Below are 107,127 nucleotides of genomic sequence, written 5' to 3'. Positions count from 1 at the left end.
GCGGGCATGAAGGACAGCAAGGTGATCGTCGCGATCAACAAGGACGCGGAAGCGCCGATCTTCAGCGTGGCCGATTACGGTCTCGTCGGCGATCTGTTCGCGGTCGTGCCGGAGCTGGTGAAAGAGCTGGGCTGAAGCCGCGCCGGGTGAATCGCATTCGCCATGACACGAACGAGGGCGCGACGGATGTTGCGCCCTTTTTTTCGGCTATCCAGGTAAGGGAGGAGACAGGACGATGAGCTACCACGCCCCGCTCAAGGACATGTTGTTCGTGATGAAGGAGCTGGCCGATATCGACGGCATCGCCGCGCTGCCCGGTCACGAGGACGCAGGCTTCGAGACCGCGCAGGCGGTCGTCGAGGAAGCGGCGCGCTTCTGCGGCGAAGTGATTGCACCGCTGAACGTCGCGGGCGACCGGGAACCCAGCGCGTGGGCCAACGGCGAAGTCACCACGACGCCCGGTTTCAAGCAGGCCTTCCGGCAGTTCGCGGAGGGCGGCTGGCAGGGCGTCGTGCATCCGGCGGATTTCGGCGGACAGGGCTTGCCGAAGCTGATCGCGACGCCGTGCATCGAGATGCTCAACTCGGCGAATCTCTCCTTCGCGCTGTGTCCGCTCCTGACCGATGGCGCCATCGAAGCATTGCTCACGGCCGGCAGCGACGCACAGAAGGCGCGCTATCTGCCGAAGTTCATCTCGGGCGAATGGACCGGCACGATGAACCTGACCGAGCCGCAGGCCGGTTCCGATCTCGCGCTGGTGCGCACGCGTGCCGAACCGCAGGGCGACGGCACCTACAAGCTGTCCGGCACGAAGATCTTCATCACGTACGGCGAGCACGACATGGCGGAAAACATCGTGCATCTGGTGCTCGCGCGCACGCCTGACGCGCCCGAAGGTGTGAAGGGCATCTCGCTGTTCCTCGTGCCGAAGTTCCTCGTCAACGACGACGGCTCGCTGGGCGCGCGCAACGACGTGCACTGTGTGTCGATCGAACACAAGCTGGGCATCAAGGCGAGCCCGACCGCCGTGCTGCAATACGGCGATCACGGCGGGGCGGTGGGCTATCTGATCGGCGAGGAGAATCGTGGCCTTGAGTACATGTTCATCATGATGAACGCGGCGCGTTTTGCCGTGGGCATGCAGGGCATCGCGGTGGCGGAACGCGCCTACCAGCAGGCCGTGGCCTATGCGAAGGAACGCGTGCAGAGCCGTCCGGTCGACGGCAGCGCGAAGGACCCCGTGACCATCATTCATCATCCGGACGTGCGCCGCATGCTCTCGACGATGCGCGCCTATACCGAAGGCGCCCGCGCGCTCGCGTACGTGGCGGCGTCGCACAGCGACCTGGCCCACGCTCACGCCGACGACGACGCGCGCCAGAGCCATCAGGCCATCTACGAGTATCTCGTGCCGATCGTGAAGGGGTTCAGCACGGAGATGTCCGTCGATGTCGCGAGCCTCGGTGTGCAGGTACATGGCGGCATGGGCTTCATCGAGGAGACGGGCGCGGCGCAGCATTATCGCGATGCCCGCATCCTGCCGATCTACGAAGGCACGACCGCGATCCAGGCGAACGATCTGGTTGGCCGCAAGACCGTGCGCGACGGCGGCCGCACCGCGCAGGCGCTGCTCGCACAGATCGACCAGACCATCGCGGCGCTCGCCGAGATCGAAGGCCAGCCGTTCAAGTCGATGCATCGGCATCTGAGCGCGGGATCGCTGTCGCTGGCGCGCGCGATCGAGTTCGTCATCGCGAAGTTCAAGAGCGATCCGAACGCGGTGTTCGCGGGCAGCGTGCCGTATCTGCGGCTGGCGGGCGTCGTGCTGTGCGGATGGCAGATGGCGCGCGCGATGCTCGTCTCCCACGCGAAGCGCCCGGAGGACGAACGCTTTCATACGGCGAAGATTGCGACGGCGGAATTTTTCGCGGAGCATATCCTGTCGCTGGCGCCGGGCATCGAGGCGTCAATCGTCAGCGCGAATGGCCGCGAAGGCGTGCTGGCCTTGAGCGAAGACCAGTTCTAGCAAGACAAACGGCGCAGTGAAAGGCGCCGTTTGTGTCTGGTGCCTGGAAAGCTCAGGCGTTCGCGTAGCCCGGGCGGCCGTTCACGCCGACGTTGCCTTCATAGCGATGCACCGAAAGATCGTCGGCACGGATGGCAGGCTGCTTGCCCGACATCAGGTCCGCCAGCAACTGGCCCGAACCGCACGACATCGTCCAGCCAAGCGTGCCGTGCCCCGTGTTGAGGAACAGGTTCGGCATGCGCGTGCGGCCGACGATCGGCGTGCCGTCCGGCGTCATCGGGCGCAGGCCGGTCCAGAAGCTGGCCTTCGCGGTATCGCCGCCGCCGGGGAACAGGTCGTTCACGCACATTTCCAGCGTTTCGCGGCGCGCCTGCTTCAGTTCCTTGCTGAACCCGACAATCTCCGCCATGCCGCCTACGCGGATACGGTCGTCGAAACGCGTGATGGCGATCTTGTAGGTTTCGTCGAGCACCGTGGAAACCGGCGCACGCCCGGCATCGACGATCGGCGCCGTGAGCGAATAGCCCTTCAGCGGATAGACCGGAATCTTCACGATATCGCGCAGCAGCTTCGGCGAATAGGAGCCCAGCGCGACGACGTACGAATCCGCCGTCACCCGTTCCTGACCGCACTGCACGCCCGCGATTCGGCCGTTGGCGACGAGCAGCGCATCGATGGACGTGTTGTAGCGGAACTTGACGCCGAGCGCCTCGGCCATCGCGGCGAGACGCGTCGTGAACATCTGGCAGTCGCCGGTTTCATCGTTCGGCAGGCGCAGCCCGCCCGTCAGCTTGTGCGACACGGCGGCGAGCGCCGGCTCGGCCTGCTTCAGTTCGTTCGCGGTCAGCAATTCGAACGGCACGTTGGCTTCCTTCAGCACGTCGATGTCCTTGCCGGCACCATCGAACTGTTGCTGCGAGCGGAACAGCTGCAGCGTGCCGCCGGTGCGGCCTTCGTACTGGATGCCGGTGTCGGCGCGCAGCGCCTGCAGGCAGTCACGGCTGTACTCGGCGAGGCGCACCATGCGGCCCTTGTTGACCGTATAGCGATCCTGCGTGCAGTTGCGCAGCATCTGCCACATCCATTGCAGCTGGTTCATCGTGCCGTCGAGCCGGATGGCGAGCGGCGCGTGCTTCTCGAACATCCATTTCACCGCCTTGAGCGGCACGCCCGGCGCGGCCCACGGCGAGGCATAACCCGGCGAGATCTGTCCGGCGTTCGCGAAACTCGTCTCGAGCGCGGGGCCTGCTTCGCGGTCGATGACCGTGACGTCGTGGCCCGCGCGTGCGAGGTAATAGGCGCTCGTCACACCAACGACGCCGCTTCCGAGAATAACGATTCGCATGAAAACTCCGACCCGATTCGGTGACGCTTCCGAATGCGCGTGCTTTAAGTGGATCGACGCGGCAATCTGAAGCTCGTATAGTGTTATCGACTATGGTATGGACATCGAGGCAGTTTTAGTTATTGTATTTGGACGGTTTTCAGGAAAAAGACATGAGAACGCAGCGAAATCCCGTCCGCGCCCTCGACAAGCTCGACCGCAAGATCCTGAACATTCTTCAGGAGGACGGCCGTATCGCGATGAAGGACCTGGCGGAGCGTGTGGGACTCTCGGTGACGCCGTGCATCGAGCGCGTCAAGCGCATGGAGCGCGACGGCGTCATCACGGGCTATTACGCACGCGTGAATCCCACCGAACTGGGCGCGGCGCTGCTGGTGTTCGTGGAAATCACGCTCGATCACAAGAGCGGCAACATGTTCGAGCAGTTTCGCCGCGAAGTGCAGAAGATTCCCGAGGTGCTCGAGTGCCATCTCGTTTCCGGCGACTTCGACTATCTGATCAAGGCGCGCATCGGCGAAATGGCCGACTACCGCAAGCTGCTCGGCGACATCCTGCTGCAACTGCCGGGCGCGGTGCAGTCGAAAAGCTACGTGGTGATGGAGGAGATCAAGGAGACGCTGAAGATTCTCGTCGAGGTGTGATTCTTAGCTTGCGTTGCCGTCCGACTACTGTATATTTGTACAGTATTGTTTGATGGGTTTGCTGCAATGGCTTCGCCTGACCGTGAATATCCTGTCGCGCCGCCCGCGCCGCTGAAAGGGCGCGGCGCGGTCACGAACCTTCAGGGGCGCTACGAGAAGGACGAGCGCGAGAGCGTCGACGACGGCTGGCTGCATACGGCCGAAGGCGAGGAAGAGGGCGCGCGGCCGCTGCGCACGCAAATCTTCGAAGAGCGCGCGAAAAGCATCCTCACGCGCAACAGCTCGCCGGACATCCCGTTTTCAGTCTCGCTCAACCCGTATCGGGGCTGCGAGCACGGCTGCATCTACTGTTTTGCGCGGCCGACGCACAGCTATCTCGGGCTGTCGCCAGGACTCGATTTCGAGAGCCGCATCTACGCCAAGGTCAACGCGCCCGAACTGCTCAAGCGCGAACTCGCGAAGTCGAACTACGAGCCCGAGCCCATTGCGCTCGGCGTGAACACGGACGCGTATCAGCCCGTCGAGCGCGACCTGCGGCTGACGCGCCGCGTGATCGAGGTGCTGCACGACTGCGGCCATCCGTTCGCTGCCATCACGAAGAATTCGCTGATCGAGCGTGACATCGACCTGCTTGCGTCCATGGCGCAGCGCGGGCAATTCATGGCCGCCGTTACCATCACGACACTGGACGCGGATATCGCGCGCACGCTGGAGCCGCGTGCATCGACGCCTTCACGGCGTCTGCGCACGGTGCGCGCGCTCGCGGATGCGGGCATTCCGGTGGGCGTCAGCATCGCGCCGGTGATTCCGTTCGTCACGGAGCCGGATCTGGAGCGGGTGCTGGAAGCTTGTGCGGAGGCGGGTGCGACGAGCGCGAGCTACATCGTGCTGCGCTTGCCGTGGGAAGTCGCGCCGCTGTTCAAGGACTGGCTGGCCGCGCACTTTCCGGATCGCGCGGACCGCGTGATGAGCCGCGTGCGCGACATGCGCGGCGGCAAGGACTACGACGCGAATTTTTCGACGCGCATGAAAGGCGAGGGTCTGTGGGCCGACATGCTGCGGCAACGCTTTCGCCAGGCAACCCGGCGGCTTGGACTGAACGCACGGCAGCGCGGCATTCTGGATATGTCCGAGTTCCAGCGCCCGGAGAAACCGGCTGCCGCAAAGGCGGCAGCGCCGCCGCCGAATCCGCAGCTCGACCTGTTCTAGCGTTTATTGCGACAGCGTCTTGGCAGCCTGGACCTGCCCTTCGAAATACGTCTGGAAGGTCAGCGCGAGACCGGTCATCAGCAGGAAGGCGCCGATCAGCAGCGAAAAGATCACAATGAAGATGACGGTCCAGCCGGAACGGCTGTTGCGTCCGGTGTGGGCGTTGAACTGCGCGTCCCATTTGGCGTCGGGGCGCAGGCCATAGACGATGGCCGACAGAAACGCCGCCAGCAGCGAAACGGCGCCGGGAAAGGCGAGCGCCCAGCCGAGCAGCGAGGCGCGCTCGGTTTCCTTCAGCAGCAGATAGCCGAACGCCCCCAGCACGATGCCGACGATATTCGCCCAGCCATACTTGTCGCGCAGTCCATACAGATAGAAGCGATGCAGGCCGATCGAGCCGAACAGGAACGCGAGCGCCGCGGTGAGCGTCTTCGAACGGAAATAGGGCGGGACCTGCTTGCCGGCAGGCTTCGAGCCGGAGGGCGTGGCGACGGACGAGGAAGTCATCAGCGAAGGCGGTGGTAAAGAAGAGTGCGGGAGAGTGCAGCGGGAGTGCGGGCGTCATTTTACGCCCGCGCACGCCCCGAACACCGATGCCACGATGCCGCACGGGACTGATTTCCGGTATCCGACAAGCTTGCGAAACGATCCTCCGCACGACCCCGCATCCAAAAAATGCTTCAAGTGTTTGTTAGCGCTGCGGAATCCGGCTATAATCGCCTGTTCTCGTTGTTCCGAACCCCGGTTTTCAAGGATTTCAGCATGGTCATCATCCGCTTGGCTCGTGGCGGCTCGAAGAAGCGCCCGTTCTACAACATCGTCGCAACTGATTCGCGTAGCCGTCGTGACGGCCGCTTCATCGAGCGCGTGGGTTTCTACAACCCGGTCGCCACGAAGGGCGAATCGCTCCGTATCGCTCAGGACCGCCTGACGTACTGGAAGGAAGTCGGCGCACAACTGTCGCCGACGGTCGAGCGCCTGGTCAAGCAGGCTCAGCAAGCTCAGCCGGCTGCCTAAGTCGCTGCGCATGCTGGCTTAGACCACGCAACACAACGCTCGAAACCTGCCCAAAGGCTCGCCGATGTCCACGCGCGATTCAGAATCCGGACGCGCTGCCGGAAGCATCGGCCAGCCGAAGCCGGGGCAAGATGAAGGTTCCGCCACGTTTGGCGCATTCGTCCGCAAGCCGGGCGGGCGCCACGTGGCGACCGACGTTTCGAGTGGCAAGGTTTCGAGCAGCAACGCGAGCGGTACTCAGCCGGACGGCGCCATCGAGCCGGTCGAGGCTTTGCCTGAAGACGCCGTCGAAGTCGGTTTCATTGCCGATGCCTACGGTCTCAAGGGCTGGGTCAAGGTTGTGCCGCACGCCAGCGGCAAGCAGGGCGGCGACGCCTTGCTAAGCGCGAAGCGCTGGTGGCTCGTAAAGGGTCGCGAACGCAAGTCCGCGCGCTGCATGCAGTCCAAGGTGCACGCCGACACCATCGTCGCGCGCCTCGGCGGCTGCGATGACCGCGATCTGGCCATGTCGCTGAAAGGGCATACGGTGCATATCGCGCGCAGCGATTTCCCGAAGCTCGCCACCGAAGACGAATTCTACTGGGTCGACCTGCTCGGCCTGGATGTCGAAAACGAAGCCGGCGTGGCCCTGGGCCGCGTCGCGGATCTGATCGACAACGGCGCACATTCCATCCTGCGGATCGAATATCCGGATACCAGCAAGGATGGCGCGCCCGTCACCGGCGAGCGGCTGATTCCGTTCGTCGGCGTGTATGTGAAGACGGTGGACCGCGCGGCGAAGCGTATCGTCGTGGACTGGGACGCCGACTATTGAACCTCGGCACGTTACGGAGAGAGCGATGCAGTTCGATGTCGTGACGCTCTTTCCCGAGATGTTTCGCGCGCTGACCGACTGGGGCATCACCAGCCGGGCGGTCAAGCAGGAGCGGTTCGGTCTGCGCACGTGGAATCCGCGTGATTTCACGACCGACAACTACCGCACCGTCGACGACCGCCCCTATGGCGGCGGTCCCGGCATGGTCATGCTGGCGCGTCCGCTGGAAGCCGCGCTGCAGGCGGCGAAAGCTGCGCAGCGCGAGCAGGGCATCGCAGCTACACGCGTCGTGATGTTGTCGCCGCAAGGCGCCACCCTGAATCACGAACGCGTGATGCAGTTCGCTCAACAGCCAGGTCTGGTGCTGCTGTGCGGCCGTTACGAAGCCATCGACCAGCGTCTGATCGATCGTGAAGTGGACGAAGAAGTGAGCCTCGGCGACTTCGTGCTGTCCGGCGGAGAGCTTCCCGCCATGGCGCTGATGGACGCAGTGGTCCGGCATTTGCCCGGCGTGCTGAATGACGCGCAATCGGCGGTGCAGGACAGTTTCGTGGACACCCTGCTGGATTGTCCGCACTACACGCGGCCGGAAGAGTACGAAGGCGTGCGTGTCCCGGCTGTGCTGCTCGGCGGCCATCACAAGGAAATCGAGGCGTGGCGCAGGCGCGAAGCATTGCGCAATACGCTCGCCAAGCGGCCCGATCTGATCGCGCGGGCGCGCAAGAGCAAGATGTTGAGCCGTGCCGACGAGGCATGGCTCGCAGAACTCGCAAAGGAAGCGTCGAAGCCTGCCTAGGTTTCGGGCCGACGAGCGGGACACAGGGGGCGTCGAGTCGCATCGGCGCCTGAAGCAAATCCATCCTCTACCGGGGCCTGCTTTTTCAGGCACACAACTCCGGCAAGATGGCACAAGGAGTCAGTAATGAATCTGATTGAACAACTCGAGAAGGAAGAGATCGCACGCGTTCTGGGCGAGAAGAGCATCCCCGACTTCGCGCCGGGCGATACCGTCGTCGTCAACGTGAACGTGGTCGAAGGCACGCGCAAGCGCGTCCAGGCTTACGAAGGCGTCGTCATCGCGAAGCGCAACCGTGGCCTGAACTCGAACTTCATCGTCCGCAAGATCTCGTCGGGCGAAGGCGTCGAGCGTACGTTCCAGACCTACTCGCCGCTGCTCGCGAGCATCGTCGTGAAGCGTCGTGGTGATGTTCGCCGCGCAAAGCTCTACTACCTCCGCGAGCGTTCGGGCAAGTCGGCTCGAATCAAGGAAAAGCTGGTCTTCAAGGACAAGTCGGCTGCTGCTGCCGAGTAAGTCGTCGCAGCAAGACCGCGCACGAGTCCTCCGAAAAAAGCACCCTCGCGGGTGCTTTTTTCTTTGGTGTGTTCAAATCAGGACTTCGGCAGTCCCGTTTCCTTATCGTCTCTTACCCGTAATCCACCCGTGTCCACCGGCAAGACTTCGACTCCGCGCATCCTCGAACCCGAAAAAATGCCTGTCGCGACGACGGGCGAAGCGCTCCCGCCCATCGCACCCGAGCGCCTCACGCCGGAAGGCCTGCGCGCGCGTTTCGCCGTGCATCTGGACTGGCAACAGGAGGAACGCGAACAGCGCATCAAGGCGATCGGCGGCGACCCGCGCGTGGCGTCGGTGCTGGTGGCGCTGGTCAAGCGCGAGGGCGGCCTGACCGTGCTGCTGACACAACGCGCCGATCACCTGTCGGACCACGCCGGCCAGATCAGTTTTCCGGGCGGCCGCCGCGAGCCGGAAGACGTCGATGCCGCCGCCACCGCGTTGCGCGAGGCGAAGGAAGAGGTCGGGCTGGACGCCGAACATTGCGAGGTCATCGGCGCGATGCCCGAGTACCTGACGGGCACGGGCTTCAGGGTGACGCCGGTCGTCGCGCTGGTCTCGCCGCCGTTCACGCTGCAAGCCGACACATGCGAAGTGGCCGACATCTTCGAAGTCCCGCTCGCCTGGCTGATGAATCCCGCGAATCACGAAGTGCGTGTCTTCCGCTGGGAAGGCGGCGAGCGTCGTTTTTTTGCCATGCCCTACGTGCCGGGCGAAGGAAAGGCGCCCTATTTCATCTGGGGCGCAACGGCCGGCATGTTGCGCAATTTCTACCGCTTCCTCGCGGCCTGAACGTCAACGCGCTCAGCCGGCAGGCGCAGCGCGGGCGCGTGCGATGACGTCGTGCGTGGAAGGCCGCAAACGCTGTGCTATCGTTACGCGAAACTCGAACTAACCGACTGTTTCGGCGCTTGGCATGACTTTTTTCTCTGTATTGCTGGCTCTCATCCTCGAGCAGGTACGCGCGCTCAAGCCGCACAATCCGGTCGCGGCGTTGCTCCAATACCATGCGGAATCCACCGCGCATGGTTTCGATGCCGGCAAGCAGAAGCACGGCATCGTCGCGTGGCTGGTGGTCGTGCTGCCCTGGACGCTCGTCGTCGGACTGATCTACTACGTCCTGTACCGCATCAACTTCGTGCTCGCGTTCCTGTGGAACGTGGTCATCGTCTACTTCACGCTGGGCTTTCGCCAGTTCAGCCACTATTTCACCGACATCCATCTCGCGCTCAACAACGACGACGTGCCGCGCGCGCGCGAAGTGCTGACCGAGTGGACCGGCATCGATACGGTCGACATGCCCGTCAGCGAAATCGTGCGTCATACGCTGGTGCATGCGGTGGTGGCGTCGCATCGGCACGTGTTCGGCGTGTTCTTCTGGTTCCTGATTCCGATCGGTCCAGCAGGCGCCGTGTTGTATCGCATTGCCGAATATCTGGCGCGCGCGTGGTCGAAGCCGGATCCCGAGCGCACCGTCGAGTTCTCCTCGTTCGCGCAGCGCGCGTTCTTCGTGATCGACTGGGTGCCGGCGCGGCTGACGTCGCTCGGTTTCGCGATCGTCGGCAACTTCGAGGACGCCATCTACGCATGGCGCAATCACGCCCGCCAATGGCCGGATGCGAACGAAGGCGTCCTGCTCGCGGCCGGCAGCGGCGCGCTCGGTGCGCGGCTCGCGGGCCCGCTCGCCGAACCGCTGTCGGTCGAGGCGCTGGCTGTGGGCGAGGCCGGTCCGCTGCCCGTCGGCGACGACTGCACGCCGCGCACGCTGCAATCGGCGGTCGGACTCGTATGGCGCGCCGTGATCCTGTGGATGCTGTTGCTGCTCATGCTGACCATCGCCGTTTGGCTGGCGTAATCAGTCTTCAATCGTCGAGCGGATCGCGCGGCGTCTGGCACTGCCAGCACACCGTAAATTGCGGCTCCAGCCATTCGCCGCATTGCTTGCATCTCCAGGGCCGGGCGTTCGCGTCCGGCCCTTTTCGTGCGCGCTCCAGCAGGCGCAACGCCAGGGCTTCGTCGCGGTCGTCGGTTATCCAGATTTCCGGCGCGCACTGATCCGCCGGAATCTCGCCCATCGCGCCATTCAGATAGCGGTTGTGCAATTCGCACGGCACGCCCGCGGTCGCCAGCACGTTCACCCAGTGCTGCGCCGTGATGAGGTTCGGGGCGCGCGTGAGACGCTTCATCGAACGATCTGACTCGCTTCGTGCACCAGTTGCGCGTAGAGCGCGTGTCGCTCGGGCCGGATCTTGCCGGCTTCCACTGCCTCGAGCACCGCACAGCCCGGCTCATGCAGATGATGGCAGTTGTAGAAGCGGCACTCGCCGAGATACGGCCGGAAGTCCGCGAAGGCGCGTTCGAGCTGGCCTTCGCTCAGATGATGCAGGCCGAACTCCTGGAAGCCGGGCGAGTCGATCAGCGCGCCGCCGCCGGGCAGGCCATAGAGCCGCGTGAAGGTGGTCGTGTGGCGGCCGCTGTTGAGCGCGGAGGAGATTTCGCGCGTGGCGGCGTCGGCATCGGGCACCAGCAGGTTGACCAGCGTGGATTTGCCCATGCCGGACTGGCCGAGCAGGATGGTCGCGCGGTCCTTGAGGCGCTCGTCGAGCAGCGGATGCACGTTGCCGGGGGTGTGCTTCGCGGACAATTCGACCACCGCGTAACCGAGTTCGCGATACGGCGCGAGCCGTTCGCGCGCGAGCGGCAGCGCGGCTTCCACGTCAATCTTGTTGAGCACGATCAGCGCGTCCAGACCGTGCGCCTCCGCCGCGATCAGCGCGCGGCCGAGCAGGTCTTCGCTGAAGTGCGGTTCGGTGGCGAGCACGATCATGAGCTGATCGAGATTCGCCGCGAAGAGCTTCGACTTGAACTGATCCGAGCGATACAGCAGATTGCGCCGCTCGCCAATCTCGACGATCACGCCCTGATCCGCCGACGACTGCTCGCAGATCACATGATCGCCGACGGCCACTTCGCTTTTCTTGCCGCGCGGGAAGCATTGCAGCAGGGGACCGCCGTGATCGGGCGTCACCAGATAGTGACGGCCGTGCGCCGCGATCACCGTGCCTTCGAAGCGCGCGCCCGCGTCCGGGCGCCCGGAGCCGCGCGTCATGCGGCGTGCTGCATCAGACGGTCGATGCGTTGCGATGCGGGCGGATGGGAGTAGTAGAACGCGGTGTAGAGCGGATCGGGCGTGAGCGTCGACGCGTTGTCCTCGTAGAGCTTGACGAGCGCATTCACGAGGTCTTTCGGATCGGTCTGGCTGGCGGCGAAGGCATCGGCTTCGAACTCGTTCTTGCGCGAGGTCAGGCTGCCGAGCGGCGTGATGAAGAACATGAACACCGGCAGCACGAGCATGAACAGCACGAGCGCGAGGCCGTTGTTGCTGCCGACGAGCGACGGCCGCACGCCGAGCCCTTCATAGAACCAGACGGTCTGCACGAGCCAGCCGAGCAGCGCGAGCATGGCGAGGCTGATGCCGAACATCACGATCATCAGCTTCAGCACGTGACGGCGCTTGAAGTGGCCGAGTTCGTGCGCGAGCACGGCCTCGATCTCACTGCCGGACAGGCGCGCGAGCAGGGTATCGAAGAAGACGATGCGCTTGGCCGCGCCGAAGCCCGTGAAATACGCGTTGCCGTGCGCCGAACGGCGGCTGCCGTCCATCACGAACAGGCCCTTGGCGGCGAAGCCGGTGCGCGACATCAGGTTCGTGATGCGTGCGACGAGCGCTTCGTCCTTCAGCGGTTCGAACTTGTTGAAGAGCGGGGCGATGAAGCTCGGATAGATGATCATCGCGAGCAGCTGGAAGGCGACCCAGACCATCCAGGTCCAGAGCCACCAGTAGGCGCCGGCGCGGTCCATCAGCCAGAGCGTGAGCAGCAGCAGCGGCGCGCCGATCACGACGGCGAGCACCGTGCCCTTCACGAGATCGATGAAGAACAGCTTCTTCGACATGCGGTTGAAGCCGAACTTCTCTTCGACCACGAAGTGACGGATGTAGTCAAAGGGCAGGTCGATGAGACTCGTGATCGCGATCACGGACGCCACCAGCGCGATCTGCCCGAGATAGCCGCGGCCGAGCCAGCCGGAGATGGCGAGATCGAGCGCCTGCACGCCGCCGAGCAAGGTCAGCGCGACCAGCACGACCGCGCTCGTGACGACCTCGATCATCGTGAGGCGGGTGCGCTCGACCGTGTAATCCGCCGCGCGCTGGTGCGCCGCGAGCGGTATGGTTCCCGAGAATTGCGCCGGCACGCTCTCGCGATGCCCGGCGACGTAGCGGATCTGGCGCGACGCCAGCCAGAGCTTGGTCGCGACCATGCCGACCAGGGCGACGACGAAGAGCGTCGAGAAAGCGAGAGTGAGGTTGGCCATCCGGGAATTCCGATTGAACTATGCGAGAATTATAGGTTCTTGGCTGCGCCGGCGTTGTCACATCCTGCAAGGATTCCGATGCCGTTCCGGCGCGGCTTTCTCTCCTTCAGGCCGCTTTCATGACCGAACTTTCCGCCGCTCCAGACTCCGCGCAGCCCGCCGATGACAACACGCTCGTGCGCAGCGACATGAATCTCGTGTGGCTGGACATGGAGATGACCGGCCTCGATCCCGACAACGACAAGATTATCGAGATCGCGGTGGTCGTGACGAATTCGACGCTCGACAAGCTCGTGGAAGGGCCGGTGCTGGCCATCCATCAGTCCGACGAAACGCTCGGCCGCATGGACGAGTGGAACCGCAACACGCACGGCCGCTCGGGGCTGATCGAGCGCGTCAAGGCGTCGACCGTCGATGAAGCCGAAGCCACGCGGCAGATTCGTGAGTTCCTCGGCCAGTACGTGCCGCCGGGCAAGTCGCCGATGTGCGGCAACTCCATCTGCCAGGACCGCCGCTTCATGGCGCGCTGGATGCCCGAGCTGGAAACGTTCTTCCATTACCGCAATCTCGACGTCAGCACGCTCAAGGAACTGTGCCGCCGCTGGCAGCCGGCCATCTACAAGGGCTTCCAGAAGCGCGCGATGCACACGGCGCTCGCCGACATCCACGAGTCCATCGACGAACTCAAGTACTACCGCCAGCACTTCCTGATTCCGGCGGCGTCGGCATCCGCGTCCGCGGCCGGCACGCCGTAATCACGCCTGCGGCGCGCGCCGCGCGCTTTTCGGACGGAACGCGGTCACCACGTCGGGCCGCGTCTCGATGTACGGGCCGCCAATCAGATCGATGCAATACGGCACCGCCGCGAAAATGCCCGGCACCTTCTGCGTGCCGTCAGCGTCCTTCAAGCCTTCAAGCGTTTCGCGGATCGACTTCGGCTGGCCCGGCAGGTTGATGATCAGCGCGGCATGATCCGCCGTCTCGCGGATCACCGCGACCTGGCGCGACAGTATCGCCGTGGGCACGAAATTCAGACTGATCTGACGCATCTGTTCGCCGAAGCCGGGCATCGGCTTCGTGGCGACGGCGAGCGTGGCTTCCGGCGTGACGTCGCGCCGCGACGGGCCGGTGCCGCCCGTGGTCAGGACGAGATCGCAGCCGAGCGTATCGACGAGTTCGACGAGCGTCGCCGAGATGGTCGCTTCGTCGTCGTGGATCAGGCGGGTTTCGGCGCGAAAGAGCGTGGCAAGCGCTTCGCCGAGCCATGCTTCCAGCGACGGCAGGCCCTTGTCCTCATAGACGCCCTGCGACGCGCGGTCGCTGATCGACACCAGGCCGACGATCAGCTCGTCCGGGTGATTACGCTTCGGTGTCGTCATCACGGCCGTCCTCGTCACCTTCGCTGTCGTCTTCATCGTCGTCCACGCCCGCCGCGGTCTTGATCCACTGGAACAGCTCGCGGTAATAGCGCGGCGGTTTCTGCTGCTCGCGCTCCTTGCGTGCATTGCGGATCAGCGTGCGGCCTTCCTGCGGATCGACGCCCGGATGATTGCGGATGAATTCGGTCAAGGCGGCATCGTCGGCGAGCAGTTGCTCGCGCGTGCGCTCGATCCAGTGCAGACGCGCCGTTTCGCTCTTGTTCACGCCGCGGAAGGTGTCCAGCGCCGTGCGCAGCGCGGCGGTTTCGTCGTCGTGCAGCGAGCGCATCAGCTTGCCGACATACTGCAACTGACGGCGCTTGCCTTCGTGATCGGTGATACGGCGCGCCTCGCGCACGGCGTCGCCGAGCGCCTCGGGCATCGGCATGCGTTTCAGCGCGTCTTTCGGCAATGCAATGAGCGCCGCGCCCAGCTCCTGCAGCGCGTGCATGTCGCGCTTCAGCTGGGATTTGCTCGGACGGTCGTAGCCGTTTTCGTCGGCGTCGGGCGCGTCGTCGCGGCCGGCATCGATCGGTTGAATGCGGGTTTTACGGTTCATCCCGACATTGTAGCTTGCAGCCGTGCGGCGCCCGGCGCTCCCGCACCCTACAGCCGCGATACCTGCGGGTGAATGCGCGCGCTCCTTGCTATGATCGCGGGATACGCCAGTCCCGCTGTCCGACGTCCGCTTCAACGCGCGTCAGTCCGGGAAATCCGAAGCAACCACGACATGCGCGGGCGCGCGGCGCCCGACTTCCAAAGGCAACCAACATGGCAGCAGACATGGACGTCAAGCAACGCTATTTCCCGCATACGCAGGACGAGCTGAAGGAGATCGCCTCCGACATCCTGCGCTACGCGAAAGAGCTCGGCGCAAGCGATGCCGCCACTGAAATCTCCGAAGGCGACGGCCTGTCGGTGAGCGTGCGGCGCGGCGAAGTCGAAACCATCGAACACAACCGCGACAAGATGGTCGGCGTGACGGTGTTCATCGGCAAGAAGCGCGGCAACGCGAGCACCGCCGACTTCACCCGCGACGCGCTGCGCGACACGGTCGCCGCCGCGTACAACATCGCGCGCTTCACGGCCGAGGACAGCGCGGCGGGTCTTGCCGAAGAGGAACTGCTCGAGCAGTCGCCGCAGGATCTCGATCTCTATCATCCGTGGGACGTCGACGCCGAAGAAGCCGCCGACATCGCCCGCCGCGCCGAGGCCGCGGCCTTCGCTGTCGACAAGCGCGTCACCAATTCGGAAGGCGCGAGCGTCTCCGCGCAGCACTCGCAGTTCGTGCTCGCCACCTCGCGCGGCTTCATGGCGGGCTATCCGTACTCGCGGCACTACATCGCGTGCGCGCCCATTGCCGCAGCGGGCCGCGACATGCAGCGCGACGACTGGTACACGTCGAAGCGCGACGCCGCCAGCCTCGCCGCGCCGGAAGCGGTGGGACGCTACGCGGCGGAACGCGCGCTCGCGCGTCTCGGCGCGAAGAGCCTCGACACGCGCAAATGCCGCGTGCTGTTCGAGGCGCCGCTCGCGGCCGGCATTCTCGGCGCGTTCGTGCAGGCGGTGAGCGGCGGCGCGCTGTATCGCAAGACCACGTTCCTGGTCGACAGTCTCGGCAAGCCGGTGTTCGCGCCGCATATCCAGATCGTCGAGGATCCGCACGTGAAGGGCGGCATGGGCAGCGCGCCGTTCGACGAGGAAGGCGTGCGCACGCAGCGCCGCAACGTCGTGGACGACGGCGTCGTGCAGGGCTATTTCCTGTCGACGTACTCGGCCCGCAAGCTCGGCATGCGGACCACCGGCAACGCCGGCGGCTCGCACAACCTGAGCATGCGCAGCTCGCACACGAAGCCGGAAGACGATTTCGAGGCGATGCTCAAGAAACTCGACACGGGCCTGCTGCTGACCGAACTGATGGGGCAGGGCGTGAACTACGTGACCGGCGATTATTCGCGCGGCGCGTCGGGCTTCTGGGTGGAGAACGGCAAGATCGTGCATGCCGTCGAGGAAATCACCGTGGCGAGCACGCTGCAGGAGATGTTCCGCCACATCGAGGCGATCGGCGCGGACACCGTGGTGCGCGGCACGAAGGAGATCGGTTCGGTGCTGATCGAGCGGATGACGGTGGCCGGTCAGTAAGCTGTCCGGCTTCGACGCTGCAAAGACAAAGCCCCGGTCATGCCGGGGCTTTGTCATTTCGTCATCTTGTCATTCCGACGGCGCGATGCGCTCGTAGGTCACGAACGCAAACGCGAAGTCGTTCGGCGCCGCCGCGCGATGCGGCTCACGCGACACTTCGCGCCACAACTCGGGATCGGGCGCGGGAAAGCGGGTGTCGCCGTCGAAATCGGCGTCGATCTCAGTGACGATCAGCTTGTCCGCCCGTGCGAAGCCGTCCTGATATAACTGCGCGCCGCCGATCAGAAAGGCTTCCTGCGCCGGTTCGAGCGCGAGCGCGGCTTCCAGGTTCGTCACGACGTCGCAGCCTTCGTAACGCCGCGTGGCATCGCGCGACACCACGATGTTGCGCCGCCCGGGCAACGGCCGGCCGATCGATTCATGCGTCTTGCGGCCCATGATGATGGGCGCGCCCATCGTCGTGCGCTTGAAGAAGGCGAGGTCTTCGGGCAGGCGCCAGGGCAATTGGTTGTCGCGGCCGATCACGCCGTTGCGTGCGCGGGCGACGATCAGGGTCAGCGTCGTCATGGGAAGGTCGGAGTCGAGGCAAGCGGCGCGCGCGGTCCGCGCTGCCGGGCCTTCGATTCTAACCGACCGATCCCGTGCGGGCGTTGGACGTCAGGACGGCGGCGGTTCGTCGTCGAACGCCATGGGCGCGAGCGGCGCCGAAGGCGCGTCCGACGCCGGAGGGGCTTCGTCCCACAGCCTCACGCTGATGCCGCCGCCGCCCGGGCGGACGGCGGCGTGCAACGATTGCGGATCGTCGTCTTCCAATGGATCGCTTGAATGCGTATCGCGGGAATCGGCGCGCTGGAATGAACTATCGAGTGCCATCTTGACGACATAACCCAAGGTAACTATTCCCGGACTCGGAAGACATCTGGAAATAAAGTAATCATCGCGTCGGTAAAGGCGATTATGCGAACGATGATAGTCGTATGAGTTTTGTACGCACGTTCGGCAAATATGATGTTTTTACGCTCCGACAACTGCGCAACTTATGCGAGATGCGTGCCATCCGGGCGGATCCGTTGAGGGGTAAAGCGGGTCGGAAATATTGCGGGAAATGCCACCTGAATAACACGCGAAAACGTTTCAATGGTGAAACGTCACGTCAGAAAAACCTGAAGTCCGCGCGATTCCGGTATAAGATTTTGTCGTATCAAATTGTGCGCAAAGCTTTTAATAAATATGTGAGAAATTCTTGCCAAGCCCGTCCTGTCAGGGTTTTGTGGCGCTTTCGTTCGCCTCGGGCGATATTTGTTTTCGGGGTTTCTGGGTTATAGTAGTCTCTCAAAAACGGCACAGAATCAGACATAAAGGGTTTCGTGGAAGGGTGCAAGGGGTTCCGCGCCAAGTCCCGGGGGCGACGTATCGAACTGCAAGTCCTGCTGTAAATGCACTGGCAAACATGCGAGGACAACGAAGTCTGCGATGTAGCGCGAGCCTTGACTACGCGACCTTTTCAACGAACGTTGAACTAAGGATCTGAATAATGGACGTCGCTCGGCGGCAACTCATATACGTGACTCGCGATCCAAGCGAGACGCTGTGCGCGCGTTTCGAGGAGCGTGGCTGGCACATCGAAATCGTCGCGAGCGCGCGCGACACGCGCAAGGCGTTGCGCAATGACGTGGCAACAGGCGGTCTGCTCGATCTGTCGAGCCATTTCGAATCGCATGAACTGGCAGCGTTCGAATCGTCGCTGACCATGACCAACGTGGGCTGGGTGGCGGCGACCGTCGCGGGCCAGCTGGAAGACTCCGCCGTACGGCGCCTGATTCGCGATTATTGTTTCGATTACGTCACGCTGCCGACGTCGAACGACCGTGTCGTCGATTCCGTCGGGCATGCGTACGGCATGGTGGCGCTGCACGATGCGGCGTCCAACGACGCGCGCAGCGAAGGCCGCGCGGAAGGCGAGATGGTCGGCTCGTGCGACGCGATGCTGGCGCTGTTCCGCTCCATCCGCAAGGTCGCGATGACCGACGCGCCCGTCTTCATCTCCGGCGAATCGGGCACCGGCAAGGAACTCACTGCCGTTGCCATCCACGAACGTTCCGCGCGCCGCGACCAGCCGTTCGTCGCGATCAACTGCGGCGCGATTCCCGCGCATCTGCTGCAATCTGAGCTGTTCGGCTATGAACGCGGCGCCTTTACCGGCGCCAATCAGCGCAAGATCGGCCGGGTGGAAGCAGCCAACGGCGGCACGCTGTTCCTCGACGAAATCGGCGACCTGCCGCTCGAAAGCCAGGCGAGCCTGTTGCGCTTCCTGCAGGAACGCAAGGTCGAACGCCTGGGCGGCCACGGCTCGACGCCGGTGGACGTGCGCATCATCTCGGCGACGCACGTCGACATGCAGACGGCGATGATCGAAGGACGTTTCCGCGCCGACCTGTATCACCGGCTGTGCGTGCTGCAGATCGACGAGCCGCCGCTCAGGGCGCGCGGCAAGGACATCGAACTGCTGGCGAAGCACATGCTCGACCGCTTCAAGAAGGACGCGAGCCGTCGTCTGCGCGGCTTCTCGCCGGACGCCATCGCGGCGATCCACAACTACGGCTGGCCGGGCAACGTGCGCGAGCTGATCAATCGCGTGCGGCGGGCCATCGTGATGTCGGAAGGGCGCCAGATCACCGCGCGCGATCTCGAACTCGGCGAATACGTGGAAGTCGCGCCGGTGTCGCTGGCGCAGGCGCGCGAGGCGGCCGAGCGCCAGGCGATCGAACTCGCGCTGCTGCGGCATCGCGGGCGTCTCGGCGATGCGGCGCATGAACTGGGCATTTCGCGCGTGACGCTGTATCGCTTGTTGAGCGCGCACGGCATGCGTCATATCGAAGTCGACGTGCCTCCGGAGCACGCGACACGCGGCTGAATGCCGCCGCCGAATCCCTCGAACGGGCGCCACGGCGCCCGTTTTGCATTGCCGCGTCGGCGGCATGGCATCGCGAGCGTGGTGTCTGCGCGCTTGGTAGAATCGCTCTTTCCGCCTTCCGTTCGCGAGGGCGCGCGGCATTCCCAAGGAACATCGAATGAAACAGTATCTCGAGCTCGTCCAGACGATCCTCGATACCGGCACGTGGCAGGAAAACCGCACGGGCATTCGCACGATCAGCATCCCCGGCGCCATGCTGCGCTACGACCTGCAACAAGGCTTTCCCGCCGTCACCACCAAGAAGCTCGCGTTCAAGTCGGCGATCGGCGAGCTGGTCGGTTTCCTGCGCGCGTCGAAGAGCGCGGCGGATTTCCGCGCGCTCGGCTGCAAGGTGTGGGACGCCAACGCCAACGACAATCCGCAGTGGCTCGAGAATCCCTATCGTCAGGGCCCGGACGATCTCGGCGATGTCTACGGCGTGCAGTGGCGCAAGTGGCCCGCCTACAAGCTGGTCGATGCGCGTTCCGGCGACCAGATTGCCGATGCCACCAACCGCGGCTATCAGCTCGTCACGAGCTTCAGCGAGAACGGGCGCGAACAGGTGCTGCTGTACAAGGCAATCGATCAGCTGCGCCAGTGTCTCGACACGATCATCGAGCGTCCGACCGACCGGCGCATCCTGTTTCACGCATGGAACCCCGCCAAGCTCGACGAAATCGCGCTGCCCGCGTGCCACCTGCTGTACCAGTTCATTCCCAACGCGACCACGCGCGAGATTTCGCTGTGCCTGTATATCCGCAGCAATGATGTCGGCCTCGGCACACCGTTCAATCTGACCGAGGGCGCGGCGCTGCTGCATCTGGTCGGCCGGCTGACGGGATACACGCCGCGCTGGTTCAGCTATTTCATCGGCGATGCGCACATCTATGAAAACCAGCTCGACATGCTGCAGGAGCAATTGAAGCGCGAGCCGTATCCGTCGCCGCAGCTGATCATTTCGGACCGTGTGCCGGACTACGCGGTCACGAAGCGCTACGAGCCCGAATGGCTGGAGAAGATCGAGCCGACGGACTTCGCGCTCGAAGGCTATCGGCACCACGAGCCGCTCACCGCGCCGATGGCGGTGTAAGCGGCTGTTTCAAGCGGTCCGAGGTTCGGAAAACGCGCGGCTTCGGCCGCGCGTTTTTCATTTCAGATGACGCTCAGCTTCGATGATGATCGTTGCCGCCGCCGTGTTGAGGCTGCTGGGCTTGCTGCGGTTGTGGCTGCGATTGCGGATGGGGCTGCTGTTGCGCTTGCGGCGGTTCGCGATGCGGTTGCTGCATCTGTGGCGGTGCCTGGCGCACCTCCTGATGCATCGGTTGACGCTGGGGCGCGGGATGGAACTCCGGCGGCCGTTGGACTTGCTGCTGCGGCATCGGCGTCGGCGTCGGCGCGTGCGGCTGCTCGACGTGAGTCGGGTGATAAGGCTGTGGTTGCGGCTGTGGCTGTGGCGCGTGCTGAGCAATGGGTGCTTGCGGCTGCGTCGGCGCGTGCTGGGCGAACCCCGCTTGCGGCGCCTGCGGCTGCGCCTGAGTCGGCGGGTGTTGAGCAAAGCTCGCTTGCGGTTGCATCGGCGTTTGAGGTGCGCCGCGATAGACCTGCGGCGCATGCGGCGCAGGCGCTTGTGCTTGTGCCTGCTGTGGCGCCGGCGCATGAGGCGCGTTGATGAACGGATGTCCTGATGCGGCATCGCCGTGTGATCCGTGCGATGGGCCGCCGAATTGTGCCTGTTGCGGCGGATGCGGCACGCCATTGCCGTGCTGCTGAACCGGCTGTCCGACGCCCGGTGCAGCAGCGAATCCTGGCCGCTGCGGCGCGCCGGGCGGCGGCGACTTCGGTGCATTCGGCCCATGCGCTGCGTTCGACCCATTCGGTGCATGCGCCGCATTGAATGCAGCCCCATCGGCGATCACTTGTCGAGCCGGACCATGTGTCGCGACGAGATGTACCGGTTCATTACGCGGCACGACGGCCCGCGCATCGCCATGCTGCGGAAAACGGCCCTGAAACGCGGGCGGCGCAACCGGCGCGCGTGTCGCCACGACGGGACGCGTGTAACCGCCCTGCGGCGGCCGATAGTCCGCACGCCGCGCGCCCGGCGCGAAGCTGTCGCGGGTCGGCGCGATGCCCGGCGTGCCCGCGAAGAAATGCGGATTGCGCAGACGCGACGGATCGATAGCATACGGCTGGCGTCCGACCGGCTGGCCACGCACGAACAGGTTCGCCGGCGCGGCGGTGAGTCCGCGTCGCTCGCGATAATTGATGTACGTGTTGTTGATGTGAACCGAGCGATCGACATACACATGCCGGTTCACCCGCTCGTAGTAGCGCGGGCTCCACCCGTCGCGATGCGGATGCCACGGCTCGCCCGGCCCGAGCGGGAACCACGCGAGCCCCGCGGCCGCGACGCCGCCCACGGCAAGCGCGACGTTCCAGTCGACGCCGCCGTCGCCATCGCCGACGAAGCCGACCAGCGCCGGCGCATAGGCCGGCGGCGCGGCGACGGCATCCGGACCCGGCACCCACGCCCACTGCGACCCGACAAATGCCCAGCGGCCATAGTGATAGGGCGCGAAGCCCCACGGTGCATCGTCGATCCAGGTCCAGCCCCACGGGTCCTGCCATGCCCAGTGTCCCTGCCGATACGGCGCCCAGTCGGCGGACACGGCATTCGGCACCCACACCGGCCCATACGACGGATCGGTGCGCCAGGTGCCGTTGGCATCGAGATCCTGATAGCCGGGCATGTCGCGCGACACGTAGCGCGCCGAGACCGAGCGATCCTCGGCGGCATCGCGGCTCGCGGCCCATTGATCGAAAGCATCGGGCGCGGGCGCCGCGTTCGCCGCCGTCTGCGTGAGATTCGTCCCTTCGAACGTGATCTGCTGGCCGCCGCCGAGCTGCACCGCACCGCCGTCGCCGTACACGGTCACGCCGCCGCTGCGCACCGTGACGGTGGTGGCGCGGCCATCGGGCGCGACGTCCACGCGCAGGTCGCCGGGCGTCGTCACGGTCAGCGCGATGTTGGGCGTGTCGATCTCATAGTTCGAGCCGGGCGGCACTTCGCGCACGCGCGTCGACAGCGTGCCCTGCGCGATCTTGAGCTGTGCGGTGTTGTCGTCGAGCGCGAGCACCGTCAACGCGGTGGACGATCCCAGCCGTACCGCCGTCGAGCCGACATGCAGCTCCGAGCGTGCGTTTTCGTCGTTCCAGAGCTGATCGCCGGTCGTGAGCGGGCGGTTGATCTGCGCGTAGGACCAGTCGGAGGCGCCGGCGGGTTCGGTCGTCACGGTGCCGGCCATGTAGTTGAGCCGCGCGATGCGTCCGGGCGGATCGCCGGAGTCGTTCTGCGGCGCGGCGGCCATCGAGGGCGTCTGTGCGAACGCGCCCGTCCCCGCCTGCGACAACAGCGCGCACACGGCAAGTGTCGCGGCCGCCATGGTCCTGGTCTTCATTGTTTTCTCCGCCAGCCGCGCCGTGCGCCATGCGGGCGCCTTCCGTGCGCGCGGCCTGTCGGATCAATGTATCGCCCGGCCGTGTATCCGTACGATGCGGTTTGTAACGGCGCACAGGCGCGCGTAACAAAGCTTATCGGCGGGAGAGGAAGTCTTCGAAGTGACGTTGGCCGGACGGCGTCACGCGCAGCACGCGACGCTTCGCCGTCGGTTCGATCCAGCCGCGCGTCTCGCAGGCGGTCAGGAACGCCGCGCCGAGCGCGCCGCCGAGATGCGGCCGCCGCTCGCTCCAGTCGATGCAGGTACACGCAAAGCGTCTCCTGCGCGCCCGCTGCGCCGTCAGGTCGATGCCGAGCGCCGCGAACGCCTCGGCTCCGTCAGGCGTCGCCTCGAGGGCGGTGGGGCCCGGAGCCTCGGTCGGGCCGGCCACAGCGGCAAGCCAGTGGCGCGCGAGCATGCCGTCGAACAACTGCACGGCCAGTTCTCCCGCCAGATGGTCGTAGCAGGTGCGCGCGTAGCGCATCTCGAGCGGCACGGCGGAGGGAGGCCGTTCGGGCGTGCGCTGCGGCGCGCTGGCCCGCGCCAGATTGGCGAGCGCCTCGATGGCCGCGGCGATGTCGGGCGTCGCGATCCGGTAGTAGCGATGCCGCCCGCTCACTTCGAGCGCCAGCAGCCCGCCTTCGGTAAGGCGCGCGAGATGCCCGCTGGCCGCCGAGGGCGACAGGCCCGCGATCATCGTCAGTTCGCCCGCGGGACGCGCGGTGCCGTCCATCAGCGACCAGAGCATCGCGGCGCGGCCCGGATCGGCGAGCAGCGCGCCGATGCGCGACAGCCCCGGAAAATGGCGTGTGCGCGCGTCGGTGACATCGAGTGCGGTATTCATGGCGTGGATTCGAAACCGTTGACCGGACCGGTTCACTCTAGCGCGACTTCGCAACCGATGTTTCACTGCATCCCGAAATGTCGTTGCATGCGTGCGGCGCTAGAATGACCGCTGGCATTTCAAAGCAGGAGATTTCCCATGACCAGACTGATTCTCGCGAGCCTCCTCGGCTTCGCGATATTGTGCGCGGGCTGTGCGGGCGGCCCGTCGTCATCGGCGGGCGGAGGCGGCAGCATCACGATGTACGGCACCGTCGACCAGGGCATCACCGTCCACGACTAGCCGCATTTTCGCTTCGTATAATCGGCGTCACACGCTTCCAACGATGACGCCCATGAACACGCCCGCCGTAACGCCCATCCCCGCTGCCCCGAAAAGCCGCGCCGAAACCACTTTCCGCTTTCTTGCCGAGCCGACTTCCGTGAATTTCGGCGGCAAGGTGCACGGCGGCGCGCTGATGAAATGGATCGACGAAACCGCCTATGCCTGCGCGGCCATGTGGTCGGGACGTTACGCGGTGACGGTGAGCGTCGGCAATATCCGCTTCCGGCGGCCCATCCTGGTCGGCAATCTGGTGGAACTGCGGGCGCGCGTGGTCGCGACGGGGCGCACCAGCATGCACATCCATATCTCCGTGCACGCGGGCGATCCGAAAGTCGGCGAGTTGCAGCAGACCACCGATTGCCTGATGGTGTTCGTCGCCGTCGACGAAAAAGGCAGCCCGACGCCCGTGCCTCCATTCGTGCCGGAAACCGACGAGGAACAGCGCCTCGCCCGCTATGCGATGGACGTGAAGGACGCGCTCGATGCGATCGTCGAGCTGAAGCCGGAGGAAGTCGCGGCGGGCAAGGTCTGAACCCGCCGCATGGCCGGAACGACGCGCGTTATGGCTCGCCGACCATGTCGCCCGGCTTGACCCATTCGTCGAACTGCTGCTCGGTCACAAAGCCGAGCGCGAGCGCGGACGCTTTCAGCGTCGTGCCTTCCTTGTGCGCCTTCTTCGCAATCTTCGCGGCCTTGTCGTAGCCGATATGCGGATTCAGCGCCGTCACCAGCATCAGCGATTCGTTGAGCAGGCTGTCGATGCGCTTCTCATTCGGCTCGATGCCCACTGCGCAGTTGTCGTTGAAGCTGTGCGCGCCGTCGGCAAGCAGGCGGATGGACTGCAGCACGTTGTGCGCGATCATCGGCCGGAACACGTTCAGTTCGAAGTTGCCGCTCGCGCCGCCGAAATTCACTGCGACGTCATTGCCGAAGACCTGACAGCACAGCATGGTCACGGCTTCGGACTGGGTCGGGTTGACCTTGCCCGGCATGATCGAACTGCCCGGCTCGTTCTCGGGAATCGACAGTTCGCCCAGCCCGCAGCGCGGGCCGCTCGCGAGCCAGCGCACGTCGTTGGCGATCTTCATCAGGCTCGCCGCGACGGTCTTCAGCGCGCCATGGGCGGCGACGAGCGCATCGGCGGCGGCCATGACCTCGAACTTGTTCGGCGCGGTCTCGAAGGGCAGGCCGGTGAGCTTGCCGATCGCCGCCGCCACCTTGCCCGCGAACTGCGGATGCGCGTTCAGCCCCGTGCCGACCGCCGTGCCGCCCTGCGCCAGCTGGTACAGGTGCGGCAAAGTCGCCTCGACGTGGCGGATGCCCTGGTCGAGCTGCGCGACATAGCCTGAGAACTCCTGGCCGAGCGTGAGCGGCGTCGCGTCCTGCAAGTGCGTGCGGCCGATCTTCACGATCTTCGCGAACGCCTTCGATTTCTCGTCGAGCGTGTTGCGCAGCGTCTTGAGCGCCGGCACCAGATGCTTGACGATGCCGTAAGCGGCGGCGACATGCATCGCGGTCGGGAAGACGTCGTTGGACGACTGGCCGCGGTTGACATCGTCGTTCGGATGCACGAGACGCTCTTCACCGCGCGCACCGCCGAGAATCTCGCTCGCGCGGTTCGCGATGACCTCGTTGAGGTTCATGTTGGTCTGCGTGCCCGAGCCGGTCTGCCACACGGCGAGCGGAAATTCGTCGGGATGCCTGCCGTCGATGATTTCCTGCGCAGCCTGCATGATCGCCTTCGCCTTTTTCGAGTCGAGCTGCTTCAGCTCGTCGTTCACCTCGGCGGCGGCGTGCTTGATGACGGCGAGCGCCGTGATCAGCTCGGGCGACTGCTTTTCCGTCGAAATCTTGAAGTTCTGCAACGAGCGCTGCGTCTGCGCGCCCCAGAGTTTGGCGTTCGGCACGGCGATCTCGCCGAACGTGTCCTTCTCCATCCGTACGTCGCCTTGCGCGTTCTGTGTCATGGCTCGAAAGTCCTTACGAAGTTGGATCAAAGCTGCTTGTCGACGGGCAACAGCATAAACAGGCCTGTCATCGCATTGCGATATAACCCTGCTTCGGGATCGAAATTCCAGGTGACGAGGCTGCCGTCCTGCTCGGCGGTCCACATGAGCCCTGATTGCGGGGCTCCCGTGCGCCGCAGCTCCTCGGTGACGGCCGCGCTGGCGAGCTGGACCCGCCAGCTGACTTTCGGATCGGTGCCGTGGTCGAACAGCTGGGCGGCCTGGCTGGCGATGGACGCGTCGTGGATCACGAGCGCGAGTTCGGTGTTCAGTTTCGCCGAGCGCGGATCGAGATTCATGGAGCCGATCACGAGGATACTCCGATCGATCACATAGGCCTTGGCATGCAGGCTGGCGCGCGACTGCGAGCCGAACAGACCCGCGCGCGGACTGCCTTCGCCCGCCACCTGCAGCGGCTTGAATTCGTACAGTTCCACGCCGTGCTGCAACAGCGGAATCCGATACGGCGCGTAGCCTGCCTGCACCGCGACGGCATCGGTTGCGGCAAGCGAATTGGTCAGCACCGCGACGCGCACGCGGCGCTTCGTCACCTCGGAGAGGATGTTCACGCCGGCGTCGTGCGGCACGAAGTAGGGCGAAATGATCAGGAACTCGCGCTGCGCTTCTTTGAGCAGTTCCGCGAGGCGGTTCATCGGCGGACTCTGGTAGTCGTCGCTCGGATGCTCGATCTTCGACGGCGAATCCACCCAGAATTCCGTCGGCGCCCACACCAGGCCCATTTCCCCGCGCGCGATCTGCCGGGCCAGCGGCGTCGCGTTGAGGGGCTTGGCGTTCAGCGGGTCCGCCTGGGCGCGCCAGTGCGCGCGCAGGTCGTCGCGGGTCTTGTCGAGCTCGGCGGGGTCGAACTTCTGCTTGTTCAGCGCGCGCAGCGGGTAGGAGAGCGGGCTGTTCCAGTAGTCGTCGAAGCTCGCGGAGATCTTCTGCGTGACCGGACCGGCGGCGAACACGTCCAGGTCGCGGAATTGCAGCGTCGGGCTCGCGCTGAAGTATTCGTCGCCGAGATTGCGGCCGCCGACGATCGCGATCTGGTTGTCCGCGATCATCGCCTTGTTGTGCATCCGGCGCGTGAAGTGATTCAGGTTCGTGAAGAAATTCTGTGTGCGCTCGGCAAAGCTGCGCTGCGCGCTGCCGTACGGGTTGAAGACACGGATCTCGATCTTGTCGTGCGAATTGAGCGCCGCCATGATCCGGTCGATGTCCTTGAAATTCAGGTCGTCGACCAGCATGCGCACGCGCACGCCGCGATCCGCCGCATACAGCGCCGCGCCCAGCAGCAGCTTGCCGGTGTTGTCTTCCTCGGCAATGTAGTACTGCATGTCCAGCGTCTTCGTCGCCGCGCGGGCGAGCGCGATGCGGGCCTGGAGCGCGTCGGTGCCGGTCGGCAGCAGGCGCACCGCGGATTGCTCCGGATGCTGTCGTTCGAGCGGCGTCAGCGCGGTTTCGAGCGGCGTCGCGGTGTCGGGCGGGAGCGCCTGGCTTGCCGGACGGTCGAACGCCGTCGCGGGCGGGCGCGTGGCGCAGGCGGCGAGCAGCGTCGCGGCCAGCAGCGCCGTGGCCAGTCCGCGCACGCCTGACATGATTCCTCGCGGCGCAACGCGCCGATCCTTTCGCACGCCCGGCGCGCCACGCCGTGCTGCTCGCTGCATTCCCCGGCTTTCCGACACTTCGATTCCTCGTTCTCGTTGTTTCGACTGGTCCGTCGCTTGCGTTCTGGTGTACGTGGCGGACGAAGCGTCATAGCAAGAAGCGTTCTCCCGCCACGTCATCGAAACAATTCTAAGGGGAATCGTGAGGCAGCCCTGTCGACGTCGGTGGCATGGCGAACGAGGAGGGCGGCAAAGGCGCCGGACAAAAAAAAGCCCGCCTGGTCGAAGGCGGGCTGACAACCCCTGTCACAGATGTCTCAAGGAGGAGACGGATTCATCCTAACCATGGACGGGCCGCGCACCAACCAAGCATTCGTGCCATGCATTTCGTCACGTGGCTCATTTGCTTATCAGGCATCACGCGTGGCCATGCGGGGCGGCGCTGGCATCGGCGGCGTCCGGGTTCGGGGCCGTGCCGGTTTCGATGAAGCGCCGGCTGATGCGGTGAAACCGCAGCGTCATCAGCGCGGCGACACTTGCGAGCCCGGCGGCGAGTCCCCACCACAGGCCCTTCGCGCCCAGTTCGAAATGGAACGCGAGGACATAGCCCGTCGGAAAGCCGACGCCCCAGTAGCCGAACGCGGCGGCGAGCATCGGCACGCGGGTGTCGCGCAGGCCGCGCAGGCAGCCCGAGCCGACGGTCTGCATGCCGTCGACGATCTGGAACACCGCCGCCACGCCGAGCAGCGACGCGGCGAGCGTGACGGTGCGGGCGTTGGCGGGATCGTCGAGTTTCAGATACAGGCCGACGATCGCGTGCGGCACCGTGATCAGCACGAGGCCGGAGCACATCATGAAGCCGACGCCCAGCGCCAGCGCGACGAAGCCCGCATGGCGCGCGGCGACCGGCACGCCCGCGCCGACCCAGTAGCCGACCCGCACGTTCGCCGCCTGACCGATCGCGAGCGGCACCATGAACGCCACCGACGCCACGTTGAGCGCGATCTGGTGCGCGGCCAGCGGCGCTTCGCCGAGCAGGCCGACCATCATGCCGGTGGCGAGGAAGAGCGTGGATTCGACGCCGTAGGTGATCGCAACCGGCCAGCCGATGCTGAACAGTTCGCTCATCAGCGGCAGGCGCGGCCGCGTGCGCGTGACGAAATGGCGATAGCGCGGCCGCAGATGCAGGAACGCGACGAGTGCGAGCGCGATCAGCCAGACGGTGATGGTGGTCGCCGCCGCGGAGCCAAGAAAGCCTTCGCGCGGCAGGCCATAGGCGCCGTGAATCAGGCCGTAGTTGAGGAAGCCGTTGACGAACACGCCGCCGATCGACACCCACAGCAGCCTGCGCGCCGCACCGATGGCCGGCAGGAACGCGCGCATCATGCCGACGCCGATCAAACTGCCGGGCGTGCCCCAGCGCAACACCGCGCAGTATTCGCCGACGTTCTTCGCCAGCAGCGCCGGTTCGTGGAACGCGAGCAGGATGGCTTCGGCATAGGACAGCAGCACGAAGGCGGGCACCGCGAGCAGCAGCGAGAGCACGAAGCCGGTCCAGTAGATGCTCGGCACGCGCTCGTCGGCGTTGGCGCCGCGTGCGTGCGCGACCGATACCGACACCGACGTCAGCACGCCTTGCAGCAGCGTCACGACGACGAAGAAGAGATTCGCGCCGAGGCCGCCGGCGGCGAGCGCATCGGGACCGAGCGAGCCGAGCAGGATGGTGTCGGTGACGCCCATTGCCATCTGCGAGAGCTGCGCGATGGCGAGCGGCGCCGCGAGGCGCGCGGTGTCGGCGGCGTGACGGGTGAGGCTCGGCGGTCCTTGATGCGCGCGCTGCGCGCGCGTGGTCTGGGCTTGCATGGTTGAGAGCGAATCAAACGGAGAGGACACGGCGGCGTGGCGGCGTGGCGGCGCGGCGTGGGGACGCAAGCTTCCTGACCGTGCCGACGTCAGGATTATTCCGCGCCTTTCCCGGGGCCAGGCCGCGAAACGAAAGATGACAAGCTTATTGCGTCGCGTGCGGCCTGTCGATGACGCGCCGGCTTATGCCGGGCTTTTGGCAAGCGCGTGACGCGTGCGCTCAAGCTTCGCGATGCGTCACGCGGGGGCGCGCACGCGGATGGTCCGGCCGTCGAGTTTCACGACCTGGCCCGCGCGGATCTTGCAGGTCTTACGCAGTTCCACGTGGCCGTCGACGGTGACTTCGCCCATGGCGACGCGCGCTTTCGCGGAGCCGCCGCTGTCCGCGAGACCCATCAGCTTGAGCAGGTTGTGAAGTTCGACGAAGTCGCCCGTGAGGGTGAATTGGAGTGACGGCATGGACGGGCGAAGCAGGATTGCAGGAAGTAGGCGTCCATCATAAACCACCGGCCCCGCGCGCCGGGCATGCGCCGTGCTCTTTGCAAACGGGACCCCGGTAAACGGTTCGAAAGCAGTTTGGTTGGCAAATGTAGCCAGATGAAACCGTCGGTAACAATGACAGCTTTTGGAGAACTCGCCCGCACACCGTCGGGTCCGACGGTTTGACTGAAACAGCTTCGGTCATCTTTCCGAATCGACAAACGCCGCGCGGACCGCATTCCGGCGGCACACAAACCAGAGAGAGGACACGCTCATGACTCAAGCTCGCAATCTGTTGATCGGTACCGCCATTGCCACGCTCGCTGCTTCGAGCGCCTTCGCGCAAAGCACGCAGCCGGCCCCCATGACGCCCCCGCCCGCGCAGGCGCAGACCATGCAGCCGGCGCCGGGCCAGATGTCGAATCAGATGCCGGGCAACGCGATGCCCGCGCAGGCCCAGCAACCGGCAACGCCGGCGCCGCAGAACCTCGTCGCACCCGCCCCGACGGACCCGCTCGTGCAGCGCCGCAACGCCAACGCACAGGCCAACGCGGAATACCGCGCGTCGAAGAAGGCGTCGAAGGCCGAACTGAAGGCGCAGCGCCAGCAGGCCAAGGCCGACTACAAGGAAGAGGTCAAGAACGCGAAGATCAATCGCAAGGCCGACAAGGACGCCGCCAAGGCCGAACTGAACGCCACTGAGCCGAGCACGCCGAAGGACACGGGACTGCAGCACTAAGCGGATCACTAAGCGGGTCGCTGTCCAGGCGGAAACGTTCAAGGGAGGACTTATGAAGCAAGGATCGAAGGCATTCATGGCCGCGCTTGTCGCGGCGACGCTGGCCAGCGCGAGCGCAGCTTCGTTCGCGCAGACCACCAGCGACGCGCCGATGACGAAGGCCGATCAGAAGGCGGAGAAGAAGCAGGCGTCGGCCGACAAGGACGCCGCTGTCGCGCAGGCCAAGGCCGACAAGAAGAAGACCGAAGCCCAGTCCGAAGCCAACGAAGCCGCTGCGGACGCCAAGCTGAAGAACGCGAAGAAGGCTGACTGATCGTCTGAACGCGTTGATCGGCGTGATGAGCCCGGTTCCTGTTGGACCGGGCTCGTTTGTCTTTTGGGGGCCAAAAGCTGAGCCGTGGCAAAGACTTGCGCGCGAAGGTTGTATGGATATACAGTGTGCGTCACTCTTTTCCCGCCAGTCCCATCTCCCGTGCTCACGCTCCCCGATACCGCCGACACCGCTGCCGATGCCACCGCCAGACAAGTCGCGGACTATCTCGCGAAGCTCAACGAGGCACAACGCCAGGCCGTCGAATTCGGTGTCGATGAACCCGATCGCCGTGGCGGGCCGCTGCTGGTCATCGCGGGCGCGGGATCCGGCAAGACCAATACGCTCGCGCATCGCGTCGCGCACCTGCTCGTGAAAGGCGCCGATCCGCATCGCATCCTGCTCCTTACTTTCTCGCGCCGCGCCGCCCTCGAAATGACCCGGCGCGTGACGCGCATCGCCACCCAGGCGCTCGGCACGCGCAGCGCCATCGCGCAGGGACTGACCTGGTCGGGCACCTTCCACAGCGTCGGCGCGCGGCTGCTGCGCGATTACGCCGATCTCGTCGGCCTCGCGCCGTCGTTCACCATCAACGACCGCGAAGACTCCGCCGACCTGATGAATCTCGTGCGCCACGAGCTCGGCCTGTCATCGAAGGAGAAGCGCTTTCCGGCCAAGTCCACCTGCTTTTCGATCTACTCGCGCGTCGTGAACACCGGCGCGTCGCTGGCCACGGTGCTCGACCAGTCGTTCCCCTGGTGCCGCGAGTGGGAAGCCGACCTGAAGCGCCTGTTCGCCGCGTATGTCAACGCCAAGCAGTCGCAAAGCGTGCTCGACTACGACGACCTCTTGCTCTACTGGTCGCATCTCGCGGCGGAGCCGTCGGTTGCGGCGGACTTGTCGAGCCGTTTCGATCACGTGCTCGTCGACGAATACCAGGACACCAACCGCCTGCAGGCGTCCATCCTGCTCGCGATGAAACCGGACGGACGCGGCCTGACCGTCGTCGGCGACGATGCGCAGTCCATCTATTCGTTTCGCGGCGCGACGGTGCGCAACATCCTCGACTTCCCCGGCCACTTCAACCCGCCCGCCGCCAGCGTCACGCTGGATCGCAACTACCGCTCGACACAGCCGATCCTCGAGGCGTCGAACGCAGTGATCGGGCTTGCGTCCGAGCGCTACACGAAGAACCTGTGGACCGACAAGGCGTCGGCGCAGAAGCCGCGCGTCGTCAGCGTCGCCGATGAAGCCGATCAGGCGCGCTATGTCGTCGAGAAAGTGCTGGAGGCGCGCGAAGGCGGCATGAAGCTCAAGTCGCAGGCGGTGCTGTTTCGCGCGGCGCATCACAGCGCCACGCTCGAAATCGAGCTCACGCGGCGCAACATTCCGTTCGTGAAGTTCGGCGGCCTCAAGTTCCTCGATTCGATCCACGTCAAGGACGTGCTCGCCGTGCTGCGCTGGGCCGAGAATCCGCGTGACCGCGTCGCGGGCTTTCGCGTTGCGCAGTTGCTGCCGGGCATCGGGCCGGCGCTGGCCGGGCGGCTGCTCGACAGTGTGAGCGCGCCGCAGGCGGTGGCGTCGCAGGCCATTGCCGGTTTTCAGGCGCCGGCGCGCGCCAGCGAGGACTGGCCGCGGTTCGTCGGGCTGATGGCGAAGCTGTGCGGCCGCGAATCGGGCTGGCCGGCCGAGTTCGAAATGATCCGCCGCTGGTATGAGCCGCATCTCGAACGCAATCACGAGGACGCGGCGATCCGTATCGGCGACGTGCTGCAGATGGAGAGCATTGCGTCGACGTATCCGACGCGCGAACGTTTCCTCACCGAACTCACGCTCGATCCGCCCGACGCGACCAGCGACGAATCCGGCGTGCCGCTGCTGGACGAGGACTATCTGATCCTCTCGACCATCCATTCGGCCAAGGGCCAGGAATGGCGCAACGTGTTCGTGCTCAATGGCGTGGACGGCTGCATTCCGTCCGACCTGGGCACTGGCAGCGACGAGGAAATCGATGAAGAGCGGCGCCTGTTGTATGTCGCGATGACGCGGGCGAAGGAAGACCTGCATGTCATCACGCCGCAGCGCTTCTACGTGCACAACCAGACGCATCTCGGCGACCGCCACGTGTGGGCGCAGCGTACGCGCTTCATTCCGCCGCATCTGCTGCCGCATTTCGAGGCGGCGGCCTGGCCGCCGGTCATCGCGCCCGCGGCGCCGACCGCTGCGGGGCTGGCGGCAGCCGCGAAGGCCAAGCTGGATATCGCGGCGCGCCTGAAGGGAATGTGGGAGTAAGAAGGGCGCGCGATCAGCGCTGCGCGCGCGAGGCGCGCGGCGTGCGCGGCGGCGAGAAGATGCTGCGCAGCCAGGCGGCGAAGCGCGTGTAGCCGTCGTAAGGCTCTTCGACAAACAATTCCGGGCGCAGCGAGCGCAGCATTTCGAGCACTTGCTGCGCTTCCTGTTTCTGGATCGAGCCATACACGATGCCGAGCCGCAGCAGGCAGCGCAGTTCACCGAGCTTCTCGCGCGCCGTCGAGCCGATGCTCGTTTCCACCGAAATCTTCATTTCGTAGACGCGCTGGCGCAGCGAATCGGCGAGGCGCCATGCGGGCGTCTGCATCTTCTCTTCCACTTCGCGAATGTCCGCCGCCGCGGACTTGATCTGCGAGGCCAGCATGTCCACTTGCGACACGTCGCCCTTGGCTTCGGTGACGATGGCCGCCGCCCATTCGCGCGACGCCTTGACGAGATCTTCCGCGGTCCAGTCGGCGCGAATCGCGAACGCGAAGCCATGTTCGGCCGCTTGGCGGATCAGGATCTCGACGACATCCGGAAACTCCTTGTCGAGCGCGCGCTTGGCCCACGCGTACTGGCCGTGCGAGAGCATGCGCTGCACGGCCTGCTCGGTGAGCGGCGTGTGGTTGTCGAGCAGGATCGCCCGCAGGAAGTCTTCGAACGACGGTGTGACGAACTGCGGATCCAGCTTCAGCGACAGACGCAGGAAGGCGTCGAAGTCGCGCTGCAAGGAAGCGATCGTCTCTTCGCGGAGCGAAAGGGTGATTTGACGCATGTTGGTTCCCGGTTCCGCTTCCGGATGCGCCGGAAGCGGGTGATGCTGGTGGCCCCGCTTCTGTGGGCGGAGGCCATTCGCTTCTGATATCGGCGCGGGTTCCGGGAACTTGAGGCTTTTTTCACGCTTTTTGAAAGCGATTTGCCGGCCGATGGAGGGAAAATGTTAGCGCAACACCAGCAGTTGCCAGACGAAGAACACGATCAGAGACACCGCAATCGTCAACAGCGGCCGTTTGCTCAGCACGCATACGATGACCGCCACGAGCGCCGCCACCAGCTGCGGATTGCGCCAGGTGATCTCGGCGCCGGCGCCGTGCGGCGAAACCGTCATTGGCACGATGATGGCGGTCAGCACCGTCACGGGCACGAACGAAAGCGCGGTGCGCACAATGGGCGGGAAGGGCAGGCGCTCGCCGAGCACGAACACCGCGGCGCGGATCGTGAAGGTGACCACGGCCATGCCGAGAATGAGCAGCACGTAGTTCGAGGCCGCATTCATTGCGCGTGCTCCCTCGAAGCTTGCTTGCGTTGCACGCGCTGGTCCCGCAGCGTGAGCATCATGCCGACCGCCACGCCCACGAGCACCGCCGCGAGCAGGCCCAGCTTGTACGGCCAGTCCTGCCACGCGAACGACAGCACGCCCGAGGCCAGCGCCGCCGCGACGAAACGCACCGCGACGAGCTGCGGCACGATGATCGCGATAAAGGTGGCGACCATCGCGAAGTCGAGTCCGAGCGACTTGAGGCCGGGAAACGCCGCGCCGAACAGCAGGCCGATGAGCGTCCACGCCTGCCAGTTCAGATACATCGCGACGCCGGAGCCGAAGAAATAGTGCGGTCCGATCTCACCGGGATTGCGCTTCTGATAGTGCGCGTAGGCGACGGCGAAGACTTCGTCGGTGAGCACGGCGGCGAGCGCCCAGCGCCAGCGTTGCGGCAGATGCGCGACATACGGCGCAAGCGTCGCGGAATAGAGCACATGACGGAGATTGACGACGAGCGTCGTCGCCCAGATGACGGCGAAGCTCGCATGCGACGCGATCAACCCGACCGCGATGAATTGCGCCGATCCGGCGAACACGGCGAGCGACATCAGCTGCCCGTGCCACAGGGAGAGCGGGCTGGCCGTGACGAGCGTGCCGAAGATCACGCCGAAGGGCGCGGCGCCGATCATCATTGGAAGGGTGTCGCGGGCGCCGGCGGCGAATTCGCGCAGTGCCTGGCCGGATGGCGGCGTGGATGGTCGAGTAGAGTGCCGTGCGGACTGCATGGCGGACGATTGTGCGGATGTTGCCTTCAAGATTTCCTCCTGTGGCAGCGAGGATACGCAACGCGGTGTCCGGATGGCTTGTACGTTCTTGCGCTTGCCGGCGCTTCCGCTGTGGCTGATTGCCGGACGCTCAGCGCCAGCGGCCCGGCGGCACGCCGAACGCGCGCTTGAAGTGGCGCGTGAAGTGACTCTGGTCGGTGAAGCCGCTGGCGGCTGCGACGTCGGTGACCGACGCGCCCGACCGCAGCGCGGGCAGCGCCCGCACGATACGCATCTGGTTGCGCCAGGCGTGCGGCGCGAGACCGGTCGTGCGCGCGAACAGACGGGCGGCGTGAAAGGTCGACAGGCCCACCGTGCGCGCCAGTTCGGCGAGCGTGACGGGTTCGAGCAGGTCGTCGGCGAGACGCGACTTCATGGTTTCGACGCGCTGCGCGTCGGCGGCGAGCGACGGCGCCTCCGCATGTTCCAGCGCGTGCCGGCCGACCAGCGTGGTGACGGCATCGACGAGAGCCAGTTCGGCCTCGAGCGGATCCGCGCCGCGCTCCAGCAGGCGATGCGCATGCACGAGGCGGCGCGCGAGATCGGCGTCGCGGATGATGTGATCCGGAAACCGGGGCGCGACGGCGCGCTGTCCGCACAGATCGTGCGCCAGGTCCTCGACGAACGGCACCGGCAAATAGAACACGCGATAACGCCAGCCGACATCGACTGCCCGCGCGCCCGTATGCACTTCGCCCGGATTGATCACAGGCACCGAACCGGTTTCCGCCACGTGGTGCGCGCCGCGATAGTCGAAGCATTCCGCGCCGGCCTCGATCACCGGCACCGTGTAGGCGTCGTGCCAGTGCGGCGTGAATTCGTGGTCGTAGTATTCCGCGGTCACCATGTCCGCGTCCGGCACGAGCGGCGAGCGCCAGTAGCGTGCGGCATCGCGGAAATGGGCGGCGTTCATGGCGTAAGGGCGGGTAAAGAAGGGAAACCGTCAGTCTATAACGTTGTCACTTCACCGGTATGGTCGTGCCTTCCGGCACCGGCACGGCGGTTACGCTGTTCTTCGGACTGCCGGTCGCGATGCGGTCGCTGTAAGTGAGATAGACGAGCGTGTTGCGCTTCGTATCGACCACGCGCACCACGTGCAGGGTTTTGAAGATGAACGACATGCCCGCCGAGAAGACGTCGGTCTTCTGCTTGAGCGGCTGGGAGAATCTGATCGGGCCGACTTGGCGACAAGCGATCGACGCTTCGGTCGGATCTTCCGCGATGCCCAGCGTGCCCTTCACGCCTCCCGTGCGCGCCCGCGAAACGTAGCAGGTCACGCCTTGCACGAGCGGGTCGTCGTAGGCATCGACGGTGACGCGGTCAGAGCCTGTGAAACGGAAGTTGGTATTGACGCTGGCGATTTCCTCGGCATGCGCGAGTCCCGCGCCGTAGAAGGAGGCCAGCAGTGCGAAAGCGAGGACGGGACGCTTCATCGACATCATCCGGAAAAGAAGAGGGGCGTCGTATTGTATCGACGCCCCTGGGTTCTTTCGATGTGTCGCACATCGGGTCCGTTCAATGGAAGATCAGGTAGAGAATCACCAGAACCACCACCGGCACGCCGAGCAGCCATCCGAGCAAGTAAGGCATGTTGTCCTCCTTCGCGTGTTTGTTTTTGACGGTTCCAGTATCGCGAAGGCGGCGCATGAACGTTAGCCGTGCAAGTCCGAAAGCTTTGTAGGTCATGTCCTATCTCGAGCTTACGTAATCATTACGCTTAAACCCGCTTGCGCGCCGGACGATCGCGATAAAGCGTCCGCACATAGTCCAGATGCTCGCCTGCGCATTCCCGCGCCCGTGAAGGGTTGCGCGAGACGATCGCATCGAACATCGCGCGATGCTGCGCCATCAGGTTGGCCTCGACTTCGTCGTCGTAGTCGACCAGCCGATGCGACGTCAGCATCGATTCGCGCACCAGCTCGTTCAACCCATGCATGACGTGCGTCAGCGCGACGTTGTGCGTGGCATCGGCGATGGCCAGATGGAAGGCCGCGTCCTTCTCCGCGATGCGCGTGCTCTTGCTGGCCACCGCGGCCTCGAGCGCACCGAACGCGGCGGCGATACGCGCCAGATCGGCCTCGGTGGCGCGCTCGGCGGCGTAGGCCGTGGACAGGGTCTCCAGCCCGTGACGCAGTTCCAGCACGTCGGCGCTCGCGTCCGGCTGCTGATCGAGCAACACGGCAAGCGGGCGCGACACCAGCGGCGCCGTCACATCCGATACGACGAAACCTCCGCGCCCCGCCGCGCGGATGAAGCCATCGGATTCCAGCCGGATCAGCGCCTCACGCAGCGACGGACGCGACACGTTCAACTGTTCGGCGAGGTCGCGTTCGGCGGGCAGGCGCTGGCCGGGCAGCAACGTGCCGTTCGAGATCAACTCGCGAATCTGTCCGGACACGACGTCCGAGATGCGCACGCGGGCGTAGGAATGCGATTGGACGGGCTGGAAGGTCATCGATTGATGCAGACGGGACGTGGAAAACTCGGAGGTGCCCGAGTTTGACACGAAACACGCATCTCTTTAAAGTCGTGGTCAGACCAAGCTTACCAAAAAGACTCGCCCCCGTTCCCGCAATCGATATCCGCCATCGGTCCTCATGAAAGTCGCCCTCTTCGTGCCTTGTTTCATCGACGCCTTCTATCCGCAAGTCGGTATCGCCACGCTGGAACTGCTCGAACGGCTCGGGCTCGATGTCGACTATCCGCAGGACCAGACCTGTTGCGGCCAGCCGATGGCCAACAGCGGCGCACACAAGGACGCCGCCGGCGCGGAACGCGTGTTCGCGCGCAATTTCGCCGACTATGACTACGTGGTGGGGCCGTCGGCGAGCTGCACGCATCACGTGCGCGAGCACTTCACCGCGATCCAGCAGACCAGCGCGGTGCAGAAGGTGCGGCGCAGCACGTTCGAACTGGTCGAGTTCCTTCACGACGTGCTCGGCGTGCGCGAGTTTCCGTGGGCCGAGTTTCCGCACCGCGTCGGGCTGCACAACAGTTGCAGCGCGGTGCGGCATCTGCGCGAGACGTCGAATTCCGAAGTCGCGGGCACGCCGTACTCGAAGCCGCGCGCGTTGCTGGAAGGCGTGAAGGGCATCGAGTTCGTCACGCCCGCGCGTCCCGACGAATGCTGCGGCTTCGGCGGCACCTTCTCCGTGACCGAGGCGGCCGTCTCCGTGCGCATGGGGCAGGACAAGGTGAGCGATCACGTCGGCGCGGGCGCGGAGTACATCGTGTCGGGCGACATGTCGTGCCTGATGCACCAGCAGGGCTGCGCGGAACGCATGAAAGTAGAGGCGAAGTTCATCCATATCGCGCAGGTGCTGAACGGAGCGCGCGCATGAGCAAGACCATCCGTATCGATCACGCGAAGGCAGCCAGCGCGTTCCTGCAGAAACCGGATCACGTCGCGTTCCATGACAAGCGCCTGTGGGACTTGCGCACCAAGCGCGATGCACAGGCGCACGGCATCGCCGAATGGGAAACGATGCGCGATCTGGCGTCGGGCATCAAGGAACACACGCTGTCGCATCTCGCGGACTACCTCGCGCAGTTCGCCGATCAGGCCGAGAAGAACGGCGTGACCGTGCATTTCGCGGCGAACGCGCAGGAACACAACGAGCTCGTCTACCAGCTGATGAGCGAGCGCGGCATGACCGCCCTCGTGAAGAGCAAGTCGATGCTCACCGACGAATGCTACATGCGCGACTATCTCGAGCCGCGCGGCATCACGGTGATGGAGACGGACCTCGGCGAGCGCATCCAGCAGCTCGATCACCAGGATCCGAGCCACATGGTGGTGCCGGCCGTCCACAAGTTGCGCGCGGACGTGGCGGAACTGTTCGGGCGCACCATCGGCACCGATCCCGCGAACAGCGACATCCACTATCTCGCGGAAAGCCAGCGCATGAACACGCGGCCGTACTTCGTGCGCGAGAAGACCGCCGGCATGACCGGCTGCAACTTCGCGGTCGCGGAGACGGGCACGGTCGTCGTGTGTACGAACGAGGGCAACGCGGACCTGTCGGCGAACGTGCCGCCGCTGCATATCGCATCGATCGGCATCGAGAAGATCATTCCGACCATCGCGGATCTCGGCGTGTTCGTGCGCATGTTGTCGCGCAGCGCGCTCGGCTCGCCGATCACGCAATACACCTCGCATTTCCGCCAGCCGCGGCCGGGCACGGAGATGCACTTCATCCTCGTCGACAACGGCCGCTCCGAGCGCCTGGCGATGGACGACTTCTGGTTTTCGCTCAAGTGCATCCGCTGCGGCGCGTGCATGAACACGTGCCCGGTGTATCGAAGGAGCGGCGGGCTGTCGTACGGCGGCACGTATTCCGGACCGATCGGCGCGATCATCAATCCGACCCACGACCTGAAGCGCTACAGCGCGCTGCCGTTCGCCTCGACGATGAACGGCAGCTGCACCAACGTGTGTCCGGTGAAGGTGAACATCCACGAGCAGATCTACAAGTGGCGCGAGGTGATCGCTGAAAAGCACGAGGTGCCCTTCGTCAAGCAGGAAGTGCTCAAGATGGCGGGGCGGCTGCTGGCGAGTCCGACGCTGTATCGCGCGAGCGTGGCATCGCTGGGCGGCGCGCTCAAGCGTCTGCCCAACTTCGTGCTCTACAACCCGCTCAACATCTGGGGACGCCAGCGCGAACTGCCCGAGGCGCCCGCCGAGACCTTTCACGAGTGGTACAGGAAAAACCGGAAGCCGGCCAAATGACGAGTCGTGAAGCCTTTCTCTCGAAGATCCGCGCGGCGCAGCCCGCCGCGCGTCCGCGGCCGGAGGTGCCGCTGTTTGCGGCGCCGCCGGGCGACCTGAAGGAGCGCTTCAGCACGGCGCTTGCCGCGATGGGCGGCACGTGTGCCGAGGCATCGAGTGTGCAGGACGTGAATGCGCTGATCGCCGCGCGCTTTGCGGAAGCGAAGGTGATCGCCTCGGCCGTGCCGGGTGTCGCGGGCAACCGGCCGCTCGCAGCGGACACGGTGCCGGCGTCGCTCCAGGACGTCGATGTCGCGGTCGTCAGGGGGCGCTTCGGTGTCGCGGAAACCGGCTCGGTGTGGTTCAGCGAGCAGGAGTATGTCGTGAACTCGATCGGCTATCTGGCCCAGCATCTCGTCGTGCTGCTCGATCCGGCGCAGCTCGTCGAAGGCTTGCAGCAGGTCTACCGGCGCGATGACTTCAGGACGGCGCGCTATGCGGTGCTGGTGACCGGGCCGTCGGCGACGGCGGATATCGAGGGCGTGCTGATTCGCGGCGCGCAGGGCGTGCGCTCGCTCACGCTGGTGTGGCTCGCGTGAAGCGGCTTGTGTGGAGCGTCAGTAACGCCAGAAGATCGCCACTGCGATGCCGCCGAACAGCAGCCACTTGACGATGTAGTACACGGTCCGGTTCCAAGCCTTCAGGCGCTTGCCGACGAGCCGGATCGAATAGAGATACTTGAACGCGTGATTCAAGCCGCCGGTGCGGTCGCCGACTTCGTTCGGCGACGCCGCCGCGCGCATCAGGAAGCCGCCGACCACGTGATTGACCGCCTGCGCCCAGCGGTATTTCATCGGCCGTTCGATGTCGCAGAACAGGATGATGCGCTCCACGTCGGTCTTGTTCTCCGCCCAGTGCAGAAAGGTTTCGTCGAACACGACTTCCTCGCCGTCACGCCACGCATAGCGCTCGCCATCGACGACGATCGCGCAGCCGTCGCTGTTCGGCGTGACGAGGCCCAGGTGATAGCGCAGCGAACCCGCGTAGGGATCGCGATGCAGCGTCAGCGTGCCGCCGGGCGGCAGCATCGCGAACATCGCCGCCTTGACGGTGGGAATGCCTTGCAGGATCGCGAGCGTCTGCGGGCACGGCACCACGGCCGACGGATGCGGGCGGTCATACCATTTGAGATAGAAGCGCCGCCAGCCGCGTCGGAAGAATGAATTGAAACCGATGTCGTTGTAATGGGCCGCCGCCTGAATCTTGCTGGCTTCGTGCAGAGCCATGGCTTCGGCGCGGATGGTTTGCCAGTGCGTCTTGAGCGGCGCGAGTTCGGGAAAGAGGGAAGTGTGGAGATACGGCGTGGACGGTACGCGCGAGAACAGATAGACGAAGCCGTTCACCGGCGACATGAAGGTCGAATGATCGGAGAGCTGCCGGAAGAAACCGTGGCGAACCTTGCCGCGCCAGTGCGTGTAGGCCGCGCAGACGATGAAGATCAACAAGATGACCCAGCGCATCGCTTCTCTCCTTGTCGACTATCGAATTCAACGATCGACCCGGTAGATTATACAAACGGTTAAACGAACTCCGCTTGGACGGTGACGACGCGTAGCGGGGAGAGAACCGGCGCGCAAAAACAAAAAGCCCGGTCGAAAGACTGGGCTTTTGCTGGATCCTGCGATGAAGCCTTTTTGGCTCCCCGACCTGGGCTCGAACCAGGGACCTACGGATTAACAGTCCGGCGCTCTACCGACTGAGCTATCGGGGAACAACTGACAACATCTGAAGCTGAGATGAAAAACCCAGCCAAGAGACTGGGTTTTGAACAACGCTTGCTGGCGCTTTTGAAGAAACTTCGTGTTGAAGCTCTTGGCTCCCCGACCTGGGCTCGAACCAGGGACCTACGGATTAACAGTCCGGCGCTCTACCGACTGAGCTATCGGGGAACATCTACAGCAGAGAAGCGAAATTATAGGGGGGTGGTGCTTTGCTGTCAACGCCCAATCTTCATTCGATTACCTGAAGAAGGGGCGCGCATCTCACACGAAACGACGGGCGATGCCGGACGTCGCTGAACGTATCAGCGCTCGAGCAGATTCAGCTTGTCCTTGACGTCCTTGAACTCGTCCGACTCCGGCAGCGGCGCCTTGGTCTTGGTGATGCTCGGCCAGTTGCGGGCGAGATCGGCGTTCAGTTCAGTGAAGTGCTGCTGATCCCCGGGTACATCTTCTTCGGCGTAGATCGCGTTGACCGGGCATTCGGCGACGCACACGGCGCAGTCGATGCACTCGTCCGGATCGATCGCGAGAAAGTTGGGACCTTCGCGGAAGCAATCCACCGGGCACACGTCCACGCAATCGGTGAACTTGCACTTGATGCAGCTTTCGGTCACAACGTGAGTCATTCAGGCTCCTGCATGCGGAATTCGTGGGGGCTGCGCCCTGGGCGGCTGCATGGGCCGGGAGGTGCGCTTGCGGAAACGCGTATTGTAGCGTAATAGGAAAAACGGACGCGAGCGCCCGCAACGCCTGCCTTATATCGATTCGTGATGTGGGTATATGCGGTACGGGAAGCCTTTGCAGCGGGCTTGAAAGGGCGTCATGCCCCATGCCGGCGCGCACATTCGGGTAACATGACCTGCGGGGCGTAATCGGGTCAGAGTCTGTTTGACGCAAGCCCGGCCGCCATCAATGCACATCGAGACAGCATCGGGCCAGCGGGGCAGGCGGCTCGAACCGGTGCGTCGTCTTTTCGCGTGGATGTTTCAGCCAGAACCATGATCATCACTTCGCTGCTCGACACCGACCTCTATAAATTCACGATGATGCAGGTCGTGCTGCATCATTTTCCGGCCGCGCACGCCGAGTATCGCTTTCGCTGCCGCACGCCGAATGTCGATCTCACGCCGTACATCGACGAAATTCGCGACGAAGTCCGTCAGCTCTGCAATCTGCGCTTCAAGGAAGAAGAACTCGACTATCTGCGGCGCATGCGCTTCATCAAGAGCGACTTCATCGACTTCCTCGCGCTGTTCCATCTGAACGAGAAGTCCATTCGCATCGCGCCCTCGGCGAAGAATAACGGCGAGATCGATATCGACATCGAAGGACCCTGGCTGCATACCATCCTCTTCGAGATTCCGGTGCTCGCGATCGTCAACGAGGTCTACTTCCGCAACACCCAGCGCAAGCCCGAATACGAAACCGGCCGCGAACGCCTGCGCGAGAAGATCAAGCTGCTCGCCACGCCGCCCGAATATTCCGACTGCAAGATCGCCGACTACGGCACGCGCCGCCGCTTTTCCAAGCAGTGGCACGAGGAAGTCGTGCTGACGCTCAAGGAACGCCTGGGCGCGCAGTTCGCCGGCACGAGCAACGTCTACTACGCGATGAAGCACGGCCAGCGCCCGCTCGGCACCATGGCGCATGAGTACTTGCAGGCGTGCCAGGCGCTGGGTCCGCGCCTGCGCGATTCGCAGATCTACGGCTTCGAGATGTGGGCCAAGGAATATCGCGGCGACCTGGGCATCGCGCTGTCGGACGTGTACGGCATGAAGGCGTTCCTGAACGACTTCGACATGTACTTCTGCAAGCTCTTCGACGGCGCGCGGCACGACTCGGGCGATCCGTTCGACTGGGGCGAGCGCCTGCTGCGCCATTACGAAGAGAACCGCTGCGACCCGCGCACCAAGATCCTCGTGTTCTCGGACGCGCTCGATATCCCCAAGGTGCTGCAGCTTTACGAACGTTTCCGTGGCCGCTGCCAGCTCGCGTTCGGCGTCGGCACGAATCTCACCAACGATCTCGGCTATCAGCCGCTGCAGATCGTCATCAAGATGGTTCGCTGCAACGGGCAGCCGGTGGCGAAGCTCTCGGACTCGCCGGGCAAGAACATGTGCGACGACCGCGCCTATCTTGCCTACCTGCGCCAGGTGTTCGGCATCGAGCAGCCGGTGGGCGAACTCTGACGCGTACCTTGTTGAGTGCCTTGTTCGCGCCGCCGGCCCAGGCCGTCCGGCCGAGGTTCGCGCGCAAACCCCGCTCGCTATAATCCGACGCGTCGCTGATCGATTCGGCTCACACATCTACGCATTCACGCATTCACCCAGCATCGCAGAGGAAAGAGGACGGCACCATGGATACATCGGCCGCGCGCCGCACCATTCTCGCGCGCATCCGCAGTGCGCAGGGTCGTCACGGCGAGCCGACGGACGCCGAGCGCGCGGCGGCGCAGGAGTATGTCGAGCGGCATCCGGCAGGCCCGCGTCCGCCTTTGCCGCAGACGCGCGAAGAACTCGTCGCGCGGTTCAGGCTGGAGGCCGAGCGTCTTGCCACCACCGTCGCCGAAGTCGAGTCGCTGGCCGAAACCCCTGCCGATGCCGCGCGCTATCTTCATGCGCTGAATCTCCCGACCGAGGTCGTCGCGTGGCCCGCGCTCGCTGACCTGCCGTTTGCCGAAGCCGGCCTGCACGTGTCATTGCGCAAGCCTGCCGATGCCGATCTCGTCGGCATCACCGGCTGTTTCTGCGCCACCGCCGAAACCGGCTCGCTCGTGCTGCTGTCCAGCGCCGAAACGCCCGCATCCGGCGCGCTGCTGCCTGCCACCCACATTGCCATCGTGCCGGCGTCGCGCATCGTCGCGGCGCACGAAGACGCCTTCGCGCTCATCCGCGCCGAGCGGGGCGAACTGCCGCGCGCGGTCAATTTCGTCTCGGGACCGTCGCGCACCGGCGATATCGAACAGACCATCGTGCTCGGCGCGCACGGGCCGTATCGCGTGCATGTCATCGTCGTGCGCGGAGCCTGAGTCTTATGCGGCTTCTCGCTGGCGGTATCCTGCTCGCTGTATTGGCATCGGTCACGAATCCCGCGGCGGCGGCCACGCTCGACGGCGCAACGCTCTCCGCCGCGTGGGGACTGCCGTTCATCGGCGTCTTGCTGTCCATCGCGGTCTTTCCGCTCGTGGCCGCGAAGGTTTGGCATCACCACTATGGCAAGATCGCGGCCGCGTGGACGCTCGCATTTCTCGTGCCGTTCGCCGTCGCGTTCGGGGCCGGCACTGCCGGCGGCGTGCTGCTGCACGCACTGCTCGAAGAATATATTCCCTTCATCATCCTGCTGGCCGCGCTCTATACGGTGGCGGGCGGCATCTGCGTGCGCGGCAACCTGCATGGTTCGGCGCGGCTCAACACCGGATTGCTCGCGCTCGGCACCGTGCTCGCGAGCCTCATGGGCACGACCGGCGCGGCCATGCTCCTGATCCGGCCGTTGTTGCGCGCCAACGACAACCGCAAGCACGTCGTGCATGTGGTCGTGTTCTTCATCTTTCTGGTCGCCAATGCGGGCGGCTCGCTCACGCCGCTGGGCGATCCGCCGCTGTTCCTGGGCTTCCTGAACGGCGTCGGATTTTTCTGGACCACGCTGCATCTCGCGCTGCCCATGCTGGTGCTTTGCGTCGCGTTGCTCGCGCTGTTTTATCTGCTCGACAGCCACTACTGGCGCAAGCACGATGCTCGCCGGCCGGCACTCGACCCGACGCCCGATACGCCGTCGCTCGGCGTCGACGGCAAGATCAACTTCGCGTTGCTCGCCGCCATCGTCGCGCTGGTGCTGATGAGCGGCGTGTGGAAGCCCGGCATCGCGTTCAATGTGTTCGGCACGCAGGTGCAGTTGCAGAATCTCGTGCGCGATGTGCTGCTTGCCGGCGTGCTGCTGGCATCGCTCGCATGGACGCCGAACAGTGCGCGCGAGGGCAATGCGTTCGACTGGGCGCCCATCGCGGAAGTGGCCAGGCTGTTCGCCGCGATCTTCGTCACCATCGCGCCGGTCATCACCATCCTGCGCGCGGGCGCGGACGGCGCGTTCGCGGGCATCGTGCACGCGGTGTCGGACGCGAACGGCAAGCCGGTGGACCTGGCGTACTTCTGGGCCACGGGCCTGTTGTCGTCATTCCTCGACAACGCGCCCACCTATCTCGTGTTCTTCAATCTCGCGGGTGGCGACGCCCGCACGCTCATGACCACCGACGCCACCACGCTCGCCGCCATTTCCGCGGGCGCGGTCTTCATGGGCGCGAACACGTATATCGGCAATGCGCCGAATTTCATGGTCAAGGCGATCGCCGAGTCGCGCGGCGTGCGCATGCCGAGTTTCTTCGGCTATATCGCGTGGTCGGGCGTCGTCTTGCTGCCGCTTTTCGCCATGCTGGGCTGGCTATTTTTCCGGGAGTAGGCAATGAAGAAGAAAGTGCTTGTCGCACGATCCACGTTCCCTGATGTGATCGAGCGGCTGAAACAATACTTCGATGTGGACGCCAACCTGGGCGATGTCCTTCCGCAGGATGAATTCGTCCGGCGTCTCGCCAATTGCGACGGCGCGTTCACGGCCGGAGAGCGCGTCGGCGACGCCGAACTCGCGGCCGCGCCGAAGCTGAAAGTGGTTGCGAACATGGCAGTCGGCTACAACAACTTCGACATGCAGGCCTTCGACGCACACGGCGTGCTCGGCACCAACACGCCGGACGTGCTCAACGAAAGCACCGCCGACTTCGGCTGGGCGCTGATGATGGCGGCCGCGCGCCGCGTGACCGAGTCGGAGCATTTCCTGCGCGCGGGCCAGTGGCAGAAATGGTCCTTCGATTCCTTCCTCGGCGCGGACGTCTACGGCTCGACGCTCGGCGTGATCGGCATGGGGCGCATCGGGCAGGCGCTCGCGCGGCGGGCCAGCGGCTTCAACATGCGCGTGCTGTATCACAACCGTTCGCGCGTCGCGCCCGAGATCGAGGCCGCGCTGAATGCGGAGTACGCGTCGAAGGAAGATCTGCTGAAGCGCGCGGATCACGTGGTGCTCGTCGTGCCGTATTCGAAGGAGAGCCATCACACCATCGGCGCGGCCGAGCTCGCGCTGATGAAGCCGACCGCGACGCTCACGAACATCGCGCGCGGCGGCATCGTCGACGATGCCGCGCTGATCGCCGCTTTGCGTGACAAGCGCATCGCCGCGGCGGGCCTCGATGTCTTCGAAGGCGAGCCGAACTTCAATCCTGACTTCCTGGTGCTCGACAACGTCGTGCTGACGCCGCACATCGCCAGCGCAACCGAGGCCACGCGCCGCGCCATGGCCAATCTCGCCGCCGACAACCTGATCGCCGCGCTCGGCGAAGGCCCGCGCGCGGGCAATCCGCCGAACCCGATCAACCCGGGCGTACTGAAGAAATGATGGAACTGCTGGTGGGCGCGGTCGCCGTGCTGGCGCTCGCGCTGGTGATTGCGCTCATTGCGCTGGTCGTGACGCTGCGGCGTCCGTCGCACGGCGGCATGCATGACGAGTTCGAGGCGCTCACCGATCGCGTCAACGACATGGGCGAGGCGCATGCGCGCGCGCAGGAACGGCTCGAACGCGGCCTGCGCGGCGATATCGCCGAAAGCGGGCGGGTGTCGCGCATGGAAGCTCAGAGCGGCTTCGCGCAGTTCCATCAGACGCTGTCGACGCAACTGGCGAGTACAGCGAACGTGCAGAACGCCCAGTTCGACGCGCTTGCGCAACAACTGGCGCAACAGAGCCAGCAGGCGCGCGAGGATCAGGGCAACGCGTTGAAGCGCTTCGCCGATTCGATCTCGCTGCATCTCGCGCAGCTGTCGGAGGCGAACGAACGGCGGCTCGGCGAGGTGCGCGCGACGCTCGAGGCGCGTCTCAAGGACATCGAGGCGAACAACGCGACGAAGCTCGACGAAATGCGCCGCACCGTCGATGAAAAGCTGCACGCCACGCTGGAGCAACGGCTGGGCGAGTCGTTCAAGCTGGTGTCGGACAGGCTGGAGCAGGTGCATCGCGGACTGGGCGAAATGCAGACACTCGCGGCGGGCGTCGGCGACCTGAAGAAGGTGCTGACCAACGTCAAGACGCGCGGCACCTGGGGCGAAGTGCAGCTCGAAGCACTGCTGGAGCAGCTGCTCACGCCGGAGCAGTACGCCAAGAACGTCGCTACGGTGCCGAAGAGCAACGAACGCGTGGAATTCGCGATCAAGCTCCCAGGCCGTCATGACGCGCCGGGAGCGTCCTCGACATCCGATGAAGCCGCCACGCCTGTGTGGCTGCCCATCGACGCGAAGTTTCCGCGCGAGGACTACGAGCGTCTGATCGACGCGCAGGAACGTGCCGATCCGGCCGCGGTCGAGGACGCCGCACGCGCGCTCGAAGGCCGGTTGCGCGCGGAGGCAAAGGCGATCGCGCAGAAATACGTCGCGCCGCCGCATACCACCGACTTCGCGCTGCTGTTCCTGCCGACCGAAGGTCTGTATGCCGAAGCGCTGCGTCGCCCTGGTCTGAGCGATGCGTTGCAGCGCGACTATCGCGTGAGCATTGCCGGGCCGACGACGCTGACCGCGCTGCTCAACAGCTTGCAGATGGGCTTCCGCACGCTGGCCATCGAGAAGCGTTCCAGCGAGGTCTGGCAGGTGCTGGGCGCGGTGAAGACCGAGTTCGGCAAGTTCGGCGACGTGCTGGCGCGGACCAAGTCGCAGCTGGAAACGGTCACGCGCTCGATCGAGGCGGCGCAGACGCGCACGCGGCAGATGAACAAGCGGCTTCGCGACGTGGAAGCGTTGCCGGGAGAGCGGGCGGCGGGGCTGCTGGGCGAGGCGTCGGGTGACGCACCCCCGCCCGAAGGTGAAGAAGACGAGTGACCTACGAAGACACAGCCAGCCGTTCGAGCGGCTCGCCCGTGACGCGCACGATGCGCCAGTCGGGCAGCACGGTCGCGCCCATCTTTTCGTAGAAGTCGATGGCGTTCTGGTTCCAGTCGAGCACCGACCATTCGAAGCGGCCGCATTGACGCTCCACTGCGAGCGCGGCCAGCTTCTTCAACATCTGCGTGCCGAGGCCACTGCCGCGCATCGAGGGACGTACGTAGAGGTCTTCGAGGTACAGCCCGCGCTTGCCCAGGAAGGTCGAGAAATTCTGGAAGAACAACGCATACGAGACGATCTCGCCGTTCTGTTCGGCAACCAGCGCTTCGGCGGCCGGGCGCGCGCCGAACAACGCATCGTGCACGTCCTGCTCGGTGGCGATAAACAGATGCGTCAGCTTCTCGAACTCGGCCAGTTCGAGCATCAGCGCGAACACGGCGCCGACATCGGCGGGCGTCGCCGCGCGGATCAGGGCGGCGCTCATGCTTCCTCCGGCGCGTCGGACAGCGTGATCTCAATGCCGCCGAAACGCGACGCCACCCAGTTGTACGCGTGACAGGCAATCCACAGCAGGATGAAGCCGAGTATCGCGTTGAGCAGCAGCGCGCTCGTGACCGTGCTGACTTCCACCGAGCCATAGCGCACGAACGCGACCACGACGCCCAGCAGCACGATCGGCACGCTGAAGGTCAGATAAACGAGGATCAGCGCCTTGGCGGTCTGTCCCGGTGCGATGAACGAAATCTGTTTTTTCATGGAAGGGTGCCCCGTCTGTCGATATAGGAATGAGGGTTACGGCGATACGCGCGCGTGGCGCAGCTATCAGATCAGGCCGTCGAACGGCACGATCTCGACATCGTCGCCGGCGTCTATGTCACCGCGAGCATGCTCGAGCACGATGAAGCAGTTCGCTTCGCTCATCGAGCTGAGCACGCCCGAGCCTTGCGGACCGGTCGTGACGACGCGCCAGCCGCCGTCGGCCTCGCGTGTCGCGATGCCGCGCTGGAATTCGGTGCGGCCCGCGCGTTTTTTCATCGGTTCCGCGGCGCGGGCGCGCAGGGCCGTGAGCGCCTGCCGCTGCGCACCCGACATGGCCAGCAAGGCCTCGCGCACGATGAAGTAGAAGGTCGCCATCACGGCGACCGGATTGCCCGGCAAGCCGAAGAACAGCGCCGAGCTGCCCGCGCCCGCGCGCTCGCCCGACCACAGGCGGCCAAACGCCAGCGGCCGGCCGGGGCGCATTGCGATCTTCCAGAAGGCGACTTCGCCGAGCGAATTCAGCAGGTCGCGCGTGAAGTCCGCATCGCCCACTGAGACGCCGCCTGAACTGATGACGACATCCGCACTGTGGGTGGCGTGACGCAGCGCGGTTTCGAGCGAGGCGCGGTCGTCGCGCACGATGCCGAGATCGAGGGTGTCGACGCCCAGGCGCCGGAGCATCGCGAAAAGCGTGTAGCGATTGCTGTCGTAGACGCTGCCCGCGCTCAGTGTTTCGCCGATGGAGCGCAATTCGTCGCCGGTCGAGAAGAAGGCCACGACGAGCCGCTTGCGCACCGCGACTTCGCCGATCCCGAGCGACGCGAGCAACCCGAGGTCCGACGCCCGCACGATGCGTCCGGCGGTCAGCGCGGGCTTGCCCTTGGCGAGATCCTCGCCCGCCAGCCGGCGATTCTGTCCCGCGCGGATGCCCGTCACGGCGAAGCGAATGGTGTCGCCTTCGCGGGTGACCTGCTCTTGCGGCACCACCGTGTCGTAGCCCGGCGGCATGAGCGCGCCGGTCATGATGCGCACGCATTCGCGCCCGCCGGACGTGGCCACGAAGGGACGGCCGGCGAACGCCGTGCCCGCGACCGGAAGTTCGACCGTTGCGCCGCCGCCCGTCACCGCCGTTACTGCCGTAGCCGCGAACGCGTAGCCGTCCATCGCGGAATTGTCGAAGGCGGGGACGTCGATGGGAGAAATCACGTCCTCCGCCAGCACGCGGCCAAGCGCGTCGTGCAGGCTCACGCGTTCGGATGGCGTGTTTGCTCCGCGCGGCATCGCCCATTGACGCACGATGTCCTGCGCGGCCTCGACGGGCAGCGCATTCGGATCGTACTGAGCAACGGAGGCGAAGAGTTCCTTGGGCGTGGTCATGAATCGGAGTGGATCGCGGCCTGCGTCGGGCGGTGAGACCATGCCACGGCAGCGGAGAGAACAAGCAGCCCGGAAGGATCAGGCCGCATGGGCGGACGCGAGCGAACAGCGGGTTGAGCGGTCAGTCGCGCTCCAGCTCGGCCAGCTGCTGCAAATCGTTGACATTGTAAAACGCACGTACATCGTGAAATTGGACTTCGGCCGCCGTGTGGCGCGCGTACCACGCGCGCACCTTGCGCTCGCCGGCGTCCAGCCAGGCGTGGAGATCGTCGGCAAGCGAGGTGCGCAGCAGCGCGAACACCGGATGCGCCTGCACGTCGCCGGAGGCCTCGACCGTCGCCGCATACGCAATGTCGACACCCTTTGTTTCGAGCGCCTGCAGCAGCGCGGCGCCCAGATGTTCGTCGACGAACGGCGCGTCGCAGGGCGCGGTCAGCACGAAGCCGGTGCGCGCCTCGCGCAGCGCGGCCGCGATGCCGGCAAGCGGTCCGGGATATTCGCCGCGGGTATCGGCGATGACGCGCGCGTTGAACGGCGCGCCGAGACGCGCGTAGTCATCGAGCGAGCGGTTGGCGCTGACCAGCATCGCGCCGGCCTGCGGTGCGAGACGCCGCATCACGTGCAGCGCGAGCGCTTCGCCGCGAAACGGCTGCATGCCCTTGTCGATGCCGCCCATGCGCGAGCCGCGTCCGCCCGCCAGCACGAGCGCCGTGATGTCGTCGGAGAAAGCATGAGGATGGGGCGTGGCCTGCACGGTCGGTTGGCCTGCGTCAGCCGCCGATGTACGACATTTCGACGCGCGGTCCGTCGCTTCGCGACTCAGCCGCCGCGCTGCCGCGCAATTGCGAATAGCGGTCGCCGCGCGCTTCCCAGATGCGCGCGATGGACGTGGCGACTTCCTCGTCGCTGGCGCCGCCGCGGATCAGCCCGCGCAAATCGTGCCCGGCGACGGCGAAAAGACAGAGGTACAGCTTGCCTTCTGTCGAGAGCCGCGCGCGCGTGCAGGTGCCGCAGAACGCGCGCGTGACGCTGGAGATCACGCCGATTTCGCCGCTGCCGTCGCGATAGCCCCAGCGTTGCGCGGTTTCGGCGTCGGTATGGGCTTCGAGCGGTGCGAGCGGGAAATGCGCGTCGATGCGCTCCACCACCTGCGCCGACGGCAGCACTTCGCTCATGTTCCAGCCATTCGAGGCGCCGACGTCCATGTATTCGATGAACCGCAGGATCGCGCCGCTGCCTTTGAAATGACGCGCCATCGGCACGATTTCCTGGTCGTTGGTGCCGCGCTTGACGACCATGTTCACCTTGAGCGGCGCGAGCCCGACCGCCTGCGCCGTGGCGATGCCTTCGAGCACGTCGCCGACCGCGAAGTCGGCGTCGTTCATGCGGCGGAACAGCGCGTCGTCGAGGGCGTCGAGGCTGACCGTGACGCGCGACAGCCCCGCGTCTTTCAGCGAGCGGGCCTTGCGCGCGAGCAGCGAACCGTTGGTGGTCAGGGTGAGGTCGAGCGGGCGGCCTTCGGGCGTGCGCAGCAGCGCCAGCCGCTCGATCAGAAATTCGATGTTCTTGCGCAAAAGCGGTTCGCCGCCCGTCAGGCGAATTTTTTCGACGCCGTGCGCGACGAACACGCGCGCCAGCCGCTCGATTTCCTCGAAGGAGAGCAGGGCGGCGTGCGGCAGAAACGAGTAGTGCTTGTCGAACACCTCGCGCGGCATGCAGTACACGCAGCGGAAGTTGCAGCGGTCGGTCACCGAGATGCGCAGGTCGCGCAAAGGACGCGCGAGCGTGTCCGTGAGCAGCCCCGATGGCGCAGCAGCGACGCCGGCGAAGGCCGGAATCGCGCTGATGTCGGTCACGGGGATGATGCGTCGGGACATGGTGATTGGGTTTCGGCTCGACCGTTGCGGTCTTGTTCGAGGGTTGCGAATCGTTCTATGACGCTGCCATTTTAACGGAAGCTTCTCATTGGAGTCGCAAGGGGGATACCCGCGCGGGGTCTGGTTTTCCCGCTTTTCTTGCAGCGCTGCGCGGCGGGTGCACGAAAAAAAACGCCATCGATGTGGATCGATGGCGTTTTGTCAGCGTCCGCCCGGCAAACAGCGCGAAGCCGTGCCGGGCGGCAGAGCGCTCAATGATCGCTCAATGGGTGCCCTTGCCGGTTTCCACCTGCTGCATCGGCGTGGTGTCGGCCGGCGGGAGCGCCTTGCGTTCGCGCGGCACGCGCACCGGCGCGGGCAGGCGGGCGGCGGCGGCATCGGCTTCACGCAGCTTGGTCGCGTCCGTGTTGACCCACACGAGGCCGGCACGTTCGAGCATCGGCTGGAGCGCTTCCGCGGCGATCGGCGTGGCCGTCGCGGGTGCGGCGGGTGCTGTCGGGGCGGCGGGTGTGGCTGCCTGCACCGGTTCCGCTGCGACCGGCGCCTGCGCCTCGGCGGGTTCGAGCGGCGGCACGGGTTCGACGGCCGTTGCTTCGGGCGTCGGCGCAACGGCGGCGACCTTCACCGGTTCGGCCACTTCGGCTTCCACGGAGGCAGGCGCCGGAACTGCTTCAGGCACGGCTTCGGCAGCGGCCGGAGCCGGCGTTTCCGCGTGAGCCGGCGTTTCCACCGGAGCGGGCGCGGCCTCGACCGGCCTGGCTTCGTCGGCGACGGGCGCGAACGGATCGACAGGCTTCGTTTCGGCAACCTTCGGCGACGGACCGAACGGGTTGTCGACCGACGGCGCCGGCTTGGCGAACATGTCAAAGCCGGCTGCTTCGGGCGTCGACGCCTTCGCTTCGACCGGTTCAGCCTTGTGAGCCTCGGCCACCGGCGCTTCTTCAGCGACGACAGGCGCGGGCGCTTGGGGCTTCGCTTCGACCGGCGCTTCAACCGGCGCTTCAACCGGCGCTTCAACCGGTTGCGCGGCAACGGTTTCGACCGGTGCCGGTGCCACTGCCGCTGCTTCGGCCGATTCCACAGCCGGACGCGCTTCGCGACGCGCCGACACTTCCTGCGCGGCTTCGGCGTCGAACACGCCGGCCTGTGCGGAGGAGCTGTCCGCTGCGCCTTCGGCTTCCGCGACGTCAGCCGCGTGATTCACGGTGATGCCGTCTTCCTCGCGTTCGCGACGGCCGCCACGACGGCCACGACGACGGCGGCGACGCTCTTCGCCGTCACGCGCGCCCTGATCGGCGGATCCTGCGTCGAAGCCTGCGGCGTCCACATCGACCTGCGCCGACTCGACGATTTCCGATACCACCGTTTCGCCTTGCGTCAGTGCTTCGACGGCGGCTTCCGGCTGCGGCTTGCGGCGTTCGCCACGATCCGGCCGTTCCCCGCGCTCTGCACGTTCGGGACGATCGGCGCGTTCAGAACGATCGGCGCGCTCGGCACCGCGTTCACCACGATCCGGACGTTCGCGACGTTCCTGGCGTTCGCCTGCTTCCGGACGCGGGGCGCGTTCGGCGTTGCGCTCACGGCCTTCACGCGGCTCACGGCCTTCACGCGGCTCACGGCCTTCACGCGGCTCGCGGCCTTCACGCGGCTCGCGGCCCTCGCGCGGCTCGCGCACTTCACGCAGTTCGCGACCTTCGCGTCCCTCACGACCGCCACGCGCTTCGCGATCTTCACGGCGCGCGCCTTGCCGGCCTGCGCCGTTGCCGCCCGTGCTGCCATTGCCGCTGCTCGCGCTGCCTGCCTGCGCGCCATCACGGCCGGCGCCGCCGCTGCGGCGGTTGCGATTGCGATCGCCGCTGCCCGCGCGTTCGCTGCGCTCACGTTGCGGACGCGCGGCGGGTTGCGCCTCGACCGGAGCCGGGGCGGGCTTGACTTCCGGCGGGATGCCGAACAGGTTCTTGATCCACGCGATGAACCCGCCGCTCGCCGGCACCGGCGCCGCAACGGGCGCGGCCTCGACCGGAGCGGCCTTGACCGGCGCGCTCGGCGCGGGCTTCTCGGGCGTGATGCCCTTGACCGCGGCTTCCTGCTTCGGCTTCACCTCTTCCGCGCGCTTGCTGTAGCCGGTTTCGGATTCGAGTTCCGTCGCGGCTTCCACGGCCATCTTCCACGATGCACGCGGCTCGTCGAGGCGTGCGTCGTCGTGACGCAGGCGCTCCAGCTTGTAATGCGGCGTTTCCAGATGCTTGTTCGGAATCAGGACGACATTGACCTTGAAGCGCGATTCGATCTTGTTGATTTCCGAGCGCTTTTCGTTCAACAGGAAGGCGGTCACCTCGACCGGCACCTGGCAATGAATCGCCGCGGTGTGTTCCTTCATCGCTTCTTCCTGAATGATCCGCAGCACCTGCAGCGCGGACGATTCGGTGTCGCGGATATGGCCCGTGCCGTTGCAGCGCGGGCAGGTCACGTGGCTGCCTTCCGACAGCGCCGGACGCAGCCGCTGACGCGACAGTTCCATCAGGCCGAAGCGCGAAATCTTGCCCATTTGTACGCGGGCACGGTCGTGCTTGAGCGCGTCCTTCAGACGCTGCTCGACTTCGCGCTGGCTCTTGGCCGATTCCATGTCGATGAAATCGATCACGATCAGGCCGCCCAGATCGCGCAGACGAAGCTGGCGCGCGACTTCGTCGGCGGCTTCGAGATTGGTGCGCGTCGCGGTTTCCTCGATGTCGGCGCCCTTGGTCGCGCGCGCCGAGTTCACGTCGATGGCGACGAGCGCCTCGGTGTGATCGATCACGATCGCGCCGCCCGAGGGCAGCGGCACCGTGCGCGAATACGCGGTTTCGATCTGGTGCTCGATCTGGAAGCGCGAGAACAGCGGCACGTCGTCGTGATAGCGCTTCACCTTCGAGAGGTTGTCGGGCATCACGATGTCCATGAAGGCGCGCGCCTGGTCATGGATTTCGGTCGTGTCGATGAGGATTTCGCCGATGTCCGGCTGGAAATAATCGCGGATCGCGCGAATGACGAGGCTGGATTCGAGATAGATCAGCATCGGCTGGCCGGCGACGCCGCTTTGCGAAGCGGCTTCGATCGCGCGCCACAGCTGCATCAGGTAGTTCAGGTCCCACTGCAGCTCTTCCGCCGAACGGCCGATGCCCGCCGTGCGCGCGATGATGCTCATGCCTTCCGGCAGTTCGAGCTGCGCCATGGTTTCGCGCAGTTCCTGACGCTCGTCGCCCTCGATGCGGCGCGACACGCCGCCGCCGCGCGGGTTGTTCGGCATCAGGACCAGATAGCGGCCGGCCAGCGAAATGAACGTGGTCAGCGCCGCGCCCTTGTTGCCGCGCTCTTCCTTCTCGACCTGGACGATGAGTTCCTGGCCTTCGCGCAGCGCGTCCTGGATGCGCGCGGAGCGCATGTCGACGCCGTCGCGGAAATACTGGCGGGCGACTTCCTTGAACGGCAGGAAGCCATGGCGGTCCTCGCCGTAGTTGACGAAGCAGGCTTCGAGCGACGGCTCGATGCGGGTGACGACTCCCTTGTAGATGTTGCCTTTGCGCTGTTCGCGCCCGGCGGTTTCGATGTCGATGTCGATGAGTTTCTGCCCATCGACGATGGCGACGCGCAATTCTTCTTGCTGCGTCGCGTTAAACAGCATGCGTTTCATGGAACGGCTCCAGAGCGGCTTTCGTCCTCCCTCGTCAGGCGAATCGGCGTCAGTGACGGATGAAGGTCACGCGCGCGAGGCGGGAAGGCGGGCGAGCCGCGCTTTTTTGTGTGTTGTCACAAAGCACGCTGGAGCGGGATTTCTGGCGGGAGAATTGCCGAAAGCAGGCGACAGCCGCCAGCGCGGCGGCCGTGCCATGGGGCACCTGCGAAACAACGGCGAGGCGAAGTCGAGCCGCGCGGCGCGTGGCGAGGATGGACGGCGGCGTGGCGGACGGACGTCCGGGAAGTCCGAAACGACCCGACGCACTGCCCGCCCGACGCGCTTTGCAGCGCCTGAATCCTCCCAACGGTGGCCGCGGAAGAGCGGTCTCGCGCACACCGGCGCGATGCTGCATAACCGGTTCTTCCTGCGGCCAGGCCGCGCCGGCGCCGCCGCGGGCCTTGTATCGCGCCCGTCAGCCGGCTGCCGTGTGTCTCGCCTCATGGCGGCGTGATCGCGCTTCGCAGATTACAGCGCAGCAGCGATTCCGCCGGCAATTGTTCGCAAAACCGGCGAGCGTAGATTGCCTGTTTCTCCTGCTCATGCGCAATTTCGCGCAGGACCGATTCAGGCGGCGACCGGTTGTTGCACCGGGCGCCTTCGCTTCTCGCCGATAAAATTCTTTTTGACCAGAAATCCGTTACCGACCGGCGATCGACTCGACCGAACGCGCCTGTGGGCTTCGTCCCTGCCGGTGATATCGCCGTGCGTGCAACTCGCTGCTCTCTGTATTCAGGGTGAGCAACCGACCTTGGGCGCAAGTAAAATGATGGTTTATCGCTTGCACCTGTACAGTCTGATCAATCGCGGCCAGTGCTTGATCTAAAGCACCAACCTTTTCAGACTGCTCGCAAATTATATTCAGAATGAATGAGTTAGGCAAAACTTCCCAGAAACAGGTCGCGAGCGAACAGGTGTCGATGATCGAAGTCGACGAGACTGCCGCCGGTCAGCGGATCGACAACTTCCTGCTGCGCGTCTGTAAAGGCGTGCCAAAGAGCCATATTTACCGGATTCTCCGCAGCGGCGAAGTACGCGTGAACAAGGGCCGCATCGACGCCGCGTACCGTCTCGAAATGGGCGATCTGGTGCGCGTGCCGCCCATTCGCACGGCCCAGGCGGACGAAACGCCGGTGTCGTCGAACGCGCCGGCCGCCGAATTTCCCATCCTGTTCGAAGACGAGCATCTGATCGTCATCGACAAACCCTCGGGCGTCGCGGTGCACGGCGGCAGCGGCGTGGCGTTCGGCGTGATCGAGCAGCTGCGCAACGCCCGGCCGCACGCAAAGTTCCTCGAACTGGTGCATCGGCTGGACCGCGAAACCTCCGGCGTGCTGATGCTCGCGAAGAAACGCGCCGCGCTGGTCAATCTGCATGAGCAGATTCGGGAAAATCGCGTCGACAAGCGCTATTACGCGGTCGGTCATGGCGACTGGCCCGCCGATTGGGGCCGCCGGCGCATCGTGAAGGCGCCGCTGCACAAATACGTCGCCGCCGACGGCGAGCGCCGCGTGCGCATCCAGGAAAGCGGCCTGCCGTCGCACACGGTGTTCAATCTGATCGAACGCTGGGACGAATACGCGTGGGTCGAGGCGGAACTGAAGACCGGGCGCACGCATCAGATCCGCGTGCACATGGCGAGCATCGGCCTGCCGATTGCGGGCGACGCCAAGTACGGCGACTTCGCGCTGAACAAGGATCTGGCGCGTCCGAGCGCGAAAGCGTCGCTGAAACGCATGTTTCTGCACGCTTACCGGCTGAAGATCACCCATCCGGCGAGCGGCGAACCGATCCAGTTCGAAGCGCCGCTGCCCGCCGAGTGCCGGCGCTTCATCGAACAACTCAAAAATCGTGAGACACCGTAAATGCCGCGGAAGCAATTCGATCTGATCGTTTTCGACTGGGACGGCACGCTGATGGATTCGACCGTCCACATCACGCGCAGCATCCAGGCCGCCTGCCGCGACCTGGGCCTGCTGGTTCCCGCCGATGAATCCGCCAGCTATGTGATCGGCCTCGGGCTCAAGGATGCGCTGCAAATTTGCGCGCCGACCCTCGATCCCGCCGACTACCCGCGCTTGGCCGAGCGTTATCGCTTCCACTTCCTGACGAAAGGGCAGGAAACCGAGCTGTTTTCCGGCGTGCGCGAAATGCTGCAGGACCTGCGCGACGAGGGCTATTTCCTCGCGGTCGCGACGGGCAAGAGCCGGGTCGGGCTGAATCGCGCGCTGGATCAGTCGCGCCTGACGAGCGCCTTCGACGGCACGCGCTGCGCCGACGAGACCTTCTCCAAGCCGCATCCCGCCATGTTGCACGAGCTCACGCGCGAACTCGGCCAGGATCTCGGGCGCACCGTGATGGTCGGCGACACGACGCACGACTTGCAGATGGCGATCAACGCGGGCGCGGCGGGCGTCGGCGTGGGTTATGGCGCGCATCCGGCGGATTCGCTCGCGGTGCTCAAGCCGCATTTCTGCGCGGACAGTGTCGCGTCGCTGGCCGGCTGGCTCAGGGAGCACGCATGAGCGAAGCGGCGCGGGACGCGGTGCGCGTGTGCGCAGCGGAAGCACTCGTCGACGGCGGCGCGGGCGTTCGCGTGCCGGCGACGGACGCCGCCGGCGAGGCGGTCGTCTTCTTTGTGCGCTACGACGGCAAGCCGTACGGCTATCTGAACCGCTGCGCGCACGTGCCGATGGAGCTCGACTGGAACGAGGGTCAGTTCTTCGAGAGCTCGGGCCTATACTTGATGTGCGCGACCCACGGGGCGATCTACCAGCCCGACACCGGCAAATGCGTCGGCGGTCCGTGCCGCGGCGCCCGTCTGCGCGCCGTGACGGTCGAGGAACGCGACACGCCTGAAGGCCGCGCGGTCTTCTGGCTCCCCGATGCGTCCTTGCAGCCCGCCTGAAACACCCCGATCCATTCACTCGCCTGAACCACGCATGTCCGACAACCTTCCTCGCGGCAACGACAACTGGGAGCGCGAAGCGCTCGAGCGCATCGCCCTGGCCGCGATTCGCGAGCAGCGCGCCGCCCGGCGCTGGCGCATCTTCTTCCGCTTCCTGTTTCTGATCGTCATCGCGCTGGTTGCCTGGGGCGTGTTCGATTTCACCGGCGACCGGGCCGCGAAGGCCGGCAAGCACACGGCATTGATCGACCTGCAGGGCGAGATTTCCGCTACCGGCGACGCCAGCGCCGACAACATCGACGGCGCGCTGCAAAGCGCCTTCGAGGACGAAAACACGGCCGGCGTGATCCTGCGCATCAACAGCCCGGGCGGCAGTCCGGTGCAGGCGGGCATCATCTACGGCGAGATCAAGCGCCTGCGCGCGAAATATCCGAAAACGCCGCTGTACGTGGTCGTCGACGACATCTGCGCGTCGGGCGGCTATTACGTCGCCGCGGCGGCTGACAAGATCTACGTGAACAAGGCGAGCGTCGTCGGCTCGATCGGCGTGCTGATGGACGGCTTTGGCTTCACCGGCCTGATGGACAAGCTCGGCGTGCAGCGGCGCCTGCACACGGCGGGCGCCAACAAGGGCGAGTTCGATCCGTTCTCGCCCGAAACGCCCGCGATGACTGCCCACGCGCAGGACATGCTCGACCAGATCCACGCGCAGTTCATCGACGCCGTGAAGCAGGGCCGCGGCAAGCGCCTGAAAGACGATCCGGAGATGTTCTCCGGCCTGATCTGGACCGGCGAAAAGAGCGTCGCGCTCGGCCTCGCGGACGATTTCGGCGACGCCGGCTATGTCGCGCGCGAAGTCATCAAGCAGCCGGACATCGTCGACTACACCCAGAAGGAAAGCATCAGCGAGCGCGTGGTGCGGCGCTTCGGCGCATCGGCGGGCGATGCCGCCGTGCGCGCGCTGACGCTCGGCGGCCGGTTCCAGCTGCGCTGAGGGTCAGGACGTCAGGACATCAGGACGCGAGCAGCAGGAAGATCGCCGGACGCTTCTGCAGGTCCGGCGCGGCTTTCTTCTTCCAGTCGGCCGCCGTGCGCGTGACGATGGTTTCGCCGCCCAAGGTCAGATCCACGGCGACGCAGATCAGCGTCGAGGGTGCGCAGGCGGCGATCAGCGTGTCGAGCATCGCGCGGTTGCGATACGGCGTTTCGATGAAAATCTGCGTCTGATTGGCCTTGCGCGACAGTTGCTCGAGTTCGCGCAGGCGCTTGCCGCGCTCGGCGGCATCGACGGGCAGATAGCCGTTGAACGCAAAACTCTGGCCGTTCATGCCCGAGGCCATCAGCGCCAGCAGGATCGAGCTCGGTCCGACGAGCGGTACCACCTTCACGCCGCGATCGTGCGCACGCCGCACCAGCAGTGCGCCCGGGTCGGCGACGGCCGGGCAGCCCGCCTCGGAGACCAGCCCGGCGTCGGCGCCGGCGAGGATCGGCGCGAGCAGTCTGTCGATCTCGCCAGGCGGCGTCTTGACGTTCAACTCGCGCACGTCGATCTCTTGGATCGGCCGTTCCGTGCCGACTTTCTTCAGGAATGCGCGCGTAGTCTTGGCGTTTTCGCCGATGTAGTACCCCAGCGCGGCCGCCCGGGCGCGCACCGGATCGGGCAGCACCTGCGCGAGCGCGGCGGCGTCGCCTTCGCCGAGCGTGTTCGGAATCAGATAGAGGACGCCGCTCATTGCGCCTCCAGTACCGGCAAGCCGGCGCGGGCCAGCATGCCCGTCAGCGCGATCAGCGGCAGGCCGATCAGCGCGGTGGGATCGTCGGATTCGATCGCTTCCAGCAATGCAATCCCCAGGCCCTCGGATTTCGCGCTGCCGGCGCAATCGTAGGGCGTTTCGGCGCGCAGATAGGTTTCGATCTGCGCATCCGAATAGTGGCGAAAGCGCACGCGCGTGACGATATCGGCGGATTGGGTGTCGTTCGTGCGGCTGTCGAAGACGCACAGCGCGCTATGGAACTCGACGCTCCGGCCGCGCATTGCGCGCAGTTGCTCGACGGCCTTGTCGTGCGTGCCGGGCTTGCCGATCTGCCGGCCATCGAAGGTCGCGACCTGATCCGAGCCGATTACGAGCAGCGCGCCGGATTCCGCGACACGCTGCGCCGCCGCGCGCGCCTTGGCGGCGGAGAGGCGCAGCGCCGTCGCCTGCGGTGTTTCGTCTTCGAGCGGCGTTTCGTCGATCGCCGGCACGACGACCTCGAAGGGCACCCGCAGGCGCTCCAGCAACGCGCGCCGATACGGTGAACTCGACGCCAGAATCAGGCGCGGAAGGGGAGTTGAAGCGTCGGACATGAAGGGAAATCAGTAAAAAAGAAGGAAAAAACGGCGGTGCGCGGTGCGGCGCTTAAGTATTTGACTCGAAAGAATAAAGCCGATATGATTTTGGGCTTTTCATCGGTCGGTGCGCAAGCAGCTTTCTCCGCTCGAGGCCGATGAATCCGGTGAGACGCTTTCTGAGCAGGGCTCCGGCAGGCACAGGCAGGCAAAGGCAGGAGAAGCATGAAAGCCAGCCCGATGCAAATTCGGGCAAGCCACGCCTGACCGAATGCGGCATCGCGGTGCATACTGGGCGCTCATCGGAAGCACTAACCCGCAAGGCCTGAACTCGTTCCAGGCAAGGCACCAGCAGGAGCGCACATGACCCGGAATCCTGGCAAACCTGCGAGCCCCGCCGATCTGCGCGCGCTCGACATTTTCGAATTCGCCACCAGCGGCAGGCAGGCAGCCGGCGCACTGCGCATATCGCAGATGCCGCGCATGTTAGCCGAAGTGCCTTCCGATGTGTCGGATGTGTCGGATGCGTCGGATGCGTCGGGCAATCCGGCAGCAGGAGAGGACGATACGGTTTTCACCTGGCAGGCCGAGGGCTCGACTCAGCCGGAATTGCAGGACGACGGCGTGGAAGCGCCGCAACCATATCTGCGCCTCGCGGTCCACGGCTCGGTATGGCTCAGGTGTCAGCGTTGTCTTTCGCCGTATTCGCAGCATCTCGATGTCGATGCCACCTATCGGATCGTTGCGACGGAGGAAGAAGCGGACGAATATCCGCTCGACGACGATGAAGTCGAAGTGATCGTGGGCTCGCGCCAGTTCGATCTCATCGACTTGATCGAAGAGGAGTTGTTGTTGTCCTTGCCGCTCGTGCCCAAGCACACCGTGTGTCCCGAGGTGCACGAAAGCCTGCTCTCGGGCAGTGCCGAAGGCAGCGCGGACGACGAGTCGGAAGAAAACAGTGCGGCGGATGCGGCAGACAAGCCGAATCCGTTTGCGGTGCTGGAAAAGCTCAAGCCGGGCGTTTCCGGCGGCGGCAAGCACTGATGCACTGAACAGGTTTTGTAGCACGCAACAAACAGGTAGCGCGATGTGCGCACCCGATGGCCGTACGGCCGAGGGCTGTCGGCGGATCGGGCTGTGTTAGAATTCGCAAAATTTTTCTGGAGTAATCATGGCAGTTCAGCAAAACAAGAAGTCGCCGTCGAAGCGCGGCATGCACCGTTCCCACGACTTCCTCACGACGGCTCCGCTGGCTGTCGAGCCGAGCACGGGTGAAGTGCACCTCCGCCACCACGTGAGCCCGAATGGCTACTATCGTGGCAAGAAAGTCATCAAGACGAAGAACGACTAAGCGTTCCCCGTCGCCCGTCCGGCTCGCGGAAACCATTCTGCGGGCGCTCGGGCGCAATTCGCTCTTGACACTTTCCCGGTACGACAAGAAGGCGGCATTTCACTGCCGCTTTTTTGTGTCCGAAATTCGTCGCGTTCCATGACTGTAAAGATCACCATCGACTGCATGGGGGGCGACCACGGTCCGGCCGTGACCGTTCCCGCTGCCGTCAGTTTCGTGCGCTCGCATCCCGACGCGCATCTCATGCTCGTCGGTCTCGAGCAGCCCATCCGCGCCCAGCTCAAGAAGTGCAAGGCACTTGACGACCCTCGCCTGAGCATCGTCGCCGCGAGCGAAGTCGTCGCCATGGACGACCCGGTCGAAGTGGCGCTGCGCAAGAAGAAAGATTCGTCGATGCGCGTCGCGCTCAACCTCGTCAAGGAAGGCGCGGCGCAGACCTGCATTTCCGCCGGCAACACCGGCGCGCTCATGGCCGTCTCGCGCTACGTGCTGAAGACGCTCGCCGGCATCGAACGGCCGGCCATCGCGTTCGCCATGCCGAGCCAGAAGGGCTACACCACGGTGCTCGACCTCGGCGCCAACGTCGATTGCGAACCCGAGCATCTGCTGCAGTTCGCCGAGATGGGCCACGCGCTGGTGTCGGCGATCGAGGGCCGCGAGCGGCCGACCATCGGTCTGCTCAATATCGGCGAAGAAGTCATCAAGGGCAACGAGACCATCAAGCGCGCGGGCGAACTGCTGCGGGCGAGCACGCTCAACTTCTACGGCAACGTGGAAGGCAACGACATCTACAAGGGCACGACGGATGTCGTCGTGTGCGACGGCTTCGTCGGCAATGTCGCGCTGAAGACCTCGGAAGGTCTCGCGAAGATGCTCGCCGACATCATCAAGGAAGAGTTCAGCCGCTCGTTCGCCTCGAAGCTGATGGCGCTCGTCGCGCTGCCGGTGCTCAAGCGCTTCAAGCGCCGTGTCGATCCCGCGCAATACAACGGCGCAGCCTTGCTGGGCCTGCGCGGGCTCGTCATCAAGAGCCATGGCTCGGCCGAGGCCTTCGGTTTTGAGTGGGCGATCAAACGCGGGTATGATGCCGTCAAAAATGGCGTGCTCGAACGCCTGGTGCGCGCGATGGAAGAGAATGCGCCCGCCGCGTCGCTCGCAGCCGGCGTCGCTGCTGCCGCGGAACAACCGCAGGCGGCTTCACAGCAAGACGCGCAACCAGACACACAGCCCGCTATACAGCCCAACTCGCAGCCGAACCCGCCGGGCGAGTCCGGAACTGCGCTACATTCGAAGGCATAATGGCTCAAACCAATCTCTACTCCCGCGTGCTGGGCACCGGCAGCTATCTGCCGGACGAGCGCGTCACGAATCAGGACTTGGCCGATCGTCTCGCGAAACAGGGCGTCGAGACCAGCGACGAATGGATCGTCGCCCGCACCGGCATTCACGCGCGCCACTTCGCGGCGCCGAACCAGACCTCGAGCGACCTCGCGCTGATCGCCTCGCAGCGGGCCATCGAGGCCGCCGGCATCGACCCCCAGTCGATCGATCTGATCATCGTCGCCACGTCCACGCCGGACTTCGTGTTCCCGAGCACGGCCTGCCTGCTGCAGAACAAGCTCGGCATCCGCAATCACGGCGCCGCGTTCGACGTGCAGGCCGTCTGCTCCGGCTTCGCCTACGGCGTGGCCACCGCGGACAGCTTCATCCGCAGCGGTCTTGCCCGCACGGCGCTCGTGATCGGCGCGGAAACCTTCTCGCGCATCCTCGACTTCAAGGACCGCACCACCTGCGTGCTGTTCGGCGACGGCGCCGGCGCCATCATCCTGCAGGCGTCGGAAGAGCCGGGCGTGCTGTCGAGCGCGCTGCACGCGGACGGCAGCCATTCGGACATCCTCTGCACGCCGGGCAACGTGAACGGCGGCGTGGTCGAAGGCAGCGCGTTCCTGCACATGGATGGCCAGGCCGTCTTCAAGCTCGCCGTCAACGTGCTGGAGAAGGTCGCCGTCGAGGCGCTTGAGCGCGCCAAGCTCACGCCGGAAGACATCGACTGGCTGATCCCCCATCAGGCGAACATCCGCATCATGCAAAGCACGGCCCGCAAGCTGCACCTGCCGCCCGAGCGCATGGTGGTAACGGTCGGCGAGCATGGCAATACGTCGGCGGCGTCGATTCCGCTCGCCTTCGACGTCGCCGTGCGCGACGGCCGCATCAAGCGCGGCGACCATCTGCTGATCGAAGGCGTGGGCGGCGGTTTCACCTGGGGCGCATCGGTCATCCGCTACTGATTCCCCGGCCGCACTTCTCCAATCACTTCACCTATCCGCTGCTGATTCCCCTTCGTGACAGACCCCGCGCGCCCATGCAGCGCGCGGTCCGCGAAGGCATCGTGGCGCATTCCAGACAACGAGGACGATATGAAATTTGCGTTCGTTTTCCCCGGGCAGGGTTCGCAATCGATCGGCATGCTGAACGCATTCGCTGACCACGCCATCGTGCGCGAGACGCTGCAGCAGGCGTCCGACGCGCTCGGCCAGGATCTCGGCAAGCTGATCGCCGAGGGCCCCGCCGAAGACCTGAACCTGACGACCAACACCCAGCCGGTCATGCTGACGGCCGCATACGCGATCTACCGCGTGTGGGAGCAGGAGACCGGACTCAAGCCGGCGCTCGTCGCGGGCCATAGCCTGGGCGAATACACGGCGCTGGTCGCGGCCGGCGCGCTGGCGTTCGCGGACGCTGTGCCGCTCGTGCGTTTCCGTGCGCAGGCGATGCAGAACGCCGTGCCGGTGGGCCAGGGCGGCATGGCCGCGATCCTCGGTCTCGACGACGACACCGTGCGCGCCGTGTGCGCCGAAGCGGCATCGGCGGGCGTGGTCGAAGCGGTGAACTTCAATGCGCCCGCGCAGGTCGTGATCGCCGGTTCGAAGGCGGCGGTCGAGAAGGCCTGCGAAGTCGCGAAGGCGAAGGGCGCCAAGCGCGCGCTGCCGCTGCCGGTGTCGGCGCCGTTCCATTCGTCGCTGCTCAAGCCCGCGTCCGACCAGTTGCGCGACTATCTCGCCAAGATCGAGATCAAGGCGCCGCAGATTCCGCTGATCAATAACATCGACGTCGCCGTCGTCTCCGATCCCGCCGCGATCAAGGACGCGCTCGTGCGCCAGGCCGCGGGCCCGGTGCGCTGGGTGGAATGCGTGCAGGCGATGGCCCGCGACGGCGTCACGCACGTCGTGGAATGCGGTCCGGGCAAGGTGCTCGCGGGTCTGACGAAGCGCATCGACGGCAATCTGACCGGCGCTTCCATCTTCGATCCGGCCTCGCTCGAAGACGCACGCAGGTTGATTGCTGGCTGAACGACATAAGGAACGACACCATGAGCCTTGAAAACCAGGTAGCCGTCGTGACGGGCGCGTCGCGCGGCATTGGACGGGCGATTGCGCTCGAACTCGCGAAGCAGGGCGCGACGGTCATCGGCACGGCCACAAGCGAAAGCGGCGCGGCGAGCATCGGCGAGGCGCTGGCGCAGGCGGGCGGCAAGGGCCGCGGCGCGGTGCTGAACGTCAACGACGACGCAGCGGGCGACGCCTTCATCGACGGCATCGTGAAGGAATTCGGCGGCCTGAACGTGCTCGTGAACAACGCGGGCATCACCAAGGACCAGCTCGCGATGCGCATGAAGGACGACGAGTTCGACGCCGTCATCGACACCAACCTGCGCGCCGTCTTCCGTCTGTCGCGCGCGGTGCTGCGCCCGATGATGAAAGCGCGCGGCGGCCGCATCATCAACATCACGTCGGTGGTCGGTTCGTCGGGCAATCCCGGCCAGGCCAACTACGCGGCGGCCAAGGCTGGCGTCGCGGGCATGACGCGGGCGCTGGCGCGCGAGATCGGCAGCCGCGGCATCACGGTGAACTGCATCGCGCCGGGTTTCATCGACACCGACATGACCAAGGTGCTGCCCGAAGAGCAGCGTGCCGCGCTGACCGCATCCATACCACTTGGCCGACTGGGCAGCCCGGAAGATATCGCGCATGCTGTGGCATTCCTGGCCTCGCCGTACGCCGGCTATATCACGGGCACGACGCTGCACGTGAATGGCGGCATGTACATGTAAGGTTGAATAGGAATTTTGCCCGTTTTCGCTTAATATCCGCGCCGGACGGGCGCGCTATATGCTTTGGAGAGCATCGTGCGCACCGCTGCCGCGCGGCGGCAAGGAATCATTGCAAAGCCCCGGCAGCCCGCTTGAGGAAGCGCGCCGGACAGCGGAGCATGGAACTGAAGCGCCGTATTTTGCGGGTCCAAACCTGATAAAATGCGCGCACTCGTATTTTTGAACTTTTTTCCCCTCGGAGGGCTGCATGGACAACATCGAACAGCGCGTGAAGAAGATCGTCGCCGAACAACTCGGCGTGGCGGAAGCTGAAATCAAGAACGAAGCGTCGTTCGTGAACGATCTGGGCGCTGACTCGCTCGATACCGTTGAGCTGGTGATGGCGCTCGAAGACGAATTCGGCATGGAAATTCCGGATGAAGAAGCCGAGAAGATCACCACGGTGCAGCAAGCGATCGATTACGCTCGCGCCAACGTCAAGGCCTGAGGTACTGAGGGCCAGCGGCGCATCGCTGAACAGCTAGATGCTCAGTCGCTGCAAAGACCAGTTTGAAAGCCACAGGGCACACAGGGCGGTTTCCTGTGGCCGCTGTGGCTTTTGTATTTCGTCATTCTATGGATAAGGGGTTACCGTGAGCCGTCGTCGAGTTGTTGTTACAGGCCTGGGGCTCGTTTCGCCTGTCGGCAATACCGTTGCCGACGGCTGGGCCAATCTGGTCGCGGGCAAGTCGGGTATCGCCAACATCACGAAGTTCGACGCCACGAACTTCTCCACGCGTTTCGCGGGGGAAGTGAAGGGCTTCAACATCGAGGACTACATGCCCGCCAAGGAAGCGCGCCATATGGATACCTTCATCCATTACGGCTTCGCGGCAGGCGTCCAGGCCATGCAGGACAGCGGCCTCGAGATCACCGAGGACAACGCGGAGCGCGTGGGCGTGGTGGTCGGCTCGGGCATCGGCGGCCTGCCGATGATCGAAGTCACGCAGACCGAATTGCTCAATCGCGGCCCGCGCCGCATCTCGCCGTTCTTCGTGCCGGCCTCGATCATCAACATGATCTCCGGCCATCTGTCCATCCGCTTCGGCTTCAAGGGCCCGAATCTGTCGATGGTCACCGCCTGCACGACCGGCCTGCATTGCATCGGCGAGGCGTCGCGTCTCATCGAATACGGTGACGCCGACGTCATGATCGCCGGCGGCGCGGAGGCTACCGTGTCGCCGCTCGGCATCGGCGGTTTCGCGGCGGCGCGCGCGCTGTCGCAGCGCAACGACGATCCCGCCACCGCCAGCCGTCCGTGGGACACGGACCGCGACGGCTTCGTGCTGGGCGAGGGCGCGGGCGTGATGGTGCTCGAAGAGTACGAACACGCGAAGGCGCGCGGCGCGAAGATCTACGCTGAAGTGCTCGGCTACGGCATGAGCGGCGACGCCTATCACATGACCGCGCCGCCGGAAGACGGCGACGGCGGCCGCCGCGCGATGGTCAACGCAATGAAGAACGCGCGCGTCAACCCCGACGAAGTGAACTACGTCAACGCGCACGGCACGTCCACGCCGCTCGGCGACATCGCCGAGACCATCGGCATCACGCGTGCGCTCGGCGATCAGGCGAAGAAGGCCGTCGTGAACTCCACCAAGTCGATGACCGGCCACCTGCTGGGCGGCGCGGGCGGCCTGGAATCGGTGTTCACGGTGCTGGCCATCCACAACCAGGTGTCGCCGCCGACCATCAACATCTTCAACCAGGATCCGAAGTGCGACCTGGACTACTGCGCCAATACCGCGCGTGACATGAAGATCGACGTGGCGGTGAAGAACTCGTTCGGCTTCGGCGGCACGAACGGCTCGCTCGTCTTCAAGCGTCACTGAGTCTGCCTCGCGCCGTCAGGGCAATCGGGATGACGAGCGCGCGCGTGATCCGGCCGCATCGGGAAACCGGCTTCGTGCCGGGCATTCCGCTGCGGCCGTCGCGCTTTCTGCGTGCGGCGCTGGCCGGCTTTCTGACGCTTGCCTGTGCCACGGTGTTTCAGTGCGTCTTCGCTCACACGGACCACGCGGGTCATGCGGCGGTGGCGTGCGCGCTGACCGCGGCGGTGCTCGGACTCGGATCGTACCGATGGATGCGCGCCCAACCCGTGGCTTTGCACTTGCATGCTGACGGGCTCGCGCTCTTGCATGCGGACGGCGGCATCCGTCATGCGCGCATCACGCGCTGTGCTCAATGGGGTGGCTGGCTGCTCGCGCTGCGTCTCGCGAGCGCACACAGAAAGGCCGGAACGCTGCTCGTCGCGGCGGATTGGATCGACCCCGAAACTTTCCGCCAGCTCGCCGTACAGGCCCGCCGCAGCGCGGCTTCCCACCTGTAACGACTGTAACGTCTGATGAGCGTTCCAGTTGCCTGCAAGCGGGGCCGTTACAATAGCCCTCCGCGCAACAGACCAAAGTCAAACGGATTTCCCAGGTGAGCGAAAAAGAAATCGACCAATTGCTGGTCGAACGTGTGCAGAAGGGTGACAAGGCCGCGTTCGAACTGCTGGTCGCCAAATACCACCGCAAGATCATTCGACTGATCTCGCGCCTCGTGCGCGACCCCGCCGAGGTCGAGGACGTCGCCCAGGACGCCTTCATCAAGGCTTATCGTGCGCTGCCGCAATTCCGGGGTGAATCGGCGTTCTACACCTGGCTGTATCGCATCGCCGTCAATACGGCAAAGAACTACCTTGCCACGCAAGGACGCCGGGCGCCCACTTCTACCGAAGCAGATGCCGAAGAAGCGGAAACTTTCTCCGACGCCGACCAACTAAGGGATATCAACACGCCCGAGTCGATGTTGATGAGCAAGCAGATCGCACAGACGGTCAATGCTGCGATGGCGCTGTTGCCCGAGGAGCTTCGCACCGCCATCACGCTCCGGGAAATCGAAGGATTGAGTTACGAGGAAATCGCCGAGATGATGGATTGCCCCATCGGCACCGTCAGGTCGAGAATTTTTCGTGCTCGAGAAGCCATTGCGGCAAAATTGCGTCCGTTGTTGGACACTCCCGAAGGCAAACGCTGGTAAGCGGCGGTCATCCACGGGACAGGGACGCGATAACTGGGTCAGTTGGTGTCACTACGGGTGTGGGTCAAAGAGATGGGGAGCATCATGGGGTCGGTCTCGGTGCAAAATCAGACGCAAGCAGGTTCGCGCGGCGAACGCATGTCGGCATTTGTCGACGGTGAGTCGGTCGACGAAATTGGCAACCTCGGCCAGTTTCTCGCGGAACTGAAACACGACGACCGCGCGGCGTGGTCGGCATATCACCTGATCGGAGACGCGCTGCGCTCCGACGATCTCGCGGTCAGCCCGGCGCGCAGCAGCGCGTTCATGGCCGCCTTCTCCGAACGTTTCGAAGCCGAGGCGCATGTGCTGGCTCCGGCTGCGCTGCCTGCGGCGAAAGCGCGCGGCGGCATGCTGCGCCGTCGCGTGATGCCGGCATTCGCGGTCGCCGCGGCGGCCGCCACGCTGACGTGGATCGTCGTGCCGCAGTTGCAGGGCGTGGACAGCCACGGCGGCGCGCAAGTGGCCAGCGTCACCCCGGCCAATTCGATGCAGCGCGTCGCCATGGCATCCGTGCCGGCTGCTACCACGCGCTCGCCGATCGTCGAGGCGAACATCATTCGCGACGCCAATCTGGACCAGTATCTGGAAGCGCACCAGCAGTTTTCCCAACAGCCTGTAATGCCCGGTTCGATGCCCTTGATTCGCGCGGCGGCTACCTCGCAGGACCAATAATTTGATGCCGAGTGTGCGGTTGAACAAAACGAACCATTGGGGACGGCTGCCGGCATTCATGCTTTGCGCAGCCGTGTTGTTGACGGCGGCATCGGGCAGTTTCGCCCAGGGAGACGATCCCGCCGCCGCGCGCAAATCAGCCGCCACGCTGCTCGACCGCATTCACGAAGCGGCGCAGCAGCAGAATTACGAAGGCACGTTCGTCTACCAGCGCGGCGCGACGGTGCAGTCGTCGCGCATTACGCATGTCGCCACGCGCGGCGACGGCGAATATGAATCGCTCGAAAGCCTGGACGGTGCGCCGCGCAAGATGCTGCGCCACGACGACGACATGTTCACGTTCGTGCCTGAGCGTCATTTGCTGGTGGTCGAACAGCGGCAGAACCGCGATTCCTTCCCGGCGCTGCTTTCTACGAGCGGCGCCCAGGTGCTCGCCGCCTACGAGCCGAAGCTGCTCGGCAACGACCGCGTCGCGGGCCTCGACACCACGGTGCTCGAACTCGATCCGAAAGATTCCTATCGTTTCGCCTACAAGCTCTGGGCCGATGCCAAGACCGGCCTGCTGCTGCGCGCGCAGACGCTCGACGCCGACGGCCAGGTGCTCGAACAGCTGTCGTTCTCGCAGGTGAAGATCGGCGGTCCGGGCGACAAGACGCCGATCGCCAACGGCATCCGCAGTACGTCCGGCTGGACCGTCGTCCGGCCGCCGGTGCAGCCGGTCGACATGGAGGCGCAAGGCTGGCAGCTGACGCCGAACATCGCCGGGTTCCGCAAGATTCGCGAACTGCGCCGGCCGATGGCGTCGAGCCAGCCGGGACAGCCGCCGATACCCGTCGACCAGGCGGTGTTTTCGGACGGTCTGGCGACCATTTCGGTTTTTGTGGAGCCGGTCGAGAAAAATACCCGCAAGGAAGGCGCGGGCAACAGCGGCGCCACGCATGTGCTGGTGAAACGGCGCGGGGATTTCTGGATCACTTTGCTGGGCGAGGTGCCGCAAGCCACGTTGCAGCAATTTGCTTCTACCATAGAATACAAGCCTTCCAAGTAATCCGGATTCCGGTCTCCCGCTCATGAGCCATTACTCGCTGCGCAAGTTCATCGCGGCCGCGGCGCTCGCCGTGTGCCTGCCGTTCATCTCGCAAACGGCGGCGGCGGTGCCCACGGTGAATCTGCCGGACTTCACGACGCTCGTCGACAAGGTCGGTCCGTCGGTCGTGAACATCCGCACCACGTCGCGCGTCGGTTCCGGCAGCGACCTGCGCGGCCTGCCGCCCGGCATGGACGACGGCGACATGTCCGAATTCTTCCGCCGCTTCTTCGGCATTCCGATGCCCGGCCAGCCGCCCCGCGGCGGCGGAGGCGGTGGTGGCGGCGGTGGCAATAACGGCGGCGGCAACAACGGCGGCAGCAGCCAGGGCGATCAGGGCAAGGGCGGCAGCCGCAACGCGCCCGACGACAGCCAGGACAATTCGGAACAGAGCAGCGGCGTCGGCTCGGGCTTCATCCTGTCCACCGACGGCTACGTGATGACCAACGCTCACGTCGTCGATGACGCCGACACCATCTACGTCACGCTCACCGACAAGCGCGAATTCAAGGCGCGGCTCGTCGGGGTGGACGAACGCACGGATGTCGCCGTGGTGAAGATCAGCGCGACGAACCTGCCGGCCATCACCATCGGCGATTCGAACAAGGTGCGCGTCGGCGAATGGGTGCTCGCGATCGGCTCGCCGTTCGGCCTCGACAACACCGTGACCGCGGGCATCGTCAGCGCGAAAGGCCGCGATACCGGCGACTACCTGCCGTTCATCCAGACCGATGTCGCGGTGAATCCGGGCAATTCGGGCGGTCCGCTGATCAACATGGCGGGCGAGGTGATCGGCATCAACTCGCAGATCTACAGCCGCACCGGCGGCTTCATGGGCATTTCGTTCGCGATTCCGATCGACGAAGCGATGCGCGTGGCCGATCAGCTCAAGACCACCGGCAAGGTGACGCGCGGCCGCATCGCGGTGGCGATCGGCGAGGTGACGAAGGACGTCGCCGATTCGCTCGGGCTGCCGAAGGCGCAGGGCGCACTGGTGTCGAGCGTCGAATCGGGCGGTCCGGCGGACAAGGCCGGCGTGCAGCCGGGCGACATCATCACCCGCTTCAACGGCCAGAGCGTCGAGACCGCGACGGACCTGCCGCGCATGGTCGGCGACACCAAGCCCGGCACGAAGGCCACGATCACGGTCTGGCGCAAGGGCCAGACGCGCGATCTGCCGATCGTCGTGGCCGAGATGCAGCCGGACAAGGTCGCGAAGACCGAGCAGAAGAAGGCGCCGCAGCCGAAGGAACGCGCGAGCAACTCGCTCGGGCTCGCCGTGAGCGACATTCCCGCCGAGCAGAAGAAGACGCTCAAGCTGAACAACGGCGTGCAGGTGGACGCAGTGGAAGGTCCGGCGGCGCGCGCGGGCTTCCAGAAGGGCGACATCATCCTGCGCGTGGGCGACACCGACATCACGAGCGCGAAGCAATTCGAGGCGGTCGCGCAGAATCTCGACGCCAGCAAGATGATCGCGGTGCTCGTGCGGCGCGGCGACAACACGCAGTTCGTGCCGCTGCGTCCGCGCGTGCCGGCGCAGAAGTAAGAAGTAAGCGCCGCCGTGCCGATGCCGGCCCTCATGCTCTACGGCCGCGCCTGGTGTCATCTGTGCGAGGAGATGCGCGCCGCGCTGGAGCCGATTGCGGCCCGGCACGGCGCGGCGATCGAATGGATCGACATCGATCAGGATCCGGCGCTCGAAGCCCGCTACGACGAGCTCGTGCCCGTCCTGGTGCTGGACGGCGCCGAGCTGTGTCATTACCGGCTCGATGCCGAAGCAGTGGACGCCGCACTGGCGGCCCGTCGCGCATGACGCGGCGCTTGCGCTCGCGGCGCGCCGAAAACCGGCGGGTCGAACCCGTTTTCGGCTAAAATGCCGAAGTTTTCCCCGAAATTTTCAAGGCGTGCTCCGGGTTGCTGAGGGCGCGCCTTTTTCGCTTTTTCTGGCTTGCGGCACTGAATGGACCATATTCGTAATTTCTCGATCATTGCGCACATCGACCACGGCAAGTCGACGCTCGCCGACCGCATCATCCAGCTGTGCGGCGGCTTGTCCGACCGCGAGATGGAAGCGCAGGTGCTCGATTCGATGGACCTGGAGCGCGAGCGCGGCATCACCATCAAGGCACAGACTGCGGCGCTGACCTACAAGGCGCGCGACGGGCAGGTCTACAACCTGAACCTCATCGATACCCCTGGACACGTCGACTTCTCCTACGAAGTCAGCCGTTCGCTGTCCGCGTGCGAAGGCGCGCTGCTGGTGGTGGACGCGAGCCAGGGCGTCGAGGCGCAGACCGTCGCCAACTGCTACACGGCCATCGAACTGGGCGTGGAAGTGGTGCCGGTGCTGAACAAGATCGACCTGCCGGCGGCGAACCCCGAGAACGCCATTACCGAAATCGAGGACGTGATCGGCATCGATGCCACGGACGCCGTGCATTGCAGCGCGAAGACCGGCCTCGGCGTGGCGGACGTGCTCGAATCGCTGATCGCAAAGGTGCCGCCGCCCAAGGGCGATCCCGAAGCCCCGTTGCAGGCGCTGATCATCGACTCGTGGTTCGACAACTACGTCGGCGTCGTGATGCTGGTGCGCATCGTCAACGGCGTGCTCAAGCCGAAAGACAAGATCAAGATGATGGCGACCGGTGCGCAGTATCCGGTCGAGCACGTCGGCGTGTTCGCGCCGAAGTCGACCAACCTTCCGGAGTTGTCGGCGGGGCAGGTGGGCTTCGTGATCGCGGGCATCAAGGAACTGACGGCCGCGAAGGTCGGCGATACCGTCACCGTCGCGACCCGTCCGGCAACCGAACCGCTGCCGGGCTTCAAGGAAGTGAAGCCGCAGGTGTTCGCCGGCCTTTATCCGGTCGAAGCGAACCAGTACGACGCGCTGCGTGAGTCGCTCGAAAAGCTGAAGCTCAACGACGCCTCGCTGCAGTTCGAGCCGGAAGTGTCGCAGGCGCTCGGCTTCGGTTTCCGCTGCGGCTTCCTCGGCCTGCTGCACATGGAAATCGTGCAGGAGCGGCTCGAGCGCGAGTTCGACATGGACCTGATCACCACGGCGCCCACGGTGATCTACGAGGTCCTGCAGAACGACGGCAGCATCATCATGGTCGAGAATCCGGCCAAGATGCCGGAGCCGCCGAAGATCGACGAAGTGCGCGAGCCGATCGTCACCGTGAACCTGTACATGCCGCAGGAATATGTCGGCTCGGTCATCACGCTGTGTACGGCCAAGCGCGGCTCGCAGATCAACATGCAGTATCACGGCCGCCAGGTGCAGCTCACGTACGAGATCCCGATGGCGGAAATCGTGCTCGACTTCTTCGACCGCCTGAAGTCCACGTCGCGCGGTTATGCGTCGATGGATTACGAGTTCAAGGAATATCGCGCGGCCGACGTGGTCAAGGTGGATATGCTCATCAACGGCGACAAGGTCGATGCGCTGTCCGTCATCGTGCACCGTTCGCAGAGCCAGTATCGCGGACGCGAAGTGGCGTCGAAGATGCGCGAGCTGATTCCGCGCCAGATGTACGACGTGGCGATTCAGGCGACCATCGGCTCGAACATCATCGCGCGCGAGAACATCAAGGCGCTGCGCAAGAACGTGCTGGCGAAGTGCTACGGCGGCGACATCTCGCGCAAGAAGAAGCTGCTCGAGAAACAGAAGGCCGGCAAGAAGCGCATGAAGCAGGTCGGCTCGGTCGAGATTCCGCAGGAAGCCTTCCTGGCCATCCTGCGCGTGGACGAATGACGTCCGCGCCGTTCCGCCCGGCGGCGCGTCCGTCGGGCAAACAACGATAACAACCGGAAGCGATTGATGAATTTTGCATTGATTCTTTTGATTCTCGTCGTGCTGACGGGTATTGCGTGGGTGCTCGACAAGCTGGTCTTCCTGCCGCAACGGCGCCGCGCCGCCGAGGCCGCGGTCACCGAATTCGACCGCCAGCAGGAGCGCGTGGGCGAGCGTTTCGCCGACGAGAACGCTGACCAGACGCGCGCCCGCCTGCGCGACGACAAGCTGCGCCAGCCGTGGTGGCTCGAATACACGGCGAGCTTTTTCCCGGTGATCCTGGCGGTCTTCGTGGTGCGCTCGTTCATCATCGAGCCGTTCAAGATTCCGTCCGGCTCCATGATCCCGACGCTGCTCGTCGGCGACTTCATCCTCGTCAACAAGTACGAGTACGGTCTGCGCCTGCCGATCAGCAACACCAAGATCACGCAGGGCAGTCCGCTGCAACGGGGCGACGTGGTCGTGTTCCGCTATCCGAAAGACGAATCGGTCGACTACATCAAGCGCGTGATCGGCCTGCCGGGCGACACGGTCGCCTACGAAGACAAGAAGCTCACCATCAACGGCAAGCCGGTGCCCGAAACGCCGATGCCCGATTATTTCGACAGCGAGAGCATCGGGTACTCGAAGCAGTTCATGGAAGACCTCGGCAATGAACGCAAGAACGCGATCCTGAACAATCCGCAGGTGCCGCCGTACATAATGGGCGCCGAAGATTTTCCGTTCCGCGACAACTGCAACTACAACGCGCAGGGCGTGACCTGCAAGGTGCCGCCGGGCAACTACTTCATGATGGGCGATAACCGCGACAACAGCGCGGACAGCCGTTACTGGGGTTTCGTGCCGGACAAGAACATCGTGGGGCGTGCGTTCTTCATCTGGATGAACTTCGGCAATTTGAAACGCATCGGCTCGTTCGAGTGACGCGCGTTGCGAAAACATTAAAACTAAAGCTTCGAAACGGCGTGAAGAAGCGCGGCTAACACCGTCTCCGCGCGCGTTTTCCGGCGACGGGTGACGGAATCGTCGCCCGTCGCGCCCGCGTTATACTCTCTCCATGCCCTCTTCTCCGCTGGAAAGCCGGCTGCGGTACGAATTTCGCAATGCGGAATTGCTGCGCCAGGCGATGACCCACCGCAGTCACAGTGCCACGAACAATGAACGGCTCGAATTTCTCGGCGATTCCGTTCTAAATTGCGTGGTGGCTGCGCTTTTGTTTCAACGATTCGGCAAACTCGACGAAGGCGACCTTTCCCGCGTCCGCGCGAATCTGGTCAAGCAACAATCCCTCTACGAAATCGCGCAAGCGCTGAACGTCTCGGAAGGGCTGCGGCTCGGTGAAGGCGAACTGCGCAGCGGCGGCTTCCGTCGCCCGTCCATTCTGGCCGACACGCTCGAAGCCATTTTCGGCGCCATCTTCCTCGACGGCGGCTTCGACGCCGCCGCGACCGTCATCAAGCGTCTGTACACGCCGGTGCTGGATCACATCGATCCGCGCACCATCGGCAAGGACGCCAAGACGTTGCTCCAGGAATACCTGCAAGGTCACAAGATCGCGCTGCCGACTTATACCGTCGTCGCAACGCACGGCGCCGCGCACAACCAGCAGTTCGAGGTGGAATGTTCGGTGCCGAAGCTCGACGTCAAGGTGTCCGGCTCCGGCGCCAGCCGTCGCGCGGCCGAGCAGGCGGCGGCCAAGAAGGCGCTCGACGAAGTCGCTGCCGCCGCGCCTACGCTCGGCGTCAAGCCGAAGCGCAAAGGCGCGCGTTCGGCCAAGCTGGCTGAACAGGAAGTGGTGCCCGGCGTCACTGGCATCCAGGCCGCGCTCGACCTGCGTTCGCCCGACCGGCGCGAGCGTCAGCACGGCAGCCACGGCGTGCCGCATGCCGCCGACGAACGTCCCGCTGTCAACGCAGTCACGCCGCCGCTCGCGGTCATCCGGGCGACGCACGTGGAGCCGTCGGCGGGCGCCTATGCCGCCGCCGACAAGCCCGAGCGCGCAGTGATCCACAAGCCCGAGAAAGTCGTGAAAAGCGAGACGGCCACGGCGGAGCAGGCCGTGCATGCCGAACCGGCCGCAGATGCAGGCGCCGCCGCCGACGCGCCCACGGGCCGCGTCGCGCGCGCCGCCGACGCCGGCCACTGACGCCACTGACACGCGCCGCCGCGCGCCCGGGCCCGGCTTGCTCCGCCGCGCTCCAACGAAACCTTGCTGCACACGACTATGAACACTTCCGTATCCCCCGGTTTCCGCTGCGGCATGATCGCCATCGTCGGCCGGCCGAACGTCGGCAAATCGACGCTGATGAACGGGCTCGTCGGCCAGAAGGTGAGCATCACCTCGCGCAAGGCGCAGACCACGCGCCATCGCATCACCGGCATCAACACCATCGGCGACGCGCAGTACATCTTCGTCGATACCCCCGGCTTCCAGACGCGCCACAGCGGCGCGCTCAACCGCTCGCTGAATCGCGCGGTGACCTCGACGCTCACTTCCGTCGATGCCATCCTGTTCGTGATCGAAGCCGGCCGTTTCGGACCGGACGACCAGCAAGTGCTCAATCTGATTCCGCCCGGCACGCCCACGCTGCTGATCGCCAACAAGCTCGACCGGGTCGGCGACAAGGATTCGCTGTTCCCGTTCATGCAGCAGATGTCGGCGTTGCGCGATTTCCGCGAGATCGTGCCGCTCGCGGCGAAGCAGCCTGAGGACATCAAGCGTCTGCTCACCGTGCTCAAGCCGTATCTGCCCGAAGGCGAGCCGATCTACGGCGAAGACGATCTCACCGACCGCAGCGAGCGCTTCCTCGCGGCGGAAATCCTGCGTGAAAAAGTGTTCCGCTGGACCGGCGACGAACTGCCGTACACGAGCACCGTGCTGATCGACAAGTTCGAGACCGAAGGCCGGCTGCGCCGCGTGTTCGCGACCATCATGGTGGACCGCGACGGCCACAAGGCGATGATCATCGGCCAGAAGGGCGCGAAGCTGAAGCAGATCAGCACCGAAGCGCGCCTCGACATGGAGAAGCTGTTCGACGGCCCGGTGTATCTGGAAACCTTCGTCAAGGTGAAGAGCGGCTGGGCCGACAACGAAGCCGGCCTGCGCGCCTACGGCTACGAATAAACCGCGACCGAACCGGATGAGCCACCACTCATGGACGACGGCACCAATGACGCGTGGATGACGCCGTCCGCCGACGATCGTCCTGACGACGATTTCGACGCGACCGAGCGTCCGGTCGCGCGCGTCGCGAAGAAGCGCACGCGCGGGGCCGCGTCCGGCGCAAGCGCGTCGGCGAACGAAGGCACGGAGAAACGTCCGCGCGCCGCGCCGCGTTCCGACTTCCGCATTGCCGAGCAGCCGGGCTTCGTGCTGCACAGCTATCCGTATCGCGAGACGAGCCTGATCATCGACGTGTTTTCGCGCGATCACGGCCGCGTCGCGCTCGTCGCGAAGGGCGCGAAGCGTCCGCATTCCGCGCTGCGCGGCGTGTTGCAGACCTTCCAGCCGCTCGGGCTGTCGTGGACCGGCAAGGGCGAAGTGCGCACGCTGACGACGGCAGAGTGGGTCGGCGGCATGCTGCCGCTCGCGGGCGACGCGCTGCTGTGCGGCTTCTACGTCAACGAACTGCTGGTGAAGTTCTGCGCCCGCGAGGACGCGCATCCCGCGCTCTTCAATCACTATGTGCTGACGCTCTCGCGCCTGGCCCACGACGAACCCGCCGTGCAGGTGCTGCGCTCGTTCGAACGCGTGCTGCTGCGCGAGACCGGCTATGCGATGAACCTGATGCGCACCGTGACGCGCCAGCCGGTGACGCCCGACGGCCGCTACGTATTCGATCCGGACCGCGGCGTGCGCGAAGCATCCGATGATCTTCCGCCGCCATGGCCGGTGATCTCGGGACAGACGCTGCTCGACATGGAGCGCGACGACTTCGCCAGCCCGCAGACCGCGGCCCAGAGCAAGACGCTGATGCGCTTCCTGCTGAATCATTACCTGGGCGGCACGCCGCTCGCCACCCGTCAGATACTGATCGACCTGCAAAAACTATGAGCTTCTTTCTCTCGTCGCCTGCGAACGTGATCGATCTGGGCGTGAACATCGATCACGTCGCCACGCTGCGCAACGCGCGCGGCACGTCCTATCCCGATCCGATCCGCGCGGCGCTGGCCGCCGAGGAAGCGGGCGCCGACGCCATCACGCTGCACCTGCGCGAGGACCGCCGCCATATCGTCGACGCCGACGTGCGCACGCTGCGTCCGCTGCTCAAAACGCGCATGAACCTGGAGTGCGCGGTGACGCGCGAGATGCTCGACATCGCCTGCGAGATCAAGCCGCACGATGTCTGTCTCGTGCCGGAGAAGCGTCAGGAAGTCACGACCGAAGGCGGCCTCGACGTCGCCGGCCGCTTCGAAGAGGTGAAGGCCGCGTGCCGGCAACTGGCCGATGCGGGCGCGCGCGTGTCGCTGTTCATCGACCCGGACGAGACGCAGATTCGCGCGGCGCAGGAAGCAGGCGCGCCCGTCATCGAACTGCACACTGGCCGCTATGCCGAGGCGCACCACGAAGCCGCGCAGCAGGACGAATTCGAGCGCGTGGCACGGAGCGTCGACTTCGGCAATGCGCTGGGCCTCAAGGTCAATGCCGGACACGGGCTGCACTACACCAACGTGCAGGCGATCGCCGCGCTGCCGGGGATCGTTGAACTGAACATCGGTCACGCGATCGTCGCGCATGCGATCTTCGCCGGCTGGGACAACGCAGTGCGCGAGATGAAGGCGATCATGGTCGCCTCGCGTCTTGCCGCCGGCCACGCACGCTGAAGCGCGGGTTCACATGGCGATCTACGGAATCGGCACCGACATCGCGCAGGTCAGCCGCATCGCGGCGGTGATGGAGCGCACCAGGGGACGTTTCGCCGAGAAGGTGCTCGGCCCGGACGAACTGCGCATCTATCACGCCCGGCGCGCGCGCTCGGAAGTGCGCGGCCTCGCGTTCCTCGCCACGCGTTTCTCGGCCAAGGAAGCGTTCTCGAAGGCGATCGGCCTCGGCATGCGCTGGCCGATGACCTGGCGCGCGCTGCAAACGCTCAACGAGCCGAGCGGCAAGCCCGTGTGCGTCGCGTCCGGCGAACTGGCCGAATGGCTCGCGCAGCGCGGCATCACCGCGCAGGTCACGGTCAGCGACGAGCGCGACTACGCGGTGTCGTTCGTGATCGCCGAGACGCCCGAGCGCGTCTGACCTCCATTCCATCCATTCAGGGCTCCCATTGAAATCGATGAAACGCATTCCCGGCCCCGTCATGCTCGACGTCGCCGGCACGACGCTGTCCGACGCCGATATCGACTGCCTCACGCATCCGATGACCGGCGGGATCATCCTGTTCGCGCGGCACTTCGAGAATCGCGCGCAGCTGGTCGCACTGACCGATGCAATTCGCGACGTGCGCGAGGACATCCTGATCGCCGTCGATCACGAAGGCGGGCGCGTGCAGCGCTTCCGCACCGATGGCTTCACGGTGCTGCCCGCGCCTGGCCGGCTCGGCGAGCTGTGGGATCGTGACGTGCTCGCCGCGACGAAGACCGCGACCGCGTTCGGCTACGTGCTGGCGTCGGAGTTGCGCGCGTGCGGCATCGACATGAGCTTCACGCCGGTGCTGGATCTGAACTACGGGCAGTCGAAGGTAATTGGCGATCGCGCGCTGCATGGCGATCCGCGCGTCGTGACGATGCTCGCGAAGAGCCTGAATCACGGCCTGGCGCTCGCGGGCATGGCGAACTGCGGCAAGCACTTCCCGGGTCACGGTTTCGCATCCGCCGATTCGCACGTGGCCCTGCCCACCGACGACCGCGCGCTCGAAGACATCCTCGCCGCCGACGTGCGTCCGTATGACTGGCTCGGCATGTCGCTGGCGTCGGTGATCCCGGCGCATGTCATCTACACCCAGGTCGACGACAAGCCCGCCGGCTTTTCGCGCATCTGGCTGCAGGACATCCTGCGCGCCAGGCTCGGCTTCAATGGCGCGATCTTCAGCGACGATCTCTCGATGGAAGCGGCCCGCGCCGGCGGCACGCTCACCGAAGCGGCGAGCGCCGCGCTCGCGGCGGGCTGCGACATGGTGCTGATCTGCAATCAGCCGGAAGAGGCGGGACGGGTGCTGAAGCAGTTGCGCCATGTGCCGTCGAAGGCGTCGGCCCAACGGCTCAGGCAGATGCGGCCGCGCGGCAAGGCGCTGCGCTGGGACAAACTGCAGGGACAGGCGGAGTATCGGGCGGCACGCGCGCTCATCGAGGACACACTCGGCTGATTCCTTCCCGGACGATTCAGATGAAAAAAAACGCCACGATCGTGGCGTTTTCTTCGAGCTTCGTTAAAGCAGTCAAAGCATCACGACGGCTCGAGCTTCATCCGCTGCAGCTTGTTATAGAGCGTCTTCGGGCTGATGCCCAGCAGCGTCGCCGCGCGATGGCGCGTGCCGCCGACCGCCTCGAGCGTCGCACGGATCAGCATGTCCTCGACGTCGGCCAGCGCCGTGCCCACCGTCACCTGCACGCTGCTGCCGTTCAGGCCGCGTCCGCCGAGTCCGCCCGGTTCATCGACGCGCAAGGTCTCGATGGTTTCACCCGACGCGTGATAGGCGCGCCGCACGCGCTCGCGCATCTCGCGAACGTTGCCTGGCCATTCGGTCGCGAAGCACTCGCGGATGAACGCGGGACTGACGCGCTTCGGCGATCCGCTCGTGATCCCGGCAATGTGATTCTCGCGGTTGAGCTCGTCGACGAGCGCTTCGGCGATGAGCGCGATGTCGTCGTCGCGTTCGCTCAGCGGCGGCAACAGGATCGACGAGGCCGACAGCCGCTGGAACAGGTCTTCACGCATCGCACCGCTCGCGACGGCCTCGCGCATCGGCGTGCGCGACGCGGCGATCAGGCGGAAGTCCGTCATGATCCGGTTGCTGCCGCCCACCCGCATGAAGGTCTGCGAATCGAGCGCGCGCAACAGCGCCTCCTGCTGCGGCGCCGGCAGGGAATCGATCTGGTCGAGGAACAGCGTGCCGCCGCCCGCCTGTTCGAGCAGGCCCGGTTCGCGATGCTCCGCGCCCGCGTAGGCATTGCGCTCATGGCCGAAGAGGATGCTTTCCATCGTGCGCTGCGGCGCCTCGCCGGCCGTGCCGGAATGACGGTACGCGGAGCAGTCGAAGGTGACGAACGGTCCTTTGCGGCGACGGCTCAGCTGATGAATCGTGCGCGCCGCGATCTTCTTGCCCGTGCCCGGCTCGCCGCAGATCAACACGGCCGCCTCGGTCGGCGCCGTGTGTTCGATGAGATCGTAGACGTGCTGCATCGCCGCACTGCGGCCGGTCATGTCGCCAAAGTGGCCGAGTTCGCGCAGCGTGGAGCGCAGCGCCTGCACTTCCTCGGTGAGTTCGTACGGACGCGGGATGCGCGCCAGCAGGCTGCGCAGGCGCGGAATGTTGACCGGCTTCAGCAGATAGTCCCAGATGCCGTGCCGCAGACCCTCGATCGCGCTTTCCACGGTCGCGTTGCCGGTCATGACGATCACCGGCAACGCGCCGTCGGGCGGTTGCGAGGGCAGGCTCGGCAGCAGATCGAGGCCGCTGCCGTCCGGAAGATTCAGGTCGATCAGCACGACATCAGGGATGAAGCGCGTCAGCGCGGAGCGTGCCTCGGCAAGGGTCGTCGCCGTGTCGACGGAAAAACCATCCGCCGACAGGATCGCGGACAAACCTGAGAGGCTATTGGGATCGTCTTCGACAATCAGGGCGTGTGGCATGGCTGACCAATGTCTCAAAGTGGACTGTAATGCACCGTCGCTGCGTGCCGGCCGCAACGGCGCTGCACGGGACTCCGGTGTTTCGTGGGCGGGCGGCGCTGCCGTTGTCTGACTCCGGCGCCCGACCCGCTGCGGTTCTCGTCCTGCGTTACTCGTGTGTCATCTGTTCCCCGGTGACCGCCTCAACGCGGCCTGAGATGCAGCTCATTGCTGACGGAGCGCACGCCCGGCACGCCACGGGCCACGGCCAGGGCGCGCTCGATCTGCGCATCCGATTCCACATATCCCGCAACCTGCACCACGCCGCGATAGGTCGCGACGCTCACCGGCAACGATCTCAGCTGCGGATCGGCGGCCAATGCCTGCTTCACGCGGGCGGCCAAGGTCGCGTCATCGGGCGCCGGCTGGCTGGAAGCGGGCGCTGCGGCCGGCGGCGTCGACTTGCATCCCGGCAACGCGAAGGGCGGCAGCGCGAGTGCCGCCACAATCAACAACCGGTTCGTGATGGGACGCGGTCTTGGCATGTCGGCTCTGAAATCGTTATCGCAGCTTTTTAGCAGAAACCGTGCCACGCGGTTGATTTTTCCGATCGTGGCCGGACGGGTAGCCTTTGCGGGGATTGGCGCGTCGGAGGCGCTCTCATCGAATGAGGGCCCGAGCGGTAAAGTTTGCCTGAATTTGTCAAAAAATTCATGCAAAAGAAAAAGCGCCCGTGGAAGGGCGCTTGTTCAGGGAGCCGTCGCGGAGGTTGCTGCGTGCGAGGCTCCTGGGTGCCGTGCGACGCTTAAGCGCGGCTGCGGTACTCGTTCGTACGCGTGTCGATTTCGATCTTGTCGCCGATGTTGCAGAACAGCGGCACTTGCAGTTCGAAACCGGTGTTCAGCTTGGCGGTCTTCAGCACCTTGCCCGACGACGTGTCGCCCTTCACGGCCGGTTCCGTGTAGATGATTTCGCGCACGAGCGTGGTGGGCAGTTCGACCGAGATGGCCTTCTCGTTATAGAACACCACTTCGCAGGCCATGCCGTCTTCGAGGTAGTTGAGCGCGTCGCCCATCATTTCGGCTTCGACTTCGTACTGGTTGTAGTCAGCGTCCATGAAGACGTACATCGGGTCAGCGAAGTAGGAGTAGGTCACTTCCTTGCGATCCAGCACGACGACGTCGAACTTGTCGTCCGCCTTGTAGACCGTTTCCATGCCGGAGTTCGTCAGCAGGTTTTTGAACTTCATCTTGACGACCGCGGCGTTGCGGCCCGACTTGTTGTACTCGGCGCGCTGCACCACCATGGCATCGCTGCCGATCATGACGACGTTGCCGACGCGGAGTTCTTGTGCGGTCTTCATAAAACTGGGTCCTGTACGAATGGATAGGGCTGAATGCCTGGATGATTCGATCCGGCAGCGGCGCTCTGCCGCCACGCGTGAATGCTTGTCAACGAGGAAGGCTGCTTGCCGGGCGACGTATCCCGTTGCTTTGACTGCCGCGCGATACCGGTGCGCTGGCCAGAACCTGCAACCGCCTGTCCGTTGCCTACTCGCGCTTGCTTCCTCGGATAACCGCTTATTTTAACTGAGTTTTTGCCCGTTGGGCCAGTCGGATGACGCGCACGAAGGACGCAGCGCAAGGCAGGGCGCGGGCGGCGTCGGAGTTCTCACCCGCGAGGCAGGCGCGCAAGCACATGCGTGACGAGATTCGCTGCCAGGTCGCCGATAGCCGCCAGCTCACCGGCCCAGCTCGCAGCGCGGGCCTTCAGCGCCCGGCGACGACGCGAGAAATCGGCCCAGTCCGGCGTTCCCGCGCCGTTCCACGCGTGCCAGAAGCGTTCCGTCGAAGCCCGCGCCGAGGCATCGAGCGCCTGCGTGTAATGGGCCAGAGCGGCATCGAGTTTGGGGAGATGGGCGTCGTCGGCTTGCGGATAGATGTGCCAGACAAACGGCTTGCACGCCCATTGCGCCCGCACGAACGAATCCTCGCCGCGCACGAAGTTGATGTCGGCGGCCCATAGCAAGGCGTCGAAACGCGGCTGCTCGACGAATCCCAGCGCGTGCGCCCGCAATGCGCCCGCGCGTGCCGTCGTGCCCGCCGCGAACCGCGGCACACCGAAGAAGCGCGCCAGCGCGCCGGAGATGCGTCCTTCTGGCACGAGCAGCACGACCGGCTCGGCGCCGTCGCGCCACTGCGCGAGCAGGCTGTCGACGGCAGGGTTCTCGTAAGCGAACAGGGAGATGACGGTGCTGTCGGCGCCCGGCGGCTCATCTTGCACGTGTTCGCGCCACCAGGCGGGCGCATCGAAGGCCAGGCGTCGCGCGTCGAGATCGCGTTCCTTCAGTACGCCGCCCGTGCCTGCGCCCAGGCCGGGAAAGAAGAACGTCTTCTCGAGCGGATAACGCGGGTGCGGCGATGGCCGCATGTGGTAGTCCGCGACCCAGTCCTCGCCGCTGAGGTACTCCAGATTCACCCAGACCGGCTTGCGCGCGCGCCGCGCCATCGCGGCGACATAGGCGGGCGGCAGTTCGCACGCGAACGCCTCGATCACGACGTCCGCGATGTCGAGCCTGTCGCCGGCATGCGCGGGATCGTGCCAGTGCTCGATCACGACGCCCAAGGCTTCCTGTCGCGCAAGCGTGGCGTCGACGGCCGGACAGAGGGCATGGAAGACTTTCAGATCGTCGACGAAGAGCCGCACGCGCCAGCCGTATTCCGCTTGCAGCTGCCGAGCGAGCCGCCAGCAGACGCCGATGTCGCCGAAATTGTCGATGACCGCGCAAAAGATGTCGCAGGCGAGTTCCGGGGTGGCGGACGGCGTGGGCGGCTGCTCGGACATGGGGCGTTGGCGCGCGGCGTAATGTTCTAAACTGGCGATTCTAAGACAACGACCGCGGCCCTGGCGCCCGCGCGCGCCTCCCCATCCAGGCTTCGCGCCGCGCCTCGCGCGGGACACTCGCGACTTTCGCTGCATGACTGACTCCGCCGCACACGAATCCGCTTCTGACGCGGAGTTCGACCCGAAGAAGACCCTTGCGCAACTGCCCCATTTGCCGGGCGTGTACCGCTACTACGACGGCGGCGGCAACGTGCTGTACGTCGGCAAGGCGCGCAATCTGAAGAAGCGCGTGTCGAGCTATTTCACGAAGACGCTGCATTCGCCGCGCATCGCGATGATGGTGACGCGCATCCGCAAGATCGAAACCACCGTCACGCGTTCCGAAGCCGAAGCGCTGCTGCTCGAGAACAACCTGATCAAGGCGCTCGCGCCGCGCTACAACATCCTGTTCCGCGACGACAAGTCGTATCCGTTCCTCAAGCTCACCGGCCACACGTTTCCGCGCATGGCGTACTACCGCGGCGCGGTCGACAAGAAGAACCAGTATTTCGGACCGTTTCCGAGCGCGTGGGCGGTGCGCGAGAGCATCCAGATCCTGCAGCGCGTGTTTCAGTTGCGGACCTGCGAGGACTCGGTGTTCAGCAACCGCACGCGGCCCTGCCTGCTGCATCAGATCGGACGCTGCACCGCGCCGTGCACCGGGCTCATCAGCGAGGAGGATTACGCGCGCGATGTCGCCAATGCGTCGCGCTTCCTGCTCGGACGGCAGGGCGAGGTGATGAAGGAACTCGAGCAGAAGATGCACGCCTTCGCCGCCGATCTCAAGTTCGAGCAGGCCGCCGCGGTGCGCAACCAGATGAGCTCGCTGTCGACGGTGCTGCATCAGCAGGCGATCGAAGTGGGCGGCGAGAGCGATGTCGATATCCTCGCGGTGGTCGCGCTGGGCGGCAAGGTCTGCGTGAATCTGGCGATGGTGCGCGGTGGCCGGCATCTCGGCGACAAGGCCTATTTTCCGACGCATGTTGAAAGCGCGTTGTCGCTGGGCGACGAGGACGAATTGTCGGAGTTGCCCGAACTGCTCGAAGACGCGCCGGTGGAGGCGGCCGCTGAACCTGCCGCTGCGCCGGTTGAAGCGGCCGTGACGGAGCTCGAAGCGGATGCCGCCGCCGTGGAGAACGAAGCCGAAGCCGAAGCCGAAGCCGACTCGCAACCCCGCGAAAACCCGCTCGAAGCCGAAGTGCTGGAAGCGTTCATGGCGCAGCACTACATCGGCAACCGTGTCCCGCCGGTGCTCGTCGTGAGTCACGCGCCGTCGAGCCGCGATCTCGTCGACCTGCTGATCGAGCAGGCCGGCCACAAGGTCACGTTGCTGCGCCAGCCGCAAGGGCAGAAGCGCGTATGGCTCTCGATGGCCGAGCAGAACGCGCGGCTCGCGCTCGCGCGGCTGCTGTCGGAGCAGGGTTCGCAGCAGGCGCGCACCCGCGCGCTCGCCGACACGCTCGGCATGGAGATGGACGACCTCGCGCAACTGCGGGTGGAGTGCTTCGACATCAGCCATACGATGGGCGAAGCCACGCAGGCGTCGTGTGTCGTGTTCCATCATCACAAGATGCAGTCGGGCGAGTATCGCCGCTACAACATCACCGGCATCACGCCCGGCGACGACTACGCCGCGATGCGCCAGGTGCTCACGCGCCGCTACGAGAAGATGGTCGCGCAGGCGGCCGCCAACGCCACCGACGAAGCCGCCATCCTGCAGCCCGGCGATGCCGCCGATCCCACCGTCACGCCCGATGGCGCCGAGCCGGTCGCGGCGGGCGGCACGCTGCCGACCATCGTGCTGATCGACGGCGGCAAGGGCCAGGTGGAAATCGCCAGACAGGTGTTCTCGGAACTCGGTCTCGATCACGGCATGCTGGTCGGCGTCGCGAAGGGAGAAGGGCGCAAGGTCGGACTGGAGACGCTCATCTTCGCCGACGGCCGCCCCGCGCTCGAACTGGGCAAGGAAAGCGCAGCGCTGATGCTGGTCGCGCAGATCCGCGACGAAGCTCACCGCTTCGCGATCACCGGCATGCGGGCCAAGCGCGCGAAAGCCCGTCAGACTTCGCGGCTGGAAGAGCTCGAAGGCGTCGGTGCGAAACGGCGTCAGCGGCTCCTGTCGCGCTTCGGCGGATTGCGCGGCGTGCAGGCGGCGAGCGTCGAGGACCTGGCCAGTGTCGAAGGCATCTCGCTTGCGCTGGCACAGCAGATCTATCGTCAGTTGCATTGAGCCGGCACCGGCGCGCCTCGCGACAGCAAACCCGTCGCGGGGCGCGCCGGCCCGGGTCGCTGCCTTGTGAGCGCGGGATCGACGCGGCACAATGGCGGCTCCCTTACATGTCCTTCACTCGCCTGCGCCCATGCCGTTCAATCTACCGATCTTTCTGACATGGCTGCGGATCGTGCTGATTCCGCTCGTCGTGGGCGTGTTCTATCTGCCGGACATGATGATGAGCCCGGAGCACCGCAACCTGCTCGGCATGCTGATCTTCGTGCTCGCCGCGCTCACCGACTGGTTCGACGGCTTTCTTGCACGCAAGCTCAACCAGACGTCGGCATTCGGCGCGTTCCTCGATCCTGTCGCCGACAAGCTGATGGTGACCGCCGCCTTGCTCGTCCTGGTGCAGCTGTCGCGGTTGAACGCGGTGATCGCGCTCGTGATCGTCGGACGTGAGATCACCATCTCGGCGCTGCGCGAATGGATGGCGCAGATCGGCGCATCGAAGAGCGTCGCGGTGAATCAACTCGGCAAGTTCAAGACCGTGTGCCAGATGGTCGCCATCCCGATGCTGCTGTTCTACGGTCCGCTCAGGATTACCGGCACGCAATGGATGATCGACACGCGTGTGTGGGGGCTGTGGCTCATCGACGTCGCCGCCGTGCTCACGGTCTGGTCGATGCTCTATTACATGAAGCTCGCGTGGCCGCAGATTCGCGAACGGGGCGGCATGCTGTGAGGCGTCCGTCGCGGAAGAGGCTCAGATGCGTGTACGCGGAAAATTGCGTCGAAACGGAAAATTCCTCTCACAAAACTGTTGACAGGCTTCTTTAGCTTCTACATAATCTCGTTTCTCTGATGCACGGCACGACGCAAACCAGCGAAGTGCGGTAAAAATGTGCAGCAGGCGCAGCAGTAAAAATGCGGGAGTAGCTCAGTTGGTAGAGCGCAACCTTGCCAAGGTTGAGGTCGCGAGTTCGAGACTCGTCTCCCGCTCCAGATCAGAAGTTTCCGGTGTGGTCAGCGCTGAAGCAAAGCGCGCGTGACGCCGGAAGCAGCCGTACAAGTAACACCAGCAGCATTGCAGGACATTGCGGGAGTAGCTCAGTTGGTAGAGCGCAACCTTGCCAAGGTTGAGGTCGCGAGTTCGAGACTCGTCTCCCGCTCCAATCAAAGGGGAAGCCAAGCTTCCCTTTTTGTTTGGTGAAGAAGCCGGCGTATGACCGGCAGCCGGAACCGCATACGGCGCGGTAGCAAAGCGGTTATGCAGCGGCCTGCAAAGCCGTTTAGACCGGTTCGACTCCGGTCCGCGCCTCCACTCGAAAAGCCCTGATCCGTCAGGGCTTTTTCTTTTTGCTCGGAGGTTTTCGCCAATCAGCTTGCGCGCATGACCGCGTCACGGTTTATTCGCGGCCGCACATCGCGCGGCATAATCGCGATACTCCTCGCATCCGGAATCCCATGACCGACCGACTCTCTTCACTCGAATGGCGCTGGAAGGCCTTCGACGACCTCTCGACCGCCGAGGTCTACGACATGCTCGCGGCGCGCAGCGCGGTGTTCGTCGTCGAGCAGAACTGCGTGTATGGCGACATCGACGGTCTCGATATCGATGCACGGCACCTGCTGGCCTATGGCGCCGGCGAGAACGGCCAGCGTCCCGCGCTCGCGGGTTATCTGCGCGTGTTGCTGCCGGGAACGCCGGACGACAGCGAGAAAGACGTGCGCATCGGCCGCGTGCTGACCACGGCGAAGTTTCGTGGTCTCAAGCTCGGCAACGCGATGCTCGAACGCGCACTCCAGCACATCCTCGCGCAATGGCCCGACGAGCCGATCAGCCTGCACGCGCAGGCGCATCTCCAGCGTTTCTATGGCGCGTTCGGTTTCGTGGCGTCGTCGGGGATTCACGACGAGGACGGCATCCCGCACGTCTGGATGCGCCGTCCCGGCTTCGGCTCATGACGCGACCGCGTCTGTCTTGACCTTCGCGCCGCCGGGCGCGGCATCGACGCCGCGTCCGCGTTCCTTGCGCAGGCGCGTGCGCGCCGAGAGCCGCATCCAGTGACGCAGTGCGATCAGCGCGCCGATCACGCTCATCATCGAACCCGGAATCCATAGCAGAAGGCCGCCGATCTGCTGGTCGCGCATCGGCGTGATCCACGTGAATGCGCGACCGCAGATCGAATAGATCGGATAGAGCTCGTGCGGCGTGAAGAAGATATACGCGCCCAGGATGATCTGCGGCGGAATCGCGGCGATCACGATCAGGATCCGCCTGCCGGGCGCGAGACGCGCGGGCGGCGCCGGACGCGGATCGAGCACAAGCCACCAGAACAGCAGGCCGTCGATGACCATGCTCCAGTTCATCACGCGATAGAGCCGGGCATCCAGCATCGCCTTGAAGTGAATCGGCGAGAGCAGCCAGAAGTAGATCAGCCCGACGAACAGCACGACCGCCACCACCGGATTGAACACGACGGCGAAGAAACCGCGCGCCACGCTGCTTTGAGCCGCCGGGCGCAGCCAGCGCCTGCGCCAATTGAACGGAATGCCCGCGCGCAGCGCCGCGCCGGGATACGACAGCGCAATGAAGAACGGCCCGAGGTGATGCAGCACCAGATGCTGCAGCCGATGCATGAAAAACTCATGCTCGAAGAAGTAATCGAGCCGCGTGTGCAGCGCCACGTAGAGCGCGCCCAGGCCGAACCAGAACGCGATGCGCCGCGCCAGCGTCACGCGCGCATGCCGCGCGCCGCGCGCGAACAGGATGCCGGCGGCGAGCACCGCGATCACGACCGTCGGCGACGGCTCCCAAGGGTCGAGCCAGTAGAGCAGGGTGTGCATGGTCAGGAAGCCTTCGCGTCGATCACGCGTTTCAGATCGGTCGCGATGGCGTCCGCGGAATCCTGCTCGGTGGCGAGCAGTCGCGCGTGGCCTGCGGCGTCGAAGATGTAGACGGCGGAGCTGTGCGTGACCTCGTACGCGCCGTCCGGTGCGCGCTTTTCCATCTGATACGCCACGCGATAACGCTGCGCGACCCGCTCGATGGCGCGGTCGGTGCCGGTGAGGCCGACGGCGTGCTTGTCGTCGAAGGCGCGCACATAGGAACGCAGCAGCGCGGGCGTGTCGCGGGCGGGATCGACGGAAATGAATACGATGCGCGCCTTGTCCGCGTCCGGGCCGACGCGCTCCAGCACCTGCATCAGCCGCGCCATGGTTTCCGGGCAGACATCCGGACAATGCGTGTAGCCGAAGTAGACCAGCGTGGTCCGGCCCGTGAAGGACGCGCCGGTAACGGGCTGGCCGCCGTCATCGACGAGCGAGAAGTCCAGGTCGGGCAGATGGCCCGAGACATCGGTCAGATGCCAGGGTTCGGCGGGCTTCGAGCAGGCGGCGAGCGCGCACACGGTCAAAACGCCGGCGATGAACCGCCGGACAAGAAAGGCTGGGAACGAAGCGTGCATCGGGATTCGTCTTGCAGGATGATTCGAGGACAACGTCGCAAAATACACGCCTTTTGCTTGATGGCCGGCAAAACATCACGTCGCCCCGGCTTTTTCGAGACGATTTGCCGCACGTTTCAAGCGCGCTGAAAGACCCTGCGCCGGTATTTGTAAGATAGCGGCTTGCTTGCCCGAAAGCCCTCAGGCGGTAAGATGCCCACACTTCGCGCATGTCTGGCGGCGTCTGTCGAGGGTGTCGCCAGCCAAACACCAGGCCCAAAATCGATGCAAATTCTCCCTGATTCCCTCTCGCTCGCCGAGACTGCCTTCTTCTTCGATTTCGACGGCACGCTGGTCGAACTCGCCTCCACACCGGACGGCATTTTCGTGCCGCGTTCGGTGCCCGACATCCTCGCGGCGCTCAGGCGCGCGACCAACGGTGCGGTGGCGGTCGTGTCGGGGCGCGGCATCGACAATATCGACTCCTTCCTGCACATGCCTGACCTGCCCGTCGCGGGCATGCACGGCGCGGAGCGGCGCGACGCCAACGGCGACCTGCAGCGCATCGGCTTCAACGACGAACGCCTGCTGCGCATGGAACACGAGCTGGAGAAGGTCGTGAGCGCGAACCCCGGCATGCTGCTCGAGATCAAGGGCGCGGCGCTGGCGCTGCACTATCGCAATGCGGCCGAACGCGAACCCGCCGCGCGCGCCGCCACCGAGCGCCTCGTGCAGCAATACGCCGACGCCTACGTGCTGCAACCGGGCAAGATGGTCTACGAGATCAAGCCGAAGGATGTCGACAAGGGCCGCGCCGTGCGCGCCTTCCTGGCAGAGCCGCCGTTCACCGGACGCCGGCCCGTGTTCATCGGCGACGATCTCACCGACGAGAAAGGCTTCGCGGTGGTCAACGAGTTCGACGGTCTCTCGGTCAAGGTCGGTCCCGGCGATACCGTTGCGCGGGCGCGCATCGAGTCGGTCGAACTGCTGCTCGACTGGCTGCAGGTCATCTCGGGCACGGCGGGGAAGCACGCGTGAGCCGGCTCATCATCGTGTCGAACCGGGTGGCGCCGATCTCCGAAGGCGGCCCGGCGGCGGGCGGCCTGGCGGTCGGCGTGTACGACGCGCTCAAGGAAACCGGCGGCATGTGGTTCGGCTGGAGCGGCGACGTGCTGTCTTCACCCACGGACGCCCAGTCCCACAATCAGCCTGGCATCAAGCTCGAGGAACACGGACCGGTGACGTTCGCGACCATCGGTCTGTCGCGGCGCGACTACGACCAGTACTACCGCGGCTTTTCCAACGCGACGTTATGGCCGGCGTTCCACTATCGGCCCGACCTGATCGAGTTCGACCGCAACGAATTCGACGGCTATTGCCGCGTGAACCGCTGGCTTGCCGCGCAGCTCGCGCCGCTGCTCAAGCCCGACGACATCATCTGGGTCCACGACTACCACCTGATTCCGTTCGCCCAGGCATTGCGGGCGCATGGCGTGACGAACCGCATCGGCTTTTTCCTGCACATTCCGTTTCCCGCGCCGCAGATCCTGCTTGCCGTGCCGCGGCATGGCGAGCTGATGGAAGCGCTGTGCGCGTTCGATCTGCTCGGCTTCCAGACCGAGCCCGATCTGCAGGCGTTCTGCGAATACATCGTGACGGAGGCGGGCGGCGCGGTCACGCGCAACGCGGCGCAGCCCGCCGGGATTCGCGCGTTCGGGCAGAGCCTGCGCGCGGCGGCGTATCCGATCGGCGTCTATCCCGATGAAATCGCCGCGCTGGCGAAAGACGGCGAAAGCGGGCGCGACGTCGAGATCGTCAAGGCGACGCTGCATCATCGCAAGCTCGTGATGAGCGTCGACCGGCTGGACTATTCGAAGGGTCTCGTCGAGCGGTTTCGCGCGTTCGAACGCCTGGTCGAACACGATCCGCATCAGCGCAACAACGTGTCGTTCCTGCAGATCGCGCCGCCGACGCGCTCGGACGTCGATGCCTATCGCGACATCCGCCTGCAGCTGGAAGCGGAGTCGGGCCGCATCAACGGGCGCTACGCCGAGCTCGACTGGACGCCGATCCGCTACATCCATCGGCAATACGAGCGGCCGGTGCTCGCCGCGTTGTTCCGCGAGGCGCACGTCGGCCTCGTCACGCCCTTGCGCGACGGCATGAATCTGGTGGCGAAGGAGTATGTGTCGGCGCAGGATCCGGACGATCCCGGCGTGCTGGTGCTGTCGCAATTCGCGGGCGCGGCGCGTGAACTGACGGCGGCGCTGATCGTGAATCCGCTCGACATCGACGGCATGGCCGATGCACTCGCCACGGCGCTCAAGATGCCGCTGGCCGAGCGTCGCGCGCGTTACAACGAGATGATGCAGCAGCTGCGCGACAACAACGTCTCGGTCTGGCGCGACAACTTCCTGCGCGATCTCAACGCGGGCTGAAGCCCGCCCCGCTGATGCGGGACAAGCCCGCTCAGGCGGGTTGCTTGTGCGGCGTCGAGACGATCGACGGCAGCTTGCCGTGCTGCTTGGCGAGCAGTTCGCGATACAGCCCCGGACGGTCGCGCAGCTCTTGCGGCGAACCGTCGTCGATGACCTTGCCCGCGCTCATCACGATGATGCGGTCGAAGTTTTGCAAGGTCGAGAGACGGTGCGCGATCGCGATCACCGTGCGGCCGACCATCAGGCGGTCGAGCGCCTGCTGGATCGCCTCTTCCGACGCGCTGTCGAGCGCAGAAGTTGCCTCGTCGAGCAGCAGGATCGGCGCGTTCTTCAGGATGGCGCGCGCAATCGCGATGCGCTGGCGTTGCCCGCCGGACAGCTTGACGCCGCGGTCGCCGACGATCGTATCGAAACCTTCAGGCATCGCCTCGATGAAGTCCGTGCAGCGCGCCTCGCGGGCGGCGGCGAGCACTTCCTCGCGGCTCGCCTCGGGACGGCCGTAGGCGATGTTCTCGAACACGGTGCGGTGGAACAGCGAGATATCCTGCGGCACGAGCGCGATCGAATGGCGCAGGCTGTCCTGCGTGATCGAGCCGATGTCCTGGCCATCGATCCTGATGCTGCCTTTCTGGGTCTCGTAGAACCGTTGCAGCAGCGCAAGCACGGTGGATTTGCCCGCCCCCGACTTGCCGATCAGCCCGACGCGCTGGCCCGGCTCGATATGCAGCTGGAAGTTGTCGAGAATCGGCCGGCGGCGCGGATACGCGAACGTGACGTTTTCGAAGTCGACGCGCCCGCCTTGCGGCACGAGTTCCGTTGCATCCGAGCGATCCGGCATGCCGTGCGGCTCGAGCAGCGTCTGCACGGCTTCGGCGAGACGCGCGACGTGCTGCGTGACATCCACCAGCGCCACGGCGAGATCGCGCGTGCCATGCAGGATCGTGAAACCGAGCGAGCTGACCAGCACGATATCGCCCGACGTCGCCTGGCCTTTCGACCACAGCCACAAGGCCCAGCCGAGCAGGCCGGCGGAGAGGATCGCCGTGACGACCGCATGGAACAGGCGCAGCTTTTCGAGGTACAGCAGGCTCTGCTGGCGCGCAACCATCTCGGCTTTCACGGTCGAGCCGAAGCGTTTTTGCTCGCGAAACGTCATGCCGAACGCGCGCACCAGCGACATGTTGCCGATCACGTCGACGAGTTCGCCATCCACCGACGCCGCCTTCGACGCAAAGTTGTGATGCCGCGCCGAGCCGCGCTTGGCAAGGCGGTAGAGGATCAGCGCCAGGACCAGCGATGCGGTCATCAGGCCGGCGGCCATCCACGGATTCACCGCGACGATCATCACGATGGCGCCCAGCACCGCGATGCACGGCGGCAGGACGTTCCACGCCATGACGTTTTCGGCGGTGTAGATGGCGTTCGAGGTCGCGGTGATCCGGCTGGCGAGCATGCCGGGCTGCTTCTCGGAGAAGTAGGTGGGCGAGTGGCCGGAGAGATAGGAGAAGAGATCCTTGCGCAGATCGCCGGTGACGATCACGAACACATGGGCGCCGACCCAGCCGCCGACCCGCCACAGCAGGTTGTCGGCGGCGATCAGGCCCACCAGGATCATGAACGCGCCCCACAGCGGGCCGGGGTGTCCGCGCCCCTGGCCGAGCACGTCGATCAGATGCTTGATCGCGTATTGCGAGGCGAGGGCACAGCCCACCGCGGCGAACACGCTGAAGAGCACGATCGCATGGGCGACGGGATGCCGGCGGATGTAGCGCAGCAGGAACGCGAGCGGATGATGCGCGTAGCTCGAAAGCTTCGCGTTGTACGCGTTACGCTGGGAGACGGTGAGTTGGTCCAATGGTCTTTTTTGGTCGTAGAGCGGTTGAGCGTGTTGCGCCTTCGGGCACGTCCGCTGAAACTTCCGCGGCTTTCGAAATCTGGCCCGCCACGGGGCGACCGACGTCAATCAAGCGACGCAGCGCCGTCTCCATCACTGGATTGTAGCCAGTATCGCGGACGGGCAAGGCGTCTTCGGGTCGCCGATATCCGGCCCATGTGGGCCGCCGAACATCGCTGCGGCGGTAATTCGGGTGGCGATCCATTGGTCATGACAGCGCCGAGTGTTTGCCGACCTTTGTCCGGTTCACCGTCTGTCCGGCATTGGGCGTCGGCGGGCATTGTAAGTACTTTGGGCAACTTTTTGCGCCCAATCACTCGCATGACGGCAACGAGCGGCGAGGCCAGCAGCGATAAAAGCACGTGGCGCGCCAGCGCCGGGCTTCGCACTGAATCTCCGGCTGACGCGGCCTCCGGAGCAGCCATGCCGTACCGCCTTTCCCGGAGACCCTGTAAAACCCGTCCTCCAATGTAGAACAACCTTAATAAACAGGGGTTTGCAAAATGTATCCCTCTTGTAACAACGTAAATAAGTTGAAATGACTGCCGCTACGCGCGTGTAAAAAGCTCCATAATGCGCTCCGGGTTTCTCCCTAGGCCGTAGACAGCTTTTTGCAAGTTGCCGTCAACCGTCCAGTTGCAAGCGCGTTAATTGCAGGCGCGCGGCATCTTTGAGATCTGGAACTGCACTTGCTTTGTCCGATCGACCGCGCAGGAACCAGTGAACAGCGACCCCGCTTCTTCACTCGAGCATCAGCCTTTGCGCCGCGGCCCACGCGCCGCGGAAAGCTTCGCCCGAGCCGAGCGATTCGCTCCCGACGTCAAAACGACTGTAGTTTTTAGCCTGACCTTTCATTAGGAGTTTCACGACATGCGAATCGCTCAAATCGCGCCCCTCCACGAAGCTGTTCCGCCGAAGCTGTACGGTGGCACGGAGCGCGTGGTGTCTTATCTGACTGAGGCACTCGTGGAAGCCGGACACGATGTCACGCTCTTCGCGAGCGGTGATTCGCAGACGTCCGCGAAGCTCGAAGCATTCTGGCCGCAGGCATTGCGCCTCGACCCGACCATCCGCGACGTGATGGCCCCGCACATGCTGCTGCTCGAGGAAGTGTGCCGCCGCGCCGAAGAATTCGACGTGCTGCATTTCCACATCGATTACTACCCGTTCTCGCTGTTCGCGCGCCAGCCGGTGCCGTTCCTGACGACCATGCACGGCCGTCTCGACCTGCCCGAACTGCAGCCGATCTTCAACACGTTCAAGGACGTGCCGGTCATCTCGATTTCGGACAACCAGCGCCAGCCGCTGCAACAGGCCAACTGGCTGTCGACCGTGTATCACGGCCTGCCGGAAAACGTGCTCACGCCGATCCCCAATGTGGAGCCGGGCTACCTCGCGTTCCTCGGCCGCGTTTCGCCGGAGAAGGGCCTCGACCGCGCGATCCGCATCGCCGGGCAGGCAGGCATGAAGCTCAAGGTCGCTGCCAAGATCGACAAGGCTGACCGCGCCTATTACGAAGAAACGATCAAGCCGCTGATGGCGCTCCCGCACGTCGAGTACATCGGCGAAATCGGCGAATCCGAAAAGCGTGAGTTCCTCGGCAACGCGCATGCGCTGGTGTTCCCGATCGACTGGCCGGAGCCCTTCGGCCTGGTGATGATCGAAGCCATGGCCTGCGGCACACCGGTGATCGCGTTCAACCGCGGTTCGGTGCCGGAAGTGATCGAGAACGGCGTGTCGGGCTTCGTCGTGGAAGACGAACTGAGCGCGATCGCCGCCGTCAAGCGTCTCGATACGCTGCCGCGCGAGAAAGTCCGCGCCGCGTTCGAAGCGCGCTTCTCGTCGAAGGTGATGGCGGCGAACTACGTCAGCGTGTACGAAGAGATGCTGCGTCAGAAACGCCGCACCGTGCTGCGCGAAGTCAACGCCAGCTAAACGGGCGCCGCCCGGGTTTCACCCGGGTGCGGCGTAAGTTGCAAAAAACGCCCCGCGCGCCTCAAGGCACGCGGGGCGTTGTCGTAATCAGACACAGTCGGGAGCGCACGGCAAGGTTCTTGGAGCGCCAGACCGCGCTACGCTCGTGGAAACCTCTGACGAGATCCGTAATCTCCCTATAATGGCCCGGACTTCGCATTGCGCGGGGCAGCCCAGCATCGTACGTGGACAGGAGTTTCTTTTGGCGAGAACCAGGCAAACCAGCGCGAGCCCCGCACCCGGCGCCGGCACGGTCTTCGCACTGCGCGCCATCGGACTGGTGCTGGCAGCGCGCTGGGCGTTATCGATGTCGCAGATGGGCTATCTGTCCTCTCTGCGCGCCATGACCTCGTCGCCGTGGGCGTGCGTGAACGTCGTGCTGATCTTCCTGCTGGTCGTGCTGCCCGGCGCGAAAGCGCGGCTCGAGCGGCCGCTCCATCCGCTGCCGCAATGGCTGCGGCAAGCGCTGCGGCTGCTCGCGCTCCTGACCTTCGGTTTCGCCATGTTCTCGGTCGGCGCCTTCATCTGGGCGTCAGGCGGACGCAGCTTCATCCATGCGCTCACGGAGACGAACGGCTGGCTGCTGGTCGGCCCCGCGCTGTATGCGGTCGTCATGTGGATCTGCCGTCCGCGCGCGCTGTGGCGCACCAACATCGCGGCGCGCCGCTTCGCCATCGGCCGCTACGCCATTTCGCTCGATCCCGTGACGCGCACCGCCGTCGTCTGGGCCGAAAGCCGCAAGCTCGGCCAGTACGATGCGCGCGAACTCTCCCTCAAGTGGGCCGAGCCGCCCGAGCGCGCCGCGCCTTCGGCCAATCTGCTCGCACCCGCCACCGAACCCGCCACGCCCGCCGTCCATGCGCGCGGCGAGGTGCGGCGCGGCCTGTTCGCGCGGCGCGCCCGAGTCGAATTGCTGTGGGATTCGCCGGCCGCGGCAGGGCACAATCGCACGACGGTGTTTCGCGCGCCGATTGCTCGTGAAAGCGACCGCCAGGCCGCCCGTTCGCTCGATACGACGTTGCGCCAGATCTGACGCGCGCCACCTCACCTCGCCTCGCCGCAAGTACGTACACGTCTTTCGCCTTGTTCTGTTGCAGTGGGAGGAAAGCATGCTGATACGCTGGATGCTGGCCGCGCTTCATCTGCTGGGTTTCGGCCTCGCGCTCGGTTCCGTGCTGGCGCGCGCGCGTGCGTTGCGGCGGCTCGACGCCACGCAGTCCGTCCAGGCCAACGAACTCCGTCTGCGCGATGTCTTCCGCTCCGACATGGTCTGGGGCATCACGGCGATCGTGCTGATCGTGACCGGCGCGATGCGCGCCTTCGGTGGCTTCGAAAAGGGCGCGGCCTACTATCTGCACGAGCCGCTGTTCCACCTGAAGATGACGGCGCTCGTCGTGATCCTGCTGATCGAAGTGTCGCCGATGCTCGCGCTGATCCGCTGGCGCAGGGCGGGCCGATCGATCTCACGCGCGCCCGCCGTTTCGCGTGGATAAGCGATCTGGAAGCGGGACTCGTGATGGTGATGGTGATCGCGGCGAGCGGCATGGCGCGCGGGATCTGGGCGTCTCGGGCGGATGATGACGACGCGAAAATGAAAAAAGGCTCAGGTCGTGAAACCTGAGCCTTTTTGATCTTCGGTGCTTGTCTTTACCAACACCAGAATCCTGGTGGGTAGTACTGGGATCGAACCAGTGACCCCTGCCGTGTGAAGGCAGTGCTCTACCGCTGAGCTAACCACCCGAAGAGAGACGAGATTATGTCAGGCGTTCTGCATCTCGTCTAGCCCCTCTTTAAGCAAATCCGAAAATAATCACGCAGCGACTGCATCGCCTTCCGCCGATGCCGGCGCGGGTTCCACGCGCCAGACGCTCGTGCCCTTGATGGCCCGGTCGAGCTCGTTGAGCACGGCCTCGTGCGCCGACACTTCGTCCGCGCTTGCCGCGATCACCGGCAGGTCGAGATCGTCGAAGGCTTCGCGCGGCGTGGCGGACGCACCCGCCGCCGGCTGTTCGCCCAGCATGTCGATGACGAGGCTTTCCTGCCCGCGCGTCATCGCCAGATAGACCTCCGCGAGCAGCTCGGAGTCGAGCAGCGCGCCGTGCAGCGTGCGATGCGCGTTGCTGATGCCGAACCGGTCGCACAGCGCATCGAGCGAGTTGCGCTTGCCAGGGAACATCTGCTTGGCCTGTGCGAGCGAATCGATCACGCCGCCCACCGTCTCCTTCACCTTCGGCAAGCCGAGCAACGCAAACTCCGCGTCGAGGAAGCCGACGTCGAAGGGCGCGTTATGGATGATCAGCTCCGCGCCCGCGATGAAGTCGCGCAGTTGCGCCGCGATCTCGGCGAACTTCGGCTTGTCGCTGAGAAACTCGGTCGTCAGGCCGTGCACCGCGAGCGCGCCAGGGTCGCTGTCGCGTTCCGGATTCACGTAGAGATGCAGGTTATTGCCGGTGAGCCGTCGATTGACCAGCTCGACGCAGCCGATTTCGATGATCCGGTCGCCGGTCCGTGCATTGAGGCCGGTCGTTTCGGTATCCAGTATCAGTTGGCGCATGGGATGTCTTGGATTCGGTGATTCGTGCTGCGGATTAGCTGTCGGCGAGCGAGGTCACGCCGCGATTGGCGAGCGCGTCGGCGCGTTCGTTTTCGGGATGGCCCGCGTGTCCCTTGACCCAGCGCCATTCGATGCGATGCTGCGCCACGAGTGCGTCCAGCCGTTTCCAGAGGTCGGCGTTCTTGACGGGCGTCTTGGCGGCGGTCATCCAGTTCTTCTTCTTCCAGCCGTGGATCCATTCGCTGATGCCTTTCTGGACATATTGCGAATCGGTGTGGATCACGGCCTGGCACGGACGCTTCAGGGCTTCGAGCGCGGCGATCACCGCCATCAGTTCCATGCGGTTGTTGGTCGTCGCGGCTTCGCCGCCGAACAGTTCCTTCTCCAGCGTGCCGAAGCGCAGCAGGGCGCCCCAGCCGCCGGGACCAGGATTGCCTTTGCAGGCGCCGTCCGTGTAGATGTCGATTACGGTGTTCGATGCAGATTCGTCAGTCATCAAGGCTCGATGGAAGTCTCGTTGCGCGTATGCGGAGCGGCGACCGGCGCGAGGCCGGCGGCGAGCGCGGATTTTTTCAGCTTGCGCGGGCCGATCAGGCGCATGCCGCGCACGCGCTTCACGGCCGTGATCATGTACGCCGCGCCGAAGATGGGCCACCAGCGGTCGCCGGCGGGCTCCATGAATTGATAGCGTTGCAGCCACTTGTCGGTGACGAGCGGCGGACGATAGCAGCCGAAGCGGCCGCGTTCAAGGTCGAAACCGAGCAGCTTGATCCAGTCCTTGATGCGCGTGAACGCGATCATCTCGTGCGCCGACGGCACGAACGGCCGGCCCGCCACCTTGCCGAGCGATTGCCGCGCGCCCCACAAACTCAGCGAATTGAAGCCGAGGATGATCAGCTGGCCTTCCGGCAACAGCACGCGCTCGGCTTCGCGCAGCAGCCGATGCGGATCCGGCGAGAATTCGAGCGTGTGCGGCAGCACCAGCAGGTCGACGCTCTGTGCTTCGAACGGCAGGTCGAGCAGGTCGCACCAGACGGTGCTGCGGCCGTCGGGCGCGCTGGCGGCGGGCAGGGCGCTGACGCCGGGCGTGGTGGCGCGCGGCGGGATGTATGGCGCACTGGATGCGCTTTCGGCGTCGAGCACGAGCGCGCGGCCGGTCATGCGGTTCTCGCGCAAGGCGTCGAGCTGCGGCATGCCGAGCTGCAGCGCGTGATAGCCGAAGATGTCGGACACCACGTGATCGAGCTGCGCCTGCTCCCAGTCGAGCACGTAGCGCCCGGGCGCAGAGCTCGTCCAGGTGGGCCAGTCTATAATCGCTCGGTCAGACATGTTCGGGTTGACGCATAGATGATCGCTATGGAATCGCTTGACGGAAGCTCGCGGGCTCACGGGCCAGCTCAGGGGCCAGCTCACGGTGCACTGGAGTACGTGCCGGTGCCGGCGTTCGAGGACAACTACATCTGGCTCGTCTCGGACGGCCGCGATGCAGTGGTGGTCGACCCGGGCGACGCCGCGCCCGTCGAGGCATATCTGGCCAAACGCGGCTGGCGGCTGACCGCTATTTTACTCACGCACCATCATCAGGACCATGTCGGCGGCGTGAAAGCGCTGCTCGATCGCCGATCGGCCGAGGGCGGCGTTCCGGTCTACGGCCCGGCCAGCGAGCGCATCGAGCATCTGACGCAGCGCCTCTCGGGCGGCGACCCGGTGAACGTCGCGCACCCCGCGCTCGCGTTCTCCGTCATCGATGTACCGGGCCATACGGCCGGCCACATCGCGTATTTCCAGGCGGCCGATCCGCACGGCACGCCCCATCTGTTTTGCGGCGACACGCTGTTCGCGAGCGGCTGTGGCCGCCTGTTCGAGGGCACGCCGCAACAGATGCTCGCCTCGCTCGACGCGCTTGCCGCGCTGCCGGACACCACCCAGGTGCATTGCGCGCACGAGTACACGCTGTCCAACATCCGCTTTGCGCGCGCGGTCGAGCCGGACAACGACGCGCTCGCGCGCTGGGACGCCGCCGCGCAGGCGTTGCGGGTCTCCGGCAAGCCGACGCTGCCGACCACCCTCGCGCACGAGAAGACGGTGAATCCGTTCCTGCGCGCGGACATCCCGGCCATTCACACGCGGCTGGCCGAGCAGTTCGGCGCACCGGTCGCCGACCGGCTGGAGGCATTTCGCATGATGCGCGGCTGGAAAGATAAGTTCCGTTGAGCCGGATTTTTCGGGTCAAGTTAATCCGAAACGTTGGAAACGCTGTTAGATCGCGGATTTTGCAGGGCTTTCGCGTGCGTTTTTATTGACGTACTTGGTGTGGTTCCGTACCATCGGCTGCAAATTTCCAAGCCTCATCCTTTGGAAGCCGAGACGTTCCATGCGACTAATTCTTAGCGCGCTGTCCGTCCTGATGCTCGCCGCGTGCGCGAGCCAAGGGCCGACGGCGTCTGATCCTCTTCTCAACACACCCGCCACAGCCTCCGAGCAACAGCAGCAGAAAGTAGCCGATACCATCCGTCGCACCGCGGCCGCCAAGGAAACCATCGACGTCGACAAGACTCCGGTCACCTCGCTGGTCGGTTCCGCCGATCTCTGGAGCCGCATTCGCGCGGGCTTCCAGATTCCCGATCTGCAGAGCGACCTGGTCGACATGCAGGTCAACTGGTACGCGCAGCGCCCGGACTATGTCGAGCGCATGACGGGCCGTTCGCAGAAATACCTGTATCACATCGTCGAGGAGCTCGAGCAGCGGCACATGCCGACCGAGCTGGCGCTGCTGCCGTTCATCGAATCGGCGTTCAATCCGCAGGCGCTTTCGGTGGCGAAGGCCGCCGGCATGTGGCAGTTCGTGCCGGGCACCGGCCGCGACTACAACCTCAAGCAGAACATGTGGCAGGACGAGCGCCGCGACGTGCTGGCCTCGACCAGCGCCGCGCTCGATTACCTCTCGCGTCTGCACGACATGTTCGGCGACTGGCATCTCGCGCTCGCCGCGTACAACTGGGGTGAGGGCAACGTGCAGCGCGCGATCGCGCGGAACGAGGCCGCGGGCCTGCCGACCGACTACGAAAGTCTGCGCATGCCCAACGAGACCCGGAACTACGTGCCGAAGCTGCAGGCGGTGAAGAACATCGTCAGCAATCCGCAGATGTACGGGCTCACGCTGCCGGACATTCCGAATCACCCGTACTTCGTGACGGTCACGACGGCACGCGACATCGACGTGACGATGGCCGCGAAGCTCGCCAGCATGAGCGTCGAGGAGTTCCGCTCGCTCAATCCGTCGTTCGCGAAGCCGGTGATTCTCGGCGCGACCAACCCGCAGATCCTGCTGCCGTTTGACAACGCCGCTTCGTTCCAGCGCAATCTGACGTCGTATTCGGGGCCGTTGTCGTCGTGGACCACGTACACCGTCACGGAGCGGGCGCGTCCCACTGCGATCGCCGAGAAGATCGGCGTTGATGCGGACACGCTGATGTCGGTCAACCGCATTCCGGCGGGCATGCGCCTGAAGCCTGGCTCGACGATCGTCGTGCCGCGCACCGATGACGACGACGAAGACATCAGCGCCGATGTCGCCGCGAACGCGACGCTGGCCGTCGAGCGCGACGTGCCCGACACGCGCCGGCTCGTGATCCGCGTGCGCCGCAAGCAGTCGGTGTCGACGCTGGCCGACCGCTACGATGTATCCACATCGCAGGTGAAATCCTGGAACCGCACTCGCGGCGACATGTTCATGCCGGGGCAGGTGGTCGTGCTGCATGTGCCGTACGGCCGTCCGGTGCCGGCCGAGCCGGGTCCGGTGCGGGTCGAGACGGTGGCGGCGTCGAGCCGCTCGTCGGGCGGGGTGTCGAAGATCGGCACGCGCGTGCCGGAATCGAAGTCGCGCGGCAAGGCGCCTGCGCATTCGTCGGGCAAGGTGACCAAGGTGTCGGCAGCCAAGCCGGCCGCCGCGAAAACCACCGCCAAGCACGCTGCCACGAGCACGAAGACGAGCAAGAAGAAGTAGCGTCGGGCGCGAGTCGCCGGGTCGCTATCCCACGCCGTCACCAAGGTGACGGCGTTTCTTTTGCCGGCCCCGATTAAACTGGCGGTCCAGAAGAATCAGGAAATACCGGTTCCGCATGCTGTCCTCCGTCCGTCTTCGCGTCTTCTTCCTGTTTGCCGCCGGCTACTTCGTCTCGTACGTGTTCCGCGGCGTCAATCTCGGCTTCGCCCCGCTGATCACCCACGACCTGGGCCTCTCCGCCGCCGATCTCGGCCTGCTGACCTCGCTCTATTTCATCGGCTTCGCGGTTGCGCAGATTCCTGTCGGCGTGCTGCTCGATCACTTCGGGCCGCGCCGCGTCACGGCCGGCATGCTGGTGTTTGCGGCGGCGGGCATCGGCGTGTTCGGCGCGGCGCACGGCATCGTGGGGCTGATGATCGGGCGGCTGTTGATCGGCGTCGGTGTGTCGGTGTGTTTGAGCGCTGCCTTCAAGGCGTCGGCGCAGCATTTCGCACTCGCCCGCCTGCCGATGGTGAACGGCTTCACGATGGCGGTCGGCGGTTTGGGTGGCGTCGTGGTCGGGGCGCCGCTGGCGTCGCTGCTGCACGTCGCGACGTGGCGGGAAGTGTGCTTCGGCCTCGTGGCGTTCACGCTCGTGGTCGCGGCGGCGATCCTGTTCTGTGCACCGGCTCGCGGGGAAACCGACCCGCACCAGCGCGCCGACGTCATCACGCAGTTCCGGGGCACCTGGAGCATCCTGAAAAGCGGCGTGTTCTGGAAGCTCGCGTCGTTTTCGGTCGTCACGCAAGGCGTTTTCTTCGCGATGCAGTCGCTGTGGATCCGCCCCTTCCTGCTCGACGTGATGGATCTCACGCCCCCGCATGCGGCGGCGCTGGTATCCGTGCTGGGTCTGGCGATGATGCTCGGCTGCGTCGGTTTCGGCGTGGCCGCGCGCGGCATGGAGCGGCGCGGGGTGTCGGTGTACGCGTTCTGCGGCACCGGCATGGTGCTGTACGTCGCCACGCAGATCCTGATGGTGCTGCGCGTGCCGCTGCCGCCTTCCGTCCTGCTTGCGGCGTACGGGTTTTTCGGCGGCACGGGCATCCTGAGCTATGCGGTCGCCGCGGAATACTTCGCGCCGCACCTGATCGGGCGAGTGCACACGACGCTCACGCTCGTGATCTTCCTGCTGATCTTCGGTTTCCAGGTCGGCGTCGGCGCGATGCTTTCACTATGGCATGCCGACGGCGGCCGCTATCCGGCGACGGCCCACGTCACCGTGTGGATCGGCCTGATCGCGCTGCAGGCGGCGAGCGCGGCCTGGTACTTTCTGCCAGGCCGGACGATGCGCAAGGACGACGCCGAAGCGCCCCAGCCGCTCTCGTGACAACGCTCGTGCAAGCGGCTGCAAGCATCCGGAATCTGGCGAAGATGACCGTTCCACGCTATACTTCGAAGGTTTGAGCATTTCAACCCGCACCCTAGCGCCTACCTCCCATTCACCGTCGTTCGCTGCGCCAGCCAGCGCGCGCCGCACGCCGCCCTTCGCCTGCTTCGAAACCCCGCTTGCCGCGCGCGAGCGAGCCGGTCCAAGCCGCGATGCGCGCCTCGCGAGCCGCCGCCGTCACTGTGCGAAGGAAACCCGCGCGCCTTGAGCGCCTCGAGTGCCCGAGTACCTCGGGCAGCGGGAAGCCAAGCCTGAATTTCGGACAGACAGGTCGGTAACAGGGTGTTCCCCAAGGAGCTTCCCGTGTTGCCGTCATTTTCCCCCGCACTTCTCGCACTTGCCGACGGCACGGTCTTTCGTGGTCAATCGATCGGCGCGCCCGTTTCGACGATCGGCGAAGTGGTCTTCAACACCGCCATCACCGGCTATCAGGAAATCCTCACGGATCCCAGCTACGCCCGCCAGATCGTCACGTTGACCTACCCGCACATCGGCAACTACGGCGTCAACGCCGAGGACGTCGAAGCCACCAAAGTCCATGCCGCCGGCCTCATCATTCGCGACCTGCCGGTGCTCGCCTCCAACTTCCGCTCCGAACAGACGCTCGCCGATTATCTGAAGGCGCAAGGCGTCGTCGCTATCTCGGGCATCGACACCCGCAAGCTCACGCGTATCCTCCGCGAGAAGGGCGCCCAGAACGGC

At 65.2% G+C, this 107,127-nt stretch carries 105 protein-coding genes, 6 tRNA genes and 2 pseudogenes (1 of these 113 running past the window's edge); 68 read left to right on the top strand and 45 right to left on the bottom strand.

Annotated elements, in window-relative coordinates:
- Together QCE69_RS10175 and QCE69_RS10170 are read left to right on the top strand one after the other, a co-directional pair.
- A pseudogene (locus tag QCE69_RS10175) lies at positions 1 to 135 on the top strand (electron transfer flavoprotein subunit alpha/FixB family protein); the annotation flags it as partial.
- 100 nt (positions 136 to 235) lie between these two features.
- A complete protein-coding gene (locus tag QCE69_RS10170; protein ID WP_309930530.1) occupies positions 236 to 2,026 on the top strand; it encodes an acyl-CoA dehydrogenase in 1,791 nt (596 codons plus the stop codon).
- A 52-nt stretch (positions 2,027 to 2,078) separates the two neighbouring features.
- On the opposite strand, the gene QCE69_RS10165 is transcribed toward QCE69_RS10170, so the two are convergent.
- Positions 2,079 to 3,371, bottom strand: a complete 1,293-nt coding sequence (locus tag QCE69_RS10165; protein ID WP_309917551.1) for a D-amino acid dehydrogenase — start codon at positions 3,369 to 3,371, stop codon at positions 2,079 to 2,081.
- A 152-nt stretch (positions 3,372 to 3,523) separates the two neighbouring features.
- Here QCE69_RS10165 and QCE69_RS10160 point away from each other — a divergent pair, with 152 nt between their 5' ends.
- Positions 3,524 to 4,012 (top strand): winged helix-turn-helix transcriptional regulator, encoded by a 489-nt coding sequence (locus tag QCE69_RS10160; protein WP_309930528.1) that lies wholly within the window; start codon positions 3,524 to 3,526, stop codon positions 4,010 to 4,012.
- Between the two features lie 66 nt (positions 4,013 to 4,078).
- Positions 4,079 to 5,221, top strand: a complete 1,143-nt coding sequence (locus QCE69_RS10155; RefSeq protein ID WP_309930527.1) for a PA0069 family radical SAM protein — start codon at positions 4,079 to 4,081, stop codon at positions 5,219 to 5,221.
- A 3-nt stretch (positions 5,222 to 5,224) separates the two neighbouring features.
- On the opposite strand, the gene QCE69_RS10150 is transcribed toward QCE69_RS10155, so the two are convergent.
- Complete coding sequence (locus QCE69_RS10150) at positions 5,225 to 5,728, bottom strand: hypothetical protein (protein WP_309930525.1); 504 nt, start codon at positions 5,726 to 5,728, stop codon at positions 5,225 to 5,227.
- 255 nt (positions 5,729 to 5,983) lie between these two features.
- On the opposite strand from QCE69_RS10150, the gene rpsP reads away from it, so the two are divergent.
- The 6 genes from rpsP to QCE69_RS10120 all read left to right on the top strand — a co-directional run bounded on the left by rpsP (position 5,984) and on the right by QCE69_RS10120 (position 10,258).
- Positions 5,984 to 6,238, top strand: a complete 255-nt coding sequence (gene rpsP / locus QCE69_RS10145; protein ID WP_309811632.1) for a 30S ribosomal protein S16 — start codon at positions 5,984 to 5,986, stop codon at positions 6,236 to 6,238.
- Positions 6,239 to 6,302: 64 nt separating this feature from the next.
- Positions 6,303 to 7,052: a ribosome maturation factor RimM gene (gene rimM, locus QCE69_RS10140; protein ID WP_309930524.1), complete on the top strand. Its 750-nt coding sequence runs from the start codon at positions 6,303 to 6,305 to the stop codon at positions 7,050 to 7,052.
- A 25-nt stretch (positions 7,053 to 7,077) separates the two neighbouring features.
- The gene (trmD, locus tag QCE69_RS10135; RefSeq protein ID WP_309930522.1) at positions 7,078 to 7,848 is read left to right on the top strand and encodes a tRNA (guanosine(37)-N1)-methyltransferase TrmD; all 771 of its coding nucleotides are present in this window, start codon (positions 7,078 to 7,080) and stop codon (positions 7,846 to 7,848) included.
- Between the two features lie 126 nt (positions 7,849 to 7,974).
- The gene (gene rplS / locus QCE69_RS10130) at positions 7,975 to 8,364 is read left to right on the top strand and encodes a 50S ribosomal protein L19 (protein WP_309809258.1); all 390 of its coding nucleotides are present in this window, start codon (positions 7,975 to 7,977) and stop codon (positions 8,362 to 8,364) included.
- 177 nt (positions 8,365 to 8,541) lie between these two features.
- Positions 8,542 to 9,195 (top strand): CoA pyrophosphatase, encoded by a 654-nt coding sequence (locus QCE69_RS10125; protein WP_309930520.1) that lies wholly within the window; start codon positions 8,542 to 8,544, stop codon positions 9,193 to 9,195.
- 124 nt (positions 9,196 to 9,319) lie between these two features.
- Positions 9,320 to 10,258, top strand: coding sequence for a CobD/CbiB family protein (locus QCE69_RS10120; RefSeq protein ID WP_309917536.1), 939 nt, complete (start codon positions 9,320 to 9,322; stop codon positions 10,256 to 10,258).
- 7 nt (positions 10,259 to 10,265) lie between these two features.
- On the opposite strand, the gene QCE69_RS10115 is transcribed toward QCE69_RS10120, so the two are convergent.
- The 3 genes from QCE69_RS10115 to QCE69_RS10105 are packed head-to-tail and all read right to left on the bottom strand — an operon-like array spanning position 10,266 to position 12,777.
- Complete coding sequence (locus tag QCE69_RS10115; RefSeq protein ID WP_309917533.1) at positions 10,266 to 10,589, bottom strand: DUF2007 domain-containing protein; 324 nt, start codon at positions 10,587 to 10,589, stop codon at positions 10,266 to 10,268.
- Positions 10,586 to 11,512, bottom strand: a complete 927-nt coding sequence (gene rsgA / locus QCE69_RS10110) for a ribosome small subunit-dependent GTPase A (RefSeq protein WP_309917530.1) — start codon at positions 11,510 to 11,512, stop codon at positions 10,586 to 10,588. The genes QCE69_RS10115 and rsgA overlap by 4 nt, the downstream gene beginning before the upstream one ends.
- Positions 11,509 to 12,777: a M48 family metallopeptidase gene (locus tag QCE69_RS10105; RefSeq protein ID WP_309809247.1), complete on the bottom strand. Its 1,269-nt coding sequence runs from the start codon at positions 12,775 to 12,777 to the stop codon at positions 11,509 to 11,511. Before QCE69_RS10105 ends, rsgA begins: the two co-directional genes overlap by 4 nt.
- 119 nt (positions 12,778 to 12,896) lie before the next feature.
- On the opposite strand from QCE69_RS10105, the gene orn reads away from it, so the two are divergent.
- A complete protein-coding gene (orn, locus tag QCE69_RS10100) occupies positions 12,897 to 13,532 on the top strand; it encodes an oligoribonuclease (protein ID WP_309809245.1) in 636 nt (211 codons plus the stop codon).
- Here orn and mog read toward each other — a convergent pair whose 3' ends face one another.
- The gene (gene mog, locus QCE69_RS10095; protein ID WP_309930518.1) at positions 13,533 to 14,156 is read right to left on the bottom strand and encodes a molybdopterin adenylyltransferase; all 624 of its coding nucleotides are present in this window, start codon (positions 14,154 to 14,156) and stop codon (positions 13,533 to 13,535) included.
- Positions 14,137 to 14,754 (bottom strand): ribosome biogenesis factor YjgA, encoded by a 618-nt coding sequence (gene yjgA, locus QCE69_RS10090; RefSeq protein WP_309930516.1) that lies wholly within the window; start codon positions 14,752 to 14,754, stop codon positions 14,137 to 14,139. The genes mog and yjgA overlap by 20 nt, the downstream gene beginning before the upstream one ends.
- A gap of 212 nt (positions 14,755 to 14,966) precedes the next feature.
- Between yjgA and pmbA the strand changes: the two genes are divergently transcribed.
- Positions 14,967 to 16,337 (top strand): metalloprotease PmbA, encoded by a 1,371-nt coding sequence (gene pmbA, locus QCE69_RS10085; protein WP_309917522.1) that lies wholly within the window; start codon positions 14,967 to 14,969, stop codon positions 16,335 to 16,337.
- Positions 16,338 to 16,406: 69 nt separating this feature from the next.
- On the opposite strand, the gene QCE69_RS10080 is transcribed toward pmbA, so the two are convergent.
- Complete coding sequence (locus QCE69_RS10080; RefSeq protein WP_309917518.1) at positions 16,407 to 16,904, bottom strand: dihydrofolate reductase; 498 nt, start codon at positions 16,902 to 16,904, stop codon at positions 16,407 to 16,409.
- Positions 16,905 to 16,994: 90 nt separating this feature from the next.
- Positions 16,995 to 17,228, bottom strand: coding sequence for a hypothetical protein (locus QCE69_RS10075; RefSeq protein ID WP_309930514.1), 234 nt, complete (start codon positions 17,226 to 17,228; stop codon positions 16,995 to 16,997).
- 643 nt (positions 17,229 to 17,871) lie between these two features.
- On the opposite strand from QCE69_RS10075, the gene QCE69_RS10070 reads away from it, so the two are divergent.
- Together QCE69_RS10070 and QCE69_RS10065 are read left to right on the top strand one after the other, a co-directional pair.
- Positions 17,872 to 19,251, top strand: coding sequence for a sigma-54 dependent transcriptional regulator (locus QCE69_RS10070; RefSeq protein WP_309917512.1), 1,380 nt, complete (start codon positions 17,872 to 17,874; stop codon positions 19,249 to 19,251).
- Between the two features lie 157 nt (positions 19,252 to 19,408).
- Positions 19,409 to 20,380 carry a thymidylate synthase gene (locus QCE69_RS10065; protein ID WP_309809228.1) on the top strand — a complete coding sequence of 324 codons (972 nt, stop codon included), beginning with the start codon at positions 19,409 to 19,411 and terminating at the stop codon, positions 20,378 to 20,380.
- Positions 20,381 to 20,453: 73 nt separating this feature from the next.
- On the opposite strand, the gene QCE69_RS10060 is transcribed toward QCE69_RS10065, so the two are convergent.
- Both QCE69_RS10060 and QCE69_RS10055 read right to left on the bottom strand, forming a co-directional pair.
- Positions 20,454 to 22,748, bottom strand: a complete 2,295-nt coding sequence (locus tag QCE69_RS10060; protein ID WP_309930513.1) for a DUF6600 domain-containing protein — start codon at positions 22,746 to 22,748, stop codon at positions 20,454 to 20,456.
- A gap of 133 nt (positions 22,749 to 22,881) precedes the next feature.
- Complete coding sequence (locus tag QCE69_RS10055) at positions 22,882 to 23,631, bottom strand: helix-turn-helix transcriptional regulator (protein WP_309930512.1); 750 nt, start codon at positions 23,629 to 23,631, stop codon at positions 22,882 to 22,884.
- A 138-nt stretch (positions 23,632 to 23,769) separates the two neighbouring features.
- Here QCE69_RS10055 and QCE69_RS10050 point away from each other — a divergent pair, with 138 nt between their 5' ends.
- Complete coding sequence (locus QCE69_RS10050) at positions 23,770 to 23,913, top strand: hypothetical protein (protein ID WP_309917507.1); 144 nt, start codon at positions 23,770 to 23,772, stop codon at positions 23,911 to 23,913.
- A 52-nt stretch (positions 23,914 to 23,965) separates the two neighbouring features.
- On the top strand, positions 23,966 to 24,487 hold the full coding sequence (locus QCE69_RS10045; protein WP_309917505.1) for an acyl-CoA thioesterase: 522 nt from the start codon (positions 23,966 to 23,968) through the stop codon (positions 24,485 to 24,487).
- Positions 24,488 to 24,515: 28 nt separating this feature from the next.
- Here the strand turns inward: QCE69_RS10045 and fumC are convergent, their stop codons facing one another.
- From fumC to QCE69_RS10025, 4 genes are all read right to left on the bottom strand, one after another.
- A complete protein-coding gene (fumC, locus tag QCE69_RS10040) occupies positions 24,516 to 25,922 on the bottom strand; it encodes a class II fumarate hydratase (RefSeq protein ID WP_309917502.1) in 1,407 nt (468 codons plus the stop codon).
- Positions 25,923 to 25,948: 26 nt separating this feature from the next.
- Positions 25,949 to 27,628 carry a phospholipase D family protein gene (locus tag QCE69_RS10035; RefSeq protein ID WP_404987312.1) on the bottom strand — a complete coding sequence of 560 codons (1,680 nt, stop codon included), beginning with the start codon at positions 27,626 to 27,628 and terminating at the stop codon, positions 25,949 to 25,951.
- A gap of 357 nt (positions 27,629 to 27,985) precedes the next feature.
- Positions 27,986 to 29,431, bottom strand: coding sequence for an MATE family efflux transporter (locus QCE69_RS10030; RefSeq protein ID WP_309930511.1), 1,446 nt, complete (start codon positions 29,429 to 29,431; stop codon positions 27,986 to 27,988).
- Between the two features lie 237 nt (positions 29,432 to 29,668).
- A complete protein-coding gene (locus QCE69_RS10025; RefSeq protein WP_309917495.1) occupies positions 29,669 to 29,890 on the bottom strand; it encodes an RNA-binding S4 domain-containing protein in 222 nt (73 codons plus the stop codon).
- A gap of 295 nt (positions 29,891 to 30,185) precedes the next feature.
- Here QCE69_RS10025 and QCE69_RS10020 point away from each other — a divergent pair, with 295 nt between their 5' ends.
- The 3 genes from QCE69_RS10020 to QCE69_RS10010 all read left to right on the top strand — a co-directional run bounded on the left by QCE69_RS10020 (position 30,186) and on the right by QCE69_RS10010 (position 33,252).
- On the top strand, positions 30,186 to 30,650 hold the full coding sequence (locus QCE69_RS10020; RefSeq protein ID WP_309917492.1) for a hypothetical protein: 465 nt from the start codon (positions 30,186 to 30,188) through the stop codon (positions 30,648 to 30,650).
- Positions 30,651 to 30,702: 52 nt separating this feature from the next.
- Complete coding sequence (locus tag QCE69_RS10015) at positions 30,703 to 30,963, top strand: hypothetical protein (protein ID WP_309930509.1); 261 nt, start codon at positions 30,703 to 30,705, stop codon at positions 30,961 to 30,963.
- 159 nt (positions 30,964 to 31,122) lie between these two features.
- Entirely contained in the window at positions 31,123 to 33,252 is a 2,130-nt protein-coding gene (locus QCE69_RS10010) for an ATP-dependent helicase (RefSeq protein WP_309930508.1), read from the top strand.
- A 13-nt stretch (positions 33,253 to 33,265) separates the two neighbouring features.
- On the opposite strand, the gene QCE69_RS10005 is transcribed toward QCE69_RS10010, so the two are convergent.
- The 7 genes from QCE69_RS10005 to QCE69_RS09975 all read right to left on the bottom strand — a co-directional run bounded on the left by QCE69_RS10005 (position 33,266) and on the right by QCE69_RS09975 (position 37,792).
- Positions 33,266 to 34,027, bottom strand: coding sequence for a DUF4088 family protein (locus QCE69_RS10005; RefSeq protein ID WP_309809209.1), 762 nt, complete (start codon positions 34,025 to 34,027; stop codon positions 33,266 to 33,268).
- Positions 34,028 to 34,192: 165 nt separating this feature from the next.
- Entirely contained in the window at positions 34,193 to 34,528 is a 336-nt protein-coding gene (locus tag QCE69_RS10000; protein WP_309930507.1) for an AzlD domain-containing protein, read from the bottom strand.
- Complete coding sequence (locus QCE69_RS09995) at positions 34,525 to 35,298, bottom strand: AzlC family ABC transporter permease (protein WP_309931619.1); 774 nt, start codon at positions 35,296 to 35,298, stop codon at positions 34,525 to 34,527. Before QCE69_RS09995 ends, QCE69_RS10000 begins: the two co-directional genes overlap by 4 nt.
- Positions 35,299 to 35,428: 130 nt before the next feature.
- A complete protein-coding gene (locus QCE69_RS09990; RefSeq protein ID WP_309930505.1) occupies positions 35,429 to 36,250 on the bottom strand; it encodes an AraC family transcriptional regulator in 822 nt (273 codons plus the stop codon).
- A gap of 46 nt (positions 36,251 to 36,296) precedes the next feature.
- On the bottom strand, positions 36,297 to 36,770 hold the full coding sequence (locus tag QCE69_RS09985) for a CreA family protein (protein ID WP_309917477.1): 474 nt from the start codon (positions 36,768 to 36,770) through the stop codon (positions 36,297 to 36,299).
- Between the two features lie 82 nt (positions 36,771 to 36,852).
- Positions 36,853 to 37,023, bottom strand: coding sequence for a hypothetical protein (locus tag QCE69_RS09980; RefSeq protein ID WP_309930504.1), 171 nt, complete (start codon positions 37,021 to 37,023; stop codon positions 36,853 to 36,855).
- Between the two features lie 31 nt (positions 37,024 to 37,054).
- Complete coding sequence (locus tag QCE69_RS09975; RefSeq protein ID WP_309930503.1) at positions 37,055 to 37,792, bottom strand: FCD domain-containing protein; 738 nt, start codon at positions 37,790 to 37,792, stop codon at positions 37,055 to 37,057.
- Between the two features lie 142 nt (positions 37,793 to 37,934).
- On the opposite strand from QCE69_RS09975, the gene QCE69_RS09970 reads away from it, so the two are divergent.
- The 3 genes from QCE69_RS09970 to QCE69_RS09960 are packed head-to-tail and all read left to right on the top strand — an operon-like array spanning position 37,935 to position 40,644.
- The gene (locus QCE69_RS09970) at positions 37,935 to 38,678 is read left to right on the top strand and encodes a (Fe-S)-binding protein (RefSeq protein ID WP_309930501.1); all 744 of its coding nucleotides are present in this window, start codon (positions 37,935 to 37,937) and stop codon (positions 38,676 to 38,678) included.
- The gene (locus tag QCE69_RS09965; protein WP_309917463.1) at positions 38,675 to 40,066 is read left to right on the top strand and encodes an LUD domain-containing protein; all 1,392 of its coding nucleotides are present in this window, start codon (positions 38,675 to 38,677) and stop codon (positions 40,064 to 40,066) included. Before QCE69_RS09970 ends, QCE69_RS09965 begins: the two co-directional genes overlap by 4 nt.
- Positions 40,063 to 40,644 carry an LUD domain-containing protein gene (locus QCE69_RS09960; RefSeq protein WP_309930499.1) on the top strand — a complete coding sequence of 194 codons (582 nt, stop codon included), beginning with the start codon at positions 40,063 to 40,065 and terminating at the stop codon, positions 40,642 to 40,644. The genes QCE69_RS09965 and QCE69_RS09960 overlap by 4 nt, the downstream gene beginning before the upstream one ends.
- An 18-nt stretch (positions 40,645 to 40,662) precedes the next feature.
- On the opposite strand, the gene lpxO is transcribed toward QCE69_RS09960, so the two are convergent.
- The 4 genes from lpxO to fdxA form a co-directional block, all read right to left on the bottom strand.
- Complete coding sequence (gene lpxO, locus QCE69_RS09955) at positions 40,663 to 41,565, bottom strand: lipid A hydroxylase LpxO (protein WP_309917458.1); 903 nt, start codon at positions 41,563 to 41,565, stop codon at positions 40,663 to 40,665.
- A 175-nt stretch (positions 41,566 to 41,740) separates the two neighbouring features.
- A tRNA-Asn gene (locus tag QCE69_RS09950) sits at positions 41,741 to 41,816 on the bottom strand.
- 102 nt (positions 41,817 to 41,918) lie between these two features.
- Positions 41,919 to 41,994 (bottom strand) — tRNA-Asn (locus tag QCE69_RS09945).
- Positions 41,995 to 42,128: 134 nt separating this feature from the next.
- Positions 42,129 to 42,452, bottom strand: coding sequence for a ferredoxin FdxA (gene fdxA, locus QCE69_RS09940; protein WP_044041465.1), 324 nt, complete (start codon positions 42,450 to 42,452; stop codon positions 42,129 to 42,131).
- A 372-nt stretch (positions 42,453 to 42,824) separates the two neighbouring features.
- Between fdxA and pncB the strand changes: the two genes are divergently transcribed.
- The 5 genes from pncB (at position 42,825) to QCE69_RS09915 (ending at position 48,731) form a co-directional block, all read left to right on the top strand.
- The gene (gene pncB / locus QCE69_RS09935) at positions 42,825 to 44,015 is read left to right on the top strand and encodes a nicotinate phosphoribosyltransferase (RefSeq protein WP_309917454.1); all 1,191 of its coding nucleotides are present in this window, start codon (positions 42,825 to 42,827) and stop codon (positions 44,013 to 44,015) included.
- A 167-nt stretch (positions 44,016 to 44,182) separates the two neighbouring features.
- Positions 44,183 to 44,854, top strand: coding sequence for a lactate utilization protein C (locus tag QCE69_RS09930; RefSeq protein ID WP_309930498.1), 672 nt, complete (start codon positions 44,183 to 44,185; stop codon positions 44,852 to 44,854).
- A 5-nt stretch (positions 44,855 to 44,859) separates the two neighbouring features.
- Positions 44,860 to 46,278, top strand: coding sequence for a sodium:proton antiporter (locus QCE69_RS09925; RefSeq protein WP_309930496.1), 1,419 nt, complete (start codon positions 44,860 to 44,862; stop codon positions 46,276 to 46,278).
- Between the two features lie 3 nt (positions 46,279 to 46,281).
- On the top strand, positions 46,282 to 47,265 hold the full coding sequence (locus QCE69_RS09920; protein ID WP_309917448.1) for a D-glycerate dehydrogenase: 984 nt from the start codon (positions 46,282 to 46,284) through the stop codon (positions 47,263 to 47,265).
- Positions 47,262 to 48,731, top strand: coding sequence for a DNA recombination protein RmuC (locus QCE69_RS09915; protein WP_309930494.1), 1,470 nt, complete (start codon positions 47,262 to 47,264; stop codon positions 48,729 to 48,731). Before QCE69_RS09920 ends, QCE69_RS09915 begins: the two co-directional genes overlap by 4 nt.
- Before the next feature lies 1 nt (position 48,732).
- Here the strand turns inward: QCE69_RS09915 and QCE69_RS09910 are convergent, their stop codons facing one another.
- The 6 genes from QCE69_RS09910 to QCE69_RS09885 all read right to left on the bottom strand — a co-directional run bounded on the left by QCE69_RS09910 (position 48,733) and on the right by QCE69_RS09885 (position 56,420).
- The gene (locus QCE69_RS09910) at positions 48,733 to 49,218 is read right to left on the bottom strand and encodes a GNAT family N-acetyltransferase (protein ID WP_309930492.1); all 486 of its coding nucleotides are present in this window, start codon (positions 49,216 to 49,218) and stop codon (positions 48,733 to 48,735) included.
- Positions 49,215 to 49,490: a hypothetical protein gene (locus QCE69_RS09905; protein WP_309809175.1), complete on the bottom strand. Its 276-nt coding sequence runs from the start codon at positions 49,488 to 49,490 to the stop codon at positions 49,215 to 49,217. The genes QCE69_RS09910 and QCE69_RS09905 overlap by 4 nt, the downstream gene beginning before the upstream one ends.
- A 66-nt stretch (positions 49,491 to 49,556) precedes the next feature.
- Positions 49,557 to 50,870, bottom strand: a complete 1,314-nt coding sequence (gene glp, locus QCE69_RS09900; protein ID WP_309930491.1) for a gephyrin-like molybdotransferase Glp — start codon at positions 50,868 to 50,870, stop codon at positions 49,557 to 49,559.
- Positions 50,871 to 50,991: 121 nt separating this feature from the next.
- Positions 50,992 to 51,546, bottom strand: a complete 555-nt coding sequence (gene mobA, locus QCE69_RS09895; RefSeq protein ID WP_309931618.1) for a molybdenum cofactor guanylyltransferase MobA — start codon at positions 51,544 to 51,546, stop codon at positions 50,992 to 50,994.
- A gap of 94 nt (positions 51,547 to 51,640) precedes the next feature.
- On the bottom strand, positions 51,641 to 52,747 hold the full coding sequence (moaA, locus tag QCE69_RS09890; RefSeq protein WP_309917438.1) for a GTP 3',8-cyclase MoaA: 1,107 nt from the start codon (positions 52,745 to 52,747) through the stop codon (positions 51,641 to 51,643).
- Positions 52,748 to 53,009: 262 nt separating this feature from the next.
- Positions 53,010 to 56,420, bottom strand: a complete 3,411-nt coding sequence (locus QCE69_RS09885; RefSeq protein WP_309930490.1) for an Rne/Rng family ribonuclease — start codon at positions 56,418 to 56,420, stop codon at positions 53,010 to 53,012.
- Positions 56,421 to 57,328: 908 nt separating this feature from the next.
- Between QCE69_RS09885 and QCE69_RS09880 the strand changes: the two genes are divergently transcribed.
- From QCE69_RS09880 to QCE69_RS09865, 4 genes are read left to right on the top strand one after another with little or no spacing between them, the layout of a single operon-like run.
- A complete protein-coding gene (locus QCE69_RS09880; RefSeq protein ID WP_309930487.1) occupies positions 57,329 to 58,327 on the top strand; it encodes an RluA family pseudouridine synthase in 999 nt (332 codons plus the stop codon).
- Positions 58,328 to 58,987, top strand: a complete 660-nt coding sequence (locus tag QCE69_RS09875; protein WP_309917429.1) for an HAD-IA family hydrolase — start codon at positions 58,328 to 58,330, stop codon at positions 58,985 to 58,987.
- Positions 58,984 to 59,370, top strand: coding sequence for a Rieske 2Fe-2S domain-containing protein (locus QCE69_RS09870; protein WP_309809164.1), 387 nt, complete (start codon positions 58,984 to 58,986; stop codon positions 59,368 to 59,370). Before QCE69_RS09875 ends, QCE69_RS09870 begins: the two co-directional genes overlap by 4 nt.
- Positions 59,371 to 59,404: 34 nt before the next feature.
- Positions 59,405 to 60,364, top strand: a complete 960-nt coding sequence (locus QCE69_RS09865) for a S49 family peptidase (RefSeq protein ID WP_309917427.1) — start codon at positions 59,405 to 59,407, stop codon at positions 60,362 to 60,364.
- Between the two features lie 19 nt (positions 60,365 to 60,383).
- Here QCE69_RS09865 and QCE69_RS09860 read toward each other — a convergent pair whose 3' ends face one another.
- Positions 60,384 to 61,103, bottom strand: coding sequence for an SAM-dependent methyltransferase (locus QCE69_RS09860; protein ID WP_309930485.1), 720 nt, complete (start codon positions 61,101 to 61,103; stop codon positions 60,384 to 60,386).
- Positions 61,100 to 61,717: a Maf-like protein gene (locus QCE69_RS09855; protein WP_309930482.1), complete on the bottom strand. Its 618-nt coding sequence runs from the start codon at positions 61,715 to 61,717 to the stop codon at positions 61,100 to 61,102. Before QCE69_RS09855 ends, QCE69_RS09860 begins: the two co-directional genes overlap by 4 nt.
- A gap of 345 nt (positions 61,718 to 62,062) precedes the next feature.
- Between QCE69_RS09855 and QCE69_RS09850 the strand changes: the two genes are divergently transcribed.
- From QCE69_RS09850 to nagZ, 22 genes are all read left to right on the top strand, one after another.
- A complete protein-coding gene (locus QCE69_RS09850) occupies positions 62,063 to 62,743 on the top strand; it encodes a YceD family protein (protein WP_309930479.1) in 681 nt (226 codons plus the stop codon).
- A gap of 127 nt (positions 62,744 to 62,870) precedes the next feature.
- Positions 62,871 to 63,050 (top strand): 50S ribosomal protein L32, encoded by a 180-nt coding sequence (rpmF, locus tag QCE69_RS09845; protein WP_035501683.1) that lies wholly within the window; start codon positions 62,871 to 62,873, stop codon positions 63,048 to 63,050.
- A 138-nt stretch (positions 63,051 to 63,188) separates the two neighbouring features.
- The gene (gene plsX, locus QCE69_RS09840; RefSeq protein WP_309917418.1) at positions 63,189 to 64,349 is read left to right on the top strand and encodes a phosphate acyltransferase PlsX; all 1,161 of its coding nucleotides are present in this window, start codon (positions 63,189 to 63,191) and stop codon (positions 64,347 to 64,349) included.
- Positions 64,349 to 65,338 (top strand): beta-ketoacyl-ACP synthase III, encoded by a 990-nt coding sequence (locus QCE69_RS09835; RefSeq protein WP_309917415.1) that lies wholly within the window; start codon positions 64,349 to 64,351, stop codon positions 65,336 to 65,338. Before plsX ends, QCE69_RS09835 begins: the two co-directional genes overlap by 1 nt.
- A 129-nt stretch (positions 65,339 to 65,467) precedes the next feature.
- Positions 65,468 to 66,400, top strand: coding sequence for an ACP S-malonyltransferase (gene fabD, locus QCE69_RS09830; protein ID WP_309930477.1), 933 nt, complete (start codon positions 65,468 to 65,470; stop codon positions 66,398 to 66,400).
- A gap of 20 nt (positions 66,401 to 66,420) precedes the next feature.
- Complete coding sequence (gene fabG, locus QCE69_RS09825; RefSeq protein ID WP_309917409.1) at positions 66,421 to 67,161, top strand: 3-oxoacyl-ACP reductase FabG; 741 nt, start codon at positions 66,421 to 66,423, stop codon at positions 67,159 to 67,161.
- A gap of 247 nt (positions 67,162 to 67,408) precedes the next feature.
- Complete coding sequence (gene acpP / locus QCE69_RS09820; protein WP_004197638.1) at positions 67,409 to 67,648, top strand: acyl carrier protein; 240 nt, start codon at positions 67,409 to 67,411, stop codon at positions 67,646 to 67,648.
- A gap of 145 nt (positions 67,649 to 67,793) precedes the next feature.
- Entirely contained in the window at positions 67,794 to 69,032 is a 1,239-nt protein-coding gene (fabF, locus tag QCE69_RS09815) for a beta-ketoacyl-ACP synthase II (RefSeq protein ID WP_309917406.1), read from the top strand.
- A gap of 29 nt (positions 69,033 to 69,061) precedes the next feature.
- A complete protein-coding gene (locus QCE69_RS09810; RefSeq protein ID WP_309930475.1) occupies positions 69,062 to 69,529 on the top strand; it encodes a protein YgfX in 468 nt (155 codons plus the stop codon).
- 95 nt (positions 69,530 to 69,624) lie between these two features.
- The gene (gene rpoE, locus QCE69_RS09805; protein WP_008342103.1) at positions 69,625 to 70,224 is read left to right on the top strand and encodes an RNA polymerase sigma factor RpoE; all 600 of its coding nucleotides are present in this window, start codon (positions 69,625 to 69,627) and stop codon (positions 70,222 to 70,224) included.
- 84 nt (positions 70,225 to 70,308) lie between these two features.
- Positions 70,309 to 70,938, top strand: coding sequence for a sigma-E factor negative regulatory protein (locus QCE69_RS09800; protein WP_309930474.1), 630 nt, complete (start codon positions 70,309 to 70,311; stop codon positions 70,936 to 70,938).
- Between the two features lie 4 nt (positions 70,939 to 70,942).
- Positions 70,943 to 71,986, top strand: a complete 1,044-nt coding sequence (locus QCE69_RS09795) for a MucB/RseB C-terminal domain-containing protein (protein ID WP_309809139.1) — start codon at positions 70,943 to 70,945, stop codon at positions 71,984 to 71,986.
- A gap of 22 nt (positions 71,987 to 72,008) precedes the next feature.
- Positions 72,009 to 73,571: a DegQ family serine endoprotease gene (locus QCE69_RS09790; RefSeq protein WP_309930472.1), complete on the top strand. Its 1,563-nt coding sequence runs from the start codon at positions 72,009 to 72,011 to the stop codon at positions 73,569 to 73,571.
- A 21-nt stretch (positions 73,572 to 73,592) separates the two neighbouring features.
- Positions 73,593 to 73,838: a glutaredoxin family protein gene (locus QCE69_RS09785; protein ID WP_309917391.1), complete on the top strand. Its 246-nt coding sequence runs from the start codon at positions 73,593 to 73,595 to the stop codon at positions 73,836 to 73,838.
- A gap of 147 nt (positions 73,839 to 73,985) precedes the next feature.
- A complete protein-coding gene (gene lepA / locus QCE69_RS09780) occupies positions 73,986 to 75,776 on the top strand; it encodes a translation elongation factor 4 (RefSeq protein WP_309917389.1) in 1,791 nt (596 codons plus the stop codon).
- 66 nt (positions 75,777 to 75,842) lie between these two features.
- The gene (lepB, locus tag QCE69_RS09775; RefSeq protein WP_309930470.1) at positions 75,843 to 76,739 is read left to right on the top strand and encodes a signal peptidase I; all 897 of its coding nucleotides are present in this window, start codon (positions 75,843 to 75,845) and stop codon (positions 76,737 to 76,739) included.
- Positions 76,740 to 76,872: 133 nt separating this feature from the next.
- Positions 76,873 to 77,961 carry a ribonuclease III gene (gene rnc, locus QCE69_RS09770; protein ID WP_309930468.1) on the top strand — a complete coding sequence of 363 codons (1,089 nt, stop codon included), beginning with the start codon at positions 76,873 to 76,875 and terminating at the stop codon, positions 77,959 to 77,961.
- Between the two features lie 114 nt (positions 77,962 to 78,075).
- Entirely contained in the window at positions 78,076 to 78,939 is an 864-nt protein-coding gene (gene era, locus QCE69_RS09765; protein ID WP_309811619.1) for a GTPase Era, read from the top strand.
- 30 nt (positions 78,940 to 78,969) lie between these two features.
- Entirely contained in the window at positions 78,970 to 79,869 is a 900-nt protein-coding gene (gene recO, locus QCE69_RS09760) for a DNA repair protein RecO (protein ID WP_309917378.1), read from the top strand.
- On the top strand, positions 79,866 to 80,639 hold the full coding sequence (pdxJ, locus tag QCE69_RS09755) for a pyridoxine 5'-phosphate synthase (RefSeq protein ID WP_309917375.1): 774 nt from the start codon (positions 79,866 to 79,868) through the stop codon (positions 80,637 to 80,639). Before recO ends, pdxJ begins: the two co-directional genes overlap by 4 nt.
- Before the next feature lie 13 nt (positions 80,640 to 80,652).
- The gene (gene acpS / locus QCE69_RS09750; RefSeq protein ID WP_309917373.1) at positions 80,653 to 81,057 is read left to right on the top strand and encodes a holo-ACP synthase; all 405 of its coding nucleotides are present in this window, start codon (positions 80,653 to 80,655) and stop codon (positions 81,055 to 81,057) included.
- 37 nt (positions 81,058 to 81,094) lie between these two features.
- Positions 81,095 to 82,123 carry a beta-N-acetylhexosaminidase gene (gene nagZ / locus QCE69_RS09745; protein WP_309930467.1) on the top strand — a complete coding sequence of 343 codons (1,029 nt, stop codon included), beginning with the start codon at positions 81,095 to 81,097 and terminating at the stop codon, positions 82,121 to 82,123.
- Between the two features lie 80 nt (positions 82,124 to 82,203).
- Here nagZ and QCE69_RS09740 read toward each other — a convergent pair whose 3' ends face one another.
- The 4 genes from QCE69_RS09740 to earP all read right to left on the bottom strand — a co-directional run bounded on the left by QCE69_RS09740 (position 82,204) and on the right by earP (position 86,433).
- Positions 82,204 to 83,610 (bottom strand): sigma-54 dependent transcriptional regulator, encoded by a 1,407-nt coding sequence (locus QCE69_RS09740; protein ID WP_309809117.1) that lies wholly within the window; start codon positions 83,608 to 83,610, stop codon positions 82,204 to 82,206.
- A gap of 182 nt (positions 83,611 to 83,792) precedes the next feature.
- Positions 83,793 to 84,134, bottom strand: a complete 342-nt coding sequence (locus QCE69_RS09735) for a BON domain-containing protein (protein WP_309917368.1) — start codon at positions 84,132 to 84,134, stop codon at positions 83,793 to 83,795.
- Between the two features lie 260 nt (positions 84,135 to 84,394).
- Entirely contained in the window at positions 84,395 to 84,952 is a 558-nt protein-coding gene (efp, locus tag QCE69_RS09730) for an elongation factor P (protein WP_309917365.1), read from the bottom strand.
- 308 nt (positions 84,953 to 85,260) lie between these two features.
- Positions 85,261 to 86,433: an elongation factor P maturation arginine rhamnosyltransferase EarP gene (gene earP / locus QCE69_RS09725; protein ID WP_309930466.1), complete on the bottom strand. Its 1,173-nt coding sequence runs from the start codon at positions 86,431 to 86,433 to the stop codon at positions 85,261 to 85,263.
- Between the two features lie 133 nt (positions 86,434 to 86,566).
- Here earP and uvrC point away from each other — a divergent pair, with 133 nt between their 5' ends.
- The 6 genes from uvrC to QCE69_RS09695 all read left to right on the top strand — a co-directional run bounded on the left by uvrC (position 86,567) and on the right by QCE69_RS09695 (position 90,652).
- Complete coding sequence (gene uvrC / locus QCE69_RS09720) at positions 86,567 to 88,702, top strand: excinuclease ABC subunit UvrC (RefSeq protein ID WP_309930464.1); 2,136 nt, start codon at positions 86,567 to 86,569, stop codon at positions 88,700 to 88,702.
- Positions 88,703 to 88,832: 130 nt separating this feature from the next.
- Positions 88,833 to 89,429, top strand: a complete 597-nt coding sequence (gene pgsA, locus QCE69_RS09715) for a CDP-diacylglycerol--glycerol-3-phosphate 3-phosphatidyltransferase (RefSeq protein ID WP_309917355.1) — start codon at positions 88,833 to 88,835, stop codon at positions 89,427 to 89,429.
- A 184-nt stretch (positions 89,430 to 89,613) separates the two neighbouring features.
- Positions 89,614 to 89,689, top strand: a tRNA-Gly gene (locus tag QCE69_RS09710).
- Positions 89,690 to 89,783: 94 nt separating this feature from the next.
- Positions 89,784 to 89,859 (top strand) — tRNA-Gly (locus tag QCE69_RS09705).
- Positions 89,860 to 89,934: 75 nt separating this feature from the next.
- Positions 89,935 to 90,008: transfer RNA gene (locus tag QCE69_RS09700), tRNA-Cys, on the top strand.
- Between the two features lie 143 nt (positions 90,009 to 90,151).
- Positions 90,152 to 90,652 (top strand): GNAT family N-acetyltransferase, encoded by a 501-nt coding sequence (locus QCE69_RS09695; RefSeq protein WP_309917353.1) that lies wholly within the window; start codon positions 90,152 to 90,154, stop codon positions 90,650 to 90,652.
- Here QCE69_RS09695 and QCE69_RS09690 read toward each other — a convergent pair.
- The gene (locus QCE69_RS09690) at positions 90,647 to 91,534 is read right to left on the bottom strand and encodes a cytochrome c oxidase assembly protein (RefSeq protein ID WP_309917351.1); all 888 of its coding nucleotides are present in this window, start codon (positions 91,532 to 91,534) and stop codon (positions 90,647 to 90,649) included. The genes QCE69_RS09695 and QCE69_RS09690 overlap by 6 nt on opposite strands.
- 2 nt (positions 91,535 to 91,536) lie before the next feature.
- A complete protein-coding gene (locus QCE69_RS09685; protein ID WP_309930462.1) occupies positions 91,537 to 92,154 on the bottom strand; it encodes an SCO family protein in 618 nt (205 codons plus the stop codon).
- Positions 92,155 to 92,418: 264 nt separating this feature from the next.
- Here QCE69_RS09685 and otsB point away from each other — a divergent pair, with 264 nt between their 5' ends.
- Entirely contained in the window at positions 92,419 to 93,171 is a 753-nt protein-coding gene (gene otsB, locus QCE69_RS09680) for a trehalose-phosphatase (RefSeq protein WP_309809095.1), read from the top strand.
- Positions 93,168 to 94,571: an alpha,alpha-trehalose-phosphate synthase (UDP-forming) gene (otsA, locus tag QCE69_RS09675; RefSeq protein ID WP_309930460.1), complete on the top strand. Its 1,404-nt coding sequence runs from the start codon at positions 93,168 to 93,170 to the stop codon at positions 94,569 to 94,571. The genes otsB and otsA overlap by 4 nt, the downstream gene beginning before the upstream one ends.
- A 31-nt stretch (positions 94,572 to 94,602) precedes the next feature.
- On the opposite strand, the gene QCE69_RS09670 is transcribed toward otsA, so the two are convergent.
- On the bottom strand, positions 94,603 to 96,426 hold the full coding sequence (locus QCE69_RS09670) for an ABC transporter ATP-binding protein (RefSeq protein WP_309917345.1): 1,824 nt from the start codon (positions 96,424 to 96,426) through the stop codon (positions 94,603 to 94,605).
- A gap of 909 nt (positions 96,427 to 97,335) precedes the next feature.
- On the opposite strand from QCE69_RS09670, the gene QCE69_RS09665 reads away from it, so the two are divergent.
- The 3 genes and pseudogenes from QCE69_RS09665 to QCE69_RS09655 all read left to right on the top strand — a co-directional run bounded on the left by QCE69_RS09665 (position 97,336) and on the right by QCE69_RS09655 (position 100,060).
- Positions 97,336 to 98,400 carry a glycosyltransferase family 4 protein gene (locus QCE69_RS09665; RefSeq protein WP_309917344.1) on the top strand — a complete coding sequence of 355 codons (1,065 nt, stop codon included), beginning with the start codon at positions 97,336 to 97,338 and terminating at the stop codon, positions 98,398 to 98,400.
- A gap of 241 nt (positions 98,401 to 98,641) precedes the next feature.
- Entirely contained in the window at positions 98,642 to 99,472 is an 831-nt protein-coding gene (locus QCE69_RS09660; RefSeq protein WP_309917342.1) for a hypothetical protein, read from the top strand.
- A 76-nt stretch (positions 99,473 to 99,548) separates the two neighbouring features.
- Positions 99,549 to 100,060, top strand: a pseudogene (locus tag QCE69_RS09655) (DUF2214 family protein).
- Between the two features lie 44 nt (positions 100,061 to 100,104).
- On the opposite strand, the gene QCE69_RS09650 reads toward QCE69_RS09655, so the two are convergent.
- The 4 genes from QCE69_RS09650 to QCE69_RS09635 all read right to left on the bottom strand — a co-directional run bounded on the left by QCE69_RS09650 (position 100,105) and on the right by QCE69_RS09635 (position 102,322).
- Positions 100,105 to 100,179: transfer RNA gene (locus QCE69_RS09650), tRNA-Val, on the bottom strand.
- Positions 100,180 to 100,249: 70 nt separating this feature from the next.
- Positions 100,250 to 100,993, bottom strand: coding sequence for a DNA polymerase III subunit epsilon (gene dnaQ / locus QCE69_RS09645; RefSeq protein WP_309917336.1), 744 nt, complete (start codon positions 100,991 to 100,993; stop codon positions 100,250 to 100,252).
- Between the two features lie 34 nt (positions 100,994 to 101,027).
- Positions 101,028 to 101,489: a ribonuclease HI gene (gene rnhA / locus QCE69_RS09640; RefSeq protein ID WP_309809081.1), complete on the bottom strand. Its 462-nt coding sequence runs from the start codon at positions 101,487 to 101,489 to the stop codon at positions 101,028 to 101,030.
- Positions 101,489 to 102,322 (bottom strand): class I SAM-dependent methyltransferase, encoded by an 834-nt coding sequence (locus QCE69_RS09635; RefSeq protein ID WP_309917334.1) that lies wholly within the window; start codon positions 102,320 to 102,322, stop codon positions 101,489 to 101,491. The genes rnhA and QCE69_RS09635 overlap by 1 nt, the downstream gene beginning before the upstream one ends.
- Positions 102,323 to 102,349: 27 nt before the next feature.
- Here QCE69_RS09635 and gloB point away from each other — a divergent pair, with 27 nt between their 5' ends.
- From gloB to carA, 4 genes are all read left to right on the top strand, one after another.
- A complete protein-coding gene (gloB, locus tag QCE69_RS09630) occupies positions 102,350 to 103,207 on the top strand; it encodes a hydroxyacylglutathione hydrolase (protein WP_309917331.1) in 858 nt (285 codons plus the stop codon).
- A 160-nt stretch (positions 103,208 to 103,367) separates the two neighbouring features.
- Positions 103,368 to 104,999 (top strand): transglycosylase SLT domain-containing protein, encoded by a 1,632-nt coding sequence (locus QCE69_RS09625; protein WP_309930458.1) that lies wholly within the window; start codon positions 103,368 to 103,370, stop codon positions 104,997 to 104,999.
- A gap of 115 nt (positions 105,000 to 105,114) precedes the next feature.
- Positions 105,115 to 106,365: an MFS transporter gene (locus QCE69_RS09620; RefSeq protein WP_309930456.1), complete on the top strand. Its 1,251-nt coding sequence runs from the start codon at positions 105,115 to 105,117 to the stop codon at positions 106,363 to 106,365.
- A 363-nt stretch (positions 106,366 to 106,728) separates the two neighbouring features.
- On the top strand, positions 106,729 to 107,127 hold the 5' end (the start) of the coding sequence (gene carA, locus QCE69_RS09615) for a glutamine-hydrolyzing carbamoyl-phosphate synthase small subunit (RefSeq protein WP_309930454.1). The gene runs 744 nt beyond the window's last position; only the first 399 of its 1,143 coding nucleotides appear in the window; its start codon is at positions 106,729 to 106,731; the stop codon falls past the right edge of the window.

The sequence above is a fragment of the Caballeronia sp. LZ032 genome (genome assembly GCF_031451315.1).
In the GTDB taxonomy this organism is placed as follows: domain Bacteria; phylum Pseudomonadota; class Gammaproteobacteria; order Burkholderiales; family Burkholderiaceae; genus Caballeronia.
Note: the sequence above shows the minus strand (reverse complement) of the source record. Positions and strands in the feature narration are given on the sequence as shown.

Bases quoted from the DNA above. Each gene is read 5' to 3' on its own strand.
- QCE69_RS10170 (WP_309930530.1), top strand. From the start codon at position 236: ATGAGCTACCACGCCCCGCTCAAGGACATGTTGTTCGTGATGAAGGAG.
- QCE69_RS10165 (WP_309917551.1), bottom strand. From the start codon at position 3,371: ATGCGAATCGTTATTCTCGGAAGCGGCGTCGTTGGTGTGACGAGCGCC.
- QCE69_RS10160 (WP_309930528.1), top strand. From the start codon at position 3,524: ATGAGAACGCAGCGAAATCCCGTCCGCGCCCTCGACAAGCTCGACCGC.
- QCE69_RS10155 (WP_309930527.1), top strand. From the start codon at position 4,079: ATGGCTTCGCCTGACCGTGAATATCCTGTCGCGCCGCCCGCGCCGCTG.
- QCE69_RS10150 (WP_309930525.1), bottom strand. From the start codon at position 5,728: ATGACTTCCTCGTCCGTCGCCACGCCCTCCGGCTCGAAGCCTGCCGGC.
- rpsP (WP_309811632.1), top strand. From the start codon at position 5,984: ATGGTCATCATCCGCTTGGCTCGTGGCGGCTCGAAGAAGCGCCCGTTC.
- rimM (WP_309930524.1), top strand. From the start codon at position 6,303: ATGTCCACGCGCGATTCAGAATCCGGACGCGCTGCCGGAAGCATCGGC.
- trmD (WP_309930522.1), top strand. From the start codon at position 7,078: ATGCAGTTCGATGTCGTGACGCTCTTTCCCGAGATGTTTCGCGCGCTG.
- rplS (WP_309809258.1), top strand. From the start codon at position 7,975: ATGAATCTGATTGAACAACTCGAGAAGGAAGAGATCGCACGCGTTCTG.
- QCE69_RS10125 (WP_309930520.1), top strand. From the start codon at position 8,542: ATGCCTGTCGCGACGACGGGCGAAGCGCTCCCGCCCATCGCACCCGAG.
- QCE69_RS10120 (WP_309917536.1), top strand. From the start codon at position 9,320: ATGACTTTTTTCTCTGTATTGCTGGCTCTCATCCTCGAGCAGGTACGC.
- QCE69_RS10115 (WP_309917533.1), bottom strand. From the start codon at position 10,589: ATGAAGCGTCTCACGCGCGCCCCGAACCTCATCACGGCGCAGCACTGG.
- rsgA (WP_309917530.1), bottom strand. From the start codon at position 11,512: ATGACGCGCGGCTCCGGGCGCCCGGACGCGGGCGCGCGCTTCGAAGGC.
- QCE69_RS10105 (WP_309809247.1), bottom strand. From the start codon at position 12,777: ATGGCCAACCTCACTCTCGCTTTCTCGACGCTCTTCGTCGTCGCCCTG.
- orn (WP_309809245.1), top strand. From the start codon at position 12,897: ATGACCGAACTTTCCGCCGCTCCAGACTCCGCGCAGCCCGCCGATGAC.
- mog (WP_309930518.1), bottom strand. From the start codon at position 14,156: ATGACGACACCGAAGCGTAATCACCCGGACGAGCTGATCGTCGGCCTG.
- yjgA (WP_309930516.1), bottom strand. From the start codon at position 14,754: ATGAACCGTAAAACCCGCATTCAACCGATCGATGCCGGCCGCGACGAC.
- pmbA (WP_309917522.1), top strand. From the start codon at position 14,967: ATGGCAGCAGACATGGACGTCAAGCAACGCTATTTCCCGCATACGCAG.
- QCE69_RS10080 (WP_309917518.1), bottom strand. From the start codon at position 16,904: ATGACGACGCTGACCCTGATCGTCGCCCGCGCACGCAACGGCGTGATC.
- QCE69_RS10070 (WP_309917512.1), top strand. From the start codon at position 17,872: ATGGACGTCGCTCGGCGGCAACTCATATACGTGACTCGCGATCCAAGC.
- QCE69_RS10065 (WP_309809228.1), top strand. From the start codon at position 19,409: ATGAAACAGTATCTCGAGCTCGTCCAGACGATCCTCGATACCGGCACG.
- QCE69_RS10060 (WP_309930513.1), bottom strand. From the start codon at position 22,748: ATGAAGACCAGGACCATGGCGGCCGCGACACTTGCCGTGTGCGCGCTG.
- QCE69_RS10055 (WP_309930512.1), bottom strand. From the start codon at position 23,631: ATGAATACCGCACTCGATGTCACCGACGCGCGCACACGCCATTTTCCG.
- QCE69_RS10050 (WP_309917507.1), top strand. From the start codon at position 23,770: ATGACCAGACTGATTCTCGCGAGCCTCCTCGGCTTCGCGATATTGTGC.
- QCE69_RS10045 (WP_309917505.1), top strand. From the start codon at position 23,966: ATGAACACGCCCGCCGTAACGCCCATCCCCGCTGCCCCGAAAAGCCGC.
- fumC (WP_309917502.1), bottom strand. From the start codon at position 25,922: ATGACACAGAACGCGCAAGGCGACGTACGGATGGAGAAGGACACGTTC.
- QCE69_RS10035 (WP_404987312.1), bottom strand. From the start codon at position 27,628: ATGCAGCGAGCAGCACGGCGTGGCGCGCCGGGCGTGCGAAAGGATCGG.
- QCE69_RS10030 (WP_309930511.1), bottom strand. From the start codon at position 29,431: ATGCAAGCCCAGACCACGCGCGCGCAGCGCGCGCATCAAGGACCGCCG.
- QCE69_RS10025 (WP_309917495.1), bottom strand. From the start codon at position 29,890: ATGCCGTCACTCCAATTCACCCTCACGGGCGACTTCGTCGAACTTCAC.
- QCE69_RS10020 (WP_309917492.1), top strand. From the start codon at position 30,186: ATGACTCAAGCTCGCAATCTGTTGATCGGTACCGCCATTGCCACGCTC.
- QCE69_RS10015 (WP_309930509.1), top strand. From the start codon at position 30,703: ATGAAGCAAGGATCGAAGGCATTCATGGCCGCGCTTGTCGCGGCGACG.
- QCE69_RS10005 (WP_309809209.1), bottom strand. From the start codon at position 34,027: ATGCGTCAAATCACCCTTTCGCTCCGCGAAGAGACGATCGCTTCCTTG.
- QCE69_RS10000 (WP_309930507.1), bottom strand. From the start codon at position 34,528: ATGAATGCGGCCTCGAACTACGTGCTGCTCATTCTCGGCATGGCCGTG.
- QCE69_RS09995 (WP_309931619.1), bottom strand. From the start codon at position 35,298: ATGCAGTCCGCACGGCACTCTACTCGACCATCCACGCCGCCATCCGGC.
- QCE69_RS09990 (WP_309930505.1), bottom strand. From the start codon at position 36,250: ATGAACGCCGCCCATTTCCGCGATGCCGCACGCTACTGGCGCTCGCCG.
- QCE69_RS09985 (WP_309917477.1), bottom strand. From the start codon at position 36,770: ATGAAGCGTCCCGTCCTCGCTTTCGCACTGCTGGCCTCCTTCTACGGC.
- QCE69_RS09980 (WP_309930504.1), bottom strand. From the start codon at position 37,023: ATGACCTACAAAGCTTTCGGACTTGCACGGCTAACGTTCATGCGCCGC.
- QCE69_RS09975 (WP_309930503.1), bottom strand. From the start codon at position 37,792: ATGACCTTCCAGCCCGTCCAATCGCATTCCTACGCCCGCGTGCGCATC.
- QCE69_RS09970 (WP_309930501.1), top strand. From the start codon at position 37,935: ATGAAAGTCGCCCTCTTCGTGCCTTGTTTCATCGACGCCTTCTATCCG.
- QCE69_RS09965 (WP_309917463.1), top strand. From the start codon at position 38,675: ATGAGCAAGACCATCCGTATCGATCACGCGAAGGCAGCCAGCGCGTTC.
- QCE69_RS09960 (WP_309930499.1), top strand. From the start codon at position 40,063: ATGACGAGTCGTGAAGCCTTTCTCTCGAAGATCCGCGCGGCGCAGCCC.
- lpxO (WP_309917458.1), bottom strand. From the start codon at position 41,565: ATGCGCTGGGTCATCTTGTTGATCTTCATCGTCTGCGCGGCCTACACG.
- fdxA (WP_044041465.1), bottom strand. From the start codon at position 42,452: ATGACTCACGTTGTGACCGAAAGCTGCATCAAGTGCAAGTTCACCGAT.
- pncB (WP_309917454.1), top strand. From the start codon at position 42,825: ATGATCATCACTTCGCTGCTCGACACCGACCTCTATAAATTCACGATG.
- QCE69_RS09930 (WP_309930498.1), top strand. From the start codon at position 44,183: ATGGATACATCGGCCGCGCGCCGCACCATTCTCGCGCGCATCCGCAGT.
- QCE69_RS09925 (WP_309930496.1), top strand. From the start codon at position 44,860: ATGCGGCTTCTCGCTGGCGGTATCCTGCTCGCTGTATTGGCATCGGTC.
- QCE69_RS09920 (WP_309917448.1), top strand. From the start codon at position 46,282: ATGAAGAAGAAAGTGCTTGTCGCACGATCCACGTTCCCTGATGTGATC.
- QCE69_RS09915 (WP_309930494.1), top strand. From the start codon at position 47,262: ATGATGGAACTGCTGGTGGGCGCGGTCGCCGTGCTGGCGCTCGCGCTG.
- QCE69_RS09910 (WP_309930492.1), bottom strand. From the start codon at position 49,218: ATGAGCGCCGCCCTGATCCGCGCGGCGACGCCCGCCGATGTCGGCGCC.
- QCE69_RS09905 (WP_309809175.1), bottom strand. From the start codon at position 49,490: ATGAAAAAACAGATTTCGTTCATCGCACCGGGACAGACCGCCAAGGCG.
- glp (WP_309930491.1), bottom strand. From the start codon at position 50,870: ATGACCACGCCCAAGGAACTCTTCGCCTCCGTTGCTCAGTACGATCCG.
- mobA (WP_309931618.1), bottom strand. From the start codon at position 51,546: ATGGGCGGCATCGACAAGGGCATGCAGCCGTTTCGCGGCGAAGCGCTC.
- moaA (WP_309917438.1), bottom strand. From the start codon at position 52,747: ATGTCCCGACGCATCATCCCCGTGACCGACATCAGCGCGATTCCGGCC.
- QCE69_RS09885 (WP_309930490.1), bottom strand. From the start codon at position 56,420: ATGAAACGCATGCTGTTTAACGCGACGCAGCAAGAAGAATTGCGCGTC.
- QCE69_RS09880 (WP_309930487.1), top strand. From the start codon at position 57,329: ATGAATGAGTTAGGCAAAACTTCCCAGAAACAGGTCGCGAGCGAACAG.
- QCE69_RS09875 (WP_309917429.1), top strand. From the start codon at position 58,328: ATGCCGCGGAAGCAATTCGATCTGATCGTTTTCGACTGGGACGGCACG.
- QCE69_RS09870 (WP_309809164.1), top strand. From the start codon at position 58,984: ATGAGCGAAGCGGCGCGGGACGCGGTGCGCGTGTGCGCAGCGGAAGCA.
- QCE69_RS09865 (WP_309917427.1), top strand. From the start codon at position 59,405: ATGTCCGACAACCTTCCTCGCGGCAACGACAACTGGGAGCGCGAAGCG.
- QCE69_RS09860 (WP_309930485.1), bottom strand. From the start codon at position 61,103: ATGAGCGGCGTCCTCTATCTGATTCCGAACACGCTCGGCGAAGGCGAC.
- QCE69_RS09855 (WP_309930482.1), bottom strand. From the start codon at position 61,717: ATGTCCGACGCTTCAACTCCCCTTCCGCGCCTGATTCTGGCGTCGAGT.
- QCE69_RS09850 (WP_309930479.1), top strand. From the start codon at position 62,063: ATGACCCGGAATCCTGGCAAACCTGCGAGCCCCGCCGATCTGCGCGCG.
- rpmF (WP_035501683.1), top strand. From the start codon at position 62,871: ATGGCAGTTCAGCAAAACAAGAAGTCGCCGTCGAAGCGCGGCATGCAC.
- plsX (WP_309917418.1), top strand. From the start codon at position 63,189: ATGACTGTAAAGATCACCATCGACTGCATGGGGGGCGACCACGGTCCG.
- QCE69_RS09835 (WP_309917415.1), top strand. From the start codon at position 64,349: ATGGCTCAAACCAATCTCTACTCCCGCGTGCTGGGCACCGGCAGCTAT.
- fabD (WP_309930477.1), top strand. From the start codon at position 65,468: ATGAAATTTGCGTTCGTTTTCCCCGGGCAGGGTTCGCAATCGATCGGC.
- fabG (WP_309917409.1), top strand. From the start codon at position 66,421: ATGAGCCTTGAAAACCAGGTAGCCGTCGTGACGGGCGCGTCGCGCGGC.
- acpP (WP_004197638.1), top strand. From the start codon at position 67,409: ATGGACAACATCGAACAGCGCGTGAAGAAGATCGTCGCCGAACAACTC.
- QCE69_RS09810 (WP_309930475.1), top strand. From the start codon at position 69,062: ATGACGAGCGCGCGCGTGATCCGGCCGCATCGGGAAACCGGCTTCGTG.
- QCE69_RS09800 (WP_309930474.1), top strand. From the start codon at position 70,309: ATGGGGTCGGTCTCGGTGCAAAATCAGACGCAAGCAGGTTCGCGCGGC.
- QCE69_RS09795 (WP_309809139.1), top strand. From the start codon at position 70,943: ATGCCGAGTGTGCGGTTGAACAAAACGAACCATTGGGGACGGCTGCCG.
- QCE69_RS09790 (WP_309930472.1), top strand. From the start codon at position 72,009: ATGAGCCATTACTCGCTGCGCAAGTTCATCGCGGCCGCGGCGCTCGCC.
- QCE69_RS09785 (WP_309917391.1), top strand. From the start codon at position 73,593: ATGCCGGCCCTCATGCTCTACGGCCGCGCCTGGTGTCATCTGTGCGAG.
- lepA (WP_309917389.1), top strand. From the start codon at position 73,986: ATGGACCATATTCGTAATTTCTCGATCATTGCGCACATCGACCACGGC.
- lepB (WP_309930470.1), top strand. From the start codon at position 75,843: ATGAATTTTGCATTGATTCTTTTGATTCTCGTCGTGCTGACGGGTATT.
- rnc (WP_309930468.1), top strand. From the start codon at position 76,873: ATGCCCTCTTCTCCGCTGGAAAGCCGGCTGCGGTACGAATTTCGCAAT.
- era (WP_309811619.1), top strand. From the start codon at position 78,076: ATGATCGCCATCGTCGGCCGGCCGAACGTCGGCAAATCGACGCTGATG.
- recO (WP_309917378.1), top strand. From the start codon at position 78,970: ATGGACGACGGCACCAATGACGCGTGGATGACGCCGTCCGCCGACGAT.
- pdxJ (WP_309917375.1), top strand. From the start codon at position 79,866: ATGAGCTTCTTTCTCTCGTCGCCTGCGAACGTGATCGATCTGGGCGTG.
- acpS (WP_309917373.1), top strand. From the start codon at position 80,653: ATGGCGATCTACGGAATCGGCACCGACATCGCGCAGGTCAGCCGCATC.
- nagZ (WP_309930467.1), top strand. From the start codon at position 81,095: ATGAAACGCATTCCCGGCCCCGTCATGCTCGACGTCGCCGGCACGACG.
- QCE69_RS09740 (WP_309809117.1), bottom strand. From the start codon at position 83,610: ATGCCACACGCCCTGATTGTCGAAGACGATCCCAATAGCCTCTCAGGT.
- QCE69_RS09735 (WP_309917368.1), bottom strand. From the start codon at position 84,134: ATGCCAAGACCGCGTCCCATCACGAACCGGTTGTTGATTGTGGCGGCA.
- efp (WP_309917365.1), bottom strand. From the start codon at position 84,952: ATGAAGACCGCACAAGAACTCCGCGTCGGCAACGTCGTCATGATCGGC.
- earP (WP_309930466.1), bottom strand. From the start codon at position 86,433: ATGTCCGAGCAGCCGCCCACGCCGTCCGCCACCCCGGAACTCGCCTGC.
- uvrC (WP_309930464.1), top strand. From the start codon at position 86,567: ATGACTGACTCCGCCGCACACGAATCCGCTTCTGACGCGGAGTTCGAC.
- pgsA (WP_309917355.1), top strand. From the start codon at position 88,833: ATGCCGTTCAATCTACCGATCTTTCTGACATGGCTGCGGATCGTGCTG.
- QCE69_RS09695 (WP_309917353.1), top strand. From the start codon at position 90,152: ATGACCGACCGACTCTCTTCACTCGAATGGCGCTGGAAGGCCTTCGAC.
- QCE69_RS09690 (WP_309917351.1), bottom strand. From the start codon at position 91,534: ATGCACACCCTGCTCTACTGGCTCGACCCTTGGGAGCCGTCGCCGACG.
- QCE69_RS09685 (WP_309930462.1), bottom strand. From the start codon at position 92,154: ATGCACGCTTCGTTCCCAGCCTTTCTTGTCCGGCGGTTCATCGCCGGC.
- otsB (WP_309809095.1), top strand. From the start codon at position 92,419: ATGCAAATTCTCCCTGATTCCCTCTCGCTCGCCGAGACTGCCTTCTTC.
- QCE69_RS09665 (WP_309917344.1), top strand. From the start codon at position 97,336: ATGCGAATCGCTCAAATCGCGCCCCTCCACGAAGCTGTTCCGCCGAAG.
- dnaQ (WP_309917336.1), bottom strand. From the start codon at position 100,993: ATGCGCCAACTGATACTGGATACCGAAACGACCGGCCTCAATGCACGG.
- rnhA (WP_309809081.1), bottom strand. From the start codon at position 101,489: ATGACTGACGAATCTGCATCGAACACCGTAATCGACATCTACACGGAC.
- QCE69_RS09635 (WP_309917334.1), bottom strand. From the start codon at position 102,322: ATGTCTGACCGAGCGATTATAGACTGGCCCACCTGGACGAGCTCTGCG.
- gloB (WP_309917331.1), top strand. From the start codon at position 102,350: ATGGAATCGCTTGACGGAAGCTCGCGGGCTCACGGGCCAGCTCAGGGG.
- QCE69_RS09625 (WP_309930458.1), top strand. From the start codon at position 103,368: ATGCGACTAATTCTTAGCGCGCTGTCCGTCCTGATGCTCGCCGCGTGC.
- QCE69_RS09620 (WP_309930456.1), top strand. From the start codon at position 105,115: ATGCTGTCCTCCGTCCGTCTTCGCGTCTTCTTCCTGTTTGCCGCCGGC.